This window comes from Flavobacterium psychrotrophum (assembly GCF_003403075.1).
In the GTDB taxonomy this organism is placed as follows: domain Bacteria; phylum Bacteroidota; class Bacteroidia; order Flavobacteriales; family Flavobacteriaceae; genus Flavobacterium; species Flavobacterium psychrotrophum.
The window spans coordinates 1,152,692-1,268,034 of the sequence record NZ_CP031557.1; the positions used below are offsets into that span (position 1 = coordinate 1,152,692).

Sequence of the window (115,343 nt, forward strand, 5' to 3'; positions counted from 1 at the left end):
TTTCACTGTACGATTCTACCTGTCCTGCAATGTAAGTTTCATTCTTCATCTTGCGTGAGTTAAAAATATCCTGCACGTTAAGGGCTATAGTAGCCTTGTCTTTAAGGATGTCTTTGCTTAGCGAGGTATTTAAGCCTGCCTGTGCACGGCGCTTGCCTTGTGCACTTTTTTGCGGAGCTTCATACTGGCCGTTTAGCTGCCAGTCTATTTTGTATGGAAGCGTTATTTTAGAGTTAATACGGCTTGTCCAGGTGTAGGCTGTAAAGTTAAAATCCTGGAAATCGGTAATGGTTTCTCCTGTGGTTGCATCCTGATAGCTAAAGGTGTAATCGCCTTTTGTCTGGTTACGGAAGAAGTTAAAGTTACTGTTTATCCTCCACCATTTAAACGGATTGTAATTTACATTAAATTCAAAACCAAAACGGTACTCTTTAGCAAGGTTAATAGGGGTAGTAAGGGTTATAGGAGTGCCATCGGCTGTTTGTCCCTGTACGGAACGAACGAACTGGAATGTATCGTCGGTAGCATTAAGGTAAGCTGAGGTGCTTAGTGTTACTTTCTGCCATTTTTTAAGGTAGGCCAGGTCTATAGCATGGGTTTTAGACGGATTAAGGTCCGGGTTACCCCTAAACAGGTTAATGTTACTCTGTAAGCCTGAGAACGGGTTAAGGAACCTGCCACGCGGACGGTTAATGCGTCGGCTATAGCTAAGCGTAAGGTTACTGCCTCCCGAAAATTCGTATCCTAAAAACGCACTTGGGAAAAAGTTATTATAGCGTTTGTTGTGGTAGTCGTTAAGGTTAAGCTGGTTTACATCAATATTAGAATCTTCCCAACGAAGGCCTGCCATATAAGAAAACTTGCCTATTTTGCTGCCGTACTGTGTATAAAGGGCATTTACCTTTTCTTTATATTCCAGTATGTTACTGTAGTTTGGATTATTTACCCACTCTAAACCTTCAAGATTTTCGGCTAATGCATCCGTCTTTATGGTAGAAAAACTACCACGGTAACCCGCTTCAAATTTACCGTTATCGCCTATTGGTAATGTATAATCTGCCTGTACAAGGCCACGGTCTTCGTTTTGGTCGTTTTTAGTACGCTGATAACTATCTCCGGAGGTATCAGCTGCGTTTAATATCATATCAGATATATTGGCATCTGCATCATCAATATTTTTAGATACTGATGCATCTATCTTAAGCTCATGCCCGTCTTTATTAAACTTTTTAAGAAAGCTGGTTGCATAGTTTACGTTGCTTTCTTCACTATCCTCGGCATTATAACGAAAACGTGTATTGTTAAAGGTACCATCGGCAAAGTAATTATCATAGTAGGTTTTAGATGGGTTATCACCTATGTTACGACGTACACTAACAGAGTTTGTCCAGGTAAAAGTACTGTCTATAAACCATTCAAGCCCCAGGCTGGCATTAAAACCTTTACGCAGGCGCTCGTTAGTACGACGCTCGTTAGTATAGCTTGTAGTATTGTTATCTTCATCAAGGTAACGGCTGTTTGTAAACGAGTTACCCGGATTGTTACGGTAGTTGTAGCCTATGTTGCTAAACAGGTTAAAGTTGTCTCCCCTGTAGTTAAGGTTAGTACTTACACCATGGTTAGCAGGATCTCCTGTATTTGCAATTACAGAGCCGTTAAAGCCGTTTGCTTTTCCTTTTTTAAGTACAATGTTTACAATACCACCACCACCTTCGGCATCGTAGCGTGCAGATGGATTGGTGATAACCTCTACCTTATCTACAGAGTCTGCGGGTAGCAGGCGCAGTGTTTCGGCTACATTACTACCTGCAAGGTTACTTGGGCGCCCGTCTATAAGTATGGTAACGCTCTGGTTACCACGCAGTGCCACATTACCCTCGGCATCTACAGATAATGACGGTACGTTATCAAGCACATCGCTAACTGTACCGCCTTTAACCATCATGTCGTTGCCCACAGTATACACACGCTTGTCTAATTTTATCTCTACAGTGCTGCGTTCTGCGGTAATTTCTACACCTTTAAGCACAGTGGCATCTGGCGCCATGGTTACTGTACCCAGATTAATATCGGTGTTTATTTGTTTGCCCGTTACAAGTACAGGCTTAAATGATATAAAATCGTATTTAACGTTGTAAATGCCTGGTTTTACCTCAAGGATAAATTCGCCTTTGGCATCGGTAAGGCCTCCGCCTACGGTTACATTGTCTACGGTTTGTATAATTACGTTAGTAAATTCTAAAGGTTGTTTGCTACCCTCCTCAATTACCTTTCCGGTAACTTTTACGGTGCCGCCTCCGGGTGGATTTTGCGCCATCGCCGTAAAAACGGTAAGCAACAATGCAACTAAAAATGTGTTTTTAAGATGTTTCATGAAAAATAGTATAGTAAGTATTTGATGATGCACATTTGACACACAAAGTGCGCCAGGGTTTAATGTGTAAGTCTTAAAGATGTGTTAAAAGTTACAGTATTTCCTGTACCTTTTCGGCGGGGCGGGCTATAACAGCCTTATCACCATTTATAACTATGGGGCGTTCTATAAGGTTAGGATGTTGTACCATAGCATCAATAACCTGGTCTGTAATAAGGTCTTTACCTTTGTAGTTTTGTTTCCAGATTTCTTCTTTTTGTCGCACAAGGTCAATGGGTTTTATACCCAGTTTGGCTATAATGGCAGTAAGTTCATCCTTTGTAGGAGGCGTGTCAAGATATTTATGTATGGTAAACGGCAGGTTCAGAGATTCAATAAGTTGCAGCCCTTCGCGCGATTTACTGCAGCGTGGGTTATGGTATATAGTAAGCATTAATAGTTATTTTGGGCAAAGGTATGGCTTATTTGCGGTAAAATTAAGCTACCTTAGTAACAACAAATTCTTAAGATTTATGTACATAGAACAGGCTTACAACAAGCGTTTTGACTTTGGAAAGTACCTTCCCATCCCCATAATGTTCTTTCTGCTTATGCTGCTAAATTATGTAGTAATTATAGCGCTTGACATGGATACCGAAAAATTAATGCGCGACGAAATAGCCAGAACCGGCGAAATGCAGGTGTTTGTTACGGCAGTAGCACCGTTGGCATTTTTTCTGCTCATGCTGCTTGTCTGGGTAAAGTTTTTCCATAAGCAAAGCATCCGTAGCCTTACCACATCTCGACCACGGGTAAGCTGGAAACGCATCTTCTTTTCATTCTTTCTTTGGGGAATAGCCAGTGGTGCATCTATAGTGGCATCATATTACTTATCTCCCGAAAGTTTCGAACTCAATTTTCAGCTCAAGCCGTTTCTTATACTTGCGGCAGTATCTATAGTATTAATACCCATGCAAACCAGTTTTGAAGAATACCTGTTTAGGGGCTACCTTATGCAGGGACTGGGCATTGCCACGCGCAGCCGTTTGTTTCCGCTGTTGTTTACATCAATAATGTTTGGGCTTATGCACATTGCCAACCCCGAGGTTGAAAAAATGGGGTATCTGGTATTGGTGTTTTACATTGGTACGGGTTTATTCCTGGGCATTATTACCCTTATGGATGAGGGTATGGAACTTGCCCTGGGCTTTCATGCCGCCAATAACCTTGTGGCCTGCCTGCTTGTAACATCTGAATGGAGCGCACTGCAAACGCCATCCGTATTTAAAGATACGTCTGAACCATCGGCAGGATTTGATATATTACTGCCTGTAATTATATTTTACCCTATATTGCTTATTGTTTTTGCTAAAGTATTTAAGTGGACCAACTGGAAAGAGAAACTAACCGGTAAAGTGATATTAACCCCTAAAAACGAACTTGAAACTACAGGCCATGAATAATTATATGTATGAAAGCGGATTTGTACACCCGCGTTTCAGGCTAAACGGCATTTTTTTAGATAAAGAAAGCCTGCTAAGGGTGGCATACGATTTTATTAAGGAGGGTGCAGATTTTGAAAGAGCTACCGGCGCTTTCCTGCTGGACTGGTTTGACGACAAGCCGTATGTACAAATGAAAACATCTGGTACTACGGGTACGCCTAAAACCATGAAGTTGCTCAAGCGGCACATGGTGAATTCTGCATTGGCTACAGCCGATTTTTTTGAAGCCGGTACTAATGCCCGTGCACTGCATTGCCTGTCGTCGCAGTTTGTGGCCGGTAAAATGATGCTGGTACGTGCTATAATTGTTGGATGGGACATTTACCTGGCAGCACCTTCTTCTGTTTTGTTAGAAAAAGATGAAAGGCAGTATGACTTCGCGGCGCTGGTGCCACTCCAGGCAGAATATAGCTTTGAAAGGCTTTCGCAGATTAAAAAAATAATATTGGGAGGCGGCAAAGTAAGCCCGGCGCTGGCTGCCCGTTTACAGCAATTGCCCATTGATATCTGGGAAACCTATGCCATGACCGAAACTGTAACTCACATTGCTGCAAAGAGGGTGGGGGACCCCGCATTCACAACATTGCCTGATGTAAGTATAGGCACTGATGCGCGTGGTTGCCTGGCAATCGATGCGCCAAAAGTAACAGATGGTATTGTAGTTACAAACGATCTTGTAGACATTATAAATGATACTCATTTTGTATGGCTTGGCCGGTTTGATAATGTTATAAACAGTGGCGGTATTAAGCTCTACCCTGAGCAGATAGAAGAAAAGTTATCCCATAACATACAGCCGCGTTATTTTGTTTATGGCCTGCCCGATGATACATTAGGTGAGAGACTCGTACTTGTAATAGAAGGTGAGTCTTTTACACTAGGTGAAGTGGTATTTGAAGGTTTAGATAAATATGAAAAACCGAAAGAGGTGCTGTTTGTTACTGAATTTATCGAAACAGGTTCGGGCAAAATACAGCGGGCTGAAACACTTAAAACTATAGGTTAATCTCGTGTTAAATGATATTGATTTAAAAAGAAGCAATTAATTGGTTCGTACCTTTATTGTATTATTTTAATTACAATAACATGAACCGTTTAAAAGATAAAGTCGCCGTTATAACCGGTGGCGCAGGAAGTATTGGTAAGGCTACGGCCAAATTGTTTTTAGCACATGGCGCTAAAGTAATGCTGGTAGACCTGGGAGAAGACGCGCTTAAAGAAGCTATAGCCGAACTGGGGTCTGAAAATGTAGCTTATACTGTAGCCGATGTTACAAAATTTGCCGATGCCGAAAACTATGCTCAAAAGACCGTTGAGAGATTTGGCGCTATTGATGTTTTCTTTAATAATGCAGGTATTGAAGGGGTGGTAAAACCACTTACCGAATATCCGGAAGATGTATTTGATAAAGTACTTGCCGTAAATGTAAAGGGTGTATGGTTTGGTAACAAGGCCGTTTATCCTAAAATGAATGATGGTGGCAGTATTATCATCTCATCATCTGTGGCAGGGCTATCCGGAACTGCCGGTACGCTGGCCTATACAACCAGCAAGCACGCTGTTATAGGCCTGATGAAAGTAAGCGCACTGGAATTTGCCGAACGCAAAATACGTGTAAACACGGTAAACCCATCGCCGGTTGATAACCGCATGATGCGATCGTTAGAAGAAGGTTTTGCTCCTGGCCATGCAGCAGCGGTAAAAGCCGATCTTGAGAAAACAATTCCGCTGGCACGCTATGCCCAGCCCGAAGAAATTAGTGCCATGGTACTTTTTCTTGCCTCAGATGACAGTAAATTTATTACCGGAACCTACAACCGTGTAGATGGTGGTATGGGCGCGAAGTAGTTAAGTGTAATTAAGCCTAAAATAAAAATGCCATTGATCTGAAGTCAATGGCATTTTTGTTTTATCGTATAATTTGATCCATATAGAGATTTCTCCACTTCGCTGCGCTGCGGTCGAAATGGAAGAATACACATCTTTTGTTATAAGGTATTAACTTTGATATAGAACCGAAGGTTTGCTACCTGTACATCGCTAAAACTTTTAGCTGTAGTTTTTTGTTTCTGCCAGGTTTGTGTACCGTTAAGGCGAATTATCTTACCATTTACTGTAATATCTACCGGCATGGCAAAGTTAGGTTCGTTGGCTTTCCATCGGTACTCAAGGTTACCGGCGGTAAGTTTCATTTCCAGTATAGGAATTTCGGTATAACGCAGGTATTGGTTGAATATAGGGGTAAGATTCATACCTGTTTGCTTGTTAAAAAAGTCGGTTACATCTTTAGTGTCTATAACCTTCTTTTTAAACGTAGTAGAAAAGTCATAAATTATCTTCCACCATTTATTATCATCGTTTACAATGCTGCGCAGGGTATTAATCATCAGGGCACCTTTAAAATACTTGTCGCCGCTGCCTTCATCATTCACCCCAAAGATACCTACTGCAGGTTTGTCATTCTGTACGTTTTGGCGCTGCCCGTTAATGTAGTTAAGAGCATCATCATAGCTCCTTGTGCATTCTACAAACACGGTTTCGCTATAAGTAGTAAAGCCCTCGTGTATCCACATATCGGCTATGTCTTTACTGGTAATGCTGTTACCAAACCATTCGTGCCCGCTTTCGTGTACTATAATATAATCAAAGTTATTGCCCAGGCCCGTGTATGAAAGATCCATACCCATATAGCCCATTTTGTATTTGTTGCCATAAGCCACGGCACTCTGGTGTTCCATACCCAGGTAAGGGGTTTCTACCAGTTTGTAGCCGTCTTCCCTAAAAGGGTAAGGGCCAAATTTTTGCTCAAAACATTGGAGCATGGTCTTAACCTGTGTAAACTGCTTTTTAGCTTTCTCTTCGTTAGCGCGAAGTACATAATAATCAAGGTCAAGCCCGTTTTGGGTATCATGAATGTGTGCGTAATCAGCAATGTTTACGGTAATGTCATAATTGTTGATTGGGTTTTTTACCTCCCAATCCCAACGGGTATAGCCATTTTTAAGATCGGTACTGCCTGTAAAGCGGCCGTTGCTTACGTTCATCAATCCATTTGGTACAGCTACTTTAATGGTTGCACCACGATCAGGCTCATCCGTCTGGTGGTCTTTAACAGGATACCAAAGGCTTGCGCCGGTACCCTGTACGGCAACGCCTACCCATGGTTTGCCTGCTCCATCTTTTGTAAATACAAAACCACCATCCCACGGGGCATTTTTAGCAATTACCGGATTACCTGAATAATAAAAACGTATGGTTTCTTCACTGCCTTTTTCAAGCTTTTTAGGGAATGTTATAAATACAGCATCATTATCGCGCTTATAGGTAAGCTTTTGTTTGTTGTATACAATGCTGTCTACCTTCATATTCTCAAAAAGGTCTACCTGTATTTTAGATGTAGCAGTAACGGTATTAAATACAATCTCGTTATAGCCTTTAATAAATTTTTTATCAATGTCTATGGTAATATCCAGGCCATAATGCTGTACATCATAACTGGTACGCTCAGGTCGCAGGCCACCCTGCAGGCTGTCGCGCCTTGTAAAGTGCTGGGCAGATGCGGTAATAGCAAGTAGTAAAACAGGTAGCAATAACCTTTTTTTCATAGTAGGGGAAAGTTTAATAATTGGTAGCTAAAGGTACGGATTTGTTACAAACTACCGCTTCTCATCTTTAATAAGGCCGCGTTTTTCCATATCCCTGATAATAGTATCTATAATTGTATCTGCGGCTTTGCCTTTTGCAAAAAAGAATGCAATTGCCGCATAGGCTTTGACGCCAAGTTTAGATGCGGGAGTAAAAAGCGCCTTATCAAGTACAGACTTTTTTCTTAGTTGCTTTAAAATGATGCTTGTTTCTATGCGTTTTTCTTCAACTTCGCTATTGGTAATGTTCTTTGCAACAGCGAGCAGCCTTTTTATTATTTTCTTTTTTAGCCCAAGGATATAACTTAGCCTGATAGACGGATAATCATAAACCTCTTCTTCTTTCGGTGTCTCAATTGTATAGCCATTTTCGGCATTGCCACGTATCCTGATGTCCGGGACTATGCACAGGTACGTTTTCGTAGCAGTAGTTTTTGCATCGGTACCTGCTGCTGTTTCATTTTGCGGTTGGCCTTCATGTAGGGTAGCTTCTTTTTTGGTATCGCCTGCTGCAACTTCTATATCGCGTTTGCCGTAAGTATCAACCTTTTTGTAACCAAATTCTAGAATAGGATTTTTACTTTCCTGCGGTACGGTAAAATGGTGTTGTAAAAAGCGCTGGCAATTACGCCTGCCCAGCAGGTAGTCGTGCTTGCGGAACTCTTTGCTAAAGAACCCTCCAAATCCACCCAGTGAGCCACAGGCTATGGCATATTTTTCTTTTTTATCGGTGCCGGCTACATTCTCATAACGCTCCGGCATTATCAGGAAACGGGTATAATCTTCGTCAAGGTAGGCACGCTTTATCTGCTCATCCTTCATCATCAGTTGGCTGCGCATGGCTCCTAAAATTGATGGCAACACATGGCGCCAGGCTTTTTTAGGTACATATTTAGGCTCAGGATCCTCATCGTTAGGAAAAGGGTCTATCATTAACACTACGCTGTTAAACTCTTTTGCACTCGTAGCTATCTGCGTACCATCGTGGCGGTCTTCTAAAAGCGATTCTGTAATTTCATACGGTTCATTATTAATAACCCCACCGTCTACATTAAGCGACTCAAAATCGCCATCGGGCAAAAAGCTGTACTGTGCGCCCGTTTTATTTTTCATGAGGTTAAGATACCTGCTGTTCTCAATATAGGAACGCCCCCTAATAAGGTTGCGGCTTTCAAGCCCTACCGGGAAAGCACCTGTGCCCATAGCGGCCTGTTTCAGTACTTCGGTATTCAGTCCGTCTGGGGCATTAAAATGCACGGGTATGCGCCCATCGCTGTCAGGTTTTAATATGGCGGTTGCCGGGGTGCCATCTTCATTTACCGGCAACTCTTCAGTAGCGTTTTTTTTTGTTTCATCCAGCTTAAAAAAGGCGTAGTCGCGGTGCATGCGCATACGGTGTTTGCGATCGCCACTGCTGGTTTTAAAGGTTATCTCATAAGAAAAGCCCCTTAGGTTGGTAAGTGTTGTAAAAACATCAAGGTCTTTAGCTATGTAGGGGCGCTGGTATTTTTGGGTAACGCGCTTATCCAGCATATCTGATGCAATATCGCGTATAAAATTTGAGTTGAAGCCTGCGCGTACCTCTTTCTTTTTATTAAGCGTATCGTTCTCTATATCATCGGTATTTAGCAGCAGGCTCATCATGTCTATATCTTTAGCCTCCTTAAGGTTTACCCAGGCGTTGTATAGCGGATTGTTTTTTGTTAAACTGTCATCGTTAGCATTGTGCTTGTTAACGGGTTTAAAATCTTGCTGAAGGCCTGCCGCGGTAATGGCTGCCGTCATTCCGCCTGCCGATGCGCCGCCCAGCACTTCTATAAGAAAGTTATGCTGTGGTATGCCGCTTAGTTTCTCTTCGGCCTGAAGTTGCTTCGCTTTTTCCCAGTGTTCCAGTGCTTCAATAAGGTAATCTACAACGCCTGCAGTATAAGCCCCGGCAGATATAGCGCCTGCCATACAAATGCCTGCGTGAAAAGTATTTTTATTTTCCATAAAGTAAGGTTGGTGATTGTTATGCTGTTGTAAAGATATAATAAAACGTTAAATAGTGTCTATAAACTATTGAAGATTAATTGTTTAATAATGTATGTCTAAGGTGTTGAAAATGTGGGTAAAGGGCAGTTTGTAAGTTAAGAGTGCAACTTTGGTTAACTTTATTATCTTTGCTTTATGCGTTTATCTGTAATAATACTTAATTATAATGTGCGGTATTTTTTGCATCTCTGCATTGCAAGTGTAGAAAAAGCAATCCAAAATATTGATGCTGAAATTATTGTGGTCGACAATAATTCGCCAGACGATAGCTGTGAAATGGTTAAGCAGTACTTTCCGCATATTACTCTTATAGAAAATAAAGAAAATTCCGGTTTCCCGAAAGGTAATAATATAGGTGTGGCTGCTGCTAAAGGCGAGTATGTTTGTATACTTAACCCGGATACTGTAGTTGCTGAAGATACTTTTGAAAAATTACTGGCATTTGCCGATGTTACACCCGATATGGGAGCTACAGGTATTAAGCTGATTGATGGCAGGGGAGGTTTTTTACCCGAAAGCAAGCGCGGACTGCCTACGCCATGGGTAGCATTTACCAAGGTGTCAGGCTTGTACAAAATGTTTCCGGGTGTAAAATCGTTTAACCAATATTATAATGTTGCCATACCCGAAGAGGGTATAGGTACTACCGATATACTTGTGGGGGCTTTTATGTTTATGAAACGCAGCCTGTACCTTGAAGTGGGGGGCTTTGACGAGGACTGCTTTATGTATAGCGATGATTTTGACCTGTCGTACAGCATTACCAAAAAGGGATTGCTAAATTATTACTATGGTAAGGTTACAGCCATACATTTTAAAGGGGAGAGCACTGTAAAAGACGGGACATATATGAGGCGCTTTCGCGAGGCGATGCAGTTTTTTTATAAAAAGCATTTTAAAGCCTATCCTATTTTTGATCTTTTTATGCGCGCCGGTGCATTTGCATTTATGTTCGTAAAAAAGAACCGCAAGGGCGATGTTGTGGTTCCGGAGCGTTATGTTTTGGTTTCGGGCGATGCGACTTTTGAGGCTGCCCTGATGAGCCAACTTGAAAAACCATTGGTACGGGTAACATCTTTAACAGAAGAAAACGTATTTTTACAAAATGCCGGTGCAGAAATTATTTTTGATGCCGGTAGTATGCGTTATAATGATATGATTGCCTTTATGCATAAGCACGGTAAAAGCTTTACCTATAAAATGCGTCCTGAAAACGCAGGCTTTATTACAGGAAGCAATAGCAGCGACGACAGGGGGCAGGTAGTTTTAGTAAAAGAGCGATAAAAATATTTCTAAAATAGTTTTTGGTTTGTTTTTTTATTAAATTCGCAAACGATAAATTAAAATTCACCTTTTGGTTAACAATATGGCAAAGTTTGAGTTGAAATTACCCAAGATGGGAGAAAGTGTTGCTGAGGCAACCATAACTAACTGGCTTAAAAAGGTGGGCGACCACATTGCAGCCGATGAGGCTGTGCTTGAAATAGCTACCGATAAGGTTGACAGCGAGGTACCGTCTGAAGTGTCGGGTACGCTTTCAGAAATATTGTTTAATGTAAACGATGTGGTGCAGGTAGGCCAGACAATAGCCTATATTCAAACCGAAGGCGGTGTAGTAGTTGATGCTCCACAAGAATCATCGGCAGAGGCTATTCCGCACGTTGCAACCCTTGAGCAGGCTGTAGCCGTTGCCAGGGAAACAGTAGCTACGCCTGAAGATTTTTCGGGTTCGGATAAATTCTTTTCGCCACTGGTAAAAAATATTGCCAAAGAAGAGGGTGTAAGCTTGGCTGAACTTGAAGGCATAACAGGAACCGGTAAAGATGGCCGCGTTACTAAAAATGATATACTGGAGTATGTAGAGCAAAGGAAGAAAGCTCCAAAAGCTGAAATTTCAAATAACAATATCCAAATATCAAACGCGCAGCCGGTAACAAGCACGCAGCAACCTGTAGCAGCAAAAGCAGCTCCTGTTAGTGTTAACGGAGGTAACGAGATTGTGGAGATGGACCGTATGCGTAAGCTTATATCGGGCTATATGGTGCAGAGCGTGCAAACATCTGCTCACGTGCAGTCGTTTATTGAGGTAGATGTTACCAATATTGTAAAATGGAGGGATAAGGTTAAAACTGCGTTTGAAAAACGTGAGGGCGAAAAGCTAACCTTTACCCCAATATTTATGGAAGCTGTTGCTAAGGCGCTTAAAGACTTCCCGGGGATGAACATTAGCGTAGATGGCGATTACATTATCAAAAAGAAAAATATTAACCTGGGTATGGCCGCGGCCCTGCCTAATGGTAACCTTATAGTACCGGTTATTAAAAATGCCGACCAGCTAAACCTTGTGGGTATGGCTAAGGCTGTTAACGACCTTGGTAACCGCGCTAAAGCGGGTAAACTTAAACCGGATGATACCCAGGGTGGTACATACACTGTAACTAACGTGGGTACGTTTGGCAGTGTGTTTGGTACGCCTATTATCAACCAGCCGCAGGTAGGTATCCTGGCGTTGGGTGCCATACGTAAAGTGCCGGCAGTAATAGAAACCCCTGATGGCGACTTTATAGGCATACGCCAAAAAATGTTCCTGTCACACAGCTATGACCACCGTGTGGTAGATGGTGCACTGGGTGGATCTTTTGTAAAACGTGTAGCCGAATATCTTGAGGCTTTTGACGCTAACCGCGACTTTTAATTTTCTGAATTTATATTGTGAGAGCCCCGTTTATTCGGGGCTTTTGTTTTTTTTACTACTTTTGCGACAAACTAATCAACAAATCATGAAAAATCTTTTCAGGCATATTATTATCGCCTCATTTCTTGCTGTTTGTATATCAGGTAACGCGCAGGAAGGTGCAAATGACCCAACTTTTAATCCTATTGATACCTCACTTGGAAATGGTACTAATGATGCCATAAGTGATATGGAAGTGCAGCCAGACGGTAAGATTTTACTTGCAGGTAACTTTAGCTTTTATAAAAATATTGAATCTCATCATATTGTGCGCCTAAATGCAGACAGATCTATAGATATATCTTTTAATGTAGGTGCTTTGATTGATGGATATATAGATGAAATAGTTGTACAAAATGATGGTAAAATATTGATTTCAGGTGGGTTTACTCATTACGGAAATAATGAAGTGAATGGCTTCGCCCGCTTGAATGCTAATGGTAGCCTCGATACAACATTTAATACTGGACCAGGATTTAACAATAAAGTTTATAAATTACTTATTCAGCCTGATAATAAAATATTAGTTGCAGGTAGCTTTTCGAGTTACAATGGAGTAGCATGTTATGCTGTAATAAGACTTAATTATGATGGGAGTATAGACAATTCCTTTGCTATGAACAGTAGCATAACTTCTGTACTGGATATTGTTTTTCAAGATGATAAAATAATAATTGCGGGCAGGGGGTCGGCAAATTCTTACACAGTTAAAAGGTTTCTCTCTACAGGAGCAGAAGATACAACTTTTTATAGCTGGTACGGAAATATAGGCTTTAGAAGAAGCCTCGAAATCCAACAGGATAATAAGATTCTTGTAGCATCATGGCCGGTTTCTTTTGAAGAGTCTCCATCGATTGTAAGATTAAATGCAAACGGACGTGTCGATAGTTCATTTAGCGGAGGCCTTTCTTCAGATGCAACAATTACTGACATTGTCCTGCAAGAAGATAACAAAATTATAATTGTGGGAGAGTTTACTAACTATGGTAGTGCCGTAGCACACTCTGCGGCAAGGTTAAATACTAACGGACAATTAGATGCCACGTTCAATACACCTCTTCAAAAGGTGGACTATCCAATACTGGTAGCGGCCACAAGATCTGATGGTTTGCTGTTTGGTGGGATGTTTACAATGTATAATTCTATTTGTAGTAATTACCTTATAGCTCTTGATAATAATGGTAATCAGGATACAATAGGATATGATAACGACAAAGGCGCTAATAATGAGGTAAGTGTAATAGTAGATGCTGGTGGAGGTAATATGCTGCTAGGAGGCAATTTTACCCATTATAACGGTGTTGCAAAAAATAAACTGACAATTATTAACGCAGATGGCGGACTAGTAGAAAGTTTTAATCCTGGAGCAGGGCCTGATGGATGGGTTAACCAAATTTTAAGGCAGACAGATGGGCGATATATTATTGTAGGCGATTTTAATAGTTATAATGGAATACCAAGAAAAAATATTGCCCGCATAAATGCTGATGGCAGCCTGGATGAAAGTTATAATGCACTAACTGCGTTTTATCCGGGTAGCACAAACTTTGGCATTTTGCAAGGAGCTAGATTGCAGAGCGATGATAAACTTATAATATATGGTGTTTTATATGATCAGGTTATTCAGCCGGGTCAATTTAGATTTGCAATCAGAATTAATATCGATGGCACTTTAGATGAAACTTTTACTATGGTTGCGCCTAATCAGGTTGTTACAGGTGGTATTCCATTAGTTGAAGATTTACATGTTTTATCTGATGGCAAAATTATATTTTCTTTACAACAATATTCGTCATCAGGGCGTGCAATCTTCAGGGTAAATACGGATGGTAGTTTAGATAATTCATTTCCACTTATAGAAGCTGGTTTTAATAATTATAATCATAAATTATTGCCAGATGCAAATGGCGGATTTATTATTTCCAGCCAAATGTCTAGTGGTACTAACACACCAAATATAATACAATACAGAAAGATGACTGCCGATGGTATTTTAGAAACGAATCCTTTCTATAGCACAGGTGAAGAATCTGGAGAAATACTATTTTTTCAGGCAGACGGTAAATTCTTTGTTTATAAAGGTATGTATTTAGAAAATCAGATCATTAAACGTTTCAATTCTGATGGTACAGCAGATCATACTTTTAATTCGGGCGATGGATTTAGGGGGTTTCATAAAAGAATAAATACTGCTTTTTTTCAGCAAGACAAGATAATTATTGCGGGTAGTTTTGAAAGATATGATGGTGCCCACCGTAGTCGTATAGTGAGGATAACCAGCACGGGTACCTTAAACGCAGATAAACCTGAAATTAAAGCTTCAAAAGTCATTATATATAAAAATAACGAAGGCGTTATTGTAAAATCAATGCAGCAACCAATTGTTTCTGTGCAGGTTTATGACCTTGCAGGTAAGTTACTTGCCAGTGACGCAACTACTATAGGTAAAAGTGAGATTAGTTTGCAAACAGGCAATACTAAGCCGGCTATACTAATAGTAAAAGCCACCCTTGCAGACGGCAAAGTTATAAATAAGAAGATTTATTAAAATAATCTTATTTCACTAATACAGAGCCCCGCTATTGCGGGGTTTTTGTTTTATATCAACTTCATAAAACCATAAACCACCATATCAATCCATATTCAAAAAAATAGTTTAGATTTGAGCCATAAACCAATACTCTATGGTACTACCCGAAAAAGGCAGTAAAAAGCTGCTTAACGCATGGGCGTTTTACGACTGGGCAAACTCTGTATACAGCCTTGTAATAGCCTCGGCGGTGTTCCCTATATTCTACGACCAGATATTTCCTAAAGGTACAATGGTACCGGTATTTGGCACAACCATGAAGAGCACCGCGCTAATGAGTTTTACTACAGCCTTTGCTTTTCTTATTGTAGCCTTTATATCGCCATTACTATCTGGTATTGCAGACTATGCCGGTAATAAAAAGAATTTCCTTAAGACATTTTGCTATATTGGTGCGCTTTCGTGTATAGGCTTGTATTGGTTTGACAGCGATAATTTATATTTCAGTTTACTGTGCTATCTGTTCGGGCTAATTGGCTTTTGGGGTAGTTTAGTGTTTTATAACTCTTACCTGCCGGATATTGCTTATCCGGAGCAGCAGGATGCCATAAGTGCTAAAGGCTATTCTATGGGATACATAGGCAGTGTTATATTGCTGGTGCTTAACCTGGCTATGGTAATGTTTCCTAAGGCCTTTCATTTAGAAAATGCAATGCAGGCGATGCGTATCTCATTTATATCGGTAGGGGTATGGTGGATTGGCTTTAGCCAGTATACTTACTTGTACCTGCCCAAGGGCGCCAGGGCAAATAAAGTTACCGGCGATGTATTGCTGAATGGTTTTAAAGAACTGCGCAAGGTGTGGGCACAAATGGGCGATAACCGTACCCTAAAACGCTACCTGAGTGCTTTTTTTGTATACAGCATGGCAGTACAAACGGTTATGCTTGCTGCTACTTATTTTGGTGCCGAAGAAATTGCCTGGCCTAATGATGATGCTAAAAGCATGGGGTTAATAATCAGTATATTGCTTATACAGCTTATTGCAGTTGCAGGCGCGCTAATTACGTCGAAACTTTCGGCTAAGTTTGGTAATATTAAAACCCTTATAGGTATTAATATTGTATGGGCGGTAATATGTACCTGTGCTTATTTTGTAACTTTACCCATACATTTTTATGTTACTGCAGCCTTTGTAGGTTTGGTTATGGGCGGCATCCAGAGCCTATCGCGCAGTACATATTCTAAATTCCTGCCGGAAACTACAGATACTGCCTCTTACTTTAGCTTTTATGACGTTACCGAAAAAATAGGCATTGTAATAGGTATGGTACTTTATGGAGCAATAGACCAAATGTTTGGCAGTATGCGCTACTCAGTAGTATTCTTAACGGTTTTCTTTGTGGTAGGGGTATTGCTTTTACTAAGGGTTCCTAAAAAGAATTAAGGTTATATACTAATTATCATAGTTAATAAGCTGTTCCAGTCTTGCATACTGTAGCAGCATTATTGTTTTGGCATCGTTTATTTCGCCACTGGCTATCATATTGTATGCTTTGGTAAAGTTGAGTTCCAGTACCTCTATATTTTCATGTTCCTCTTCGAGTCCGCCGCCGGTGCCGGTTTTCATGGCACTGGTGTAAGGTGCAATAAAAAAATGTATGGTTTCTGTAACAGATCCTGGCGACATATATACTTCCATAATCTTTTTAACTGCGCCTATAGTGTAACCGGTTTCCTCCTGGGTTTCGCGTCTTATGCACTCTTCGGGTTCATTTTCATCCAGCTTACCTGCGGGGGCTTCTATCATAAGGCCATTAGTATTGCCGTTAAAATAGGTTGCAATACGAAGCTGGCGTGTAAGTATAACAGTATTATTCTCTGAATTATACAACAGTATTACAGCCCCATTGCCACGATTGTAAACTTCGCGGGTATCGGTTGTTTTTTCTCCCGATGTTTCTGTTGCTTCATAGGTTACTTTAGTAAGTACTGCCCAGTTGTCGCTTAGTACTGCTTCTGAGATGATCCTGATGGTATCTGACATGGAATTAATTCTTGATGGTAATGTTTTAATAGAACGTAAAATTCGTAATATTAGTCTTACGCATTAATATATTACATGTTAAAATAAAGATAATATTTAATATATCAGCAGTTTATGTAAAACTTAAACTACTAAATTTAAGTTAAATTATCTTAAATTTAATTTAAATATTTAAATTTGCTATAATTAAAACCAAATCACAACTATTAAAGATGACATCCGGCACCGTTTTTTGCCGGGCATAATCAGTATCCTCTATATGGATGAACCTAACATTTTATTATTTTTAATCAAAAGTATCTTTATCGTTTGCGGATTAGTTTCGCTATTCTTTGCGTATAAGGTATTTATTAAAAAGAAAAAAAATGTACTACGTGAAGTTGACCATGCCCGGAACAGAAAAATTTTAAAAGATGCCCTTGCGGGTACATTCTTTTTTTTTATGGGATGCAGCCTTTTTGCCTGCACAGTAACTGGTATACCTAATTACCTTAATAACAGGCTTCATAAGCCTGCTGTTAATAATAATGCACCCGTGCTAAAAAATCCTGCCATTAGCGGAGGTGATAACCTGCTTGAGTAAAGTTATTACACCTATAGCATAAAAAATTGATTCTTTGCGGTAACTTTGTTTTTATAATTTTTGTTTTAAAAACATTTTACCATGTCTGATCTTAGCAACTACCGTCGCTCTTATGAAAAAAGTGAACTTACCGAAACCCAGCTTCCGGAAGATCCTGTTACACTTTTCAAAAAATGGTTTATAGAAGCAGAAGAATTTGGCGCTTCCGGCGAAATAAATGCCATGACGGTAAGCACTCTTGGACTTGACGGTTATCCAAATTCAAGGGTCGTGCTTTTAAAACAATATACTTACGAAGGCTTTATTTTCTTTACCAACTATAATTCTGATAAGGGTAAGGCTATTGCAGCAAACCCTAATGTTTGCCTGTCTTTCTTCTGGCAGGATATGGAACGTCAGGTTATAATAAAGGGTAGAGCAGAAAAAACATCTGAAAATACAAGCGACGGTTATTTTGAAAGCCGCCCCACCGGTAGCCGCCTTGGTGCCATAGCCAGTGAGCAGAGCAGTATAGTGTCATCCCGCGAGTATCTTGATGACAGGCTTGTGGCTGTAGAACATGAGTATGAAGGCCGCGAAATACCGCGCCCGGAACACTGGGGTGGGTATCTTGTACGCCCGGTATCGGTTGAGTTTTGGCAGGGCAGGCCAAACCGCATGCATGACCGTATTCGCTTTGTACAGCAGGAAGATCATTCGTGGAAAATTATAAGGCTTGCACCTTAAAATTATATTTTCACCCTTACATATTTTACCTGATTTCTGTTTGAAGTTTGAAAATTTAAGAGCGAATTAACAAAATTTAAAGAAGGATGCTTTGTTATTTTTCGGACTTTTAAAATATTGATAACGAATATGAAAGCAGATGAAAAATTTAATCCTGATACGCCATGCCAAATCCAGCTGGGATGCACCTCTTATAGATAAAGACCGCCCGCTTAGTAACCGTGGTATACAAGATGCGCATTTAGTAGCAGCCAAGGCAGAGCAAATCTTTCCCAAATCGTATATTGTTTGGAGCAGTACTGCGCAGCGTGCCAGGAATACAGCTTACATTTTTGCAGAAAACCTGTCTATACCCATCGATACCATAAGCTTTAGGGACGACCTGTATACCTTTGATGAAAAAACACTCGAAAAGATCATAAAAAGCTGCGATAACCAATTTGATAACCTAATTCTTTTCGGACATAATGACGCTATTACTAATTTTGTTAATACCTTTGGGAACCGCGCTGTAGAAAACGTACCTACAGCGGGGGTTGTTTCCATTTCGTTTGATGAAAACGACTGGAAAAATATCCGTAAGGGTAAAACAGATATAGTACTTTTTCCAAGAGAATTAAAAAAATATGATCCACCACTCACCGGAAAACCGGTATATTGACAGGGAAAAAAGCTGGCTGGCCTTTAACGCGCGCGTGCTACAGGAAGCAGCCGATGAAACGGTGCCGTTATTAGACAGGCTGCGTTTTTTAGGTATATTTTCTAATAATTTTGACGAATTTTTCAGGGTGCGCTATGCAGCCATCAGGCGCCTGAGCCTGGAGGGCATTATTAGCGAGGAGCTTCCGTCGAGCATTGCCGCATCAGAATTACTGGGCGAAATTACTGATATTGTTATCGAACAACAGTCAGAAAGCCTTAGGATACTTAGTAATATTGAGAAGGAGCTGGAACGGGAAAACATCTTTATGGTAAACGAAACCCAGCTTACCAGGGAACAGGAAATTTTTGTAAAAGACTTTTTTATACAAAAGGTAAGCCCTGAGTTGGTAACCATTATACTTAACGATCTTGAGGAGTTTCCTACCCTTAGGGATACCGGGGGCTATTTAGCGGTTAAAATGGTTATGAAGACCAAACAGCCCGATGCCGATGGTTTTATAAACCCGCAAAAGGTGCGCTACGCCATACTTGATATGCCGCGTACCATAAACAGGTTTATTATACTGCCCACAAATTCTGAAAAGCAATATATTATACTGCTGGACGATGTTATTAGGTTTAACCTCGATAATATCTTCAATATATTCAAATACGAGAGCATCTCTGCCCACATGATAAAAATTACCCGTGATGCGCAGCTTGAACTGGACAGTGACCAGAGCAAGAGCCTTATGGAAAAAATATCGGTAGGGGTTAAGGATCGCCGTATAGGCGAGCCGGTACGCTTTGTTTATGACGTAGCCATAGATGATGATACGCTTGAATATTTTATTACGCACCTTAAGATAGATGCTACAGACAGTATTATTCCAGGTGGGCGTTACCATAACCGAAGGGATTATATGGATTTCCCTACACTGGGGCGTAATGACCTTGTATTCCAAAAAAATCCGCCGCTTCCCGTTAATGGACTGAGTCTTGAAGGAAGCATACTGCAACGCATTAAGAAAAAAGATTATCTGATATATGCGCCTTACCAGTCTTACTCTTATGTAATTAAATTTTTGCGTGAGGCAGCGTTAGACCCTAAAGTGGTTTCGATAAAAATTACGCTTTACCGCCTTGCCCGAAATTCGCAAATTATAAGCTCGCTTATTAACGCGGCTAAGAATGGTAAAAAGGTAACGGTGCAAATAGAATTACAGGCCCGTTTCGACGAGGCAAGTAATATTACCTATGCCCAGCAAATGCAAACCGAAGGTATTAACCTTATTTTTGGGGTGAAAGGCCTAAAAGTACACAGCAAAATTTGCCTTGCAGAGCGTATGGAAGGTAATAAGCTTAAGCGTTATGGCTTTATATCTACCGGTAACTTTAACGAGAGTACTGCTAAGGTGTATACCGATGTTACGCTGTTTACCGCACATCAACAAATAATGAAAGAGGTAAGCAGGATATTCGACTTTTTTGATGTTAACTACCGTGTGCACCGTTATAAGCATCTTGTTGTTTCTCCGCATTATACCAGAAATAAGTTCAGCAAGCTGATAGATCGGGAAATACTTAATGCCATAGCGGGTAAGCCTGCTTATATTAAGCTTAAGATGAACAGCCTTACCGATTTTAAAATGATCGATAAGCTGTATGAAGCCAGTAGGGAAGGTGTAAAGGTGCAGCTTGTAATTCGTGGTATGTGCTGCCTTATACCGGGGATACCGGGGATGAGCGAAAATATTGAGGCCATAAGTATTGTAGATAATTACCTGGAGCACCCGCGTATATTTATTTTTGGTAATAATGGCAATCCTGATATTTACATTTCGTCGGCAGATTTTATGACGCGTAACCTTGATTCGCGTGTAGAGGTAAGCTGTCCTATTTATGATGAAGAAATAAAGCAGGAACTACTGGATACCTTTGAAATAGGATGGAAGGGTAATGTAAAAGCACGCCTGCACAGCGAAAACCTTGAAAATAAATACAGGAAACAGCCAAAAGCAAAACCTTTCAGGGCGCAACTGGAAACCTATAATTACTTTAGGGATAAGCTGGAGGTAATTTATGAAGAGGTAAAACCCGAAACGAGCAGCTTAGGCACTAAGGACCTGAGTGCCTTAGAATCTTAAAAAGAACAAATGATTTCAATAAAAAAATATGCTGCTATAGATATTGGCTCTAATGCCGTGAGGCTGCTTATATCTAACATTGTAGAGCAGGAGGGCAAGGAGCCGCAGTTTAATAAAAGCTCGCTGGTGCGTGTGCCGGTGCGCCTTGGGCAGGATGCTTTTACCGTGGGCGAAATTACAGAAGAAAATATTGCACGTATGGTAGATGCCATGAAAGCTTATAAGCTACTGATGAAGGTGCATAAGGTAGAGCGTTATATGGCCTGTGCAACATCTGCAATGCGTGAAGCTTACAACGGTCAGGAAGTAGTTGATATCATTCAGCGGGAGGCCGACATTAAAATAGATATCATTGATGGCAAAAAAGAAGCAGCAATTATAGCTGCAACTGACCTGGATGAGTTTTTAAAACCCGGACAACACTACCTTTTTGTAGACGTAGGCGGTGGCAGTACAGAGTTTTCACTGTTTGCAGATGGTAAGATCGTAGCCTCTAAATCGTTCAAGAACGGTACTGTTCGTTTGCTAAATAATATGGTAAATGATGTGGTATGGCAGGAAATAGAAAAATGGATTAAAGCTGTAACAGAACCCTATGAGAATATTAACCTTATAGGTTCTGGTGGCAATATAAATAAGCTGTTTAAACTGTCGGGTAAAAAACAGGATAAGCCCTTGTCTTATTTTTACATACACTCGCAATACCAGTTTTTAAACAGCCTTAGTTACGAGCAGCGAATATCTGAACTGGGCCTTAACCCTGATAGGGCAGATGTAATTATATATGCTACGCGTATTTACCTGAATGCCATGAAATGGAGTGGTGCACGCAATATTTTTGTGCCTAAAATAGGCCTTAGCGACGGTATTGTAAAGGCAATGTATTACGGCAGCATTTAAACTGCTGCCGCATAACCGCCTTTATTATTAATAATTTCGTCGAGCAGGCTTGCTTTTAATGGCTTGTTCTTTAATGAAATGCCAAGTATTTGTGCAGAGGCCAGATCTAAAGGATCTTCAGAACTTGTAAGGATGGTAATGCGTGTTTTTTTATTGGCATAGCGCTCATTGTAAGCATCAAGAAAATCCCATCCGCTATATTTTGGCATGCTAATATCCAGGAAAATAAGATCAGGAAAATCTTCGTTACCTGCATTTTCAAGATATTCCAGCGCATCTTTTACGTTACGCTTTTCGGTAACTTTAATACCGGGGTTAAAGTTTTGGATTGCCCTTTGGTTAAAAAAATTGTCTATCGTGTTATCGTCTATCAGCATGATACGTTGTACCTCATTTCCCATGACTTTACTTTTTTAGTTAAAGAAATTTTCTATAACAAACGTATTGCAAATGCATGAGATAATTTTACCGGAATAGGCAGGGGGTACTTCTCTGTAGTTGAAATGTCAATTTCTAAAGTTAGGCAGTTGGCTGGATTATTGGTTTTGGCTTTTAGAGTAAATTTCAATTACTTCTTCAAACATCTCTTTAGTAAGGGGTTTAGACCTAAAGTCTGACAGTATGCCGTGGGTAAGGGCTTTTGCGCGGTCATCGGGGTTTTCAGATGTTGTTAGCATTACCACAATCATACTCTGTTGGTTTTCTGAGGGTAGTTTATGGTATTCTGCTAAAAATTCCCAACCGTTCATGCCAGGCATGTTGATGTCAAGAAAAATAAGTTCGGGTTGTTGCCGGTCGTCAGTCGCTTTTAGGTATTCAAGAGCTTCTTCGGCAAAAGGCATGGGTAACACTTTTATTGTTGCATCATGTTTTTTGATAATCCTTTCGTGAAAAAAGTTATCAATTTTATTATCGTCAACAAGCATTACACATTGTATTTTTTTTATCATGGTTTAAGGTTGATTAATGTAAATTTAAAGGTACTGCCTTCTCCATATTCAGATTCTACCCATATTTTGCCACCGTGCATCTCTGCTATCTTCTTGCAGTTTGCGAGCCCCACGCCATATCCTTCATAATCTTCCTGGCGGTGTACACGCTGAAAGATATGAAAAATGCTGGCAAAATGCTTCTCATCTATACCTATTCCGTTATCTGAAACATAAATTTTATAAAAACCTTTTATTTCACGGCAGCCTATATTTATTTGTGGCTGTATTTCTTTTTTGCTGAATTTTATGGCGTTGTTTATCAGGTTTTGGAAAAGCTGGCGCAGCTCTGTATCATAAGCATAAAGCGTAGGTAAAGAGTTATCTACGGTAACAGTTGCCCCGGTAGATTTTATGAGGTTGTTTAGGTCTGCAGTTACCTGTTCTACAACTTCATTGCAGTTGGTAAGTGTCAGTTTTTTATCTTTACCCAGTCTGCCAAAATCCAGTAGCGTGCGTATAAGTTTGCTCATACGGCAAACCGCCTGATCCATAACACTTAGGTGTTCGTTTATTTCGGGCGTTACATTTTCCGGGTAGTCTTCCTGCAACAGCATTATATAATTAGAAACCGTGCGTAGTGGTTCCTGCAAGTCATGTGATGCTATATAATTAAACTGCTCCATTTCCTGGTTTTTGTGCTGAAGCTCTGCCAAGTGTTCTAAGGCTAATTTCTCTGTTTCTACCCTAAGGGTTAAGTCTATTACCGATGTTAGCGCCAGTGGCCCCTGTGGTGTAGCAACAGGACTTATAACCAGTTCTGCCGGAAATGTAGAGCCATCCTTCCGTTTGCAGTGCATATTGTCTTCAAGCTTAAAATTTAGAGGCTTAAGCTCTGAGTAAAACTTTTTACGTACCTCTTTTATGGTACTCCATATCTCAACTGGCAGTACAATTTTGCAGTCAGTACCCATTAACTCCTTACGCGAGTATTTAAATGTTTTTTCTGCCTGGTAGTTTGCGTGTATTATCTCTCCTTCCTGTGTAGACAGTATGAGTGCATAAGGAGCTGCTTCTATGCCCAGCCGCAAATTTTCTTCAAAACGTTTTTCTTTTTCATCTATCGCATTAAGTGTTTGCGACGTTTTCCATACTGATACCAGGCTGATAAGCAAAAATGAAACTGAAAGTAAAGCAAGTCCTACTTCTAATGAAAGGATGTTATATTTATATAACAACATACGGGTATAGCAAATAACGATGACCGATGGAATGATCCAGATGAATAACTTCCTGGCCATAACGTTGCCTATTAGTGTGCCTGTAAATAATGCTGTTATACCACGATTAGGGTTTGCCAAAGACGTGCCGACTGAAAATATTATGAATACTATAGCGGTGTGTAATGCCATAGAATTTGAAAAAGTATAACGGTAAATATGCGGAGATCCAAAAATGTAGCCCAGTAATGCAATAGAAGCAATGAGGGTAACGATATGCAACATGTATTGTGTAAGCAATATATATGGCTTTTTGTCAGATTTAATTATAAGCATTGCCACTCCTGACAGCATGAGGCAAAACGATGTGGGAGGCGACATTTTTCCGGGATGGGTGGCAGATGCATTATCCGGCGCAAGTAGTTCGTCTATGTAAAATATGGTGCCTTTCATCTGAAGTAATGATAGTAATCCAATTGTAGAGACGGTTACTGCTAATATGTTTGCAAGTATTTGATTTTTAGATTTGTCTGAATGGCGTATAAAAATTGTTATTCCCAGTAATATAAAGCATAAAGCCGTATTAAACTTCATGGTTGTAAAACCGGGATTTATAGACATCAATGTCTGGTTGTTTAAAAGCCAGCCTGTAATTACAGTAGCGCCCACCACAATTGCAATCGTGGCAGATAAAATTATAACGTTTCGGTATCTTTTGATATCGGTAATTGCCATAAATCAATTACAGGTTAGTAAGGTGTTAATTTAAAGTTTAAAATGTAATTATTGGGTTAAATCACATCGGTTGTATGTTGGGCATCGTTAAAATTAAGGATAAAATATTTAAAAATCAAAATAAGTAGGCTATTTATATGAATTTTATAAATAAATGTTGTGTCATGTTGTCATATAATAACTGACAATTTCATTATATGTATATATTGGCACAATCATTGACTAAAAAGAAATCGTACTGAACGGACATAATTGAATAAAAATAAAACTATAAACAAAATGAGTAAAATAATCGGAATCGACTTAGGAACAACCAACTCCTGCGTATCAGTAATGGAAGGCGGAGAGCCGGTAGTTATTGCAAATGCAGAAGGAAAAAGGACAACCCCGTCGGTAATTGCCTTTGTAGAGGGTGGCGAAATTAAAGTGGGCGACCCGGCTAAAAGGCAAGCGGTTACCAACCCAACAAAAACTATTGCTTCTATTAAGCGTTTTATGGGAAACAAATTCTCTGAAAGCAGCAAAGAAGCTCAAAATGTACCTTACAGTGTTGTAAAAGGTGATAATGATACACCTCGTGTAGACATTAACGGCCGTCTTTACACACCACAGGAACTATCTGCAATGACATTGCAGAAAATGAAAAAAACTGCCGAAGATTATCTTGGGCAAACAGTAACTGAAGCGGTTATTACCGTTCCTGCTTATTTTAACGATGCACAGCGCCAGGCTACTAAAGAAGCAGGTGAAATTGCAGGTCTTAAAGTAAGAAGGATCATCAACGAGCCTACAGCAGCAGCACTTGCTTATGGCCTTGATAAAATGGGTAAAGACCAGAAAATTGCAGTTTATGACTTAGGTGGTGGTACTTTTGATATCTCTATCCTTGAGCTTGGCGACGGCGTTTTTGAAGTACTTTCTACAAATGGTGATACGCACCTTGGTGGAGATGACTTTGACCAGGTACTTATTGACTGGTTAGCAAACGACTTTAACAGCGAAGAAGGTATTGACCTTCGTAAAGACCCAATGGCTCTTCAGCGCCTGAAAGAAGCTGCTGAAAAAGCTAAAGTAGAACTTTCATCTTCTACTCAAACAGAAATTAACCTTCCGTATGTAACGGCTACGGCTTCTGGCCCTAAGCACTTAGTTAAAACCCTTACAAGGGCTAAATTTGAGCAGCTTGCAGATGAACTTGTAAAACGTTCTATGGAGCCGGTTGCTAAGGCACTTAAAGATGCAGGCCTTTCTATTTCAGACATCGATGAGGTTATCCTTGTAGGTGGTTCTACACGTATACCACGTATACAGGAAGAAGTTGAGAAATTCTTTGGAAAAAAACCATCTAAAGGTGTTAACCCGGATGAGGTTGTAGCTATTGGTGCTGCTATTCAGGGTGGTGTACTTAGCGGAGACGTTAAAGATGTACTACTTCTAGATGTTACTCCACTTTCTCTTGGTATCGAAACTATGGGGGGCGTTATGACACGTCTAATCGAGTCTAACACAACTATCCCTACAAAAAAATCTCAGGTATTCTCTACAGCTGCTGATAACCAGCCATCTGTTGAAATACACGTTATACAAGGTGAGCGTTCAATGGCTGCCGATAACAAAACTATTGGCCGTTTCCACCTTGATGGTATTCCTTCTGCTGCAAGGGGTGTACCTCAAATTGAAGTTACTTTTGATATTGATGCTAACGGTATCATCAAAGTGTCTGCTACTGATAAAGGTACAGGCAAATCTCACGATATCCGTATCGAGGCTTCATCAGGCTTAACTCCTGAAGAAATCGAAAGGATGCGTAAAGAAGCTGAGGTTAATGCTGAGGCAGACAAACTTGTTAAAGAGAAAGCTGAACTTATAAACAGAGCTGACTCTACAATTTTTGAAACTGAGAAGCAGCTTGCTGAGTTTGGTGATAAACTTTCTGACAGTAACAAACAGCCTATTGAAGCTGCACTTGCTGAACTTAAAGTGGTTTACCAACTTAGAGATACAAACGCTATACAGCCAATACTTGATAAGATTGATGCTGCATGGAAAACTGCTACTGAAGAGATGTACAAACAAGGCGGAGAGCAAGGTGGCGCACAAGGCCAGCCGGAAGCTGCTCAGGCTGAGGGAGACAACGTTCAGGATGTAGATTTTGAAGAAGTGAAATAATTACTGATTAACATCGGTTAGTAATAAATGCTAAACCACTGTAAACTTTAAGTTTACAGTGGTTTTTTCTTTTTCGTTACTTTTTGTTTCTGCTGTTTTTTACTTATTTTTGATTATATATTTGTACCAGATTTGTACCGGCACTTAAATAGGGACAAAGTGGCACTTATGTATACTTATGGTACCTTAATGGAGAGATATGGGCGATGAAAAGAATAAATAAACAATGTCTTAACTGCGGTAAGGAATTTTTGCCGAAAACAGTGGCTTCTGTTTACTGCTCTCATATATGTAGTAAAAAAGCATACAAACAGAAGATGAAGCGGCTTAAAAATGAGGCGGACGTCAAAGAGCGGGCAGATAAAATACCAGAGAGCAGGGCATTTATTTCTGTCCCTGAAGCTGGCATGCTTTTTGGCATTGCCAAAAGAACCCTTTACCGACTTGTTGATCAGGGAAAAATTCCATCAGTTAATCTGGGAACCAGGCTTGTACGGATAGACCGCACCGTTATGGAAGGAATGTTCGGACCTGTCCGCAACCTGCCGCAGCCTGAGAGCGCACCGAAGAAAAAATTATACAGCCTTGAAAAGGAAGACTGTTATACCATTGGCGAAATAGCCCATAAATTTCAAATATCTGAAAGTTCGGTTAACAACCATATCAGGAAATATTCAATCCCTACCAGACAGATCGGAAAACATGTATATGCTCCCAAAAGCGAAATTGATAATTTATATAACGGAAATGATTTTATATGAAACAATTAGCAAAAACCAAGGTGACTGTACGTCTTCGAAAAGCAGAAGACCGAAAAGAATGGTATGTTTACATAGAAAGTTATCCTGTTCAAGTTTACGGAAAGGATACTCCGCAAAGGATCCGTGAATATTTAAACAGATCAGTAACAACTGTGGAGTGGGACAAAAAAAGAACTGCCCGTACAGATCCGGCGGGCATAAAATCCTATAAGCCAAGACGTACCGATAACGGAATAATTATGTGTAGAAGTGAGAGCGACCGCGAGGTAATGCTTTATGCTGAAGGAGTGCGTAAAATTCGGCAGAAAGAATACGACAACATAGATTTGTTCAGTGACTCTGAGACCCAATTGGCTGAACAGAAAGAAAAAGGCAAAGAGGATTTTATTAAATACTTAGCTGACACTGCGGCCAAAAGGCACGCGCGAAGTTCAAAATCTATTCAGATTAATTGGGATCGGACCAAAGAGATTATAAAAAGCTATTCATCAGGCAGCCTCATGTTTTCGCAGATTAACAGCAGAATGGCGGAAGATTTTAAACTGTTTTTGCTGGCTGCACCGCTTGGAGGAGGCAAGAAGGGAACCATTTCACGCAACACTGCGGCAACATATTTTTCTATATTTAAAGCAGCTTTGAAGCAAGCTTTTATCGACGGATATCTAACCGTTGATTTAGCTTCAAAAGTAAAGGGCATCCCGGAACAGGAATCAAGACGCGAATATCTTACCATTGAAGAATTGAACGGGTTGGCATCAACGCCATGTGAAAAGGATGTCCTTAAAAGGGCGGCGCTTTTCTCAGCGCTTACAGGTCTGAGGCATTCGGACATTCAGAAGCTACGCTGGAAAGAGATTAGTCTGGAAAACGGTATGGCTAAACTGCATTTCACCCAGAAAAAGACAAAGGGTGTCGAATATATGCCTATTTCTGAGCAGGCTTTCCAGCTCTGCGGAGAACCACGATATCCCGATCAGTTTGTTTTTGAAGGTCTTACAGACCCATCATGGATTTCAAGACCTCTGAAAAAATGGGTGGAGTCTGCAGGTATTAAAAAAAATATCACTTTCCACTGTTTCCGCCACACGTTTGCAACATTGCAGCTGTCCAACGGAACAGACATTTATACAGTCAGTAAAATGCTGGGGCATACCAATGTAAAAACTACTCAAATCTACGCAAAAGTGATAGATGAGAAGAAAAACAGAGCTTCGCAGGCAATACAGTTGGAATCTTTAAAGAAGAAAGCGCCATGAAAATGAAATACTTCGAATATATTACGGTTTATCTGTCTGTTTTTCTGGTCTGTATTTTTATAGGCGTGATGGTAAGATCTGTGCTGATTGAAATAGGTGTAGATCAGTATACAGCAGGTGTATTTTTCTGGATCAGCAGTGGATTTGGAATATTAGTATTTGCAATTCTAAATTTATTATTTAACGATTTGGCTGAAAGGTTACTGAAACGTTTTTTGAAGGCTAAAAAAGATAAATATCCAGATAGCCTCATTCCGAGTGGAGGCTTTGAGAAATTACAAGAGAAGCAACTGAATTCTTTGGTTGAACCCGAATTGGCTGAAAATAAAAATTCAGGCATCAACATTGAACTGGTGAGGGAGGAGCAGCAAAATATAGTCAAAAATCAAAGACTAGCGAGAATTGATAATGCCATCCGTTACGCACAAAAGCAATTCGCACTATATACTTCGGATGATGATTTGAAGCAATTGTGTGAGAATCTGATTATATATGCTGACGACCTAAATTTTGAAAAGATTAAACCGGTAAAAGTAAAAGATTTGTCCAATCTCGATTTGTATCATTTTGGCTGGAATATCTGGAATTTTTTTAAAGTCAGCAGGCAGGAAAGAGCCGCAAAATTTTTAAAGCTGAGTTTTGCTGACGCTTTAAAAGATGTTGAAGAGCACAGCATAAAGACGCATCTAAAAGACGATGAACGGAAGGGGCTTATAAAGATACTAGCAGATTTTAGAGATTTTTAAACGCAAATCATTGTCAATTACCGTGTTTTCCGCGTGTTTCCGCTGTGATGAAGGACACAGTTGAAACACTTTTTTCATTTGCACCTTAACTATTAAAAACGATAGGTATGGACATCAATGAAATCTCTTTTGAGAACCTGCCCAAAGCAGTTGCACACTTAGTGAAAGAAATTGGCGAGATTAAGCTTCTAATTCAGAATGTTCAGGTATTTGAATCTAAAGAATTAAGTATTCCTATTGGTATTGAAGAAGCAAGCCAGTTGATTGGAAAAGCAAAAGCTACAATTTACGCTCTTGTAAGGCAGAGAAAGATTCCCTCCTATAAATATGGTAAAAAACTGTATTTTTTTAAAGAAGAACTCTTAGAATGGATTTCAAAAGGAAAAAAGAAAACAATACAAGAAATTGAATCTGAAGTATGGAAATACAGTTATAATCGAAATAAAAATAATTTCCGGCAGTAATAGTTATATAATTCATTACAAGCAAAAAAACTATTTAATATAAAGCAATAAGTTATCCAAGGAAAAATACAGCATTCTTTCAATATTCATTGCTGATGCAGAAATTAGCAATCCTTTATTTTCAGGTTTTCACTTAACTCGGGGTACAACCGGGGTACAGTTTCTTAACCGAAAATCACAAAAGAAGACAAACAAAAAGCTGTTTTTAGAGGTTGCTTAAAACAACGTCGAATCGGATTATACTTTTCAAACATAATTTATATATATAAATTATGTTTTTAATCAATTTTTAGAATTCAATGGGTAAAGTCCTGTTGAGCCTATTTACGAGAATAAGCACAAAGCAAAATAATATCTGTGCATAATAAGTTAAAATTTTGTATAATTGTCTGTAACCAATTAATCACCAAATGTATCTGCATAATATTAAAATATGGAATTTCCGTAAAGTTGGTACTTCAGACAAATCAGGGGAAATCAGAATAGATAATCCGGGAATAGACCTGACATTAAATCCTCACTTAAATGTGCTGATAGGAGAAAATAATTCTGGAAAAACAACCATTGTGGATGCTATCCGTTTGGTATTGGGAAGTCAAGCATTTGATTATTATAAAGTAGAGGACAAGGACTTTCATTTTGGTGCTGCAGGCAGGTCCAGAGAGATGCGTATTGAATGCACAATCAAGGGATTTGACGCGGATGAAGCAGGAGCTTTTCTCGAATGGATTAGTTTTGATGAGAAGAAAAAATTTGAATTAAGAGTATGGCTGTATGCCTATGTAAGAGATAATCGGGTGATAGTTAATGTTAAAGCCGGAGCTGACAGCGAAGGCACATTCATGGATGCAGCTGCAAAAGATCTTTTACGTTTAACCTATCTCAAACCGCTAAGGGATGCTGAGAGTGAACTTTCGCCTGGCTATAAATCACGCCTGGCACAAATTTTAATTAATGATCCGCTGTTTAAAGACCAATTTGGCCCAGAAAATCAGAAGCTGAAACATACCTTAGAGAAATATGTATCCAATGCCAATAAACTTATCAGAGATTATTTTACATTGGATTCGCTGGATAAGGATGATATACATGAGATTTTAGAAGGGACTTCCGGAGGTAAAGCCTTAAAAGATAAATTGGAAGGATTTCTTAATGAATTTTTTCATATTGATGAAAGCCAGGATCCCTACTTCCACATTTCGGGATCCGAGCTTGCCAGCATCCTAAGGAGGCTAGGTTTGTCCTTAGAAGAAAACAGATCCGGTTTAGGCGCATTAAACAAACTTTTTATTGCTGCTGAGTTGCTTTTGTTGCAGGGGAAAGGATTTAGCGGCTTAAGGCTGCTGATGGTCGAAGAGCTTGAAGCGCACCTTCATCCCCAAGCTCAGGTCAGGGTCATCAATGCATTGCAGAATACGAGGCGCGATTTTAACAACCAGTTTATTTTGACGACGCATAGTACAACGCTCGCTTCGAAGCTGGAGCTGAATAATTTTATCTTAACACATTCAGGTCAGGCATTTTCACTTGGGCATGGACAGACAGGATTGTATGTAGACGATTACGAATTTTTAGAAAGATTTTTGGATGCTACTCAGGCTAACCTTTTTTTTGCAAAAGGCGTGTTATTAGTGGAAGGTGCTGGAGAAAATATATTAGTCCCCGCAATTGCAGAAATCATCGGACGTCCATTGGACAAGTATGGTGTCTCTGTAGTCAGTGTAGGAAGCAAAGCATTTCTACGTTATTCAAAAATTTTTAAAAGAAATGATGAGGCTACACTTCCCATTAAAGTAGCCATAATCACCGACCTGGATATCGAACAGATTGATGTTGGCAATGGTACAATACAATCTAAGAAACGCGGGAAAATGAAACTAGTGCCCAATGCCGTGGAAGAATCGAAAAAGCTGGTTTCCCAATATGATTCAGAAGATGGGCGGATCAAAACATATCATTCGCCACTTTGGACAATGGAATACGATTTAGCTACCGGGAATTTTGCTGAATATATGAACTGTGCGACCTACATTGCCCAACTTGCCAAGTCGCGAATTGCAAGCCATAATTTTAAAGGCATAACAAATCACGAAGCCTTTGTCAGGATAAGAAAAGCCAGAGATTTTTACGGAAAGTGGCAAGAAAAAAATTTAAGCCAGGAAGCTATAGCTTTTAGGATTTATGAAAGGTTAGCTAACAATAAAGCTTCTAAAGCTGTTACAGCACAGTGGCTGGCTAAGATGCTGCTGTGGCATAAATCAAAAGTGAAGGAGCTCCTGCTGGCAGATCCCAATTTTAAGTATATAACGGATGCAATTTACCATGTAACAAAACCTGCTGATGGAAATAACGGAAAATGACATAAAAAGGGTTGAAACCATATTCTTTAAGGGCAAAGGCACATTTGAAGACACCAAAGGCGAACGTTACAAATTTATCTCAGCCATTGATCAGTCACTGGATGTTGAGGCATGTCCTGGCAGTGGAAAAACTACGGCTTTGCTGGCCAAACTGTATTTACTTTCGGAAAAGATGTCATCTGGATCCAACGGCGCCATTTGCGTTCTGACACATACGAATGTTGGTATAGATGAAATTAAAAAGAATTTGGGTGATCGCGCCAGCAAACTTTTCAGCTATCCGAATTTTTTCGGAACAATTCAGTCTTTTGTAGATAGGTTTCTTTGCATGCCTTACTATAACGATTTTAATGAAAGCCGTATCGCTATAATAGATTCTGACCGTGCTCACAGCAGGCTATTAACTTCCTTCGTGAAAAACGTACGCTATGAACTTTTAACGAAGGTGAGATCTTATCTTCATGCAAATCATGATATTGCCTATAAATTGACGATAAGAAAAATTGCTTCAGAGCCCGTGCTTGTTAAAGGTGTTGATGGCGGGAAGATCGAGATAAAGAAGCCGAAAAAAGGGAAAGGAAAGGTAGCCGATTGGACTGATGAGGAAAAGAAGGAAATATATGATGCCCTCTTTAGTTTAAAAACCACGGTACTCAAAAGTGGTGTCCTATCGTATAATGATGCTTATTTCTATGCCAATGAATATTTGATTAATTATCCTCACGTAGAAGAAGCGTTCTCAAGCCGTTTTTCGCACGTTTTCATTGATGAGATGCAGGATACCAGCAGCTATCAGCATTTCATTATAAAGAAGTTGTTCACTAATTCAATTGTTCAGAAGATAGGTGATTCAAATCAGGCGATATTGACCAACAATGAAGATATCAGCGATTGGTCGTATTCAGAGCGAATGGAAATAACCGGTTCGCGGCGGTTTTCGCAGCCGATAGCAAAAATTTTGCGTACCGTGGCATTGAATAGCCAACCAGAATTAGATGGGGTCCAAGATGTAGAAATACCTCCTTATATAATTACATATGTGCCGGGGAAAGAGTCCATGGTATTAGATAAATTCTGTCAACTGGTGTACGCAAACGGGCTAGGGAATCAGGAAGATTATAAATATCCGGTCAAAGCTGTCGGATGGGTTGGAAAAGAGAAGGATGGTTTAACAATAAACAGTTATTTTCACTCATTTGGAAAGGAAAGTCGTGGTAGAAGCAGATTAATGTCTTTATCAGCAGCAGTAAGTGAATGTGATTTTTCAGATCCTGGAAATGTGCAGGATACTATCATCAACTGTTGCCTTGAGATTATCCGGCGTTGTGATAAGCCAATTGCAACTGCTGGCGGGAAACGCGTGCAAAGCAAAACTTCTTTCATAAACTTCCTGAATTTGAGACATCCGGGGTTTTTAAAACTACTGATGGCTAATATCGCAACTTGGTCGGCTGAAGGTGCAGTAGGAAAAGACCCTATTGTGAAGGTAAGAGCTTTCTTGAAAGATACATTTATACCGACAGTTGAAATTACAGCCAGTAAATTCGCAACAACATTTATAGATACAGAAGTGGCGGACAACGAGAAGGAAAACCATAGTAACATCTACTATTCTGATAACCCGGCTTATAAACATATTCCCATCGAAATCGCTACGGTGCATGCAGTAAAGGGTGAAACCCACCGTGCGACACTGTATTTGGAGACATACTTCCACAAATCTTGCGGCTCTTATCTTATGGATCAGCTAGCGGGCGTGCCTTATAAAAGCAAAGGGAAGGGGCAAAGCCGTAAAGAGATGTGCCTGAAAGTGGCTCACGTGGGAATGTCACGTCCAACCCACTTGCTGTGCATTGCCATTAATAAGGCAATGGTTGATGAAAACCATAAACGTCTGGAAGACCATGGCTGGAAAATCGTTTAATCAGGCTTTAGGCTTAAGGAAAAAATCTTCAATTGCCTCCTTAAGCTTTTTGTTTTTCATCTTTTTGGCATATTCGCGTATCTCTCCAGATTGAAAGTAACTGATGTCGTATCGGTTGGAACGCTCTCGAAAATCCGTAAGGTGTTCCAAGGCATCATGATCAAAGTTGCTGGTTGTCCAGTATTCGAACGACACGGGCTTATCCCTTAATGTTTCCTGCTTGTTGAGCCATTTCTTAAAGGCCGGGAGCTTTACATTTGTCCATCTTTCAACCGTTTCATAGTCGATCTTGGCTTTCTTTGCTTTGCACTCTGCTATGATGATCTTATCCGGGTAAATGACAAAGACATCCATCTCGTGCCTGCTTCCATTCTCGTAGATCTCCCTGCCTATTGTCACGCTGCTGTTGCTTTTTATCGAATGGATGTGCCCAATTAGAAACTCAAACAGCGCCCCCCTGATATTATTAGCCAGGCCTTCATTATACTTCTTCAATTCTGCAAGCAGGTCCAGGTACTTCTCCGGAGTCTGTTTTAGGCTGGCTCCTGCATTATTAAGTATTGTTATTAATTCTTTCAGCGTTTCGGCATATTTTTGGCCGAACAATTCATTTATGAAGCCTACGATGATACCATGCTGTTTTAAAAGAAGCAAAGCATCCCTGTCCAAATCGTCGACCAGCAGGAATGGTATGATCCTAGATGCATTTTTAAAGGACTGGATGTGCTTTAATTTCTCAATAAAGAACCTGACATCATTCTCGTAGATAGGATGTCCAATGAGTATATCAGCAAGGAGATAACCGGGACTACTGTTATTCATGATTCCCGTGACTGTTGAAACGCCCTTAAATGCCCATTGAAATTTTCCAAATTCAGCAAAGGTTTTTCCAGTATTATAAGAGGTCAGACCTATATTTTTCGCAAAGCTTTCAAAGTTAGAGAGGATGTCCTCTTTGATCAGCTCTATAGTGTTATACGAAAGGTAGGTAGTGTTCTGTTTTTCGAATTTAGGGGAAAACATATAGTAGGCGCCATCGTAGATCAATATCTTCTCCTTTACAAATTTCTGCATAATTGTCTTGAAAGGCAGGTGGCTCTTTAAAGGGAGGACAGGATAATTGGTGTAGCACTCTAGGTATTTCTGGCTGATGATCCCGCCATGTTTCTTGATTGCGTTCAGGCAATACCAGTATTTTTTCCCATGATCTAGCATTGCGTGTGATAAAGCAGCATATAAGGCACCGTCATCTGTTTGCTCTTCCAGGTAGCATAGTGCCTGCTGGCTTACAAAAAAGCCTTTGATCTTTTGAATTTCCTTACTGCGGGTCACCTGTTGGCTGGCGGTATTGTCACTACTGCCTGTTGCTCTGGCTAATTCGCGCGCTAATTCGCCCGACAATAGGGGACCCCTCTGCAAAAGTATGTCTTTTATGCTTGTCATATCACGCTATATATAAACAAACTCGTTAGAGTTTGGTGTCAACTCAATTTTTTTTAAACAATGATACTAAATATAAGGATATGATTTTCAAAAAACATGCAAATTAGCTGTCATATCGGTTTCTGTTCAATTTTAATGAACAGATTAGATGAAAGTATTTCTGCAGGCTTCTTAGACATATTTAGGACTTCTAATGCTTATGTGTCCGTTGTGCGTTCTCGCAATCTTTGTCACCGTAGTTGGATAAATTAATTACGTTCACACCTATTCGCCAGTTTTAATGAAGCCAATAATTACTTGTATACCGGTAGAAATAGTGGTCAATTCTATATCGGCGAAAGGGTTCAATCAAGTACTGTTTATTCACTTTTCTTATTTTTTTTCACAAGCCAAAATATTTACATTAGTATTGTAAATACAGGTGTAAGGTTCAAACTAAATGTATCCGTATGGGAAAATTGAAAGTTTCAGCTCAGGGTGAACGGGCTGCAATAGGAGGTTATCTGCCACAATTTGATGAGTTTTCAAGGCAGGTATACCGTAATTTGGTAAACGATAATCTCGAATGGATCAGGGTTGCCGATCCTGAAGCGGAAAAATTAGACGATATTCAATTTTCAACTCCTTCAGAAATTCATGCCTACCAGGTAAAGTGGACCATTTCAGAAGCCGTAATCACTTATTCCAGTTTTATGGCGCTGTTTCCCAAAATTGTAGCATCCTGGAAAAAAATAAAGAATAAAAACCGTAACAAGAAAGTAATTCCACATCTTTTAACCAATAAAACGGTATCGGTGAACGATAAAATTATATTAGCTGACGGTAAAACGGCGAGTTTCGGCAGTTTTATGGATCAGGGATGGTTGGGTATAAAATCCGGTCAGACTGTCGATAAAAACTGGGCTACAATTTCAAAGGAATTACAGACCGTGGCAAAACTGAGTAACAAAGATTTTCGCGAATTTATGTCAAGTTTCGTCTTCATTCATTCCTATAAACCAAAGCCCATTGCAGTCGCTTCAGTTCAATATTCGAAAGAACAGGAAGACCTTCAGGTACTCTCTCGTTTCATAATCGAAAAAGCAGCCTCTAAAGACCGTATAGTAGAATTTAGCAGGCAGGAGATTTTGCATGAGCTTTCCTGGGCGGACCGTTTCAGGACAACATTTAACCACGATTTTATTATAGATTTAAAAACCTACCAGCCCATAACGTCAACCATAAGCAATCTTGACAGGCTAATCAGTACAAAGGAAGGCGGTTATGTATACCTTGAGGGCGGCCCGGGCACTGGCAAATCTACCATGCTTACCCAATGGGCTAGAAATTCGAACCATCGCATTATCAAATACTACGCTTTTGATTTTACAAATCCCGCTTCCGGAATGAATTACCAGGAACGCGGAAGTTCGGTATCGTTATTTTTCGACCTTGTTTTGCAGATAAAGGGAAAAACCCGGTCAACTATCAATGTGTTGCCTTATAAAGATATAGAATATTTACGGAAGACCTTTTTTGAGCAGCTTACGGCACTTGGTGAAGACTTTAAAAAAAGCGGCACTAAAACTATACTTATTATTGATGGCCTTGATCATATCCCTAGAGAATATAAAACATTTAATACGTTTCTCCGGGACCTTCCTTTGCCCCAGGCCATGCCGAGCGGAGTTTACATCATTTTAGGGAGCCAGTCCTATGCGCTTGAGGATCTCTCGGTTGAAATCTGCCAGGAGTATAAAACGACTGAAAGCACGGTAAAAATGGATGCATTAACAAAGAATGAGGTATATAGGTACCTCCTTTGTAGTACCCTTACTCCACCGCTTGGAACCAAGGAAAAATTGCAAGTCTATGAAAGTTCGCAGGGGCATCCATTGTACCTTTCATATTTTGTTGAAAAGTTACGATCAGTGGCAGACCGCGCGTCAGCCTTAAACAGTTTTGAGAAAATTGACGGTAATATTGACCTCTATTATCTTCGGCTATGGAAACCCATTCAAAATTCATTGGATTTAGTGAAATTATTAGGCCTCATTGCGCGTGTGAACGGGCCGGTACACCCGAAGTTCATGAGTGAATGGGGCTTTACAAACAAGGTGTTGCTTGAATTGAGGGATCGGGCAAAGTTCCTTTTTGATGTGGGGAAGGAATGGTCTTTTTTCCACAACTCTTTTCGGCAGTTCCTCTTGCAACATACCTGTCTTGACATTTTGACGGAGGCTTATAATCCAAGTATTGATGAGAGCTATCATGCTGATCTGGCGAAATTTTATAAGGATTCGAAAGTTGAACCGGACTGGAAGAAAAACTTCCACTTATACAAATCCGGGAATTTCGAGGCATTTCTAAACGAAGCAAATCCCGAGTTGTTCAATGAACAGGTTTGCGGTTTCAGGCCCTTACATGAGATTAGGTCTGAAGGAAAACTAGGTGTCGACATAGCCCTGAAGACCGGCAACCCGGTAACATTACTTCGCTATTTTTTTGCGCTTTCTGAAATAGAACAGAAATCCAGGAATATCGCCCCTGCATCCTGGACGGAACGGTTTGTGGAAATCGGTAAACCGGAAATTGCCAAGAGATACCTCCGCAGTGAAAATAAACTATTGTGCAGCGAAAGTACTGCACTGGGAGCAGCGGTCGTATTTGCACGTTCGGGAGATCTAAATGAGGGGCTTTTGCTTTTTAATATCGCATATCCGGAATCCATTAGCGCGCGCAGTATAGCGATTAATGGCACCCATCGCGGTGAGGATTCCATTGCGCTGGTTAAGCAGTGGATTTATACCGGTGCTTTTTTTCTTGATGTCAAGGATATTGTAACAAGGATTAACAATATAAAATATACTGAAAAGAAAGCGTACAGGCAACTGAGCATCAGTGCGGTGCGTTTGGAACTCTTAGGTTCGTTGGCCAGTGCTTACATAAGTAAAAACGACTGGCAAAATTTTAATACACTATTAAAGCAGTATCGGGTAGGACAGTTAAAGCAATTGAATGCCTATTATTATGTCCTTACTGAAGCGGTTGACCATTGCGTCGATCAAAGTGAGCTGGATCTTGCCCGGCATTACCTGTCTTTGCTACTGGAACATTTTGACCGTGAAAGCTCAAGTGATTTTGCAAAAATCGAGATTGCGAACCTGATTTACAAATGCTTTTGGGATAAAAGAAGGGTGGGCGAATGGATACAAAATATACCGCAACAGTCCAATGTAGGTGAGAGTGACCTGGGGTATGATGGTACTCTTGTTCCTTTCCGTCCGCTGATATTACATAATAAGCTAATGCATCTTGTAGGCAATGGTGTGTCAATAACGGAGGCTATCCCTAACGCTAAAAGTGGCACTGATGAAGAACTTATAGTGGAATATGAAAGGATGTTATGCCTCATGGCGAAATTACTTGCCGAAGGACAGTCAGAGGTGCAGGAGTCAGCAACCATACTTCCCCGGGTCATTCCCATAGTAACGTTTTTTTATAAGAAAAATAACCATCGTAACCGTTATTCAAATAAGATATTTGCAACCAAGAAGGCATATTACAGCCTTCTCATTGCTGCGGTATCTGCATTAGGTCAGAAATACGTGAACGACCTTGGCAGCTATTTGATTAATGAATACCAGTCAAACCCGAAATTTTGGCCTGTGTCACTCAGGCGATCGGTACTTGTCGACCTTTTGAAGAACGGTTTTGACCCGGAGAGTGTTGCAAAAGAGATTGATTATTTGGAAGCTACCATGTTGTTAGGCTCGGATATTTCTGCGCGTATTGAAGAATGCGAGGCTCAATCCGATGCTTATCATGCATTACAGAACAATGAAAAAGCGCTCGCATTACTCTCCAGGGCATGGAAGGAGTCTATAGGGGTGGCCTACAGTAAAGACTATCAGTTTACTTCCTGGCTGGATTGGGTCGACAAAATAAATGTATTACAACCAGAGAAGGCCCCGACGCGCCTCAGCTGGTTCCTCTCACATCTGGACCATATTAAAGAAACGACTGAAGGTGGTACTTTCAGCGAGGCTGTCGAAAGGCTACTGGAAGCTACATTTGATTACGACCTCGAATCGGGCTATCAGCAAATGCAATGGTTGCTTGACAAGGGCGATGTTGATTTTGACCGTGCCCTGGGCACGTTTTTAAAAGAATGCCTGAAGCGTTGTTTACAGCCAAAAGAGTATGAATTCATTATGTCGGTTTACGCAGAAATTTACCTCCTTTTTTCCGAAGGAAAAGATGTTGCTTTGCTTGAAACCCTTTTATCCACGGGAGTGAAAATTGACTCCGATAGTTTTTTAAAGAGGCATCTGGATACCCTGATTACAGCTGTAGAAGTTACTGCAATTGAAGAGCACAGGGGACATCTACGAAACATCATTTTTGATTTCTGTCGGGCTCATAACCTTGAAATCTATGGGACAAAAACGGATCTTTCCGGAGAAGATTCGTTTAAAGCGATCTACTCAGAGCGGAACGAACTTGTTCTTGAGCCTTATAAGACCTTATCTGAAGCGGAAGTAATTGTCTCCACTAGCGATTATGAGTCATTAAAGAGGCTTGTAATGGGCGAGAGTATGGCCAATTCTTATTTCGATTGGAATAGCGTCCTGGCTAAATTTTCATCGATGTTGACCCTTGAGAACATCAGGGAACTTGGAGATGCCGGGGTGACAACGAGAAAGCGTTCGGATTACTATGCCAGTCTCAGTGCAATCGCACTGGGTCAAGGTGACAGGGAATTATCCCTGGAGCTTGCCGGTAAAAGTTTGGAACATTCCACCGGTTCAGGCTGGATTCAGCATTACGACGGAGGGTCGAGGCTTCTTGCTTTACGGGCGCTTTCTAACCTGGACCAGGAGTTGGCCTATAAGAAAGCGTTTGAACTGTTCTGTTATGACATATCGGATACTAATTATCCGAGTATGTATTTGACAGATTTGGATAAAATACTCCCGGTTATTTCAAAAGACAATAAGGTTGAAGACTATTGGCAAGAAATCGAAAGTTACCTGAACCGCCTTATGCAAAATAGCCTTCCATTAGATAATTTACCTTGTATTGGTAGGCATGAGACAAATATATATCAAGTGCTCTCCGAATTTCTTTTAACATTAACGGAAAGCCCGATAATGTCCCTTTCTGAGGTGGCAACAAGAACCTTTTCGTTCAGTATTGCCAGTGGTAATCCGTATGCCGTTGAGAAACTCGAAGCGATGCAGGACGATTTAAAAGCATCTGCTATTTGCATGTACCTGTATAGGATCCATCCAAAAGCATTAGAGCATTTTACGGTACAGTTAGCGGGTTGGGCTAACAATGCCCATCATACGGTACGTGCTAATGCCCGTTTTTTACTTAAAGCCTTGCAAAGCCCCTATTCTTTAGAATATGGCAAACTCCTGCCGGCTTCTTATACCTTTCATCTTCCCGGAAACCCTGACTTTGCAGTAGATATATTTAAACCCCTATTGCGATTAATTTCGTATGAGGCGCAAATTGATATGGCTAACCTGGAACAGCGGTTATCCCATTTTGCCCATATCCATGGGACCCCTGAAAAATGGACTCCTGTCTACGAGGAACGGGTTAGAAAAAATTTAGATGCTACTGGAATGAAGTATCCGTTCCGGAAACATAAAATTACTGATATCCGTAATAGCCTTATGTATATTGTAGCAGAACTGGAAGATTGCGAGGTGTTGGACATGGATGAATTTGCGCGATACTTTATATTCTTTGACTACGCCGTACCGTTTTATCCCGTTGTTGCCAAGCCGTCGATAATACCGGTAATCAAACAGGAAGGGCAAATCAGTATCCGGACGGGGTGGGTTGCTAAAATTGATAATACCCCAAGACTAGAGGCCGGTATCCTGCCGTATGGGGATCAGGTTGTGATTGGGGAGTGTTATACCATAAGTAATTTGGATTGGGGTAGGCCAACGGAAGAATATAGCGCTGGGTTATCGTGTTTTTCCGAACTTTTGGATGGTGATAAGATTTTTGGATCCCTATTTCATAGGTTGTCGGACGATTATCACGTGCTGGGTAATCCGGGGCCTGAAATAATTGTGAAGCGCGATCATGGCTTCGTTCAGTTTAACGAACGTTCAAACTTTATTGCAATTAATCCTGGGCTTGCCAGGATGTTGTCCTGGGTACCCAGCTCCGAAGGTTTGTTTGAGTGGATGGATACTGCAGGAAACATTATGGTAAAATCGGTGTTTTGGTCCAGTGGGAATTCCGAAATGAGGCCTCGGCATGATTCTGAAATTGGTGAGGGCTGGATTGTAACGGCTTCGAACGAAGCATTATTACAGATAGCCTCTGTTACGAGTGGGCTGTATTATCACAAAATGGTAGAAAGATTCCAAGGGGATGGTGAAGAATACGAAAGTAGTACGCGAACCCAGGTCGTTGGCTTTGATATTGATGGAATGGGGACTGAAAGTCCTTAACTATTCGGGTTGGAAAATTTATTTTCGTAACTGGAAAAACGGGAAAAAAAGAACATAACTGGAATCAAATTGTGATAAGAGTGAAGATTTCGCAGCGGAGGACCATGTGGCTGAATTTATTGAGATACATTTATATTAAGTTCCGAATTTATTGAAGAAGAAGGTGTGTATGAAATAACCAATGAAATCGAACAAAAAACCTGTGTGTGGATTGCTGAAGAAGCCAGTTATGAAGTGGAAAAATCGGTACTATCGGACCGAAAAATCTCAATTATCTCCTCTTTAAATGTGTCTGATAGAAATATTTTTGAAGATATAATGACAATTTATAGCATTCATCAATGTTGTTGCCATCCTTCTTGTTAATGCATGTCCGTATTGCTCTCGTTCTGAGTATTACTAGCCAGCTCTTTGGCAAAATCGATGAAGAGCTTGTGGGCCTTGGTAAAGGTATACCGCTCGTTGCCCTGCCTTATGGCGATATTCCTTTTTGTCAGTATGGTGCTTACAAACCTGCGTACGTTCTCCGGCGTGTTAAGTTGTTTGTTTGCGTTTATTACATCGGTCCATGAGGATTTCTTGAAATAGTCGGCAATATCGTCCAGGTGAAACTCGGCATGGCGTAGTTCGGTGAGGAAATTTTTACCGTCCTTATCGAGTTCATAGCATAGAATGGCAAAGAATATGGCGATATCCCTTGAGGTATTTTCCTGTGTTTCGTCCGATACAAGATAGATATAATCGAGGGTTATAATCAGTTCATAGCCGAAGGACTGCAGGAAGAAACCTTTGTAGAAATCCCTTTTTTTATCAAGGCTTTCGAACAGCGTATCATCTGCGGTAATGAATTTACCGTCCATCAGCATCCTTACAATCTCTTTATGGTTATCCGGGAATGTCATTGCGTTTCTTTATTTTCAGTTTGGGCAGTATCAGAACTGCGGTTTCATTTTCTATCTTTATTGTTTCATCCCAGCCTGCTGGTGTAATCTCGTACTCTTCTTCAAAAAGCAGGCTGGTTGCTATGAAGAAATTATCAATGGTAAAACCTCCGGTATCAGCCCTTATGGCATCTTCACACCACGAAAAGAAGTCTTTTACGGGCAGGGCGTTATTGAGGTTGGCTTTGTAGGTTGACTTTTCAAAAAACCAGTCGTCGGTGGCAACCGGATTTTCGATAACGATAATTTGGGTTTCGTTTTGGAATTGCCCGAAGTATTCTTTAGTGTTCTCATAAATGAACTTGCTGTAAATGTTCTCACGTGGGGTGGTAAGAAGTGATGGCGGGGTTATGCTGCGATAGCAATTGCCGTTGGTCAGGTAATGATGGAACCCACTGAGGTACTGGCTTTCGGTCTTTATCCGTTCAATCAGGGGCAGAAGCTCACTGGTCAGTACGCCCGACTGGGTGTTTAAATCGCGACCGGCCTGTCCGAGCAGTTGGTATAGCTTTTCGAAGTCGCGGCGTATGCCTTCATCGGGGTAGCGGAAGCGCTGGGTATTGCAGAACTGTGAAATGGTAAGCAGCTCATTGTAGATGGACTGCGTGTGGTTTACATCCAGGATTTTATTGAGGGGGGAGATATAGTTTTCAATCAGGTGGCGTGCCAGGGCTATCTTTTCTGAGTAGTCAATTTTCTTTGTGTTGGCCTTCAGGTCCCGGGATTCCAAGAGCAGGCTTTTGGTGTTGTTTACCACGGCCTCCGTAAATTTCCTGATCTGGCTTGAGAGCGCCTCGATGCATTCCAGCAGCATATTTTTATCCTGTTGCATACCGTCCCTAATCCTCCAGAAAAGGGATTTTATAGCCTGGCCGTACTGTTCGATTTCTTCGGGTAGCAGTGGGCGGAATTGTTGGTGGATGAATTCAAACAGCGCGAGGTAGGGTTCGCCAAACAGGTAATCGTTGTTAAGTGCTGTAAGGATATTGTATTCGGTAAGCTGGGCCAGGATGTCTTTTTGGTGGAATTGCAGGCAGTTTTGGAGTGCCTGGTGGGATACAAAATCATTTTTTTTCTGCACCTCAAAAAGCTCTTTCAATACCTCATAATGGGTAGCCATGAACTGTAGTATTGACTTTGGTTCTGATTTAATCATGTTTCCAGTATTGTTGTTCCAAAAAGCGGTTATTCCTCAGGATGCTCTCACGTATCATAATCACATTTTTGTCCCCGCTGTCCTTGATGCGTGTGGTCATTTCGGCTTTATTTCCACTGAGGCTCTGAGAGTACTTTCCAAAAAGCGCTTCATAATTATCCGGTACATAGAGTTGTGCCTGTGGCAGGGCTTCCCGTATGCGCAGGAATTCGTCCAGCCCGTTGAAATCGAAATCTACAAATACCAGCAGCTCTTCCACTGAAAATACGGCCAGGGAATCCTTGCCGATCCTGCCGTATTTGTGAAGGTAGATGTACTCCGGGCCCAAAAGGTTTTCTACAATCAGGAATGTATCGAGGTTTTCCACAATACAGATCTTATCGGCTTTTATCGATTGGGCATTGCAGGCGAAGAGCTTAAACTGTTCCGTGTAGTGTTTCAGCTCGAGGATTTGGTCGTTTACCTCAAGTGGCTTAAAACCCCGGAGCATAAAGATAGGGACTGATTGTATCTTTTTAGCCTTTGAATTCCTGAATTTGCGGACGTTATCCGTTTTGTCGGTAACGGTAATGTCTTCAGGAAAATGCGTACTGAAAAAGGTCTCAAATTCAACGGGGCGCTTTACCTCAAAGCGGAAGCCCCTTCCTGAGCGTTCCTTTTCGATAATTGTTGCCGAGAGCAGGCCCTGGAAATGATGGGATTTCAGGATCGTTGTTGGGAGCGCCTTTTCGGTAATGGAGCCTTCCTGACGAAATTTTTTATAGGTGTTGAAATCTGTTTGTGTCATTATCCGCGCTGTTTTCTGGATATTACGTTACCGTTATTTTCGCTTACCACAATTTGCCCGGGGCTCCTGCGGATGAGGTAGTATTTGTCAAAGCCATCATAAGGATGCAGTGGTGCGGCCGATATGGGCACGAAGTTGTTTTCTTTACAGTACCTGAGGATTTCGAGCCTGTTGGCCTCGTCTATGGTACCGATTTCATCAACAAAGAGCACTATTTTGTTTTCGGGGTCGCTGACCACCAGCTGGTTGATAATGGACATCATCAGCACCAGGCGTATCATTTTGTCTGTCCCATCAGATTCCACCTGGCGGTTGGGGTCTACAACCTTGTGGACACCTTTTTTTTCCAGGTGCAGTTTGAAATCAAAAAGGTCCTTAAAAGCGATGGTACTTTGGGTATCGAGGAACCGGTTAAGGATGTTGAGGTTTTCCGATTGGTCATCGAAGATGATTTCCATGGTAAGGTCCCTGATTTCCATTATTTTTTCCAGGTCATCGAGTATTTTTTTATTGGGTATGATCTCAATACTGAGAGAATCAATATCGGATATTTTTATTTTCCTGATTTTGGAATTGAATTGATTGTTGATGAACGCTTCGAATTCTTGGAATTTAGAATGCAGCGTTTTACAGGGTATTGAAAACTGGGTTGCAATATTTTGAAGCAATTCGTCGATACTTTTTTGTTTGTCATTGATGGTGACCAGTTCATTATCAATTAGTTTAATAAAGGCTTCCTCGGATCCCACCACGCTATCGGTACGGTTTTTCAGGTTGTCGAACAACCGTTCTTTTTTACCCTTAATATCATTGCGTTCCGAAAAGTTACGCTCGAAATTTTTATAGAGTTGGTCAATGGATTCCTGGGATTGGCAGGCTATAGGAACAATGCCTGACTGCTCAACGGCCAGTTTCCATTTTCCCAGTTCGGTAACCCGTTGGTTGTCCCGTGCTATTTCGGCATTGAGCTGTTCCATGGCTTTCGAGGTGCTGGTTATGGCCTGGTTGGTGATACCAAGGTCCTTGCCGGCCATTTCTTTTTCGTTTTTTAAACCGGAGATCGCAGCATTTTCCTGCTCCAGGTTTCCCTGGATTGCCGGCAGGCTTTCAATCTCGGCGATTTTTGTCTCCAGTTCTTTTATGCTTTGTTGCACCGTGGCAAGTTTCCGGCGTGATTCTTCTAGGTTTTTAGCAATCGGCAGCAGGCGCTCGTTGTTTTCCTTTTCTTTCAGGGTTGCCTGAAGCTGTGTCTTTAGTTCTTCAACCGAAGGTATTGGGATACGTTTCAGGTCTTTAGGCAATGATAATGCCCCGTCAAAGACCCGCATGATGTCAGCGGTCCCGCTAATTTTCTCTACCAGGTGCCCGGCGTCAAGCTTTGTAATCTCGTTAGAGAAAAGCGCGTTGAGGAGTTCCCTGTCCTCGGCATTGTCGCTAATCTGGTGGATGAGCAGGTTTGAGTAGGAGTTTATTTTTTGTTCCAGTTCCAGTGCATGCCGCAGCAGTTTTTGAATTTTAGATTCAATGTCCCTGCTTTTCAGATCCTGGAATTCAATCTGGGTGATATGGCTTTCAATTTCTTTACGCTCCTTGTCAAGGTTTTCGATGGATTGCCTGAGGAAATCTAGGTCTTCATAGGATTGTATCATCTTTATTTTTTGCTCAAGGCTGTATATCAGGGCTTCTTTTTGGGGTATCTGTGTCCCCAGGCTTCCCAGTTTCTGGTTGAGGACTGCCTGCCGTGGCAGCAAATCATTGTCCAGTTGCATCCTGTGTCCGGTTACCTGCTGTGTTTTTTGTCCGATAGATGCCCTGAGTGTTTCAATAACGCTCACATACTCCGAATCAAAGGCATATACCGTTTCAGAAAGGATCTGGCTTTTGACGCGGTATTGGTTTACCAGTTCTTTGAAGTCGAGAAAGTTCTTTTCAATACTCCGGTACACTTTAAGTTCGTGGTTGAGCTTTAAGAGGGTCTGGATGTCCCTTTGGTTTTTCTTTGAGAACGTTACGCCTTCGTTTTCTTTGTTATCGGAGATGATCAGGGCTTCCTTTAGGGTTGAGCTATCGATGAGCGCTGAGTTAATGAGGTAGCGGTAGATTTTTGAGAAGTTGTTGCTGATTTCCCTTTGGTCGTTTGACACGCCGTCGTTGAGCCATACCACGCTATCGGTACGCTTGCCTTTCTGGTATATGAAATTGAACAGGTCCCTGCGGTTTGGGAATTTGATGTACTTGACGCTTGATGTCATGAATTCAGAAAAGACATTTTCTATTTTCTTCATCTGAAGTCCTTCTTCAAGGGTATCAAAGTAATGCTGCTCTTTGTAATCGCTGTCAATTTTATAATAGTCCAGAGTCCCTTCGGCATTTTTGCGGACCAAGATACAATAATATCTTTTTTTGAAAATTTCGAAGATAATCGCACTTGAGTTTATGCTTGGAAAGTAATGGTTGAATGTCGCTTTATCGCCGGTACGCCCGCCGCTGAAGGTCATTTTCTTACCGTCGACGACATAAAGGAAATTGAGCGCGTAAATCAGGGTACTTTTCCCAATATTGTTAGGCCCCACTATTTGTAGGGAATCACATTCATGCAGGTTGATATCGGCCTTAGCATAAAGGCTGGAGTTGAGTATGACAATTCTTCTCAGCATAAGGAGATGCTTAGGTAGGGTTAGTTGTTTTATTTAATGGTAGCTCTTCTTGGCAATGAGACCACCCAGTTGGTTTGCTGCCGCCTAAATTTAAGAAAATTAGCAATATGAAGCGACTTATTCTGAGATCGATACGAAGAAATTCTACCAGAGATTTCTTTTCAATACCCTGAAAAGCATTTTTTACGGTAAATTGTCTATGGCGATATTATCTAGTAGCTGCGCGGAATAACATCAGTAACGCTACGATATCACGTTTAGGTTGGCGGAGTAATTGTTAAAACAGCTATTTAAAAGTATTTTTTGTTTTGTTAAGCTGTTTGTGTGGTAATTGTATTTTCAAGCGAAGTCGTCAAGCCGCTTCCCGGCTGCATAAGGTTTGCTGTAGTGTAATTAACTAACTTTTCCTCTTGTGAATACTAGGTATTTCATAACCTCTCCAAATTATTGCTGCCTGTATGCTTCCATGGCAATTTCAAAATCTTCTTTTATGAATTCCCAGTAGCATCCGCGCAGGCATTCCGGGTCGAAGTCTGTATCAGCCTTTTCAAATTTGGTAAAGTTCGTTACTATGAGTGTGGGGTCGTGGCTGTAAGGATACCGCAAGGCATGTAGCTCCAGCATCCGTCCAATCGGGTAGAGAGGGAGCAACTCGTAGCGGTCAAAAAAGTCTTTCTTACGACCGCCTCGTTGGATGACATCGACTTTCATTGCAATAATTTCTTCGGTGGTAGCCATACGTATGCCTTCCACATGGAGGGGATCCTGCATAAAAGGATCTGTGGTATAGAATAGATCTAATTTGATAGTGTTTTCACGATCCGTACCCAAGAAATAGGAACGTCCCATACCTACAGGACCTGAAGAAACCTTTCCAGATATTTAAAAAGCCTCGATAATGTCTGTTCTATGCTGTCAAAGTTAATACTGCCGTAATCTGCATCGGTGAACAGGTCGATATCCACTGAAATCCTGTGGTCGTGTTGCAGGGAAAGTGCTGTGCCGCCTACCAGGCGAAACGGATGCAATTCGGGTAGTTCCATCAATTGTAACAGCACTTGTTGCAACAACCGTTTTACGGTATTCCAATACATTTTAGCCATCTGGAGTTATTGTCTTACGTACTTCTTCGCTTCCGTAAAAACGCAGGATCTCTTTTTTCTCGGTAAGGTTTCCACGTTCGAAAATACGCCTGATAACGGCTGTAGCCTGTCGCTGCCAGTCAATTTTTGTTATATTGGTGTCCCAAAACAGGGATTTGCGCAGTCGGGAAAGGTTCGGGGTATTGTGAGCTGCTTCTTTCTTCTTTAGTTTGGCGATATCATAATACGCCTGTAGTAGTACTAAGGTACCTTCTTCCAAGCCGAGGGCTTTTTCGAGCTTAAGCGATGTAGCGGTAGAAAGGTCACGTTTGCCGAGGATAACCTGGTTAAGGCTTTGCGGAAATTCATCTATAGACAAGGCAAAAGGGCGTTGGGCAAGCTGCCTTTTGGCGAGCTCGCGTTGTAAAACCGCTCCCGGGTGTATGCCTTTGTAGCGTTCAAATTGCTTGTCCATATCACTAATGTAAACAAATTTGCTTACATATTGCTTTTTTACTGCATTTACTATTATATTTTGAAATAATATTAAATGGTAATTGGGGGAACAATCCTTGGATTATCTTATAATTGTAGATTTTTACGTCCGTTACAGACGGCGCTACTTCAACAGTAGAAAAAGACTATAAAGTAAAATTGGGTCAGATTTTCACCCCTGGTGGTTACCCTGTTTATGGCTTTGGTAAAAACATTCCGCTATTATTCGGTATAGGTGTGCAGCACGAGCCAGAGCTTTCAAAAATTGACGATAGACTATAAACCCAGCCTGGCGATTTGGAGTATTTCTTGCGGTAGATATACCACTCTTTAAACATAAGAACAGTATTAAACGCAAAGAATAGATTTTTCATCTACGAGTAATATAATTATTACGTTACAATAAGATGAACCCATTATTTCCCGCTATGGTGTGTAGTGGTATTAGAACCTCGCTGTAAAGTTTTGTGTTCAGGCCGGAAGCATCCATTTTAGGAAAAATAGTTATGAATTCTTCCAGGTATTTATTTTTAGGTGCCTTAGTGCATATTACATTATAAGCTTCTTGTTGTAGTCTTACAAACGGCTCAAAGTGCTTTTCGAGCGACGGCAGCTTATCGGATTTAATACTGTTGAATTGTTTATCAATTGGCGCTAGGTTCCAAATCAGGTCATGCGATACGAAGGCATGGGGTATGAAATGATCTACCGCGTAATTGGTTATGTCCATTTTGGTGTTGGTATAAATACATTCGATCGAGCCTAACTCCTTAAACACGATGTCCCAATAGTGTTTTCGTTGGGGCAGGAGGGAACCACGAAAAGGAGGTTTTATAAGTTTTCCGGCAATATCAGGAACGCTTGGGTTACGCACCTGAAGGAATGCAGCCAGGTTCCACAGGCAGTAATCTTTCAGAATGCGCGAATGTGTTGTTAGGTACCCTACCCACTTCGGGTTGATGATAATCTGGTGGCTGTCCAGTGCATACAAACAATCTCCTTCAAAAGCAGCCGAAGCGGTATAGATGTACTTTTTATAACTACTGTCGTTATTTATAGTTGTTTTATTAAACCAGGGTGAGAGGAACCAGTGTGGTACATTATTATCGAAATGCCATAAAACCTTTACAGTCTCCGTCTTAATTGAACCTGCTAACCGGCTCACAATGTCTTCCTGCCGGAGGTTTACCGGTAATGCTTCGCCTGCCTTAATGGTTTCTATTGACTGTTGCAACAGGTCCTGTTTTCCAAAAGACACGTGGAAATAATTTACAGTGTACCAAGCTCCGGCCACCATACGCGCAAATAACTCCTGTTTTTCGATGACCGTTTTGCCTGTTTCCACGGCTTCAAGTATTGCTAAAAACCAGTAGAACTTGTAGGTAGAAGCCGTATTTGAAAATAAGCCTGACAATGTTTTAACCGGTAGGTTAGGATGAAATGGAACCATATAAGTAATAATTCACTCTTTGATTAAAGTGTTTGCTAAATTATCAAACTTTCCGGTAGAAGCCCTCGTGCAGTGACACCTTGCAATACTTCTCATGTACTTTAGGATAGTTCACGATATAATTGTCAAAGCCAATCCATTTCATGATCAGGTGGTTCAACAATGTATATAAGCGAATTGCACTGTAAAACATTTCCCTTGTCTTGGTGTCGTCGGTGCGTTTATCCCCCAATAGCGATAAATCAGGCACACGCCCGTGAAGGAAATCATTACGTGTATTAAGTATCTTAAGGTCCTCAGGCGATAACGTAATTCCAAGCGCCTCAAACGGTGCGTGTAGCTTGGCTTTATTTGTAGGCTGGTTCAGGTAACTTATCCTGCCTTCCAGTGTTTGGTAACCCTCATCAGTAATCTCTGTTTTAAATTCCGTAAGGGCATTTAAAAGGGCTAGTCTGACCTTTTTACCAAGCGGTTTTGAAGGTATTGGCTTAAGGTCTTTTTTTAACCCGTCCGTAATAAGCGGTGAGATGGTCTCCAGGGCAATCGCATACCCCCCGGGCATGAAGAGTAAAGACGCTTTCGCCGACTCCATCATTAGCATGATTACGGATGTAAATTCACCTGAGCTGTATAACTTGTTTGTAAGCACTGACAGTTCATTTGCGGAGACCGGCCGCAGTGTTTTTGCTTTTATAAGTTTGTCTACCAAGGAGTGCCTTTTCCTTATGTATGCTGCCGGATTGGAATTGACCGGGCTGTAGATGGTATGCAAACTTTTCCGGAACGCCTGAAACCTAAATGCTTTAAATGCATCCATTTTCCTGTTGGAGTATGCAAAGTAAAAACCGAAATTCCCCTCCATTTTACCCATTAAGTAGCCCATGGCATTTTTTAGGGCAAATGTTTTATCACAAAAATCTTCGAAGTCAAGTCTGCTTTCGGCTTCCATGCCCAAATAGTAGTTGCCTTCTGTATCATTGAAATAATACGCCCACACCGTTGTAGTGCCAATTATTGCTTTCAGGCATGTTGAGGAGAGCGTACCAAAGTCATTTTCGTAAACACTGTGCTCAATATAATGGTGAAAAGCCAAGGATTTTTCAACGGGTATTATCAGGCGGTAAAATTGCTTAGTTTTACTAAACCCGGAGGAGGTAAACTGGTGGGATGAGGCAGCCACTCCCGTTGCCGTGGAAATACCGTCGATAAATACGTTTTTTAAGTTGAGTTTATACCCTTGCCAACTTATATATGACCGTTTTATAATTTTACCTACTTCCCATCCCGGAAAGGCCCTGAAAAAATCAATATCCAATTCCAAGGTAGCCTCGTTATTTGCTATCTCAAAACGGGCATCAGCATCAGGCAGTTTCCCCGGGTGACTAAAGGTTACATCAGCAGGTTGCAACAGGCGTTGCACCAGCGCTGCGGCTTCTTTTATATGTACGTAATGTACTTTACGGCTTTTCGATTTTCGTATCATATCTGGCTTCTTACAATAATCTCGGTTCAGTAACATTGATATAACACATGCATTCAAGATTGTATCCCTTTCGCCTGTTTGTATCGCCTAAGCCCACCCATATCTGGTTTTTTAAATCCCGATATTTATACATGCAATAGGCAGCTAATCTTTTTTCTAAAAATTCCTTGGAAGAATGCGCCATGTAGGTTACGCCAATCCCAAGAGTCGGGCTAAAAAGCGAGGCATCGTGGAGGTTCCCGTCGCCGATAAAATCTGTTTTGGCCTTATCGATTTGCCTTTCAAATTGTAACAGCCCTGGTTTATCCATAGAAAGGATGGCGATGGCAATTTTTACCTTATGCTCAAGGGCGCTGTCGGCCAGTGCATCTAAGAGTACTGAAATACCCTTTGGAAGGTAGATTTCCGGCTTTTTTGAGGGTAAGAGGCTGTGTCCAAATTTATGTAGGTAGTAGTTGTTTATAGCGTCAGTCATTGGCATAAAAGAAACAAATTCATGGCCTTGCGTTTTTTCGGTCAGGTTTGCAAGAGCAAGGCCACTTTTTAGGTAATAGCCCAGCAGGTCCAGTTCTTCATATATTTGAAAGCGCTGTACCGAAAGGAATTCTTTTCTCCGGCGTATGTACTGTATAAATACAAAGGGATTCGTTATAAGGTCTGCAATGACCTTTAGGTCATAGAGGCTAAGGATCCATGGAAAGTACCTGTTTTTAAAAAATCCCATCTTGTTGGTCGTTTTTAGTGCTGCAGCAATATTACCTATAGGTTCGAGTGTGATTGAAAGCAATACTACCTCATCGAATTTATCCCGCTCAATTACAACGGTCTTGCCTCTATCGGTTTTGAATACTGCCTGTGCTGAGCCCTGGATGTACTCCAGGGTCCTTATTCCCTGGTCATAGGATTCCTTGACAATTTCCTTCAGGTGCTGTTGGGTACGCTGTCGGTGCCCTTCCTTTGCCTTTGATGATATCCGGTGGCCTTTTACCTCTACGATAAAAAGCACGCTGTCAAAGTAAAAAATGGTATCACTTTCATACCGGTCTTCCCCGATGGTATAAAATAAGTTCGCCGGGTAGAAATGTGCCTGTGGCATAAGTCCCGTAAGTAGATCACGCGCCTGGTCCAATGTGAAATCATGTTTCGCCTTAGAGTATTTCCCTGATAATTTTCGCTGCGTTTTTATGAATGTTTCGAAGTGGAGTTCCGGTGCCCAGAACATTAAGGGTGCCGAGATTAACAGGTAGCGCCCGTTGTGATGGACAAAGGGGCGCAATTTTAAAATTGAATTTGCGGAAACGATATCATCGCCGGCTTCGAGGCTTGGAAAATCGCAACTATGCTGTTTTAAGAAAGCTTCCACTTTTTCTATCGGCATCCCGACACCTTCAGCCAGTTCTGCTGCAGAAAATGAGTAGATTTTGCCCAGGCGCGAATTCATATCCAAAAGGAAATACCGTTTCAGCATATCACGCTGGGTATTGTAAGGATATTTAGCGACTTCTTCTATTTCTTCTTTCGAGAGTATGATACCTTCCGGCAAAATCCCTTTCTTTTTGAATTTCTGAATTTGCTTTACGCAATGACCGATATATTGCAAAGCCTGGTCGCGCATGGAATTGTATTTTTCACCCAGGAAAGTCGGTATTTGCTTGCGAAGGGTGATTGAGTCGGCGGGGCTAAAACCAAAGTGGGCTGTCAATTGCTCTTCGACGGGTCTGTATATATCCTGGCTGAACATTAAATGGTGGTCCGGCAAGGCGGGATTCCTGACAAAGAGGGCTTCCCGCTGTAGTATGGCAGCAGGATCTTCTACGAGGTCTCTCATAGCATCATATGAATCCATACGCTCATCGCTTTTATATCCCATATAGGCAAATGTCTCCTTCTTGAACGCATCGAACAGCGCATAGAAGTCTTCTATGTCAAGTGGTTTTGACGCATTATATGGGTTTTTCAGGCATGCGAGCGCCGCAATTTCAATTAATACAAAATTTTTATCCCCCCTTAAATCATGGTATTCGGCGTTTGCATCTTCACTCTGGTGGTAATGAAATACTGCTGCCAAGAGGTCAAAGGTTTCAAATTGACCAACCATCTCCATGATTGACGCTTCAGACTCTTTTATTCGCTGTTGTAAGTCCCGGGCATTTGCCTGTAAAAAATGGCCTGTATTATCCATGGTATGTTATCCCTAGGGATTATTGGTTTAAAGTTGGTGGGCATGTTCTGGTGTTTACCTAAACAAATACTTATCCAGATGTTCCCCTTGCTTGAATTCTGTTTTCCCTAAAATGGTATTATCTTCCTGGATGTAGCGCACTTCAACAAAAAAGTCGTTCACTGCATACAGCAGGCAGGTTACACCATCACAGGCAAGTGTGTCTACATGGGTTCCCTCATCCCAGACAGCCTGGTATTGTTGCTGCTCTGTAAGGATTAAAAAGTCGTATAGCTTCATGAAATCTTAGTGGCTGGATTAGGGAATTTCGGTCAATGTAAAATCCCTTTTTTTGGATTCAAGGTTGCGCTGTTTGGTTTCGGTCAGTTCAGAGAAAAAATCAAGGCCTGTGAGCTTTTCTATTGCATCAACAGTAGTAAGATAAGTATTGAATTCATCAGACTGGGGATGCTGTGGAAAAAGAAAAGCTACGGTCTTTACGGTACCCTGGTACCCCCGTTTATAGGCATAAATCTTAAAGCAATGTGTCGGCACGGCCACACCGCTTGCAAGTGTGTCGGGCTTTGTGGCAAAGACAGGCCCGGTAATCACATAGAGGTCGTTAACCTCTTTACCGTTAGTGTCATCCTGGGAAAGCGTCTTACGCTCATACTCCTCAAGCTTTTGCCAGATCCCGCGGTTGAGGTCTTTATGCTGGGGGATTATATTGGACATAAGGTAGGTTTCCATGAGTGCACGTTGGCCATACTGGGCCTGTATGGCCGCATCCGGCGCCATATGCCCACGATCGTAGCCAGAGCCTTCGTAATCCTGGTGTGTTACCTGAGCTTGGGTACGAATGTCGTGCTGGAACTGGAACGGGCGCTCCCATTTCTCTATTTTTTCTTCCGCTGTCCCATAAGCCCCTTTTGCATTTCCGAGCCTGTAACAGGCCCATAATGGATTTTTTAGAGCATTGGAGTACCCTATAATGAAGCCCTGGTTGTAGAGTACCTGCACATCTACGCCCTTGGGCAATCCGCTGTAGCTGAAGAGTGGCGCCAGGTGTTCCTGCGCCTTTAGCGCTGCGGTAACATAAAATAAAAAGCAAGCCAGTATGATTTTTATACGTGTATCCATAGGTTAATTGTTTACTTGTGTTGGATGGTTAAGTATACGCCCGCGATTGCAGCGGCATCCTTTTTCGGTGGAAAAGATATAGCGGAATGCGCGTTAGGGCGCCCCGTCGTCCTGCTTTACCTTTTATAGCATATCACTGTAAAATTCTTTAAGATGCCACCATCCCGGGCAGGTTTCTATGTTGCTTTTGAAATTGGCTATGGTGATATAGCAGGCATTTAAGAATTTTTGGATATCGGTTATCTTGGCCCATGGCTTCCAGTCCACCTGTTGGGGAGGTAGGTTTTTCTCAAAATACTTTTTAATCTCATCAGGGTTCATAGGACTCGAAGATAGGAAAGTTTTTCATACAAACGGTTACTAATCAGGCTTGGCCACCACCTTAGCCGGAGTGTATCCTAAACTTTTTTAAACTTTATTATATAATTGTCGTTTACCACAGAAAACCGGTCGTTGTCACTAAAGGAAGACTTAGCCCCATAGTCAAAAAGCCCCTGTATGCGCTCAATCTCGGCATTAGCAGGGTCTGCTATGTTCTTTACCAGGAAGATTTCATAATTCCTTTTTTTAGCCTCTCCAAATCGCACTTCCGGGGAGGTTATATGGAAGGCATCTTCACGGCTACCGACCACTTTCACTTCAATATACCGCGGATATTTTGCCCCGTTCGGTATGTATTCTATATCATAACCCAGGCCGTCCTTACCACAGATATTATTGCCGCAGTGGCGGGCGTATTCAGACACCCATTTAATACTCTGCTTATTATCCAGTGTCTGGTTCAGGTATTGAAATACAAGGTATTCCCCTAAGAAACCAACATCTTCTTTCGGGACTTTTGGCCTTATGCCTATTGGGGTTCCCGGGCTACCGCCGGCTTTCTTTTTTGTATCTGTGGCATTGGTCTTTATCGTTTTTGAGGTTATGTTGCCAAATCCTGCCTCGCCGAAGAGTGCGTCGATTTGCCCCTTTAATTCTGCCAGGGTATTGTAAAATAAGTCGGAGTCCCCGACTTTGAGTTTTTTAGAGCCCTTAGTGGCATTTTTACCTGCTTCAGTACGGCTACCCATCCAACTTTCAAATGCAGTAGCAATGGCAGGAAGCTCCTCTTCAAAATACAGCAGTGATTCCATCGTAGGGTTTTCCCCTAGGTATTGTGTAAAGAGCAACCTGTCGGTGGTTGGGTTTGTAGTGTAAAAAGTATCCAGGTTATCCACCCTGGCAATGGATAAATCTTTGTTAGCCACGTTGGCAAGTGCAGTGGTGTCTATGCCAAAAGTATCCAGAACAACCCTTGCAAGTTCGGTATCAGCGTGGCTTTTGTAATCTACTTCATTAACAGGTACACCTTCCAGATGTTGGAATTGTTGTATCTTTTCCAAAAAGCGCGGCCTAAGGTTGGCATCCATGCGGCACATCTCATGATAGCTACTGGTAAATGCCGCTGTAAGGGCAGTAAGCTGCTGCCTGAAATAAAGCTTAAAGAGCGGCTGGAGATCCAGCTGCGGGTAGTGAAAAGCATTGAATTTTGAAACCTTCAAACCCGTCGCGGTTAAGAGGTCTATCAACACCTGGGCGCTGTCCTCATCACAAAGGTCATTGTAATTAAGGGTATCATAGCATTGTGTAATATGCGTCGCAAATTTTGGGAATGCCTTGGTGAGGGCTACCAGTAGCTGCTGGTCGGAATCGTCCTTGGGCTTAAGGTTATTGCTACGGTGGCACCTTGTAAAAGATTTCCAGAAATCCAATTTAGGGTTGCTGATTATTCCTAATAAATTCCGCGCATGGGCCAGTTTCTTAAGTTGCTGGTCGTCGAGTTCAGCCCGCAATATTTCATCGCGTGAGTTCCCGCTTTTTGAGAACAGTTCCCTGATTTGCTGGCGTTGGGAATCCACATCAAGCATTGCGCTGAAGGCATCGGCAATGGCCGAGCAAAATTGCACATCATCCCGCAGTTCCTGGATATCGGTAGCATCCCGGCAACAGATATGTACCGTACTGCGGTTACGCTCGTAAAAATATTCGTAATCACCCAGTAAGATTTCCCGTTGTTCTCCCTTTATTTCCATGTGCAGGCTAAGTTCCGGGATGAGGCTGAAACGGGTATCGCGGATAGTATTTTTCTCGCTGCCGCCGTCGACTTCCCTTCGCAATACATATACATATGGCTTGAAATTCTCCATCTCTGCCACGAAAGCGTTATTCAGGCTATGGGGCATAGGGGTTTGGCTGATTTTTAGCGCTATATTTTCAAGGGGTTGTACCCCAAATAGCCTGCGTATTTTGTCTTTTCCCCTTCTTCTGTCAATGTCAATCACATTAAACTGGCGCAGTATCGCTTCCCCATAGCGCTTGTCGTTTACGTACACACATGAGGAAGCGACAATGAATTCGCCGTTTTTGCATAAGACTTCCCCCTCTGAGATGAATTTTTTGTAGGCGGGGTCTTCTTCGTCTATACGCTCCAGCATCTTATCGTCAAAATTTGCAGAGAGCTGGTTGTATATTGTCCGCGCTTTTTTCTCCCCGTTCTCCATCGAGGGCAACTTCAAGAGGATATTGAATAACATCTCGGTGGAAAAACTGCTTACCGACTTGTGCACTCCAATTATTGACAGCAGGTAATCTGCTTTTTCCCGACTAATACCATAGTTTCTTAATATCTCATAGTCCAGGGACGGCTTTTCAACAAGCCCTTGAAAATCCTCGTTTACATAAGCGGCGGTTGTACAGCGTGACGGGGTTTCAGAAAAACCTTGTTCGCAGTGCAGCCAAGCGGTATTAGCTATCGTCCAGCGTATAAACGACCTCATTTTTGTGTGCCCTATTTTTCTCCATACTTTAGTATTGTAAAAGTCAAAATAGATGACACTTCCTTCCGGCTCAACGTCTCTTTCTAATAATTGTAAAAGTAAGGTGTCTTCTGAAATCCAATGCAGTACTTTTTCGGGCGTGTTATTCTTAAGCAGTTTTTCAAGATCATCAATGCTACTGACATTCACAGTACCGTAGCCATTTGTAAGTTCCTCTTTGAATTTCGTATAATCTTTGAAAAGGTAATCGTCTACTTTTGACCTGTAGTCGTAGGTTTTCATGTTATACTCTGCGTAGGGTCCCGTAGTAGTATAAAGCAGTAAACGTGGACGTGTCGCGGCACCAAGCCAAAGCAGGTATTTTGTCCAGTCCTCTTCTTTACCTTGGGGGACCATCATTTTTTTGGGACCGGCAATGTTTTTAGTTTTGTCATAGCGGTACAGTTCCCCGGTCAGGGTATGGCCGTATTCCCTTCCGAGATAGCTCTTGTTAGCCATAACTATGGTTCCTTTTACCGACAATATGGGACAGGGTTCGCCTTTCCATTGTTGTTGCACAATGCCATAGGCGGAGTACAAACTGAAAAGGTAATTATGGAGCTCAATAATCTCTTCGTTGCGTGTTGCCCCGCTGTAGTGCCTGATAAGCAGTGTTACCAACTCCTCAAACCGGTATTCTTTCAGGTTAAACTTTGGCAGTGCCTGTGCCAGTGATTTTATATCTGCTACCTCCATAAGGGATAAAAGTTCAGTAGTCAGTTGCTCGTCGATGATCTGGATGTCCAAATTAGATGGGAGCGAGAATTTTTTCTGGTTATCGGGCAGAAAAACGGATTTGTCAAAGGATAATGGCTGGTAGTTAGTGCCGTAGAAGAACGTGGTTTCACCTAAATCTTCATTCTTACCCATATGTTCGTGTACCGCATCTATTAATTGAGCATAGTCACCCTGGGGTATTTGCCGGCACCTGGAGACAATATCTTCCATCATGGTTGTCGTATTGTAGCTCCCGCAGTGCAATTCATTCAGGATATTAAATGCCTTAGGGTTTTCACAATTTTGCAATATGTTCGCAAAGGCTTTTGGGTCAAGATATTCTGAAAGTATTTTTTCAGGATAATAAACCGGTCGGTCCTCATCATCCCAAGTAATATAAGTGTTTGCCGTAGTTGGGAAAATAGGTACCTGTTTCGCTTCCCGTAGTACCGCGTCACGGAGTGTTTTCGGTTTAATTACATCGTCAAGCCCCGTTATTTCTACCGTAAGAAACTCAAGGGCTGCATATGAGGGTACGCCCGTTGCGGCGGCGATCTTCGCAGCCGCGCCAGCCAATAGTTCCGGCAGGAGTGCAAGCAGTTTCTTGTTGTATCCTTGGGGATCATCTATAATAAGGTTTCGGTCGGCATTAAGCTCGAAGGTACCGTGTAATATCCCTGAGCATCTTATCGGTACTTTGGTGCGGAAAAAGGAATATACCATGTCCTTAACAGGATCAAAACCGTCACACCACGCCATACAAAGCTCGTATGATGGACCTTGGTCTGAAAATTTACCCTTTAGGGCGTATTTTTTCCAAAGCCTCTTGTTTTGCGTGCCGTCCTCAAGGAATGTTGATACAACAACGTCGCCATCCTGATTTACAGTTCGCGTATATCGGGTGATGCCGCCCTCTAGATCAAGGATGATTTCTTCGAGATTATTGAGGAAAAGTAGGATTTCCCCGTCCAGGTCGCTTAGGATTTGTGCTTTGACCTCATCCATTGCGTTAGAAAGCAGCGCTACCTCAATTATCGTATCGTAGAATTGCTGTTCGGGTGTTGCCTGGGAGTCCAGTACCTCGGGACAAACCAGTGTAGATATGGGCTGCATTAATTTTTTTTTATTGAGCCTATCGTATTGTTTCCTGAATTTTCCGTCTTTTAATAATTCATCCAGAACTTTCCTGCTATAGTCTTCAGAGAAGGCAACATGAAGGTCGTGGCTGTGTATGGTAATGCTTTTCGCCCAACTGAGGATTGAGCGGAAACCAAGCCCTTTTTTTCCGATTTGGTCTTCTTCTGCCTGTTTGGGACTTAGGTGGCTGTGAAAAATCGAATTTAAGCCTTCCTCAGAAAAAGGGTGCCCGGTGTTGGCTATCATGAGTTTTTCGCCCTTTAGCCTAATTAGTACTCTCTTTTTTTTACGTGCTTTGCTTGCTGCATCGTCCGCGTTCTGAATCATTTCCAGCAGCTGACGGCCATTGTAATTTTTTATGTTTTCTTTCTCTCCGTTGTACTCGGAGAACATACGCGACGGGCTTCTGAGATAGACTTCTTTAGTGGTCTCAATTTGTTGTATTGCGGCGGTTTGTATGGTTGTCATTACGATATGGTTGAGGACAGAAAGATATCGATTGATTTAAATATTTCCAAGTAAAATCTTACTAACTTAAAGTTCTGAATAGTCGAAGCCATAGCATTTAAACGATCCCGCTTAATTTTTACATATTGTTTTTGCCCTTGCTGTATTTCCCCAAGTGCCTTAAGGTAAACTTGATTTTGGGCGTATAAAAAACGAGTTAGTTTAAAAGTATCTTCCATTTTTTTCTTTTAATGCGATGCGAATTTAAATTTTGTGCAGGTTTTAATGTTATAGTTTTTTTCTAAAAATATACTCTATTTTACCATTCGGAATGTCAGGTTTATTCGGGGCAAAAGAGATCTGGCCGATTTCGGTATATGATGTTCCCAATACGTATTGGTCGTACCTGACATCAAGAGTAATGTGCCGTGATGTAGGGGTATTTCAACCTGACCAACCGCTTTATTGGTCTTATGGCGAAAACGAAAAGGCCTGGTCTGTCCAAAGGTGACTGATGCTATATTGGGATTACGCCCAATCTTATGTTCCCTGTCGGAATGCCATGCTACGCTGTCATTTCCATCCCTATATAGATTTAAAAGTACCGCATTAAACTTCAGGCCGGTTTCTGTTTCCACTTTCTGGCGCAACGCTAAGAGTTCCGGTGTCCAGGTTTGGGGCTCTTCGCTATCCTCTTCCTGCCGCCCGTACCAGGCGATCATACGCGGTGCGGTAACCATTTTATCGTACATGGGCATTTGGTACTGATGCCATGGTGTATACTGAAGCAATTTCATATAATAATGATCTGCTTCTTCTTTGCGAATAAAGCTGTCATACTGCATCAGATCCAGGTCCGGCAGGTCAAAGTATTTCTTTGGGCTGGTGCCTGTGGTAAAAAGTTCAGTCTCATTAAATAGTGTCATAACTGTAATTTTGAGATACTGTATTTTGTTCAGGCTTTAGAACTTTAACTGGGTATTTAATTACATACGCATTAATCAGTTGCATGATATAGCCATTACTGTTATAAGGGGTTACATACTCTTTAATTTCTGAAATTTCGGTAAGCGAAATATCAGAACCAATGTAGCCCATGCCGTAAAAATGGCCTTTTTCCACCCATATGCAGCTGCGCTCCTCACGGCTTCGGCCTTTGTCAACAATAGCATAGCTGGGACGTGAAGCATCAAGAAAGTCCAGCGCCCGGTTTACCGCATCGTTATGGTGGTCCGCATCGGGTAATGCGGTAGTGTCCTTAACAACTACTTCTCCCGAAGATGCCCCGTAATGGATAAAGCGGTAATCGATAGTAAATTGGCCAGCAAGTTTTAAAAGCAGGTTTACTCCATCATGCAGCGAATGGAACATCTCAATGTAATGCTGATGTTTTACGAGTTTGCCAACGGCCAGATATTTATACCCGTTACGGGCTTCATACTCATACAAGCCGAATTTAGGATCAAACTTTTTGAGTGCCCTGTTGTGTATGGGCCATAGCTTTTTTATCTCACAGCATTCCAGTAGCAGGGCCATAAACTCTGAGGCACACACCTCGAAAGATATCCCGTATATATCCCGCAAGAAGTTCTGGCGCTGGGGTGTGATCTTATGACCTGAAAAATGCTGAGCTATCCGCTTTTTGAGGTTCTTGGCTTTTCCGACATAGACTACTTTCTTTTCCTTACTATAGAAATAATAGACACCCGGCTTTTCCGGCAGGGCATCGAAATCCTCCGGCGGCAGGTTAGGAGGGAGGCGTTGGTCCTGCGCATTCTTTTTGATCATTTTTTCTATTATACCCCCATTGTCCCATTTAAGCAGCTGGGACAATAGTATGGCGGTAGCATCGGCATCACCGCCTGCCCGGTGTGCGCGGAGTAAAGGTATATCAAGGGAACGGCACAGGTTGCCCAGGCTGTATGAAGGCAATCCGGGCTTAATCTTACGTGCTGCCCGAACCGTGCACAATTTATTCTTAGCAGTCCATTTTAGCCCGGCCCTACTGAGTTCATGGCGGACAAACGAATGGTCAAAGTTTACGTTATGGGCGACAAACACGCGGCCTGAAAGCATCTCATACACCTTTTCTGCAACATCATCAAAGATGGGAGCATCTTGTACCATCTCATTATTGATCCCTGTCAAAGCAAAAATAGGCAGAGGGATTTCTTTTTGCGGGTTAACCAAGGTTTCGAAGCGTTCCAACACCATAACCCCATCATAGATGATAATGGCAATTTCGGTAATACGGCTGCCGCTGGCGTTGCCGCCTGTGGTCTCTATATCTACAATGGCATATTCGTTTTTTTTCATCATTTAGTATTTTAATCCGTACATATTTACCTGAAATTCCTGCCCTTATGAAATACCTCTTCTGGATTCTTTTCATCTGCGCGTGATAGGGTAGACAGTGCAGTATCTTTATCCGTATCGGTCATGTTTTGTAATAAATGCGACAGGTTGTAGCACGAATTGGCAATAACGTGGATAACTTCGCCTTCGATCTGTACTTTGCCCTGAACCATCAGAAGGCGAGCCTGCACAATATCCCGTCGATAGGTTTCAAAAACCTTACCCCATACCACCAGGTTGGCAAACCCGGTTTCATCCTCAATAGTTACAAAAATTACGCCTTTGGCCGTTCCGGGGCGTTGTCGCACGGTTATCAGCCCGGCTACAGCCGCTATATCGCCATTGTTCATTTTTGAAAGTTGCGATGTTGGTACTACCCTCATATCATGTAATTTCTTACGGACAAAGCTTACCGGGTGTGCCTTTAATGATAATCCGGTAGTAGCATAATCCTCCACCACATGCTCGGCATTGGTGAGCAGAGGCAGCTCTAACTGTCCTTCGGCGCTGCTTTGTGAAGGCTGTCCCTCAAACATACCTTTAGGGCTATCCGATAACGACGACACTTCCCATAATGCCTGCCTACGGTCCAGGCCCAGGGAACGAAACGCATCGGCATCGGCCAGTTTTTCCAGTGCAAACATGGATACACCGGCGTCCAATAGTGCATGCACATACCGGAACCCATTTTTTCGAGCTGATAACAGCAATGCCATATCCTCTGCAGGCAGTCCTTTTATCTGCCTGAACCCAAGACGGAGGGCAAAGTATTTCCCTGATTTTTCTTCCAATGTATTATCCCATGATGAATAATTGATGTCCACAGGGCGTACCTCCACACCGTGCTTACGCGCATCAATAACAATCTGTGCCGGCTGATAAAAGCCCATCGGCATACTGTTTAGCAGTGCCGCTGCAAACACATCGGGATAATAACATTTTATATAGGACGATACATAAACTAATAAGGCAAAGCTTGCCGCATGGCTCTCCGGGAAACCATAGGAACCGAAGCCTTCGAGCTGCCGGAATACCCGGCGTGCAAAATCCTCCTCATACCCCTTGGCCATCATTCCTGCCACGAGTTTTTTTTCCCAGTCACTAACTTTTCCCTTAGCTTTAAAGGTTGCCATGCTACGGCGCAGGCCATCCGCTTCGGCTGGGGTAAATCCGGCAGCCACTATCGCAATTTCCATAGCCTGTTCCTGAAACAACGGTACGCCAAGGGTACGTCCCAATATTTCCCGAAGCTCTTCCGATGGGTATTCCACCGGGTCAATGCCGTTGCGTCTGCGTAAATAAGGATGTACCATATCGCCTTGTATGGGGCCGGGACGTACAATAGCCACTTCGATGACCAGGTCGTAAAAACAACGGGGTTTCAGGCGGGGTAGCATCGACATCTGTGCACGGCTTTCTATCTGGAATACCCCAAGGGTATCGGCGTGGCTGATCATCTCATATACCAGAGGGTCTTCGGTTTTATTAATTACGGCAAGGGTATAAGCCTTGCCGTAATGCTGTTTGCACAGGTCAAAAGCCTTGCGGATACAGGTCAGCATGCCCAGTGCCAATACGTCTACCTTTAGGAACCCGAGGGCTTCAATATCATCTTTATTCCACTCAATATTCACACGGTTTTCCATGCGGGCATTGAGTATTGGGCATAGGTCAGAAAGCCGGTCTCGGGTAATAACAAAGCCGCCGGTATGCTGCCCCAGCTGACGGGGGAATCCCACAAACTCGCGTGTGAGCTCCAGGGTTTTCATCAGGTGCGGGTCGGCAAGGTTAAAACCCTCAGAGGTAATGCGGCCACTGTCCAGTTCCTCCCGAAACTCGGCAATGGAACCCGCCAGTCGGTCTACGGCATCGACAGACAAGCCCATGGCTTTCGCTACATCGCGTATGGCACCTTTCCAGTGTACCTGGGTTACGGTGGCTACAATAGCGGCGCGGTCCTGCCCGTATTTTCCGTAAATGTACTGTATAACTTCCTCGCGGCGTTCGTGTTCAAAATCCACGTCAATATCAGGCGGTTCATCACGGGCATCGGACATAAACCGGGCAAACAGCACCTTGAATTTATATGGATCTACCGAGGTAATGCCCAGGCAATAACACACCACCGAGTTGGCTGCCGAACCACGCCCCTGGCAGAGTATATCCCGGCTGCGTGCAAACTGTACAAAATCATACACCGTAAGGAAATACGAGGCATAATTTTTTCGCGCCATAAACTCCAGTTCATATTTAATGGTTTCGGCAACTTTTTCAGGAATGCCCTCGGGGAATTTTTCATGGGCGCCCTGCCAGGTAAGCATCACCAGTTCCTCCTGTGGGGTACGGCCACCCGAGGTAATTTCTTCGGGGTAAATGTATTTCAGGCTGTCCAGCGAAAACTGGCAGGCATCGGCTATTTCCTGCGTTGTAGCGAGGGCTTCGGGGTATTGCCGGAACAAACGCTGCATTTCGTCTTCGGGCTTTAGGTAACGTTCGGCATTTTGGTACAGGCGAAACCCGGCGCTGTGTATGGTGCACTTCTCACGGATGCAGGTAAGAATGTCCTGCAACTGCCTGCGCTGTGGGGCATGGTAATACACATCGTTAGTGGCTACCATTTTAATACGTAAATCATCCGATAGCTGGCTAAGCCGATACATTCGCTTGTTATCGTTGGCATGGTACGAACGGCTGACACCCAGATACAAAGCCGACCCAAAATGTTCCCGGTATTCCTGTAGTTCCGCTTTGTAGCTGTTATCAAAATCAAAGTTTTCGTTTAACGAAAGCGGGGGCAGGGCTATAAACAGTATTCCCTTAGCGTGGGCATATACATCGGCTTTATACAGGTGGCATTGTCCTTTTTCGGCGCGTAGGTTACCCAAGGATAGCAATCCCGATAAGCGCGCATACGTCTCTTTGTCTGTAGGGTAAGCAAGCAGGGGAGGGCCATCCAGTAATTCTAACCTGCATCCCACAATAAGCCGTATCCCTGATTTTTTTGCCGCTACGTGCGCGCGTACAATACCCGCCAATGTATTATGGTCGGTAATGGCAATTTGGGGATACCCCAATGCTGCGGCCTGCTCCACGAGTTCTTCGGGATGCGAGCCCCCACGCAGGAAGCTGAAATTAGAGGTTGTATGTAATTCAGTATAACTCATGCAAAATAACCGTGTAAAAACCATTGCGGCTGGTCGCCGTCATACGGCCCGGAACGGAACAGCCAGTATCGCGCACCATTTTCATCTTCAACGATGTAATAATCCCGGTATAAGCCGTCAGACAGCCACCATTCCTGCTCAATACGTTCGGGGCCGTCGGCTTTTACCACGGTATAGCGTGTGCCTTTATGCCGGAACAGCAAGGGTGGATAATCGGGTAATACAGCTGTAACCACAATAACTTCAGGATAAGGCAGCAGGTGTACCGGGCGAGGCAAATCCGTATGCCAGTTACTATCGGGTTTTTGCCATACAGGCGCAGCGGGGGTAACGGAGCGTTCCGGCCAGTGGTGCTGAGAAGGCAGGTAACGGCTAACAGCACCGGAACCGATTTTAGCCGCTACACGGTCCAGCAGTTCTGCTACCTTACGGTCGTTTTGTGAGGCTGCATGCCATAGGGCTGCCTGCTCATGGGTAACGGGTTCCACTTTAGGGGCTTCCAGAGCAAATACTTCAAACCCCATGTCGGGCTGCAAGGTGGCTATTTTATGCTCGAAGAGTTTAAACAGGTGGGGTATATTTCGGGATGGATGGCCTGTGCCAATGGTTATTTGTTGTACTTCGCCATCAATGCGGTAACATTTCAGTACCGCGTTACGAAGGCCAAGCCCTTCAGCCTCCAGCCGCAAACAAAGGGCTTCCAAAAGCTGTTGCAGGGCAATAGTTATTCCTTCTGCCGAAATAATGGGTTCCATGCTGGTGAGCCGCTCCTGGTAGGGGGCTATAGGTTGTACAGGTGTTATCCATTCTAATTCGGTGCCCAATGCCTGTGCAATCCGTTTGGGCAACTCCGCGCCAAACCTTCTGCGTAGTGCCGATGCAGGTATATCGATAAAACTGCTTATGCGACGCATGCCCAGTTTTTTGAGCCGTGCCAATATGGTAGCATCGAGGCGTAAGGCTGCGGGAGGTAGTGTTTGTAAAGCCGCATACTGTCCGCTACTGGCAATAATAGTATCAGTACCAAAGCGTGCCGCAGCCCATGCTGTAGCAATGGTATCGGCTATAGCCAGTGTGGTGGTATAACCGTAATCCTTCAGTTTATTTTTAATGTGTTCCAAATACGCAACCTCACCACCCCACAGGTGAGTACAACCACTAATGTCCAGCATTAGTCCGTCCGGTAGGTCTACCCCGGCTATGGGAGTATACATAATGCACCATTCTGCCAGTGCCTGCAATAGTTTTTCAGTCCTTCCGATTTCGGTTTCTACCATAATCAATTCAGGGAAAAGCGCTTTGCAGTCGGCCAGTACCATGCCCGCGCGAATGCCTTTTTTCACTACAGGAGCACTTACCGCATCAATAACTATGCGCCCACGCTGGCGCGAAGCCAGTACAAAAGGCACGCCTTGCAGCTCGGGTTGCTTACGCACCAGGTAATCTGTAAGCAAGTACGGGAACGATATGGACATATAGCGTGGCATTATCCGGCGTGGCGTTTGGTTATAGGTATTACAAAACGTTCTTCTTCAAGATTAATAAAACGCCCCGATTGCCAGCTTACCTGCCAGGCATGCGGCCTGCCGTTACGTACCTTTAGGAGTTGTACATCCCAGGTGCTGTGGCCTACGCCGGGCAGCCCATCTACGGTAACACTGGGTAAGGCGGTAATTTTCCATCGTGTGGTACAGGCCACGGCATTTTCGGCAGCAGGGCAGTATCGGTGGATAAAGCCGGTTACCCCGCTGCGTTCTACGGCGAGTTGCAGCCTGCGCGAATCGCTAAAGCTGAGTTCGCGTACCTCTCCTATAACGGCTGTAAGGGCTTCACATTTCAGGGCTTCCTCCATAATCCACAGGGCCTCTTTAGGGCGTGCAGTATTAATAAACACAATACGGTCGGGTTCTAAACCGAACTGTTTCAGCCCCGGCGGAAATATCTTTTTACCACCTGCTACCCACAGGCACAGTCCGCCTTCTTTTATCAGTTTGCCAGACAATGCCGTGATAAAACCACTGGTGGCTGCTGCGGCGCTTACCTCATAGCTTATAAATTCGTGCAAAGTACCGGTAGGAAAGGTATGTCCGGGAAAGGCAGTAGTAAAAGGGAATAGCAGGGCAGATTCCCCTTCGGGAGAACGTTTCCCAAGGCCTTGCAGGGCATTGATTTCTGCCTGGAGCTGCCTTGCCATCGCTAATTTTTCTGCTGCCGGTTTCATTTTATCTCATTAAGCGGACAACAAAATTAGACCAGATTAGAACAATAAATAATATATTTGTTGTTCCAAATAGTAACAATTTAATCTATGTCTTTATTTTCCGACAATATCAGGTATTTAAGGCTTCAAAAAAATATTTCACAGGAAAAGCTTGCTGAAGCGCTTCTCATTACCCGTGCCCGTTATGTAAAGTATGAGTCCGGAACTTCTGAAGCACCCTATGATATATTGAAGAAGATGGCACATTATTACCATGTGAGCATCGATTTGTTGCTTAGTGTTGACCTGCGAAAAATTGATATGGAAGGTGTGCTGAAGCTCGACGGCAACCGCCTGTTGCTTCCTGTAACAGTAGACAAGGCAGGTGAGAATATTATAGAAATTATTCCCCAGAAAGCGCAGGCCGGTTACCTGGCCGGGTATAGCGACCCGGAGTTTATTGAAACCCTGCAACATATTTCACTGCCTTTTTTACGCAACGGAAAATTCAGGGCATTTCCTATAGAGGGGAATTCCATGCCTCCTTTTCGGGATGGGAGTTTTATTGTTGGGGAGTATGTAGAGGACAGCAATGACATCAAAGATGGGCAAACCTATGTATTGCTTACCAAAAATGACGGTATTGTGTACAAACGCATTTACCGTAAAGGCAGGAAATTTATGTTTCATTCCGATAACCCGGAATTTGAGCCGTATGAAGTAAAAGCATCGGATATACTGGAAGCCTGGAAGTTTTCCTGTGGTTTTACACTTAATGAATACACTCCTGACGATATCCCCCAGGATACGGTTAAAAATATGCTGCTCGAACTTAAAAGGGAAGTGAATTCAATTAAGAAAAAACTTCTATGATGATTATTTTTTTAATGGATTGTTTTTGAGTGTTTTTGGCTTGAATCTGTAGCCTTTTTATCTATATAAACGATATACCTTGCCTGTATAAACCTCTGATGCCTTGTCAATACATTGATAAGACGTCAGCATAGCAATATAGGGAATGAAATTATCGCCTCACATTAAAAAAGCATTCGTTGAGATAATCTGTTTATTATATGCGTTATTGTTTGTTTATGCCGCTACAAGTAAATTATTAGATTTTGAGAATTTTCAGGTTCAGATCGGCCAATCTCCCCTGTTAAGTACATTTGCCGGTCCCGTTTCATGGATTGTCCCAATCATTGAGATTATCATATCTATGTGCCTTTTTACTCAATACAGATTGATTGGGTTGTATGCAGCGCTTTTCCTTATGGTGCTATTTTGTTGTTATATCGTCATCATTCTTAATTTCAGCCCTTTTATTCCGTGTTCCTGTGGTGGGGTGCTTGAGAAGTTCACTTGGACAGGTCATCTGTTTTTTAATGTTTTTTATTATGCTTTAGCGGTACTTGGAGTATTTCTGTTGGAGAGCGAAAGAAATTCAAATTACAAAAGACAGGGATTATTTCGGGTTACAGGACTGTCTGCTTTAGGAATCGGACTATTAACATTCTTATTTTTCCTTTCGGAAAATATGATGCGGTTCCATAACAATTTTGTACGCCGGTTTCCACATCACCCCGCAATGTTGGATAAGGTAATGGATATTGGATACAATAGTTATTACATAGCAGGTGAAGGTTCAGGTTATGTTTATTTGGGAAACAAAACGGCACCTTTTACAGTACTGGTTGCAGACGGAACACTGGAAAACAAAAAAGAGTACAGAATTTCACTCCCAGAGGGTAATTTTTCTTTTCATTCACCGCGCCTTTTAGTACGCTATCCTAATTTTTACATATGGGATGGCAGTGCGGCTTTGGTTCTTTGGGGAAACGTTACGGATTGGCAAGCTAAACTCTGGGATCATAATACGGCATATTTTAATGCGTTTGAACCAATAGCACCGGACAAAGCATTGGTAAGGGCTATTAGTAGCGAGCGGAAAGAAAATGTACTAGGCATTCTTTCAATTGATTCCATACCCCATATAGAATTATTTCCGGTTCTTGAAAAACAGTCTGATGGAATTTTCGATACCCATGGTACTTTACTTTATAATTCTAAAGTAAAGAAAATAATTTACGCCTATTCATTTAGAAATCAATATCTGGTTGCCGGCAGTGACTTTAAAAACCCTGATGTAGCGCATACAATAGATACTTTTTCCAAAGCCCGTATTAAAGTAAAATACATGCAATCTTCAAAGGCAACCGGCCTGGCTTCTCCGGGCTATGTTGTAAACAGCATAGTAAGAACCTATGGAAATTATTTATTTGTGAAGTCAGAAATCATGGGTAAATATGAGGCTGAGGAAATGTGGGATGAGTCTTCAATAATTGACGTATACGATTTAAATAATTTTTCCTATCGATTTAGCTTCTACCTAACCGATATTAAAAGTATTAAGCTTAGCGATTTTATACCTAGCGACAGCAAGATGTTTATGTTGTCCGGCAGATACTTAAGTTCCTTCAAACTTTCAGGAGATTTTTATCAGGAGTAAATAGCGGATTACAATATACTGCGCAGTATCAGGGAACGATCGAAAACCTGGAACAGAGTAGATCAATAATTTAATTTTTTTATCATGAAAACACTAATTTTAAGAAAAGGGCTTCCCGTTGGAGCCTTCCTTATTGCTATCACAGCAGCTTTCGCTTTTAAACCGGCTCCGAAAACGGATGTTACCAATTATTTTGGGGCAGTAAAAGTTGGCGCAACGGCCTGTGAAATCACCGATATTGAGTGTTCCGATGTAAACAATGGCATTCCCTGTAGAAATGAGGATAATGTAGACCTTTACAGGATGCTTAGCGCAACTTCATGCCCAAGCCAGCTTTGGAGGCCATAGTAATTTTTTATTATGCTAAATGACAATGCCGGGCAAAAGCACCGGCATTGTTTATTATGGCGTATCGGTATCTTTAAGATAATGATCAAACCACTTTTTAGTACGATTTGACAAATCGGTTTTTGCGTTTGTGTCCGTCAGTATATGACCCTGTTTAGGATACACTAAAAAAACATTTCTTTTACCTAACCGTCTAAGTGCTAAATGCAGTTCGATTCCCTGCTCGTGGTCGACAGAGATATCATCTTTCCCTGCCCAACTCAACAGGGGTGTGTTGATCTTGGTTGCATTAAGTACTGTCGAATGCTCCAGATACAGTTGTAAATCTTCAAATGGGGAGACTCCTAAACGATACTGTTGTGATTCAAAACGCCAGTCCATTTTATCACCCGTGTCAGAGTTTACGGAAAGATAGCTGCTAATAACATCCGTTACAGCGGCGCCTGCTACTGCAGCTGCAAAAAGTTTGCTCTGAGAAATAAGGTAGCAGGTTTCATAACCTCCGTATGAATGCCCGATTATCCCAATCCTATTTTTATCCGCAACCCCTTTATCCGTCACATAATTAACAGCTGCTTCAACACAGTCAACAATTGATTTGCCAGGAGCACCGACCTCGTATTTAATGTCGGGCATGAGTACCAGGTAACCGTCATTAATGTAATTTACAGGCTGAAAACCAATTGGGTGACCGGAGACAGGATTGTAATATTCATGCAGGTTTTGAGATAATTTACTGTATATATACACTACCATAGGATACTTTTTATCTTTTTGGTAGCCTGCCGGATAGTATAATATTCCCTGGAGGGTATCTCCATTTTTATTGGTATAGGAAAGCAATTCATTATCTCCCCACAGATAATTGAGATAATGTGGATTAGATTGAAATAACTTTTTAGGAAACGGTTTTTCCGGGCAGGCAAACTGTAGGGATGGCGGTGTCTTGAAATCTTCATCGATATACAGACAGCTATCTGCCTGTAATGCCCTTTGGAGGAAGCCGGTTTTTTTTGCATCATACGTTATTTTGGTAAGCCCGGTAGTCTTTTTCCAAAAAAAGTACCCCGAAGACTTGTCATAACCTTTGGCTTCTATATAGAATCCCTTCGAAACGTCGAAATTTCTCTTGACAAAATCTGCCGATCCCTGAGATTTACCGTTACCATATAAATAATCACAAATTCTGTAGGTTATTTTATTCTCTCTGCCATTCGTTATTTTATGATGGTGCTTTCCGTCAGCGGTTACAAGCCATATATCATAATGGTCATACAGTATCAGATATTTATTGTCATTGATCCATCCGGGACATTTGTAACCTTCAGCTATGCCCGGTTCATCGAAATCATTGTTACAAAAGCTTGTCTTCAAGGTAAATGTAATATTTGTATGATTGTTGTTTTGTATATCATATACCCACCAATGCTGGTTTTTAAAATAATGGATGTAACGGCCATTAGGAGAGCAGCCTATGCTATAGGGTGTTGTGGGCTGTTCTTTAAGAAAGGGGCTACTTTTTCCTGTAGCCACTTCCACTAGCTGGTAATCCACATCGGATACCATTTTATATTGCGGTTCATGGGTAAGGTGGGAAAAAATCAATGCATATTTTCGGTCGGATGTGAGCGTCGCAATAGGGAACTCATCTGTAGCCAAAATATTTATTACATTATTTTTTGGATACCATACTGTGAGTTTTGATTTGCTCAGGGTATCGCCATAAATCCGACCGGCCGGATACACCAGTTTGGTAGATGAATCCCAAACTTCCGGAATTTCATCAGGTTTATTCGGCTTTGCCTGGATACTAGAGGAATAAAAAAACACCTGTTTCCCATCTTCTGAAAGAATCACAGGAGTTTGCATATCATGGGTAATGGTATGCCCTTCTAGGGTACTGAATCCACCTTGAATTGTTTTCAGGGACTTTGACTTTCGATTATAATAGTACAAACAGTTCTCTGAACCAGTGTTTTCCGCACTCCTCTGTGCCAAAAAAGCCATGCTGCCATTGTTGTCACTCCATATTATTTTTTTAATTACCCTAAAAGGCCCTTTTAGGATTTCTTCCTCTTCAAATCCTTTGAGAGGGTTGGTAATGATAAAATTGTTTTTGTTGTACCAAGCCAATAAGCCATTATTACTGATGGAATAGTCGGTAACATTTGGAATTTCTTTGAGGATATATGAACCATTGCTCACCAAAAGGGTGTTATTTCCTTCTTGGTTACGCCTGAGTAGCACAATATAATTCCCTTTCTTTGAAAATTCAAAACGTGAAATTGCACCATACTTTTTTATTTCGAAAGTATTAAGGTTATAAACATACAAGCTATCATTTTGCATATGGCATATAAAAAAAGAACTATCCGGACTAAAAGCGCCTGTTTTGACTGACACGAATGCACGGGTATATAAGTCTTGTACTCTTTTTATAAAAAGCGTATCCTTATCTTGTTCATATTCCATACGATAGGATGCCCATTTACCATCCGGGGATAAAGTGCCTACAGAAAGTGTCCCCCATTTATGGTAGTCTTCAGGTTTGACTTTACTACTCTGAATTTGGGATGCTACTGGCAAAACCTGTATCAGCAAAGCGATTATCACTATTAATTTTATACTATAAGCTTTCATTAATATCCTGCATTTTGTGGTAACAGATAGGGATTTAGCAGTAGTTCCTTTTCAGGCAACGGCAATAAAATCTGATATGCCTGCCAGTTTGGTTTTATAGGGGCTAATACCGAAGTGGCAGTTCCAGTACGTTTAAGATCCAACCACCGCAGCCCCTGCTCGGTAAAAAACTCAAAGCGCCTTTCTTTGAGTATGGCTTCGAGCAGGGTATTTTGGTCGCTTGCTGTAGTTGGTAAAAGACCAGCCCTAACACGAATGTTATCTAAATCCTGTTGAGAACCCTGTAGATTTCCCAGATGTGCCCTAGCCTCTGAACGAATAAGGTATTGTTCTTCAAGGCGAAAAATAATAGTGTATTCCATCGAACTTGCCGTTGCAGCTTGCTGCCGGTATTTGTACGACATATACCAGGTACCGTTCGCATTTGAAACGGTTTTTACCCAAAGTTCCTTTCTAAGGTCGCCTATTTCGAATGCATCATACAGTCCTGCAGACAATGATGACTTAGGAGGAGGACCACTTGTAAAATAAAATGTTTTTGCGTCATTGGTATTAGCACCTGAAACACCGGGGTGTAATGCCCATATGGTCGAAGAACTGTTTTTAAGGAATAGTAAGTTTAGATCTGTTTCCAGGGTAAAAGCAGTGTTGTTAATTACAGCATTAGAATACGCTTCGGCTTCAGTCCAATTACTGTTAAAGAGATATACCCGAGCCAATAAAGCCTGAACAACGGGCTTGCTTGCCCGTATACGTTCGCCAGTGGGGTAATCATCAGACAAAAGTGCCTCTGCCTGAAGCAGGTCATTGATTATGGCACTCCAGACCTGTAACGACGCCATCTTAGTTATGGTACTGTTCTGGTTGTAATCAGTAACCGTAACATAGGGTACATCACCGAAAAGGCTTACGAGGTAAAAATGTAAATATGCCCGTATGAATAAGGCTTCCCCTGTTAATCGTTCTTTGTCGGCAGCTGGGATGGACTCTGAAGCAGTTACTCCTTCTAGTATTGCATTAGCGGCGTAAACCTGTGCATAGGCATTATTCCAAAGCCCCGCCAGCAAGGTATTCGAAGGCAACAACGTATGGTTGGAGAATTGCTGGATATTAGTATTTGTACCATAGAAAGTTAAGTCGTCTGCATAAGCTCCTATCAGTAAGGTTGCGCTATTCTGATTGCCAGAGGCAAATCCTGCCTCACGCATACGTGCATATATGTCGGAAAGTGCAGCTTCGGCTGTGGCTGTATTTTGGAATACCTGATTTCCTGTAAGCTGAGATTCCGGTACTTTTGTTTCAACGAAGGCCTCACATGCTAAAAACAGGTACGATGCTGTCAAAACGGTTACCAGTATAGAAAATTTCGTTTTCATAATAAAGATGTTGTTAAAGGCCTACTTGAATGCCTAGGGTTAGTTGTCGCAAAGGAGGGAGATAGATGAGGGACTGTGTTTCAGGATCCGGACCGCTATAAGGTGTAATGGTAAAAAGGTTTTGTCCCTGGAGGTATATTTTTGCCTGCAAGCCTTTTAGCCAATCAGTCGGCACATTATAAGAAATCATTATTGTCTTTAGTCTTATAAACGAGGCATCTTCAATAATAGCATTACTTTGCGTATATAACGATTGTGCTGTGGTTGCGGACGGATTGTTGCCGGAGGTGTACTGTTGTATGTTATTTCCAGAGGGATAATGATCCAGCACGCTTACAGGCTGATTTGAGAATGTACCCGGGCTTGAAAAATACAAGAGTTCATTTGCAGCCTTTTGTTTTACAAACTGAAAAAGGAAATCCAGGTTCCAATTTTTGTAGCTGAGCGTGTTGGAAAAGCCACCAAAGAATTTTGGGTTTGGGTCATTGGTTGCCTGGCGGTCAGCAAGGGTAATCTGACCATCATTATTATAATCCCTGAACGTATAAGTTCCCGTCTGCTGGTCAATACCCGTGTATTCGTATAATTTCTGAACATTCACAGGTTTCCCGATTACGAATGTATTGCTGTAGGTAGAGCTTTCCAGGCCGGGAAATGCCACCAGTCGATTTCTGGGAACGGTCAGGTTCAGGGATGTTGTCCAGGAAAATACTGTCGTTTTGACGTTTTGGCTTGTACACCCGATTTCCCAACCTTCATTCTCCACAGTAGCGCCCAGATTTGACTGGACTGAAGAGAAACCGGTAGTTCCTGGTAGTGTTAAACCTACTAATTGATTGGAAGAACGGTTTCGGAAGTACGAAGTATTCCATAAAATGCGGTCGTTAAATAATCCCAATTCGAGGGCTATTTCCCATTTCTTGTTGGTTTCCCATCCAAAGTTAGGATTAAAGAGCCGTGATGGTTGAAGCCCTGTTATCCCTCCATATTGGTAGGGCGAAACCGCATAGGTATTGAGGTATTGATAATCGCCAATTTGGTCACTCCCGGTTGTGCCATAGCTTGTCCGTATTTTTCCGTAGCTGATTACGTTTTGTCGGTCAAAAAGAGCTTCCTTATGAAATAGCCATGCCCCACCTAATGCCCAAAAATTAGCGAATCGGTTACCCGGCCCAAAACGGCTTGACCCGTCCCGCCTGCCAGTGGCATTAATGATGTACTTGCCGTCATAGTTAAAATTAAGCCTGCTGTAGATAGCATTGTATTTATATGCGGTGGCTTCATCTGTAAGTTGTATAACCATACTGGCTGCAGCGATGTTATGTATCAGGGCATCGCTGGCAAACCCCATCCCATAATTGGCAGACACCTGTTGCAACTGGCTTAGGAACGTTGTACCGGCCAGTGCATTTATGCTTAGCTTATTAAGATTGGTTTTCCAGTTGAGTTGGGGTTCGACAATCCATGAATGCCTCATTCCATCATTATTGAAGATTTGCGCGGCACTTGCGTCAACTCCTAATGCAGGATTGTACATTGAACTGGGAAAGGTTTTATATTCGGTGAGTGAAGATTCATTATATCCCAGACTTGTACGAACTTCAAAACCATATTTTAGTTGATACGAAAGTAAGGCATTAGCAAAAAGTGTTTCGGAGTCACTCCTGTAGGAACTTTTGAGATATGCCAGAGGGTTTTCAAAAGTTCCGTTTTCCCAATTTAAATCACCGTTGTTATCGTACAATGCCGGAGCGTTGGGGGCTAATGTGTAAGCAGATTTTGAAAGGTCAGTTCCTGGGAGTGTATTCCTCTCAGAAGAATAATTGGCTGAAAAATTCAGTTTAAACCGGTCATCTGCTGAAGTGTGGGTGATTGATGTATGGACAGCACCTTTAGAGTATGCTCCGGTATCGGGTGTCACAGTAGTTTCATTCCGATAGGTGCCCCCAATCATAAATTGTGTTCTTTCTGCTCCTCCGGATACGGATCCCTGTAGGTTCCTTACATAGGAAGTACCTCCTAAGAGTTCTTTTTGCCAGTTTGTGTAACGATTTTGAGACCAAGTACCGTTTACATCATAAGCATCGGCAGGATATTCTGTTATACCATCATTCGCAAAGCCTTCTTTACGCATTTGTAAATATTGCTCAGTATTGAGTACATTCATTTTTTGCACCACAGTACCGGCTGTAGTACTGGCCTGAAAGCTAAATTTTGTGGTACCCGCTTTGCCTTTTTTGGTGGTTATTAGCACCACGCCATTCGCCCCCCTTGAACCGTATATTGCCGTAGCATCTGCATCTTTGAGTACTTCAATATTTTCGATATCCGAGGGATTTATGGCATTTAACGGACTGGTTAAGGCGGGTAACACACCATTAATTGCATCGCCGTTACCGAGGGACTGGGAGGCATAAGGTACACCGTCAATGATGTAAAGGGGCTCGTTAGCCGTTCCACGCAAGGAATTAATCCCCCTTATTTTTATATTGAAATTACCGCCCGGGGTTCCGGTTGCCTGGCTGATATCCACACCGGCCATACGTCCCTGCATGGCAGCTAAAGGATTGGTTACCGGTTGCGTTTCGATGTCTTTAGCGGTAATGCGAGAAATACTGCCGGTGCTTTCTTTTTGTCTAACAGAGTAATAACCTGCGTTGATTTCCACCTCGTCAAGCTGGGTGACATCTTCAACAAGCGTAACTGACAAAACCATCTGACTGCCCACAGCAACCTCAACAGTTCTATATCCCAAGAAAGAAAATACCAATATCTCTCCAGGAGAAGCGACAATAGAGAATTTACCCTCGTTATCAGAAATGGCAGAACGCGTGGTACCCTTTATCATAACGGTAACCCCGGGCAACGGCCCAGAGCTATCTGAAATGGTACCGGAAATGTTTTGTTGAAAATAAGCTACACCAAAGGGTGAAGCATGTGCCCGGGCTAAGGCAGTACAAGGAAAGGATGCTAACATAGAAGAATAGAAAAGCAGCCTTAGCCCATTGTTAGCTGAAATAAATTTCATAACATTGGTTAAGATTAGTGAAACAAACGATTTTATTGGTCTATGCCTTCCGTGAGTCGCCAAACTTACACGGAGGGCTTTTTTATACCCAAAAACGAAATAAGAAACCCGGCCTTTCCCCAACTAACTCAAATAGAGGAATACCAGTACAGGCCGGGATACTTAACTATGAAAAAACTAAAACTATAGGTATACCTACAGATTAAACCTAAACTGCTGCGAAACCAATGTTGAATTAAAGAAGTAAAACGCTAAGAAAGTAAGCAGAGAAAATTGTCCTTAAAAAGGAGGCGTGGGTTTAAACTCAGCTTATTGACTCAATGGTACTGGTATACCTACGCACAATAAGTGAGCCCACGCCATATGGGCGTGAGCATCAGTCTTATTATCCCGTGCGTTAAAATTACCAGTTTTATGAGTCGGGATCTTAAACGAATGCTTCAAACTTTAAATGAAGTATCGCAAAAATACAATCCATACTTGGACTTCAGACAAATATATATAAAAAATTTCATCGTTCGCGATAGCGAACGATTTTTTTAGATCAATCACCTTATTTTGTTTTAAATACATTTAAATTGGACGACAAGAAGAAGCAATCTATAAACACAGACGATGAACTTATTTTCAAAAATATGTGTATTTTCATTGCTGAAAAGTGGATAATTGGTAGACGTGATTCAAATGGTGAATTGGTAAGTATGACAAAATATGCTTACGAGTGTAATCTCGCCACCACTACTATTACGAAGATTGTTAGTTCTGAAGGGTATAATCTACCTTTTCAAACTCTGCTAAAAATCTGTAAAAAAGAAGAAATATCATTGTCACAATTTTTTACTGAATTTGAGCAAAAGTATAAAATGAAGTTTTGAAGATTCGAGAGCATCTTTTTTTTGTCTAATAGAGTTTAAAAGAATCAAAACTAGATTATAATCTATTACTTTAAAGATATTTTTTTTACATTCTCTAATGTATTATCTTTTCAATATAATGGCAAAAGAAAAAAGATTAATCGAGCTTGTTAGAGCTATCCAACAGGAATATGGACAAAATTTTTATATTTATGCTATTCCAGGATTCTTGTCAAGAAATTTTATGGCATATTGTGCTATGCGTCAGGATTTAGAACTCTTGCTCAAATATATTGATGAACTAAGTTCTAACAACTATGATACCGTCATAAAATCGTCATTAACCTATGGTATAATTACATTATATGGAAAATGTTATACAGATGCAAGCCATTATAAAAGCGCAAAATTAGAAGCTAAAGATTTATTTAAACAAAATCCAGAACATCTTCATACACACAATGAACTTATGAAAATGAGACATCATTTTATTGCACATAGAGGCGATACTGAAAATGAGGTCACAGTTACATATATGCTGGTAGATATGAATAAGAATGGACTGGAAGACCAAATAAAATTCAGACGCCTTAAACAGGCTGGATTTTCAGAAGAACATCTAATGAATATTAAGGCGTTAGCGCAATTTATAATAAAATGTCTTGAGCCTAAAATTCAAAAATCAGGAGATAAAGTTCACAAGGCATTATTTGAAATATTTTCACCTGAACAAATTACTTTAATGTTGATGAATAATGCGAAATAAACAGAGTTAAAATATATTATTACAACAGAGATTATCATAAATCAAGTAATACAGCTTTCAAATGAACTGCAATTGCTTGATTTTGTCTCGTTTTTGCACATAAGCTTGTCTAAAGTTTTTTGTAACTTCTTCTTTAAAACGTAGAAACATGGGACGTAACAACATTGCATTCATTATTATTGGAATAGTTGCCCTTTCCATAGGGATAGCATTACGATGTTTGTGAGCAGAAGACGTTTCTACAGAAGAAACCAAGCAGGCCTGCAAGTTTATTCAAACTATAGAAATTCGCTTATAACTCCATTTTTAGAACGGATATTAACTTTCATCTCAGGGTTGCTTATTATCATAGGATCATTCTGTTTATGCGCTGCTGCATTTGTTGGAAAATAATAACCATTAAAGGCAAGAAATACCTATTAGTAGGTATTTCACATTTCTTTAAAGCAGGTATTTTTACTTGCAATGTTACTCTGAATTGTATTTATATAGGGGCAATTATAAAACTACAAATAAAATACAGCAAAATGGACATTAATTATTATCTACAAAAAATAGAGGATTATCAAAGTGAAGGAATTGATAGTTATCGATTTAACAACATTGAGGATATTAATTTAATAATATCTGGTTTAAGAGGATTACAAAAGCATTCTGAAGCAGAAGCTCTTTTTTTTAAATACGAGGCTGATTTAAAATCCAGTGAATATTGGCCTGTGTTTCTCTCAGTAATTCTTCAAGTTTTTAATGAAAGTGGTAATACTAAAGCGTTAATTACTTATACTAGGGAGTTAAAGAAAATCTATCCAGACCATCCTTATGTCATTGAAATTTCCAAATACCACACGATTTAGAATTTCAGTTGACAAAATTATTAACCTATTGTAATAAATGGGAATAGAAAAAATAAAAGATAAATACTTAGTATACAAATTAGAGTACAAAGCCGAAGCCAAATTTAGAAATGAATTGTCAAAGCAATTAATTTCTAAATTTGGAAGAGGCCCTTTTGAAGAAGAGGATATTAGGGCAATTGTACTTTACAGTGTCAATTATTATATAGCTGAATTTCTCAACATTTGTCATAGTGAAACGTCTTGTAAATTTTATCAACAAGTTTTTATTTTTCACGAGCAAGCGACAGAGTTAAGCTATGTGCATAATGAAGATCCAACAATTGATTGGAGTTATATTGCGTCGTACAGACGTACATTAAAATTTGTTCTCGAAACCGGATGTGAAATAAATATGGTCACAGGTGAGTCATTTGATGCTAATTTTCAAAAGAGATTTGAAGCGACAATAAACGACTTATTATTTTTAGGCGAGATGATTTTAACATGTGTTAGTTTGTATGCTGAACAGGGAATGGTTGAGGATTTGGCTGACGTATCATTTGATGAAAATAATCTGTATGTTTTTGGAAGACGACATCATTACAATCATATAATTAAATACATTATTGGTGAATTTAATGGCCAGGTTACTAAAGCGATAATAGATGATAGTGATCTCGCAGGTTTTTCAGATTTAAAGAATACCATTAAAAAATGTTTTACAATCAATTATGATAACGTGAGTTACTTATTGGCTGCAATTCATGAACAAAATAAATCCAAAGGAGGATATATTGTAGGAGTGGAGTGGAGAACTTTAACTGCAAATCTTAACGGAATGTTTGGTGTTCCACTTGAAAGTGCAGAAGAGTTTTTTCAAGGACTGAAACTTGATCGAAATAATAAAATGAGTCTTTTAGACTTAGCATGTAAACCGTATAATTTAATCAGATACATCTATAGGCCAATTTTAATTTGGAATGTTGATGGTAGTGATTACGCTTTTTTTGGAAAAAGTTCTTGGTCTGAAACATTTATACAATTGTCGTCTAACGCAATTCCTTGGGGTAAAGCAGCACCCGAATGGCTAAAAAACAAATGTTTCAAAACTTATGTACACACCAAAGAAGATGACCACGATCGTTGGCTAGATGATGAGGTTGAGAAGAAACTTGAAACTAATAATTATAAATATGACAGAAATGTAAAAAGACTTTTTCATGGCAACACTAGTACCAATATTGATGTTAAAGGATTAGGAGAGGTAGATTTTATCATTATTAATTCAAAAAGAAAGATAATCTACGTTTCAGACTGTAAACATTTATTAGGCAGATATGACATGATGAACCAAAAAAATGATTTTAACGCATTTTCTGTTGGTGAAAAATCCTATAATAAAACAATGGAGAGAAAAGTTGATTGGTTTTCGCATAATCATCAGTTAGTTGCAGAGGATTTTGGAAAAAAATATAAAGAGGAATTTGACTTTACCGACTACAAAGTAGAAGGAATTTTTATAATTAATACTCCTACTTTTTACATGTATAATGCTCATTACAGGATTTACACAGTTGCCCAGCTTGACAGTTTTTTGAAAGGTACATTTATTGATAAAACTTTTGAAATATTAATAGAAGGGCGTGATGATGATAAGTTTTTACACGTGCAATACCCTTATTTTAAAAAACCAAATTATTTAATTTTTGATCCTTTTATTGATATAGATGTTTAATTTCAAATTAAAAATAACATGAAGACATTGTTTGTTGATAAAATTGAAGATAATGATCTTGGGGGATTTACCAAGAACACTAATAAAATTTCTTATAATCTGGCTAACTACAGACTTTCAATAGAAGAAATTATCAATAAATCGTCTCCAGACACAGATTACCCAGTCGCAGTTTTTAGAGCGGGTCAGTATGTCGCTATATTTAATTGTAGTAGGGATTTATCATATGTTCAACTTGCATTTATCAATTATGAGATCAGTATAGAAGATAATTTTAACACATTTGCAGACGCTTTTACTCCTAAGACTATTCCAGCATTTCATGAAATGCAGAAGCTAATTAGGAAAGCTTTTGATGATCTAAAATTATCAAAAGTGGCTTTGTCGGATAGTGAAATGTTATTTAAAGAAGTTTTAAAAGCAAATTAAGATGGTTGGTTAATAATTATTTTTACACTAATAATATGTTTTAATGGGTTGTACTAAATACGAGTTTTATCCATAGCTTTGATACAGCATTTACACTTCAAAGTATCATGATCATCAAGAAAAAAACACACTGGTTTAGGATGCTCTTTGAATGGCAGGGATCGGTATTGCCCCAACTCCTGCCCAGACTGCTGCTTATTTTTGTGTACTCAGGTGTTTTAGTGTATTTCCAGGATGTTTTAATAGCCCATCATTTGCATATCAACCCCGCCATCTTTACCCTTTTTGGTATTGCACTGGCAATCTTTTTAGGCTTCCGTAACAATGTGAGTTATGACCGCTTTTGGGAGGGACGTAAACTGTGGGGAGCTTTACTTAACGACACACGCTCGTTAGCCCGCCAAGCCCACAACCTTTCTGAAAATAAAGAATCTAAAGAGGAAATCTCACACTTCGTGAACCAGCTCATAGCACTAGTCTATGCCCTTAAGCACCAATTGAGGCATACCAGTCCGAATGAGGACATGAGAAGGTTGCTTTCAGATGCTTTGGTAAAGGAACTTGAGCCCGTCCGTTTTAAGCCGGTAATCCTTTTAAAATCCTTGGGCGACTGGGTACAAGTCAATAAACAAAAGGGCAACATAGCACCACTATCCCAATTGGCTTTTGAAGAAAACCTGAACAAGCTGTCGGGCATCATTGGCGGCTGTGAACGTATTGCCAATACGCCCATACCATTTTCCTATTCGGTATTGTTGCACCGCACGGTGTACATTTACTGTTTTATGCTGCCGTTTGGTTTTGTCGATATATTGGGCTGGCTTACACCGTTTATTATAGCCTTTGTTGCCTATACGTTCCTGGCCCTTGAAGCCATAGCCGATGAGTTGGAAGACCCGTTTGGTACGCAACCCAATGATCTTGCACTGGATACAATGGCGAAAACTATAGAGGATACCCTGTTGGAACTTGATGGGAGAGTGGTACCGGAGCGGGGAGTTCCCAATAATTATTATGTAACGTAATGAAGTAGAAAATCATTAACTTTGTAGTATACCGAATAAAAAAGATATTGCACGATGAAAAAGGTGGTATTCCGTAAAGACACAGCACAGACAAAATCATTGCAGGCGGCAGGTACTGTTGCCTCCGCTACTGCTGTGCGCCATGCCAAGGCACTTGATCTTGACATTACCTATATTGAAAATGGTAATGTTATTGTAGAGGAACCTAACGGCCACACCACGGTGGTCAAGAAATTAGAAAAGGTTACAGCTCCTATTGTACTAACCAAAGGAATGGTATTGCATGCCAAATAAAAAGATACGGGTTTTTGCCGGACCAAACGGTTCCGGTAAAAGTTCCCTTTTTCAGGAGTTTTCAAGAAACTACAATACCGGTCCATTCATCAATGCGGATGAAATTGAAAGCCGGCTGGTGGGTAAAGGACTTATCGACCTTAAAGAGCTCGGACTGAAAGCTACGCAGCAAGACCTTGATGAATTTTCTCATCTTCCTTCTTCCAAGTCGCTGTTGCAAAAGGCAGGGGAGGCCAATCATCCTATTGATATTATTGTCAGTGAGAACTGTATTGTTGACCGTTCCAAAGAAAGCCACAGCTATGAGGCTTCTTATACGGCTGCCTTTATACGGCATTTATTAATCAGGGAAGGCAAATCTTTCAGTTTTGAAACGGTAATGAGCCACGCATCTAAAGTCGAAGAAGTAAAGGAATTGCTTGGGCTGGGTTATCACGCCTACCTTTATTTTGTTTGTATTGATGACCCAGAGGTAAACGTATCACGCGTAGATACGAGGGTTAAAAAAGGAGGTCATCCAGTGTCCGAAAATAAGATCAGGGAACGCTATGTACGCACTCTTGGGCTTTTGCATGAAATTTTACCATTATGTTACAGGGCTTATCTATTTGATAATTCCGGGAAGAAGCAGGTCATGATTGCAGAATTGTATGATGGCGCATTAGAGCTTAAGACAGATAAGGTTCCCAAATGGTTTATTGATTATGTACTTCCTTATTATTCTTAATTAAAAGTTTTTACGTTGAAACTCCACGATTGCGAACAAGAAATTAAAGAGCGTCAGTATTTAGTTGGCATGGAACTCGAACATGAGTCCGGTAGCCATAAGATAAAAGTTGATTCTTTAGATCCTTTTGAGATTACCGGTACCGGGTTGTATTACATCCGTTGCCGTTATTATAAACAGAATGAGGATGGTGTCTACGGGACAACGCTGTTGGCCAATAAGCTTAACGACCTGCTTATCTATTATATGGCCTATTAAGATGGTTCGGCGTTGTCGTCTAATTCTTTTCTTAGCTTTTCTATAAATACCCTGGGAGACATTTCCGTGTACACTTTAAAAGCCGCTACAAAACGTTGTGTGCTGGTAAAACCCACTTCGGCCGCAAGGGCATCATCCGTAAATATCCGCAGCAATCGGTTCGTTTTAAGTGCGTTTATGATGTATTGTATTTTCAGGCTGTTGACATAATTGTTATAGGATTGTTTTTTATGAAATGAGATAATCTCAGAGGTATAACGGTTGTTGGCTCCCACATACTCGGCGAGTGCTGTAAGGCTGGTGTTACTTTTTAAATACTCCTTATTGGCTTCCCATTTTTTAAGAGCCTGTAACACTTTTTGTACGGTATCTTCCGGAATTGCCAGCTCTTTAGGGATACTTTTATCAGGTTTCATTGAAAGCCTTTGATTTTCCTGCATCAGTTCCTTAAATATTTTTTCCTGCCTTTTGCGGTTGGTTTTCCATTTATAGGATATGAAAAGCGTTATTGCCAGTAATGATATCGAACTTATGATTAATAAGTTATTATTGCTCTTTTGCCTGTATAACGCCTTTTCCATTTTTTGTTTTTCAAGAAGTAATTCCCGATCATCGTAATTTTTATGGATGCTGTCAAAAAGATGGTCATGCGTTAAGCGTAGTATACTGTCCGCCTTTAGTAAACGATCTACATATTTTAGTACTTCACCCTGGTTATTATTATCCTTATAATAGTCGATTAACAACTCATAGTTTTCCCTGAGATCCGGGCGTATGTATTCGCTACGGATAAATTCATCATCGACTTTTTTAAGATACGGTATACTTTCCTGGAAGTTCTTTTGTACCCAATAGCTTTTACCGATGTAAAAATTGGCAACGGCCAGGTTCGCATAATCATTCAGATTGGTCAGTGGCGCAATGGATTGCTTTAATTTAGCTATTGCTGAAGCGTAATTCGATATAAAATATTCATTGAGCCCATCCAGATGGAGGAAATAACAGTCCATGCTATGGTTATTCAGTCGTTTTGCTTCTCCAATACCTAAGCTAACCATTCTGGCTGCGTTCCCATAATCTCCGCTTTTATTGTAGACCAGGCCAAGAGAATGAATGGTATTTAAGTATGCTCTTGTGTTTTCGTTTTTAAAATACGTTAAGCATTGTGTAAGGAGTACTATCGTCTCTTGGTTTTGACCCAAATAGTATTTTTCCTGGGCTATGTTGTATTTGAATTTATGCGAAAGGTAAGGATCATCAGCCCTTTCGAGATACGTCCGCGCGGTAATATAATTTTCTAAGGCTTCCTGATGTTTTTTCATTCCATAAAAAACGATCCCACGGGAAAGATATGCAGAACCAATTAACTTATCGTCATTGGATTTTAATGCTGCCTTTACCATGCTGTCGGTATAAATAATTTTTACAGTTCCCTCAGAATTATCTGCATAGTTTTTATATCCCTGCAGCAGCAGTTCAAAGTCAGTACCCGCTTTGGCCTTATCCAGGAATGCTTTTAAGTACAATTTTTGGAATGTGGTATTGTTTTTAGCTTCCTTTATCCTTCTGAAAAGATAGGAATAGTCTTTATCAATTAGAGAGTCTTTTGGAGAAGCGTATGCATGTGTTTCACATATCAGTGCACATAAGCAACAAAATGCAGTTTTAAGATGGATGCCGGTTATCATTTGCAAGCGTAATAATAGTTTCTGTGTCGGTTAAGAATCAGGCAGTAGTAAGGCAAACGATATGGTAAGGCTTTTCAAAAATAATTAAATGCCCTGTATTTGTTGGGCTTTTAACAAAATTTAAGACTGTGGATTTTCCGAAAATCAGTAGTAAAAATACGAATACCCGAAGTATAGCAGTTGCGCGGTGTTATGCGTGCCAATAGTTTTGTTTTGAATTCAGAAACCAAGGGTTATGTGATTGTAACCTGCCAGTTTGTCTATCCGGATAAATGAACTGATCAAATCGAATCAGTAACATTTAAAAACGAAACTATGAAAAATGTTCTTTTACCCGGACTACTGTCCGCAGTGCTGCTTATGGGCTGTTCTTCCGATACGGAACTGACACCTGTAAAGGCAATTCACGGACAAACTATGAAATTCACTGCTTTGCAGGCGGAAAATAAATTGAATCCCTATGACAGCATAGGGCGTAATTACAGAGTGTTCTTATCAGAATACCAAAATACAGGCTATAACCCAACTACATTTTCCGGAGTATCGACTGCCGTTGCGACGATTATGGGAAGCAAAGCAGTTGCCATTAACAACAATGAACAGGCTTTACTTTCGACGTATGTAAGTTCGCCCTCATTATCATTAACTACGGTTTTGGCCAATTCCACGCTTTCGCAAAGTGCCAAAGACTATCTTACGACGTTCACTGAGGACTTTATAACGCTGAGGCATCAACCGTTTGCCAGTGCTTATACTGAAATTGTCAATTTCGAAGATACCGTAATGAACTCAACCGCTCTGACCACGAACGACCAAAGGGTACTCTTTACCGTTACTTCTTTGGCGCGCTATTCCCTCGACCACAGTTGTTGTGAAGATACTGATTGGGAGACATCGGTAGGCAATATCGTTGCAGCAACAGCGGGAGCGTTAACCGATTCGGACAGAGCAATACAGTATCTACTAATAACCCGTATTGCACAGCATGAAAACATAACTTTTTAAAATTGATGCCCGGTACGCCGGGCATTTTAATACCTGTATGATATGGAATTTATCTCAAAAAAATTACCTGCTGAAGTATACTTATACAAAGGCTCGGCCGTCGAAATTCAAAATATGTCGTGTTCCGGGCATTTCATTTTAGTTTTCGTTAAATCAGGGATAATACGCATACTGGTTGATGGGGTGAGCATGCTCGGTGTATCCGGTGAAATTATCATTGCGGTCAGCCAGGAATATTACCAGGTAATCCATGCCGGGAAAAAGCTGTTCTGCTACATTGTAAAAATCAACCGGGAATTCATAGTGGAAACCAAAATGTTCTATCACTTCATAGAGACCTTTATTAAGAAACACCCCCTAAAAATAGTCCCGGATGCGTTTGAACAGAAGGTACTCAGCCGTATCATGAAACTCCTTATGTATTATTCCACGGTCCAGGATAGTATTTCGCAATTATCTGTACAATCATTCTCAATGACTTTGAGCCTGTTACTTTTTCAAACGGGTTGGTTGTACAATCATTCGAACCCCTCTGAAAACACTTCCTACAACCGTAAAGAAGCCCTGGCTATGGGGTTTCTAAAGTTATTACTAAAGCATTTTAGACAGGAACAAAATATAGGTTTTTATTCCGGTGTATTATGTGTTACGGATGGTTACTTAAACAAGGCGGTACGGGAAGTAACCGGCAAGACGGTTGGCTTTTGCATAGCGGAAATCCTTATTAGTGAAGCGAAATACCTGTTAGTACACCATGGTGACGGTATTGAAACAATCAGTGAACAACTGGGCTTTTCATCGGGCGGTAGTTTTCGCCGTTTTTTCAAAAGACACACATTGTTTACCCCCTTGGAATTTCGGAAGAGATTCCAGGTATAAGTATCAAATGCCTTGCTGCGAATTCAGAAAAAGAAAAATGATGTTTAGGATTAAATCGCACGTGTATGATAAAAATTGCTTTTTATAAAGGGTTACTCATTGATATCAATCAGAAGGAACAGCAATTCTCCACCATAGGCGGCGATATTGTACTGCAATCCAGCGATATGATTGTCCATCTTCATGAAACCCTACACCGTTTAAGGGAATATCTTCTCGGACTGAAATCAATTACCAGACAGGAAGAAATCGAATTATTTAAAGAGGTTAAGCCACAAGTATTGGGGAAATTGATTTTTTACAATGAAGTATACCGGATAGAAACCTCCTGTCCGTTCTCAGAAGGGAAAATGTACATTAAATACTTTTCAGGGCAATTAAAGCTGCTAAAGAAAAACAGCCGGTTGTACAGGGATAACGAGTTTTTCCGTTATTACCGTTCCGGGCGTTCAGACAGGGACGGCGAGTATTTTGTCAGAGGGCAGTTACACCATTTTACGGGACTCAACAGTTTTTATTTTGAAACCGACCCCAATTTCTCTACCTATTATGACCACCTGCTGGCACGGATTATTGCGCATGAATTGTTGTATGCTTTCCTGCTTACACGTATAGACCCGGAAACAAGGAGTACCAGTATATCGGTTATCCCGGATGAGTTGCGCTGGACCGGAACCAAGAATGCCCTCATCGAACTGATTTATGCACTTTACATTGCCGGCGTTATTTCAAATGGAAAGATCGGCTTGCGTAAAATTACATTAATCTTCCAATCCATCTTCAAAACGCCATTGGGCGACGTACACCACGCTTTTCATCGCATGAAAGACCGGGCGGGTAATCGGACGCTATTTATAGACCAGCTCAAAGATTCATTGGAACATTATATGGATAAAAGTTTATAGGGATACCAATCCCCTTAAAACAGGCAGCACAGTGATGTGCTGCTTTTTTTGCAAAAAAAAAATAAATACCCATTGGCACATCTTGGCAGACCAGGTCATGACTTATATAAAACTTTGAGATAGTATTAATCTCAAAATGTAAAGCCATGAACATAGACCGAATGGAATTTAATGCCTGGATGGAACGTGTAATGCAACGTTTCGATTTACTGACACAAAGGATCCGGGAAAATGAACAGCGTCATAGCAGTATTGATGGGGAGGAGTTGCTGGACAACCAGGATGTATTGCAAATGCTCAAGATTAGTTCGCGTTCGTTGCAACGCTACCGCTCAGCCGGTAAACTGGCCTACTACACCATTAGCGGAAAACTCTACTACAAACTTTCCGACATCCACCAATTTATCCGTGAGAGTTTCCATAAGCCGGTGCGGCTGCAGGGGGACACAAAATGACTAAATGTGCCATTGAGAGACAGTCCTTCCGTTGTCACGAAGCCCACAGTAGTTTAGGTTAACTAAACATCAGAACTATGGAACATCAGCCTGAAATGAATGAGATGCTGCTGGTGCTTGATAAGCAAAAGAACCAGATCAGCGCTGTAAAGAAACTGGGAAAGGATGGCAAGCTTGAAACGGTACCACCCGATGAAAAAGGCGAAGCCCAGTTTATGCGGGTGGACCGCAATGGCAATTTTTTCAGCAACCTGTTCTCCAACTTCCAGCGCCAGCTGAAAGACCCTACGCGGTTTGACTTTTTCCGTGTACCGGTAACAGAAGGAAAACAGATTGCGTCGGAACTGCAACAGCATCTCAACCGTTTGGGCGCAGCAGCCCAAAAACTGATGTCTAAGTATGCACTTAATGCAGAATATCAACATAAAAATCATAATAGTATGGACACACAAGAATCAAATGGAAAAACGGAAGAGTACCGTTTCAAACCTGAACAGGTAAACTGGAAATCGCTAGCCGATTTAGGACTGACCAAGGACCGCCTCGAAAAGATCGGAGCACTGGAACCGCTACTAAAAGGCTACAAAACAGATAACCTGATACCGCTCACCCTTACAATGGGTAATGCCGTAGCCAAGCTCGATGCCAGGCTTTCGTTGCAACAGAACGATGCCGGCCAGGTAGTGGTTGCCATGCATGGTATTAGAAAAGAGCCGAACCTTAATTACCCGTTTTTCGGGCATGAGTTTACTAAAGAAGACAAAGAGAACCTGTTGAATACCGGCAATATGGGAAGGGTTGTCGATTTGTTTAACCAAAAGACCAGCGAGTTTGTCCCGTCGGTAATCAGTGTTGACCGGAAAACCAACGAACTCGTAGCCTACAAAGCGGAATGGATGCAGATACCCGATGAAATCAAGGGGATTAAGCTTAACGAGCAACAGAAACAAACGCTTCAGGAGGGAAAGCCCTTACAGCTGGAAGGTATGACTTCCAAAAAAGGTGAAGCTTTTGACGCTACGGTACAGTTCAACGCAGATAAGCGTTATGTGGAATTCCTGTTTGACCGAAACGGGCAAAACCAATCGCAAGGAAGAACCTATGCCGAGGCTCCCAAAGAATTCAGGGGGAAAGAACTTACCGACGAGCAACATAGCAAACTAAAAGAAGGCCTTACGGTATATGTCAGCGGGCTCACAGACAAGCAGGGCAAGGAATACCAAGGATATATCACCTACAATCAAGAAAGTGGTAAAGTAGGTTTTTCGTTTAACAACCCTTCCAAGTCTAAAGAAGAAGCGATGCCTGCTGAAGCTAAGAATACGCAGTCTGCTACCAAGGCGGAAAACAATGCTTCAGAAGAACCGAAAAGCGGCAAGCAGCAAAAAGCAACCCAGGACAAACCAGACACTGCTTCAGAAGAGCAACAGGCACCGGTAAGGAAACGCGGTATGAAAATGTAAATTAAAAAGGAATGCGTTATGATAGCAGTATTGGCAGAAAAACCGATCGTGGCCCGTGAGCTGGCCGCGCTCTTGGGCGCAACGGATAAAAAAGAAGGCTATAGTGAAGGAAATGGCTATGCAGTTACCTGGGCCTTCGGGCATCTGGTAAGCCTGGCGCTCCCCGAGGCCTATGGTTATACGGGTTTCCAAAAGTATAACCTACCAATCTTACCCGATACTTTTACGCTTGCCCCACGACTGGAAGCTAATCGTAAAAAGGATAAAAGCAACAGTATTATAAAGCAATTAGAGGTTATAGAAAACTTATTTCAGCAATGTAAGAACATTATAGTGGCTACGGATGCGGGTAGGGAAGGGGAACTAATTTTCCGATATATCTATGACTATCTAAAATGTACCAAACCTTTCCAAAGGTTGTGGGTAAGTTCACTTACTGAAACGGCATTAAAGAAAGGGTTTGAGAACCTGCAGCCGGGTACTGATTTTGACAATTTGTACCAGGCAGCCCATGCAAGGAGTCGTGCAGACTGGCTGGTCGGTATTAATGCAACACAAGCCCTGACTATCGCTGCGGGTACTGGTATTTATCCCCTTGGGCGCGTGCAGACCCCGACTCTGGCCATGATTTGCAGGAGGTACGAAGAGCGTCAAAATTTTATCCCTGAAAAATTTTGGCAACTGCAACTACAGCACACCAAATCATTTCTTGATTTTCATAGCATATCTACCGAAGTATACCACGATAAAATCGAAGCCGAAGAAGCCTATAGGATGTTACAGCGCCAGAAACAAGCCGTTGTTACCGCGATACATTCTGAAATCGTAAAGGATCCACCGCCTTTGCTTTTTGACCTTACAGGATTGCAAAAAGAAGCCAACCGCAAGTTGGGATTTACCGCTTCCGAAACACTGGACATTGCACAGAGCCTTTACGAGAAAAAGTTTATTACCTATCCCCGAACCGGGAGTAAATACATTACACCCGACCTTTGGAGTACAGTCCCGGAACTCATCAGGGGCCTTGAAGCCGACCCGGCTTTCAGTAAAGTACTACCGCAACTGAAATATGCACGGTTGAACAAGCACATTGTCAATGAAGGAAAGGTAACCGACCATCACGGCCTGTTGGTTACGGAAAAAGTTCCATCAGCACTTTCTGTAAAAGAGGCAACTATTTACCATATGATTGCCTTCAGGTTATTAGAAGCGGTTTCAGAGACTTGTGTGAGGGAGGTAACAGCAATTGAATTACAGGTGCTGCAATACCGCTTCAAAGCTACATCGGTGACCGTAATGGATGCGGGCTGGTGTGCTATACAAGGTAAATTTGAACATTTGGATGACGCAGAAATGGAATTGCCCGAAATAAAAGTGGATGATGTGATCGTTGTTAGCGGAGCCTCACTGCTCGAAAAACAAAAGCGCGGTCCCGCACTCTACACGGAAGCCAGCCTACTTACAGCAATGGAACATCCCGAATCAGGTGCTGTTGCACCCGATATAAAACAGAAGGTTAAGGCCGGCCTGGGTACACCCGCTACAAGGGCCGGTATCATTGAGGGATTGCTTACGCGACAATATATCCAACGAAAAGGGAAATCGCTCACCCCTACAGAAAAAGGAATCGCAGTGTACAACATTGTCGCAGAGCAAGCCATTGCTTCGGTAACCATGACCGCGGATTGGGAATCAGCACTGGAAGGCATAGAAAATGGCGAATCAACCGCTGATGATTTTGAAAATGAGATCAAAGCCTATACTGAGAAAATAACCAATGAGTTATTACAAACGAAAATCAGTAGAGAAGCGGTACCGGAACTGTTATGCCCCAGGTGCAACGCAAGCCACCTGATAATCGATGAAAAAGCCATCCGGTGCCCGGACAAAAGCTGTAACTGGTCGCAATGGCGGACGGTCTGTAGCAGGAACCTAAGCCTTGATGAAATTGAAAAATTGATTCAACAAAAATCAACCCCTGTCTTAAAAGGTCTTAAGAGTAAGGCTGGGAAAGCTTTTAACGCCCGGTTGGTACTAAATGAGCAATCGGAAGTTGTATTTGGTTTTGAAAAGTAGCGATTGAAAAAATGCTTGCCATACCCGGCAAGCATTTTTTTATTTTTTAGATTCTTCTAGAGAAACCTTACGGAATTCTTTTAGCAGTTTTTCAAGGTCAAGGGATGACTTACGTGCCCTTGTACCGGCTGCTTTGTTACTTTTCTCCAGTTGTAGTTCTGCATCAGCTTTGAAGGCTTCAAACTCTGCACCGATTTTCTCGATTAGTTCTTTCATGGTAGTATTTTTAGTGAGGGGCAAAAATACTATTTTTATGATGCCTGTTTTACTGGAATTTTAATTTCTGAATGATATCCATAAAATATTTTTCACTTCAGATATTGGCAGGCCGTCATTCATAATAGGCATTATTATATTACCTATCAAAACCCTGCTTTATTTTATCCTATAGCAACTATTTTTGCTTTATATCAGAACATCCAGTATGTTTAATTTTGACGCTTTAATCGGAAATATTCCGATTATTTACTCAATATTTATCAAATCATGTTTTATTACCTGGCGTCAAATGCTGTAAATCCGGATCATTCTTAATCCTGTTTAATTCCAAATCAATGATATTTACAATATCCAGTTTGATTTGGCGGTAGTTATCATCGATATCCCTGGCCATCCGGTCTTTCCCATCCTTATCAGAGAACGAGCGAATATTAGGTATCTTCTGATAGCTTTTTTCCTCATTTGCTATTTTCGAGGCGTCTACGACAATTTCAGCATGGAATATCTTCTGTGCTATGCGCTCATCAAAATTATCCGATACAGCCCCTACAAACATCCCCTGTGTGAGCGTCGCTATTTTACTTGCCGGTATCAGGCTGTCGAGCTGGGTGGATATGGAGGTTGATTTATCGTTTCGGTTGATAGTCATACTCTGGCGTTTTTGCAGGACCTTACCGAAACGTTCTGAGAGGCTCTTAGCGGTTTCCCCAACGACCTGCCCACTGAAGATATTACCCACCGTATTCTGGATCACTTTACTTTCCTTATCCCCATAATCACGGGTAAGCTGCGAGTAATCCTGAAAACCAAGGCAGACGGCGACTTTGTTACTACGGGCAGTCGCAATAAGGTTGTCCAGCCCACGAAAGTAGATGGTGGGCAGCTCATCGATGATGACCGAGCTTTTTAATTGCCCTTTCTTGTTGATTAGCTTCACGATGCGTGAATTATACAATCCCAGTGCGGCAGAATAAATGTTCTGGCGGTCGGGGTTGTTTCCTACGCAAAGTATTTTCGGTTCATTAGGATTATTGATATCAAGGGTAAAATCATCACCTGTCATCACCCAATACAATTGCGGCGATATCATCCTTGACAAGGGTATTTTCGCAGAGGCAATCTGTCCCTGGAGCTGATCCTGCGCCCCGCCCTGCCAGGCATCCATAAAAGGCGACAGGTAATTTTCCAGCTCCTGATAAGATGTCAATATCGTAAACACATCGGCATACTTCTTATTCAGCAGCTCTATGGCGTGCGGGAAAGTGCAGTAGCGTCCGTTGTCGTAGATTTTTAGAAACCAAATGATGGCAGCGAGGAGAATGATTGGGGATTCTACAAAGAAGTCGCCCTGTTTCTGTATCCAGCTGCGGTTCAGGTTGAGCATGATGGTATAGGCCGATTCGTAGGCATCGGAAATATCGGTCATGAAATCCGGGTTAATGGGATTACAACGGTGGCTGCGGCGCGGGTCGTCAAAGTTGATGACATAGAATTTGGGTTTGACCTTATAATTATCCGCATATTTTAATAAGTGGTTGTAGGCTATGGTTGAAAGGTCATCAAACTTAAAGTCGTAGATATACATGGAAAACCCTTTTTCGATATGCTGGCGGATGTAATTGTTTACTACTGCAAAGGACTTACCCGAGCCGGGTGTGCCCAATACTATAGTTGCCCTGAAGGGGTTGACGATATTGATCCAGCCGTTGTGCCACTTTTTGTTGTAGTAGAATTTGGTCGGCAGGTTCACCGAATACTCGTTTTCCATGAGCTGGGTTTCCTGTTGGAAACTTTCATTTTCGGTATTGAAAACATCATCCATAAGGTTATTCCGTAATAACCTTGACAACCACACACCTCCGACCATCAGGCAGATGTAACCGGTCGCAACAATTGCCATGTATGCCGTTACAGCCCACCCGCTACCCAAAGAAAGCATCCACCCGCTACAGAAGAAAAACAGAAAACCTACGGCTAATATTCCGTTGATTTTGGTCCAGGTAACCTTTTCATTTTTGACCCCTTTGGTACCAAGGCAGCTTAACGCTAAAAGTAGTACCGTAAAAACCTTGGTATACAGCCCATAGGAGAATAGTCCCGCTGTACGCTGGAAATTGGACAGTATCTTATTAACCAGGTTTAGTGTCCAGCCCTTATCCAAAAACCAGCCATAGCAAAACCAGTAAAAGTGCATCAGCAAAATAAGAATGCTGACCGCGCGCATAAAAGCCATTATTTTGGCAAGCCCCCTGATGTCGTCTTCTCCCTGCATAGTATAGATTTTGAATGTTATGCCCTGAACTTAGCCGTTTTACCAGCGCTTAGGGATGCTATGGTACTCCTTGTCGCCGGGAGGCACCATTTGGACGTAAAGGATTAGATATTTAGCATAACTATTTTCCCGTTTAGGCTACAGGAATTCCCGATTTGGCTACATCAGGCACAGCGGTAAGGCAGAATTTTGCACTATATCATTAAAAGATAAAATCATGCAGACAAACAAAACAAAAGTGCTCTTGTTACAGGCGCTAATACCGGTGTAGGATTTCAGGTTGCCAAGGCCCTCGCCGAAAATAATTACATTGTCTACGTAGGCTCAAGGGATTTACAAAAAGGAGAAGCCGCCGCCAAAGAAATTGGCACAAACGCCAGGGTTATTCAATTGGATATTACCAATACCGATGCTGTTAACGCTGCGGTAGCGAAGGTTCAGGAAGAGTTTGGATACCTCTCATTGTTAGTGAACAATGCCGCCATTTCCCATGCCGGAAAGGCAGGACGCACTATGGAAGAAATCTTAGGGGCTCAAAAACCAAGCCTCGTATCTATCGAAGAATTGCAAACGGTCTGGAATACCAATGTATTCAGTACGCTTGCCATAACTCAGGCATTCCTACCGTTGTTGAGGGAAACAACGGCGTCACGTATTGTTACGGTTTCTAGTGCCTTGGGTTCTCTCACGATCAATTCAAATCCTCACAATCCCTACCGCTCGGCATTTGATGCTATATATGGCGCATCTAAAACGGCGCTTAACGGTATTTTTCTATCGTTAGCAATAGAGCTTGAAAATACAGGGATCAAAGTACATTTGGTGAGTCCAGGATTTACAGCAACGGCGCTTAATAATTTTCAGGGGACCGATACGGTAGAATACGGTTCCTTAGAGCCAATCCGTGTGTCATTGGCAGAAGACCTGCCGAATGGAAGTTTTACCGGGCCGGCTGATTTTTCAGGTGAAAACAAGATACTTCCATGGTAATACTTTAAGTAAAGACTAAAACCCGCGATAGCGTTTCTATCGTGGGTTTTATCTAAATTTGATATATGAAAAAGAAAAATCTGGTACGGTTTAAGACTATTTCTGAAAGCCATGAGGCCTTTGGATTGCCCAAACCCCAGCATCCGTTGATAAGCCTGGTTCATTTCCATGAAGGCAATCCTTTTAATACGGATATGGCGCCTATTTATGATATTGTAGATTTCTATAAAATAACTTTTATTACATGAAACAGCGGAAGGCTGAAATACGGGCAGGCTTATTATGATTATGACGATGGAAGTATGCTTTTTATCGCACCCAACCAGTTAGTGGGCAGTACAGATTATAACAGTAAGACGTATGCTTATTTATTGCTTATCCATCCTGATTTTCTATTGGGTTATCCCTTGGCAAAAAAGATAAAGCAATATGGTTATTTCTCGTACTCAATGAATGAAGCCCTGCACTTATCCAATCAAGAAAGGGATATTATTTTATCTGTGTTTCAGATTATGGAAAGGGAGATCAATGCCCGTGTTGATGAGTTCAGCCAGGAAGTAATTGTTTCACAGGTCGACTTACTGCTGAATTACGTTAACCGTTTTTACAAGCGCCAGTTTATTACGCGTAAAACGGTAAACGATGATATACTACACAAAACCGAAGTACTCTTAGATGCCTATTTTGAGAATGGGCAAACCTTAAAACAGGGACTGCCTACGGTACAATACCTTTCCGAACAACTCAACTTATCTACAGGCTATTTAAGTGATTTACTGCGTTCGGTTATCGGCTTAAATGCGCAACAGTACATTCATTTAAAACTGATAGAAAAGGCTAAGGAAAAACTATCCGCTACCAACTTATCCATCAGTGAAATCGCTTACGAATTAGGTTTTGAACATTCGCAGTCGTTCAGCAAACTGTTTAAGACAAAAACAAAGCTTTCCCCGCTGGAGTTCAGGCAATCTTTTAACTGAGCATGCAATAGTATTCGCTTTGCATTTCAGGATAGTTAAGACTGTCCCCGGCGGTATTTTCTCTTTTTCTTCATCCGGTTTTCAAAATCGCGTTCTTCATAATCCTCACCCTGGCTGTCCGGTAATAAACTTCCCAAAGCCTCGAATATACCGTCATTCCTGGTAGGAGTCAAAAATTCAAATGGGTCTTTTTCATCATTATAGACCGGTGAAGGCGATAGTTTATTGACCTGTGCGATATCCGAATTGATTTTGATACCGTTGTTCCACCAGTCGTTAAAGACGTTAGCGGAAAGGGTTTTACCCAGTTGTGAGCCATTCCATACACTCCGGGATTCATGGTCGATGAACGTAATCCCGTAGACCCTGCTTTCGTTATTGCGGCGTACCACGACATTTATACCCTGCTCAAGCAATTGCCTTTTAAAATTACTTTCACTATTTGCCATGTGCATCGCTGCTTCAATACTGTTTTTTAGTAGGGTCCTGGATGGATGTTTAGCCATTACAGTTTTAGATTTTTCAAAGTGCATTTCCAGAGACTCCAGTCCGGCATATTTCCCGAATAAGGAAGACTTAAAAGGCTTACTTGTCTTTTCACCTTTAGTATCAAGCGTAAAGTAGACTAATCCTTTTTTGGTAACCCCATTGGCTTCACCGCTTATCGGTTCGGCAGTAATGTTGAACAGTGAAAGCAACGCATTATAGGTACCCAGATTGGGAAAGCTGTAGTATTTAGGAAGATAGCGTATGACTGCTGCCATCTGGCTTTTAACGTCACCTTTGATATAGTCCACAGGCTTGAAAACTGTTTTTTCATTCCGTTGCGTTTTTTCATCAGCAGGTATAAGATTGAATGCTTTTTCCAGGTTTCGGCAGGCGGCCATGGATCGGTGGTGGTCGTAATTGTCGGGAATTTTACTTCCGTCAAGTTGTACGCAGGTGGTTACGATATGGATGTGGGTACGCTCTATATCGTTATGTTTGTACACGATATACGGCTGAGTTGCGTAACCCATTTCCATCATGTACTGCTCTGCCATTTGCATAAAACGGTCATCACTCACTTTATCGGATGGGTCAGGATTAAGGGATATGTGCCGCACGGGTTTCTCGGTTTTATTATTGGCTAATAGGTAGGGCTCAAAAGCCCGGCAGATTTGGGCCACGGTGAAGTTACCATCATTGGGGTCTGGTATTTTGTGGGCAAGCAATATTTTGCCGTTTTGCTTATCCACTTTTAGTTGATTGTAAGAAACAGCACCAAAAATATTCATCCCTTTTCCGATTTTAGCAATCATTTTTTTGTGTCATTAAGCAGGTATTTTGATTCAAATTCCTGCGTCAGTTCGATAATATTTTTACATAAAGCAGCCATTTCAATAGTCTGCTTTTCCAATCTGTAGAGGTAAGCAGCCGCCTTTTTTTCTGAAAAATTCCGGTATAATATCTTCACCACCTGGTTATAATTCACACCGATTGAGCGAAAAAGACTGAAAAATTTAGTCAGTTGTGTATGGTATTCCATTGCCTGCAGGTCAATTTTTACGGTTTTAATTTCCCTTTCCAGCAGTAGCGAAATGATAAATTTCGCCTTGTTGTGCATACCCGAGCTTTCAAAAAGCGACAGCAGTTTGGCATTTTCTTCGTCATTCAGGCGAAACACATGGCGGTGTGTGCTGGGATTCACCTTGGGCTTGCGCCCCCCTTTGTTTCTCTTAAAGTTATCCTTCTCATCCATCATACATCCATTTTAAAATTAAAAACAGCCGACTTTGGAGGATGTTTCCAGCCCCCTGCCAGGGCAAGTCGTTTTGAGGCACCGATCAGGTTTCGGGTGCCTCAAAACATAACTTGCTCCTTTCGCGGGAAAGGAAAATCCGCCTCATTCGGCGGATTGCAGTGAGCCAGGACGAAACGGCTTCAAGGCCGTTTACTTTTATCTCAACCAGTCAGTTATATACTGACAAAGTAAAGAAACCCAGTTGGCTATGGCAGCATGGGCAGCCGTGCCAAAGCCTGACAACCAGTGCCAAACAATGCTTACGGTTAAAACCACGAAACCTCATGTATTTACTTTGTGTCGATGGGTGTATGCACGTACATACGTATCTACGTAAATACATACCTGCACACATAGCTACCTGTGCAGGTATATGCATACCTGTGTATTGATGCACATATAGCGGTATTCCTATATCTATATAGTTACCGGCATACACACATGTATATGCAACCATGTACTTATGTATGTGTATACCCGTGTACCTGTGTAGGTAGATATGTACCTACGTACCTCACTATGTACCTATGTAAATAATTATATACCTATATAAATATGGAACGATTTGGCAAAACACTATTTGTTGCTTTCGCTTCTCAAAAGGGAGGTGTCGGCAAAACAACCTTTACCAGCCTTGTTGCAAGTGTACTTCATTACAGGTTGGGCTTTAACGTGGCGGTAATAGACTGTGACTACCCACAATACAGCCTTGTACAGATGCGCGAGCGGGATATGAAAATGGTCATGGAAAATGATGGGATGAAAAAGCTGGCGCACCGGCAGTTTCAGTCACTGGGTAAAAAAGCCTATGCTGTTGTACAACAGCAGCCGGATACCGCATTGGAGGCCGCTGAGCGATTGATAAGGGAAAAGCAACACAACCTTGATATCGTGTTCTTTGACTTACCCGGTACCGTAAATGCCCCGGGTATCATCAAGGCATTGGCAGGCATGGACTATATTTTTACGCCACTGGTGGCCGACCGTGTGGTCATGGAAAGTACCCTGGTTTTTACCCAATTGGTCACGGATGTCTTGATGAAACAAAAACAAGTAGCCATCAGGCAAATTTATTTATTCTGGAACCAGGTAGACGGACGCGAACGCAATCTGCTTTATGCTTATTACAGTTCCGTTATCCAATCACTTACATTGAAACTTATGGAAACTTCGGTGGCTGCCAGCGTCCGTTTTAGAAAAGAAAATGATGCCGAGGGCCGGGGCATTTTCCGTTCGACTTTATTGCCTGCAGATGAAAAACTGCTTCAGGGCTGTAACCTTGAGGGGTTTATCAACGAGTTTTTAAAAATATTAAATGAGGATAACGATGGAGAAGGATAACAAAGACAAAGACCCTGAAATTGATGAGCAATACCTGATCTCTATGATGGCTGGTGGTGTGCGGAAGGAAGGGCTTGCCCATGATTCAAAGCAACCGATGGATACCGGACAGAAACAGGAGCCAAAATCAAAACCAAAGGCTAAAACGAAGGGCACTTCCAATTATGAAGAGCAGTTTTTAAGAAATAAAGACGGCAGCGCCCGCAGTGGTAAGGTCGTATACATTCGGTCCGAATTTCACGAAAGGTTGTCGCGTATCGTTCAGGTGATTGGTGAGGATAAGGTGAGCATCTATGAGTATATGGATAATCTACTGGAACACCATTTCAATGAATTTGGTAACGAGATCACCCAAAGTTTTAATGATAAATATAAACCAATATTGTAGTTATGGAAAAGATAATAATAGTCTCGCTTCTGGCGGTAATAGCCATCTTACTTTACTTACGGACAAAGGCCAAAAATAACAATCAACCGAACAAAACGCAGAACGATCCCTTACCTGGGATACCCGATATTGTAGGCAGGCCAAAGCTAGGCGGGCACCCGGCAGAGCCAACACGTGCCACTGAAATCCAAAACAGCGATAACACACCTGCAACTTCTACTTTTGATAATGTAAATAAGCGGGAAGTAAAACCCGCGATTCCGCAGGAAGAGCCGGATGAAAAAGGCATACCCGACTGGGATGAAGAAGAAGAGGAAATGAAAGGGTATGCCGCAAATACAGTACATCGTATTGAGGAGGGTTTAGCTACCGGGGTTACCTATGATGAGCTTGCTGCCGTAGGGCAGTTGCTTCAGCGCAAAGCGCTTAAGGCTTCTGAAAAAAAGAGCACGGTAAGTGTAGCTTCAAAAATTGACGGGACCGAACTCATGCACATGCTGGAAACCGCCGTAGGAGATGCCTCGAAAAAGATAGCAAAACTACTTGACCGGGCTGACGACTATGAATCGGATTCAGGTTCTTCCGCCCTGCGGAATGACAATGAAGGGAATTTTGATATAGGGGATTATGTTTAATCCCCTTTTTTTGTGCTTAAAATTCTAAGTTTGAAATTCAAACTTTTGTTTAATGAATGATTTTTCACGTTCAATTTACTCCATTACTCCGCATATAGTAAATAACACAAGAGTAACACTTTTATAGCTAGCAATTCAATTGGGCAGACAGTGTCTGCCCTTTTAATCGGTCCATGTGTAAAAGAGGATTCGTTTCTGGCTGAAATCGCGACCAATACAGCCAATAATGCCCACGGAAAGCCATTACTAAACCTCTACTGTTTTACTACAGACATTTACTCTAACCCTGCACCTGGCAGGTAATTAACAACCATTAATTCGGTAAATATTATGAAGAATCAAAACAGAAAACTACTGTTCACGGCGGCATTGCTGCTGGCAGTATCGTGGGCATTCGCCCAGGGAGATGGCTCAGCCGGTATCACGGAAGCCACCCAGATGGTTACATCGTATTTCGCTCCGGCAGTACAGCTTATCTATGCCATTGGGGCTGTGGTCGGACTGATTGGAGGTGTTAAGGTGTACAACAAGTTCAGTAGCGGTGACCCGGATACAAGTAAAACGGCAGCCAGCTGGTTTGGCGCGTGTATCTTTTTAATCGTGGCGGCTACCATCCTGCAATCGTTCTTCCTGTAAAACCAAATGTTATGAACAGCTATAACATTAATAAGGGTATTGGCAGGACGGTCGAGTTCAAGGGGCTTAAGGCGCAGTACCTGTTCATTTTCGCAGGCGGGCTCTTAGCCGTATTGATTGTGGTGATGGTGCTCTACATCGCCGATGTAGGCTCTTATGGTTGTATGGGCATTGGTGGTGGCGGAGCCGGATTAATCATTTGGCAAACGTTCGCGCTGAACAAAAAGCACGGCGAGCACGGGCTGATGAAACTGAGGGCGAAAAAACGCCACCCGAGATACATTATTTGCCGCAGGCAAATCCGAAGGTACATCCGGTCGAATCCTAAAAAGGAAACGGTATGAGAAGCACAGCCAAAGCCACTACACTGGAACGTAAATTCCCGCTGCTGGCCGTGGAAGAAAACTGTATCCTGAGCAAGGATGCCGATATTACCGCCTGCTTTGCGGTACACCTGCCGGAACTCTTTACCGTAGCTCAAGCCGAATACGAAGCCCTCCATGCGGCTTGGCATAAAGCCGTAAAAACCCTGCCGGACTACACGGTCGTTCACAAGCAGGACTGGTATATTAAGGAGAATTACACACCCGAGCTGAATGAGGAAGGCTTGAGTTTTTTGGGCAGGTCGTACAAACAGCATTTTAACGAACGCCCGTTCCTGAACCATTACTGTTACCTGTTTTTGACCAAGACCACCAAGGAGCGGATGCGTATGCAAAGCAACTTTTCGTCGCTGTGCCGTGGCAGGCTGGTCCCGAAGGAAGCGAGGGATAAAGAAGCGGTGTACCAGTTTATGGAAGCAGTGGCCCAGTTTGAGCGCATTGTAAACGATTCCGGCCTCGTAAAGATGGAACGGCTGACGGAGGATGCCATCATCGGGACCGATGAAGCACCGGGACTGTTGGAACAATACCTGACTTTGTCACGTAGTGGCAATGAACCGATGCAGGACATCGCCCTTGGCGGTGAAGAGGTACGTATCGGGAACAAGCGACTGTGTTTGCACACGCTATCCGATACGGACGACCTACCGGGTACGGTATCAGCCGATACGAGGTACGAGAAACTGTCGACCGACCGCAGTGATTGCCGGCTGTCGTTTGCAGCGCCCGTCGGGCTGCTGCTCAGCTGCAACCACATCTACAACCAGTATTTGTTTTTGGACAATAGCGAGGCCAACCTGCAAAAATTTGAGAAGTCGGCGCGGAACATGCACTCGCTGGCACGTTACAGCCGCAGCAACCAGATCAATAAGGAATGGATTGAACGCTACCTGAATGAAGCCCATTCGTATGGGCTGTCATCCGTCAGGGCACACTTCAACGTCATCGCCTGGTCGGACGATCCGCAGGAACTGAAGCAGGTAAAGAACGACACGGGCAGTGCCTTGGCACTAATGGAATGCAAGCCTCGTCACAATACTACCGATGTAGCCACCTTGTATTGGGCGGGTATGCCCGGTAACGCCGGGGATTTCCCGAGTGAAGAGAGTTTCTACACCTTTATTGAACCGGCCTTATGCTTTTTCAGTGAGGAAACGAACTATAGGGATTCGCCATCGCCCTTTGGGCTAAAGATGGCGGACCGGCTGACGGGCAACCCCATCCACCTGGACATTTCCGACCTGCCCATGAAGCGCGGTGTTATCACGAACCGTAACAAATTCATACTGGGGCCTTCAGGAAGCGGTAAGTCGTTTTTTACCAACCACATGGTACGGCAGTATTATGAACAGGGCGCCCACGTGCTGTTGGTGGATACCGGTAACAGCTACCAGGGTTTGTGTGAACTGATCCACGGAAAGACCAAAGGAAATGATGGGGTGTATTTTACCTATACAGAAGACAACCCGATTGCTTTCAACCCATTCTACACGGATGATGGCATTTATGACATCGAAAAGCGTGAGAGTATCAAAACCTTAATCCTGACGTTGTGGAAACGTGATGACGAGCCGCCCACCCGGGCGGAAGAAGTTGCACTATCCAATGCGGTAAGCGGTTATATTGAACAGGTTAGGGGAGGAGTAGTCCCATCGTTTAACGGCTTTTATGAATATGTGCAGGGCAACTATAAGAAGGTATTGGAGCAAAAGAAAGTCCGGGAAAAGGACTTTGACCTTGCGAACTTCCTGAACGTGCTGGAGCCGTACTATAAAGGCGGTGAGTACGACTATTTGCTGAATTCGGACAAGCAGCTTGACCTGCTTTCCAAACGCTTTATAGTCTTTGAGATTGATGCGATAAAGGACCATAAAATCCTTTTCCCGATTGTCACCATCATTATCATGGAGGTGTTCATCAACAAAATGCGCAGGCTGAAAGGCGTGCGTAAGCTCATACTGATTGAGGAGGCCTGGAAAGCCATTGCCAAGGAAGGCATGGCCGAGTACATCAAATACCTGTTCAAGACGGTACGTAAGTTTTTTGGGGAGGCTATTGTGGTTACCCAGGAAGTCGATGACATCATCCAGTCGCCCATTGTCAAGGAAAGTATCATCAACAATTCCGATTGTAAGATACTGCTTGACCAGCGCAAGTACATGAACAAGTTCGATGATATTCAGAGTATGCTGGGGCTGACCGATAAGGAGAAGGCACAGGTACTCTCCATCAACATGAACAACGACCCATCGCGGCTTTATAAGGAAGTCTGGATTGGGCTTGGTGGCACGCACTCGGCAGTGTATGCAACCGAAGTGAGCCTGGAGGAATACTTAGCCTATACCACAGAAGAAAGCGAAAAGTTGGAAGTGATGGAGCTGGCCAAAGCTTTGGGCGGCAATGTAGAACTCGCCATCCGGCGTATCGCGGCACAGCGCCGTGAAAGTCAACTGTAATAACCATAAAATCCAAAACGATGAAAAGAATGATGTATGCGGTGTGGGCAGCCTTGTTATTGGCTGTAGCACCAATGAGGGCGCAATGGGTAGTGAGTGACCCTACCAACCTGGCGCAGGGAATTATCAATACGGTAAACCAGATTGCCGAGACGTCGGCTACGGCTACCAATACGCTGGACAGCTTTAACAAGATCAAGGACGTGTACAACCAGGGGAAGGAATATTATGATGCCCTGAAATCCGTCAATAACCTGATACAGGATGCCCGCAGGGTACAACAGACCGTGCTTTTGGTTGGGGATATTTCTGATATGTATGTGACGAGTTTCGGGCTGATGATGAACGACCCGAATTTCACACCGGAAGAACTAAACGCCATCGCCTTTGGTTACAGCAAGCTGCTGAACGAGACGGCGGGGCTACTGGATGACCTGAGCCAGATTGTGAGTGTAACTTCCATGTCGCTCAGTGATAAGGAGCGCATGGACGTGATTGAGCGTGTGTATAAAGACGTGCTGCATTATTACAACCTGGTACGCTACTATACCAAGAAGAACATTTCCGTGAGTATCGTCAGGGCCAAGAAGCACAACGACACCCAGCGTGTTTTGGAATTGTACGGCAGTGCCAACCAAAAATACTGGTAAATGATCGCGCTTGATATTGAGTTTGACAACCTGCACGAGGTGCTGCGCTCGCTCTATGACGAGATGATGCCGCTCTCGGCAGAGATGGCGGCTGTGGCCAAGGGGCTTGCCGGGCTTGGGGCGTTATTTTATGTCGCCCTTAATGTCTGGCGGGCACTCAGCCGCGCCGAACCGATAGACCTGTTCCCACTGCTCAGGCCTTTTGCCCTGGGGCTTTGTATCATGTTTTTTCCGACGATGGTATTGGGTACCGTAAACGCGGTGCTCAGCCCGATAGTCACGGGAACCCACGGCATACTGGAAGGCCAGGTTTTGGACCTGAATGCCTTGCAGGCACAAAAAGACCAGTTAGAGCATGAAGCGATGCTGCGCAACCCGGAGACGGCCTACCTGGTATCGGATGAAGAGTTTGACCGCCAACTGGACGAACTGGGTTGGTCACCATCAGACTTAGCAACGATGTCGGGTATGTACCTGGAACGTGGTATGTACCAGCTGGAACAGCAGATTAAGAATGCCTTCCGGGAGCTCTTGGAAATCCTGTTCAATGCTGCGGCGCTGGTCATTGATACCCTACGGACTTTTTTCCTGATTGTGCTGTCGATATTGGGACCGATTGCCTTTGCCATATCGGTATGGGATGGCTTCCAGTCCACGCTGACGCAGTGGTTTACCCGGTACATCAGCGTGTATTTATGGCTGCCGGTTTCCGACTTGTTCAGTTCGATGCTGGCCAAGATACAATCGTTGATACTGGAGCGTGATATTGAGATGCTCTCCGACCCAACGTATATCCCGGACACTTCCAATGCGGTGTACATCATTTTTATGATCATTGGCATCATCGGGTATTTTACGATACCAACGGTGACGGGCTGGATCATACAGGCGGGAGGCGCGGGCAATTATACCCGTAATGTGAACCAGGCCACACAGAAAGCAGGAAACGTGGTAGGCGCCGGAACCGGTGCGGTAACCGGAAACATCGGTGGCAGGCTGATGCATAAGTAATAATCTTTAAAAATCCTGATTATGGAATTTAAAACATTAAGGAATATTGAGAACAGCTTCAGGCAGATCAGGTTATACGCGATCGTATTTACGGTATTGTGCCTTGGGATTTCCGGCTACGCCGTCTTTGAGTCCTACCGTTTTGCCAGGGAACAACGCGAGAAGGTGTACGTATTGGATCAGGGCAAGTCGCTAATGCTCGCCTTGTCTCAGGATGCCGCGGTCAACCGGCCGGTAGAGGCGCGCGAACACGTAAGGCGTTTCCACGAACTCTTTTTCACTCTCGCACCGGATAAGGCTGCAATTGAAAACAACATGAAACGGGCCTTTAGCCTTGCGGATAAAAGCGCCTTTGACTATTATAAAGACCTTTCTGAAAAAGGTTATTATAACCGCATCATATCGGGTAATGTGCAGCAGCGTGTTGAGGTGGACAGCGTGCAATGCGCCTTTGATACCTATCCCTACAGTGTGCGCACCTATGCACGGGAATACATCATCCGTGCCAGCAACGTCACACGCAGGAGCCTGATAACGTCCTGTCTGCTGGTCAATTCGGTACGTTCGGATGTCAACCCGCAGGGGTTCAATATTGAGCAATTCCGGGTACTGGAGAACAAGGATGTTGAAGTCGTAGAACGCTAAATACCGATAGCATGCAAACTCTTGTAGAACGTATTAACGCACGTAAAGCAACATGGGAGCGCCAATGGAAACAGCTCTCGGAAAAGCAAAGGCGAAAGCTGGTACTGTATGCTTTTGGCGGCTACTGTGTGTTGACCCTGATTGTGGTCATTCAGGTGATTATGGCTTTTGGAAACGCGCCGGATGCACTGAAGGTAGACCACATTGAGAACCCCGTTAGAGTGCGACAAGACCCTAAAATGAATAGTGAATCTAAAACAGCAGCGCAACATGGAAAATGATAAGAAGAAAACGAGCGTGCAGGTGACGGAAGGTACTGTCCCTGCAAATGCAGACAAACCCCAATTTAATAAAGAGCGTTTGAAAAAGCCGATACTATTTGGCGTGATGGGGTTAATTTTTGGCGCCTGCCTGTATTTTATCTTCGGCAGGGATACCGGCAGTAAAACAACGGATGAAATAAAAATAGGGATCAATGAGGTCGTACCCCAAGCCTCCGAAGACGGGCTGCCCACGGACAAAGGCAAAGCCTATGAACAGGAAATGCAGCGGCAACGTGAGCAGCAAAAGAAAGAAGCCATGATGAGCCTTTCGGATTATTGGCAGTCCGCCAGCGCTGGAGATAGTATTACAACAGATGCTACAACAGCACCTAAAGAAGCTAGGGAAGGACAGGAAAAACAAAAAGGCAGCCCGGCACTGAGCAGTTATCGTAACATGCAGCGTTCCCTGAATACCTTCTATCAGCCACAGGCAGGACAGGAGGCACTGCGTAAGGAAAACGAAGCCCTGAAAGAAAAGCTGGAAGCCAAGGAAGCACCACAGCAGCGCAGCAATGAAGACCGCCTCGCACTAATGGAGCAGTCCTTTAAGATGGCGGCGAAATACTTTCCGGGTGGTACTGCGCCAGTGGATCAGGAGAAAGCGTCTACGGCAACCAAAAAGGACGATGAAAACTTTGTGGCGGTACAGCCGGGAAGGAAGTCGGTCGTTTCCCAGTTGCAGCGGCAGGTTCCAGATTCGGTAACACGGGCGCGTCTTGCCAATGCGGAGTTTAACGGATTCCAGACACCCACAGTTCCTGAAGAGACCGGAATAGTGGCCAGCAGTATCAAAGCCTGTGTCCACCAAACCGGTAAAATAACCGCCGATAGCAATGTGCAATTGCGTTTGGTACAGGATGCCCGTATCGGGGAAACAACCCTACCGAGTGGCTTTATTTTAAGCGCAGTGGCTAAATTCCAGCAGAACAGGCTGCAACTACAGGTCGTATCTATAGAGGTAGACGGCAGTATACTACCGGTCAACCTTACGGTGTACGACCTGGACGGACAGCAGGGGCTTAATGTCCCTTATGCTCCCGAGGTTTCGGCTGTGAACGGTACCCTGGCGAATATGGGAAATACCGCGGGTAGCAGTTTTACCATCAACCGGTCAGCAGGCCAGCAGTTGGTGGCGGATGCGAGCCGTGGGGTGATACAAGGGGTTTCGGGCTACTTTTCAAAAAAGGTCCGGGCGCAAAAAGTAACCCTTAAGGCAGGGCACCAGGTGTATTTGGTATCGAAAAAGAAATAAGATTAAAATGTAAGATTATGAAACAGTTTATAAAATACCTATTAGCAATAATTGTAGCTACTAATCCCCTGATAACATTTGCCCAGGTGAAGCAGGCAGAGGCATTAGCCCTTGGGGCTATTCCGCCCTACAGTATTGAGGTAACCTACGATAAGACCTCCCATATTATATTTCCGGCGGGTATCCGTTATGTGGATTTGGGGAGTGATTACATAATTGCGGACAAGGCGGCAGACGCAGAGAATGTCCTTCGGGTAAAAGCATCGGTACAGGGATTTGCAGACCAAACCAATTTTTCCGTGATTACGGAGGATGGCAGCTTTTACGGTTTTGACGTATGCTACAGCATTGCTCCGGCCGAAATGAGTTACAACCTGAGCAAAGGTGAACGCCAGGCTTGGCGAAATGATGCTGCGGATGTACAGTTCGAAGATTTGGGAAGTACACCGGCCTCGTTAACAGGATTATTGATGGAAACGCTGTATAAGAACAATAAAAAAGCCATCAAAAATATCAGGTCAGACAGCTATGGCATTACCTTTCGCCTGAAAGGGATCTATGTAAATAACGGTAAGTATTATTTCCACACAGAAATTGAAAATGAAACATTTGTCCCTTTTGCAGTTGACTTTATTACGTTTAAGATAGCCGACCGTAAGGTCGCGAAAAGGACGGTGATGCAGGAGAAAATATTGGAGCCATTACGTAACTACAGACCGGTAATCCCTGTCGGAGGAGAGGCAACCGAGCGTAATATTTACTTGCTGGATGTCTTTACGCTATCTGAAGGGCAGGTGCTGCTCATTGAGGTATTCGAGAAAAATGGAGGCAGGTCGCAGGTTTTAAAAGTCAAGAATTCGGATCTAGTCAAGGCACAGCCGTTGGAGAAACTCAGGCTCAAACTATAAACAGGTGAAAAAGGATTGTATTTCTTTGCAATCCTTTTTTATCTTTGTGGGAACATATCGAAAAAATCTTAAAGTGTTTTTGCTTTAAGTCTCGGCACTGAAAACTGGTAATTTTTAAAGACTTCGAGACTAAGTAGAGACGCTCACGCCATGGCGTGGGCGCTCGCTTATTCGGAGTCGGGTATACCAGTGCCCCAGTGCCGGTAAGTGTAGTGGCCTGCGCCTTTTTTTTTAACCGGTCCGTCGCAGCTTCAACATTTGCCAATAAACTGATTAATATGTTGGTAGCATGGTAAACTCTTCAACAAAACTTCAGATGAAACTTTCGGAAAGCGATTTTTGTTTCACTAAAAGGATGACCAACTTTTTTAAATTACTTGAATTAGAAACAGTGGAGGATTTAGTGGAAATTCCTTTGAACCGATATTGTTGTTTCCGTGGATTTAAATATAAGTGTAAGGTGGAACTTATCCGTTTTATAGAAATTGAAAGACTTGAATCTTTATTTGAAGGTTTTGAAGTATGGAAAAATCAGGGATAAGAATATTAGGTATTTGGATTATTTTAAAAATTTAATAGCTACTTTTAAAATTTATCGTAATATTGCAATATAACTATGGGATTAACAAAGACAGAAATATTCACAGAAGAACAGAACAGGCTCGCAATAATGCTTAAGGCAATGGCGCACCCTGCACGTATTGCCATCCTGCAATATATAATAAAAGCTAATGCCTGTATTTGTGGCGATTTGGTGAATGAGCTTGGCCTTGCACAGCCTACCATATCACAGCACCTTAAAGAGTTGAAAAATGCAGGGCTGATACAAGGCACCATTGAAGGCGTGAGCATTTGTTATTGTATAGAGCCTAAAGCGTGGGCGAAGCTTCAGGAAGAAGTTGGTGGGCTGTTTTCTTCGTATAAAAATCCTGACACTTGTTGTTAGGTGTTTTTTTACCTAAATCAATCGTAATATTGCAATAAAACAATTAAATTTCAAAATATGGAATATACAGAAAAAGACCTAAAAGAACTGGTCAGAAACAAATACAGTGAAATCGCCTTGCAGGATAAGGAAGACAACCAGGCTTCATGTTGTGGTGCAACAGGATGCAGTACCGAAGTGTACAACATTATGAGTGACGATTACACGAATTTGGAGGGCTACAATGCTGATGCTGACCTTGGATTGGGATGTGGGTTGCCTACCCAGTTTGCAAAAATTAAAAAAGGTGATGTAGTAATCGACCTGGGTTCAGGCGCAGGAAATGATGCGTTTATCGCAAGGGCAGAAACCGGGGAAACAGGCAAGGTAATTGGTATTGACTTTACCGAGGCCATGATTAATAAAGCACGTACTAATGCCGAGAAACTGGGCTTCAATAATGTTGAGTTCCGCTATGGCGATATTGAACACATGCCAATAACAGCTAATGTTGCCAATGTTATTGTAAGCAATTGCGTATTGAACCTTGTACCCAACAAAGATGGCGTTATCAAAGAAATTTACAGGGTGCTTAAACCCGGTGGGCATTTCAGTATATCGGATGTTGTGCTAATAGGGGAATTACCCGATACCCTTAAAGAAAGTGCAGAAATGTATGCCGGATGCGTTTCAGGTGCCATACAAAAACAAGCTTATATGGAACTGATAAAAGCCAATGGGTTTGTAAACATAAGTGTCCAAAAAGAAAAAAGCATTACAATTCCCAATGATATTTTGGCGCAACACCTAAGCAGTGATGAACTGGCAGGATACAAAGACAATGGCGCTGGCATTTTTAGCATAACCGTTTATGCCGAAAAACCAAAAGATACTGATGCCTGTTGTGAACCGGATGCTGTAATTAATCCCTAACCTTATTATGTCTGTAAAGAATTGTTTTCCTGTAGCCGAGCGCAAAAAGCTGGGCTTCCTTGACCGTAACCTTACCCTTTGGATTTTTTTAGCGATGGCCATTGGTGTCAGCGTGGGCTATTTTATCCCATCATCGGCAACGTTTATTAATTCCTATTCAACCGGTACAACAAATATACCTTTAGCAGTTGGGCTCATCCTAATGATGTACCCTCCGCTTGCAAAAGTGAAATATGAGAATATGGGCGAGGTATTTAAGGATACTAAAGTGCTGACCGCATCACTGTTCCTGAACTGGGTAGTAGGGCCACTCCTTATGTTTGTTCTCGCAATTACCTTTTTGGGCGACTATCCCTCTTACATGGTTGGGCTTATCCTTATAGGACTGGCGCGTTGTATCGCAATGGTGGTAGTCTGGAATGAACTGGCAGAAGGAAACCGTGAATATGCCGCTGGCCTTATTGCACTAAACAGCATCTTTCAGGTACTGCTGTACAGCGTGTATGCTTACTTTTTCATTACTGTGTTGCCTCCTTTGTTTGGGATGGACGGATTGTCGGTAAATATCGGTATTGCTGAAATCGCCAAAAGTGTTGGGATATACCTTGGAATCCCTTTTGCAGCGGGCTTTATAAGCCGTTACGCCTTAATAAAGCTAAAGGGGGAAACGTGGTATCAGGACAAATACATTCCCTTCATATCGCCTATTACACTTATTGCCCTGCTGTTCACTATTGTAGTGATGTTCAGCCTTAAAGGTCAGCTTATTGTACAGATACCGTTGGACGTGGTGCGCATAGCAATTCCTCTTGTAATCTATTTTGCCCTGATGTTCATAATGAGTTTCTTTATCGGGAAAGGTTTTGGGGCTGACTACAGCCGTACCACCTCAATAGCTTTTACAGCTACCGGGAATAATTTTGAACTGGCCATCGCCGTAGCAATTGGGGTATTCGGTATCAATTCAGGCGAGGCTTTCGCGGGGGTTATTGGCCCACTTGTGGAAGTGCCTGCGCTTATCGCCCTTGTGAACCTTGCCTTTTACTTCCGTAAAAAATACTACACCAATAAAAACATAAAAACGATTTAAGATGAAAATTGCACTTTTTTCCGATATACACGCTAACCTGCCTGCCCTGGAAGCATTTTTTGCAGACGTTGCGCTGCACAAGCCCGATGCGATTTATTGCCTTGGGGATTTGGTGGGCTACAACATATGGCCTAATGAAGTAATTGACGAGATCCGCAGGCGCGGCATCCCAACTATTGCAGGCAACTATGACTTTGGTATCGGGCGGTCAAGCGATGATTGTGGCTGTGCCTATAAGACAGAAGATGAAAAAGCAATGGGCAAAATATCAATAGCTTATACCAACGAAATTGTTGGCGATGAGCAGCGCGCTTACCTGCGAACTCTTCCGGCACATATTCGTTTAGAATACCAGCTAAACAATGAAAAACTGAATGTGTTGTTAGTCCATGGCAGCCCACGCAACGTAAACGAATACCTTTTTGAAGACCGTGATGCTAAAAGCATGCTCCGTATTATGGAACAGGCAGATGCCGATGTATTATGTTTTGGGCATACCCACCAGCCTTACCATAGGGTATTAAATTCCGGCAGCGAAGATGCCAGCCACTATCGCCATGCCATAAATATCGGGTCAGTAGGGAAACCGAAAGACAAAGACCCCCGTGGTGGTTATGTGCTGCTGCATATAGATGCTAACAGTGCTGTTAACGATAAGGATAGTATAAAAGTGGAATTTATCCGCTTTGAATATGATATTGAAAAAGCAGCACTGGCGGTAGAAAACAGCCCACTCCCTAACGAATACGCAGCAATGCTTAGAAACGGTTAATATGAAAATAGCACTCTTTTCCGATGTACACGCCAACCTTCCTGCTTTTGAAGCGTTTTTGGCAGCTATAGATAGGCAGCAGGTCGATGCGATTTATTGTCTTGGCGACCTGATAGGATACAATATTTGGCCTAATGAGGTAATCAATGAGCTTCGCAGTCGTGGTATTGCAGCCATCAGGGGCAACCACGATTTAAAAAACAGCGGTTATGCTTATGAACTGGTTTCAGAACAAAACAGGCTATTTCTGGCAACCCTCCCGGCACACCTCCGATTAGAATACCAGCTCAACAACGACCATCTTACTATTGTTATGGCGCATGGCAGCACCCGAAGCGTGAACGAATATGTCCTAGAAGACCTTGAAGAAAGTTATGTACTGGATATGATGAAGGAAGCCAAAGCCGATATATTATGTGTCGGGCATTCGCATAAACCGTACCACCGTATTATTAAAGACGGGGATAATTTCCGGCATATAATTAATACAGGTTCAGTCGGCAAGCCCAAAGATGGTAATCGAAAGGCCTGTTATGTATTGCTTACCCTTTACGAGGATAGCTCGTCAATGCATCCCGATACTGTAAGGGTTGAATTTATACGTATACCCTACGATATTGATAAGGCAGTTAACGGGATAAAGGGCAGCCCACTTCCTGATGATTTAGCCGAAAGATTATTAAATGCAAACTAAAATAAATTTCCCGAAAAATTATACTATTCTAAAGAACACACCTGGCTTTCAGTAGAAGATGGTATTGGGACAATTGGCATTACCGACTTTGCGCAAAACCAGCTTGGAGAGATTGTGTATGTGGACTTGCCTAACGTTGGGCAAAACTTCGAGGGCGATGAAATATTTGGTTCTGTGGAGGCTGTTAAAACAACCAACGACCTTTTTATGCCCTTGGGGGGAAA

95 protein-coding genes and 1 pseudogene (2 of these 96 running past the window's edge) are annotated in these 115,343 nt (G+C 42.1%); 60 read left to right on the forward strand and 36 right to left on the reverse strand.

Annotated features, from left to right (window positions below):
- Both DYH63_RS05035 and arsC read right to left on the reverse strand, forming a co-directional pair.
- Positions 1 to 2,374, reverse strand: partial view of a TonB-dependent receptor gene (locus DYH63_RS05035; RefSeq protein WP_116787777.1) — the 5' portion only. 128 nt of this gene lie to the left of the window's left edge; the window shows 2,374 of its 2,502 coding nt (coding positions 1-2,374); it begins with the start codon at positions 2,372 to 2,374; its stop codon lies off the left edge, out of view.
- 91 nt (positions 2,375 to 2,465) lie between these two features.
- Positions 2,466 to 2,807, reverse strand: coding sequence for an arsenate reductase (glutaredoxin) (gene arsC, locus DYH63_RS05040; protein WP_116787778.1), 342 nt, complete (start codon positions 2,805 to 2,807; stop codon positions 2,466 to 2,468).
- A 79-nt stretch (positions 2,808 to 2,886) separates the two neighbouring features.
- On the opposite strand from arsC, the gene DYH63_RS05045 reads away from it, so the two are divergent.
- The 3 genes from DYH63_RS05045 (at position 2,887) to DYH63_RS05055 (ending at position 5,706) form a co-directional block, all read left to right on the forward strand.
- Positions 2,887 to 3,816 (forward strand): CPBP family intramembrane glutamic endopeptidase, encoded by a 930-nt coding sequence (locus DYH63_RS05045; RefSeq protein ID WP_116787779.1) that lies wholly within the window; start codon positions 2,887 to 2,889, stop codon positions 3,814 to 3,816.
- Positions 3,809 to 4,864 carry an AMP-binding protein gene (locus DYH63_RS05050; protein WP_116787780.1) on the forward strand — a complete coding sequence of 352 codons (1,056 nt, stop codon included), beginning with the start codon at positions 3,809 to 3,811 and terminating at the stop codon, positions 4,862 to 4,864. Before DYH63_RS05045 ends, DYH63_RS05050 begins: the two co-directional genes overlap by 8 nt.
- Before the next feature lie 80 nt (positions 4,865 to 4,944).
- Positions 4,945 to 5,706, forward strand: coding sequence for an SDR family NAD(P)-dependent oxidoreductase (locus tag DYH63_RS05055; protein WP_116787781.1), 762 nt, complete (start codon positions 4,945 to 4,947; stop codon positions 5,704 to 5,706).
- 140 nt (positions 5,707 to 5,846) lie between these two features.
- Here the strand turns inward: DYH63_RS05055 and DYH63_RS05060 are convergent, their stop codons facing one another.
- Both DYH63_RS05060 and DYH63_RS05065 read right to left on the reverse strand, forming a co-directional pair.
- Entirely contained in the window at positions 5,847 to 7,463 is a 1,617-nt protein-coding gene (locus DYH63_RS05060) for a M1 family metallopeptidase (RefSeq protein ID WP_116787782.1), read from the reverse strand.
- A gap of 51 nt (positions 7,464 to 7,514) precedes the next feature.
- A complete protein-coding gene (locus tag DYH63_RS05065) occupies positions 7,515 to 9,494 on the reverse strand; it encodes a patatin-like phospholipase family protein (RefSeq protein ID WP_116787783.1) in 1,980 nt (659 codons plus the stop codon).
- Between the two features lie 177 nt (positions 9,495 to 9,671).
- Between DYH63_RS05065 and DYH63_RS05070 the strand changes: the two genes are divergently transcribed.
- The 4 genes from DYH63_RS05070 (at position 9,672) to DYH63_RS05085 (ending at position 16,247) form a co-directional block, all read left to right on the forward strand.
- A complete protein-coding gene (locus DYH63_RS05070; RefSeq protein ID WP_116787784.1) occupies positions 9,672 to 10,820 on the forward strand; it encodes a glycosyltransferase family 2 protein in 1,149 nt (382 codons plus the stop codon).
- A gap of 82 nt (positions 10,821 to 10,902) precedes the next feature.
- The gene (locus tag DYH63_RS05075; protein WP_116787785.1) at positions 10,903 to 12,231 is read left to right on the forward strand and encodes a dihydrolipoamide acetyltransferase family protein; all 1,329 of its coding nucleotides are present in this window, start codon (positions 10,903 to 10,905) and stop codon (positions 12,229 to 12,231) included.
- Between the two features lie 85 nt (positions 12,232 to 12,316).
- Positions 12,317 to 14,818, forward strand: a complete 2,502-nt coding sequence (locus tag DYH63_RS05080; RefSeq protein ID WP_116787786.1) for a DUF8694 domain-containing protein — start codon at positions 12,317 to 12,319, stop codon at positions 14,816 to 14,818.
- A 136-nt stretch (positions 14,819 to 14,954) separates the two neighbouring features.
- Complete coding sequence (locus tag DYH63_RS05085) at positions 14,955 to 16,247, forward strand: MFS transporter (protein WP_116787787.1); 1,293 nt, start codon at positions 14,955 to 14,957, stop codon at positions 16,245 to 16,247.
- Positions 16,248 to 16,256: 9 nt separating this feature from the next.
- Here the strand turns inward: DYH63_RS05085 and nudK are convergent, their stop codons facing one another.
- The gene (gene nudK, locus DYH63_RS05090; protein ID WP_116787788.1) at positions 16,257 to 16,847 is read right to left on the reverse strand and encodes a GDP-mannose pyrophosphatase NudK; all 591 of its coding nucleotides are present in this window, start codon (positions 16,845 to 16,847) and stop codon (positions 16,257 to 16,259) included.
- Positions 16,848 to 17,106: 259 nt separating this feature from the next.
- On the opposite strand from nudK, the gene DYH63_RS05095 reads away from it, so the two are divergent.
- The 5 genes from DYH63_RS05095 to DYH63_RS05115 all read left to right on the forward strand — a co-directional run bounded on the left by DYH63_RS05095 (position 17,107) and on the right by DYH63_RS05115 (position 21,845).
- Positions 17,107 to 17,430: a hypothetical protein gene (locus DYH63_RS05095; protein ID WP_116787789.1), complete on the forward strand. Its 324-nt coding sequence runs from the start codon at positions 17,107 to 17,109 to the stop codon at positions 17,428 to 17,430.
- 81 nt (positions 17,431 to 17,511) lie between these two features.
- Positions 17,512 to 18,156: a pyridoxamine 5'-phosphate oxidase gene (gene pdxH / locus DYH63_RS05100; RefSeq protein WP_116787790.1), complete on the forward strand. Its 645-nt coding sequence runs from the start codon at positions 17,512 to 17,514 to the stop codon at positions 18,154 to 18,156.
- A gap of 139 nt (positions 18,157 to 18,295) precedes the next feature.
- Positions 18,296 to 18,817: a SixA phosphatase family protein gene (locus DYH63_RS05105; RefSeq protein ID WP_116787791.1), complete on the forward strand. Its 522-nt coding sequence runs from the start codon at positions 18,296 to 18,298 to the stop codon at positions 18,815 to 18,817.
- The gene (gene ppk1 / locus DYH63_RS05110) at positions 18,783 to 20,945 is read left to right on the forward strand and encodes a polyphosphate kinase 1 (protein ID WP_116787792.1); all 2,163 of its coding nucleotides are present in this window, start codon (positions 18,783 to 18,785) and stop codon (positions 20,943 to 20,945) included. The genes DYH63_RS05105 and ppk1 overlap by 35 nt, the downstream gene beginning before the upstream one ends.
- 9 nt (positions 20,946 to 20,954) lie before the next feature.
- Entirely contained in the window at positions 20,955 to 21,845 is an 891-nt protein-coding gene (locus tag DYH63_RS05115; protein ID WP_116787793.1) for a Ppx/GppA phosphatase family protein, read from the forward strand.
- Here DYH63_RS05115 and DYH63_RS05120 read toward each other — a convergent pair.
- The 3 genes from DYH63_RS05120 to DYH63_RS05130 all read right to left on the reverse strand — a co-directional run bounded on the left by DYH63_RS05120 (position 21,842) and on the right by DYH63_RS05130 (position 24,729).
- The gene (locus DYH63_RS05120) at positions 21,842 to 22,246 is read right to left on the reverse strand and encodes a response regulator (protein ID WP_116787794.1); all 405 of its coding nucleotides are present in this window, start codon (positions 22,244 to 22,246) and stop codon (positions 21,842 to 21,844) included. The two genes, DYH63_RS05115 and DYH63_RS05120, sit on opposite strands and share 4 nt — an antisense overlap.
- A gap of 135 nt (positions 22,247 to 22,381) precedes the next feature.
- Positions 22,382 to 22,795: a response regulator gene (locus DYH63_RS05125; protein ID WP_116787795.1), complete on the reverse strand. Its 414-nt coding sequence runs from the start codon at positions 22,793 to 22,795 to the stop codon at positions 22,382 to 22,384.
- Complete coding sequence (locus DYH63_RS05130) at positions 22,792 to 24,729, reverse strand: sensor histidine kinase (protein WP_116787796.1); 1,938 nt, start codon at positions 24,727 to 24,729, stop codon at positions 22,792 to 22,794. The genes DYH63_RS05125 and DYH63_RS05130 overlap by 4 nt, the downstream gene beginning before the upstream one ends.
- Before the next feature lie 279 nt (positions 24,730 to 25,008).
- On the opposite strand from DYH63_RS05130, the gene dnaK reads away from it, so the two are divergent.
- The 7 genes from dnaK to DYH63_RS05165 all read left to right on the forward strand — a co-directional run bounded on the left by dnaK (position 25,009) and on the right by DYH63_RS05165 (position 34,409).
- On the forward strand, positions 25,009 to 26,898 hold the full coding sequence (dnaK, locus tag DYH63_RS05135; RefSeq protein WP_116787797.1) for a molecular chaperone DnaK: 1,890 nt from the start codon (positions 25,009 to 25,011) through the stop codon (positions 26,896 to 26,898).
- 317 nt (positions 26,899 to 27,215) lie between these two features.
- Positions 27,216 to 27,659, forward strand: coding sequence for a helix-turn-helix domain-containing protein (locus DYH63_RS05140; protein ID WP_240409061.1), 444 nt, complete (start codon positions 27,216 to 27,218; stop codon positions 27,657 to 27,659).
- On the forward strand, positions 27,656 to 28,915 hold the full coding sequence (locus tag DYH63_RS05145; protein WP_116787799.1) for a site-specific integrase: 1,260 nt from the start codon (positions 27,656 to 27,658) through the stop codon (positions 28,913 to 28,915). Before DYH63_RS05140 ends, DYH63_RS05145 begins: the two co-directional genes overlap by 4 nt.
- Positions 28,912 to 29,661, forward strand: coding sequence for a hypothetical protein (locus tag DYH63_RS05150; protein ID WP_116787800.1), 750 nt, complete (start codon positions 28,912 to 28,914; stop codon positions 29,659 to 29,661). The genes DYH63_RS05145 and DYH63_RS05150 overlap by 4 nt, the downstream gene beginning before the upstream one ends.
- Positions 29,662 to 29,768: 107 nt before the next feature.
- Entirely contained in the window at positions 29,769 to 30,125 is a 357-nt protein-coding gene (locus tag DYH63_RS05155) for a helix-turn-helix domain-containing protein (RefSeq protein WP_116787801.1), read from the forward strand.
- A 410-nt stretch (positions 30,126 to 30,535) separates the two neighbouring features.
- Positions 30,536 to 32,485 carry an ATP-dependent nuclease gene (locus tag DYH63_RS05160; protein ID WP_116787802.1) on the forward strand — a complete coding sequence of 650 codons (1,950 nt, stop codon included), beginning with the start codon at positions 30,536 to 30,538 and terminating at the stop codon, positions 32,483 to 32,485.
- Positions 32,466 to 34,409 (forward strand): UvrD-helicase domain-containing protein, encoded by a 1,944-nt coding sequence (locus DYH63_RS05165; RefSeq protein ID WP_116787803.1) that lies wholly within the window; start codon positions 32,466 to 32,468, stop codon positions 34,407 to 34,409. The genes DYH63_RS05160 and DYH63_RS05165 overlap by 20 nt, the downstream gene beginning before the upstream one ends.
- Here DYH63_RS05165 and DYH63_RS05170 read toward each other — a convergent pair whose 3' ends face one another.
- Positions 34,410 to 35,852 carry a hypothetical protein gene (locus tag DYH63_RS05170; RefSeq protein ID WP_116787804.1) on the reverse strand — a complete coding sequence of 481 codons (1,443 nt, stop codon included), beginning with the start codon at positions 35,850 to 35,852 and terminating at the stop codon, positions 34,410 to 34,412.
- Between the two features lie 449 nt (positions 35,853 to 36,301).
- Here DYH63_RS05170 and DYH63_RS05175 point away from each other — a divergent pair, with 449 nt between their 5' ends.
- Positions 36,302 to 42,313, forward strand: a complete 6,012-nt coding sequence (locus DYH63_RS05175) for a P-loop domain-containing protein (RefSeq protein WP_116787805.1) — start codon at positions 36,302 to 36,304, stop codon at positions 42,311 to 42,313.
- A gap of 362 nt (positions 42,314 to 42,675) precedes the next feature.
- On the opposite strand, the gene DYH63_RS05180 is transcribed toward DYH63_RS05175, so the two are convergent.
- The 19 genes from DYH63_RS05180 to DYH63_RS05270 all read right to left on the reverse strand — a co-directional run bounded on the left by DYH63_RS05180 (position 42,676) and on the right by DYH63_RS05270 (position 68,561).
- A complete protein-coding gene (locus DYH63_RS05180; RefSeq protein ID WP_116787806.1) occupies positions 42,676 to 43,215 on the reverse strand; it encodes a condensin complex protein MksE in 540 nt (179 codons plus the stop codon).
- Entirely contained in the window at positions 43,199 to 44,410 is a 1,212-nt protein-coding gene (locus tag DYH63_RS05185; RefSeq protein ID WP_116787807.1) for a hypothetical protein, read from the reverse strand. Before DYH63_RS05185 ends, DYH63_RS05180 begins: the two co-directional genes overlap by 17 nt.
- Complete coding sequence (locus DYH63_RS05190; RefSeq protein WP_116787808.1) at positions 44,403 to 45,197, reverse strand: hypothetical protein; 795 nt, start codon at positions 45,195 to 45,197, stop codon at positions 44,403 to 44,405. The genes DYH63_RS05185 and DYH63_RS05190 overlap by 8 nt, the downstream gene beginning before the upstream one ends.
- The gene (locus DYH63_RS05195) at positions 45,197 to 47,854 is read right to left on the reverse strand and encodes an ATP-binding protein (RefSeq protein ID WP_116787809.1); all 2,658 of its coding nucleotides are present in this window, start codon (positions 47,852 to 47,854) and stop codon (positions 45,197 to 45,199) included. Before DYH63_RS05195 ends, DYH63_RS05190 begins: the two co-directional genes overlap by 1 nt.
- A gap of 444 nt (positions 47,855 to 48,298) precedes the next feature.
- The gene (locus DYH63_RS21740) at positions 48,299 to 48,703 is read right to left on the reverse strand and encodes a nucleotidyl transferase AbiEii/AbiGii toxin family protein (RefSeq protein WP_369692818.1); all 405 of its coding nucleotides are present in this window, start codon (positions 48,701 to 48,703) and stop codon (positions 48,299 to 48,301) included.
- A 2-nt stretch (positions 48,704 to 48,705) separates the two neighbouring features.
- Positions 48,706 to 48,957 (reverse strand): nucleotidyl transferase AbiEii/AbiGii toxin family protein, encoded by a 252-nt coding sequence (locus tag DYH63_RS21565; protein ID WP_240409063.1) that lies wholly within the window; start codon positions 48,955 to 48,957, stop codon positions 48,706 to 48,708.
- Positions 48,950 to 49,411 (reverse strand): helix-turn-helix transcriptional regulator, encoded by a 462-nt coding sequence (locus tag DYH63_RS05205; protein ID WP_116787810.1) that lies wholly within the window; start codon positions 49,409 to 49,411, stop codon positions 48,950 to 48,952. Before DYH63_RS05205 ends, DYH63_RS21565 begins: the two co-directional genes overlap by 8 nt.
- 417 nt (positions 49,412 to 49,828) lie before the next feature.
- The gene (locus tag DYH63_RS05210; RefSeq protein WP_116787811.1) at positions 49,829 to 50,881 is read right to left on the reverse strand and encodes an HNH endonuclease domain-containing protein; all 1,053 of its coding nucleotides are present in this window, start codon (positions 50,879 to 50,881) and stop codon (positions 49,829 to 49,831) included.
- A 43-nt stretch (positions 50,882 to 50,924) separates the two neighbouring features.
- Positions 50,925 to 52,364: a hypothetical protein gene (locus DYH63_RS05215; RefSeq protein ID WP_116787812.1), complete on the reverse strand. Its 1,440-nt coding sequence runs from the start codon at positions 52,362 to 52,364 to the stop codon at positions 50,925 to 50,927.
- Positions 52,365 to 52,374: 10 nt separating this feature from the next.
- A complete protein-coding gene (locus DYH63_RS05220) occupies positions 52,375 to 54,546 on the reverse strand; it encodes a hypothetical protein (protein WP_116787813.1) in 2,172 nt (723 codons plus the stop codon).
- Between the two features lie 54 nt (positions 54,547 to 54,600).
- Entirely contained in the window at positions 54,601 to 54,825 is a 225-nt protein-coding gene (locus DYH63_RS05225) for a hypothetical protein (RefSeq protein ID WP_116787814.1), read from the reverse strand.
- Between the two features lie 18 nt (positions 54,826 to 54,843).
- Positions 54,844 to 55,665 carry a DNA/RNA non-specific endonuclease gene (locus tag DYH63_RS05230; protein WP_116787815.1) on the reverse strand — a complete coding sequence of 274 codons (822 nt, stop codon included), beginning with the start codon at positions 55,663 to 55,665 and terminating at the stop codon, positions 54,844 to 54,846.
- A gap of 123 nt (positions 55,666 to 55,788) precedes the next feature.
- Positions 55,789 to 55,986 carry a DUF6965 family protein gene (locus tag DYH63_RS05235; protein WP_116787816.1) on the reverse strand — a complete coding sequence of 66 codons (198 nt, stop codon included), beginning with the start codon at positions 55,984 to 55,986 and terminating at the stop codon, positions 55,789 to 55,791.
- Between the two features lie 77 nt (positions 55,987 to 56,063).
- Complete coding sequence (locus DYH63_RS05240; RefSeq protein ID WP_116787817.1) at positions 56,064 to 60,842, reverse strand: protein NO VEIN domain-containing protein; 4,779 nt, start codon at positions 60,840 to 60,842, stop codon at positions 56,064 to 56,066.
- Between the two features lie 293 nt (positions 60,843 to 61,135).
- The gene (locus DYH63_RS05250) at positions 61,136 to 61,747 is read right to left on the reverse strand and encodes an alpha-ketoglutarate-dependent dioxygenase AlkB family protein (protein WP_116787818.1); all 612 of its coding nucleotides are present in this window, start codon (positions 61,745 to 61,747) and stop codon (positions 61,136 to 61,138) included.
- Positions 61,734 to 63,137, reverse strand: coding sequence for an exonuclease domain-containing protein (locus DYH63_RS05255; RefSeq protein WP_116787819.1), 1,404 nt, complete (start codon positions 63,135 to 63,137; stop codon positions 61,734 to 61,736). Before DYH63_RS05255 ends, DYH63_RS05250 begins: the two co-directional genes overlap by 14 nt.
- Before the next feature lie 26 nt (positions 63,138 to 63,163).
- A complete protein-coding gene (locus DYH63_RS05260) occupies positions 63,164 to 66,340 on the reverse strand; it encodes an error-prone DNA polymerase (protein ID WP_116787820.1) in 3,177 nt (1,058 codons plus the stop codon).
- A complete protein-coding gene (locus tag DYH63_RS05265; RefSeq protein WP_205528281.1) occupies positions 66,337 to 67,815 on the reverse strand; it encodes a Y-family DNA polymerase in 1,479 nt (492 codons plus the stop codon). The genes DYH63_RS05260 and DYH63_RS05265 overlap by 4 nt, the downstream gene beginning before the upstream one ends.
- A gap of 11 nt (positions 67,816 to 67,826) precedes the next feature.
- Positions 67,827 to 68,561, reverse strand: a complete 735-nt coding sequence (locus DYH63_RS05270; RefSeq protein ID WP_116787822.1) for an ImuA family protein — start codon at positions 68,559 to 68,561, stop codon at positions 67,827 to 67,829.
- Positions 68,562 to 68,648: 87 nt separating this feature from the next.
- On the opposite strand from DYH63_RS05270, the gene DYH63_RS05275 reads away from it, so the two are divergent.
- From DYH63_RS05275 to DYH63_RS05285, 3 genes are all read left to right on the forward strand, one after another.
- Positions 68,649 to 69,413: an XRE family transcriptional regulator gene (locus tag DYH63_RS05275; RefSeq protein WP_116787823.1), complete on the forward strand. Its 765-nt coding sequence runs from the start codon at positions 68,649 to 68,651 to the stop codon at positions 69,411 to 69,413.
- A 145-nt stretch (positions 69,414 to 69,558) separates the two neighbouring features.
- Positions 69,559 to 71,046: a MauE/DoxX family redox-associated membrane protein gene (locus DYH63_RS21430; RefSeq protein WP_205528282.1), complete on the forward strand. Its 1,488-nt coding sequence runs from the start codon at positions 69,559 to 69,561 to the stop codon at positions 71,044 to 71,046.
- Positions 71,047 to 71,130: 84 nt separating this feature from the next.
- Positions 71,131 to 71,394, forward strand: a complete 264-nt coding sequence (locus tag DYH63_RS05285; RefSeq protein WP_116787824.1) for a DUF6520 family protein — start codon at positions 71,131 to 71,133, stop codon at positions 71,392 to 71,394.
- Positions 71,395 to 71,448: 54 nt separating this feature from the next.
- On the opposite strand, the gene DYH63_RS05290 is transcribed toward DYH63_RS05285, so the two are convergent.
- The 3 genes from DYH63_RS05290 to DYH63_RS05300 are packed head-to-tail and all read right to left on the reverse strand — an operon-like array spanning position 71,449 to position 78,438.
- On the reverse strand, positions 71,449 to 74,034 hold the full coding sequence (locus DYH63_RS05290; protein WP_116787825.1) for an alpha/beta hydrolase family protein: 2,586 nt from the start codon (positions 74,032 to 74,034) through the stop codon (positions 71,449 to 71,451).
- Positions 74,034 to 75,410, reverse strand: a complete 1,377-nt coding sequence (locus DYH63_RS05295; protein WP_116787826.1) for a RagB/SusD family nutrient uptake outer membrane protein — start codon at positions 75,408 to 75,410, stop codon at positions 74,034 to 74,036. The genes DYH63_RS05290 and DYH63_RS05295 overlap by 1 nt, the downstream gene beginning before the upstream one ends.
- Before the next feature lie 13 nt (positions 75,411 to 75,423).
- Positions 75,424 to 78,438, reverse strand: coding sequence for a SusC/RagA family TonB-linked outer membrane protein (locus tag DYH63_RS05300; protein WP_116787827.1), 3,015 nt, complete (start codon positions 78,436 to 78,438; stop codon positions 75,424 to 75,426).
- 578 nt (positions 78,439 to 79,016) lie between these two features.
- Here DYH63_RS05300 and DYH63_RS05305 point away from each other — a divergent pair.
- From DYH63_RS05305 to DYH63_RS05350, 9 genes are all read left to right on the forward strand, one after another.
- Positions 79,017 to 79,313 (forward strand): hypothetical protein, encoded by a 297-nt coding sequence (locus DYH63_RS05305; RefSeq protein ID WP_116787828.1) that lies wholly within the window; start codon positions 79,017 to 79,019, stop codon positions 79,311 to 79,313.
- A gap of 118 nt (positions 79,314 to 79,431) precedes the next feature.
- Complete coding sequence (locus tag DYH63_RS05310; RefSeq protein WP_116787829.1) at positions 79,432 to 80,058, forward strand: hypothetical protein; 627 nt, start codon at positions 79,432 to 79,434, stop codon at positions 80,056 to 80,058.
- Positions 80,059 to 80,585: 527 nt separating this feature from the next.
- Entirely contained in the window at positions 80,586 to 80,912 is a 327-nt protein-coding gene (locus tag DYH63_RS05320; protein ID WP_162926933.1) for a hypothetical protein, read from the forward strand.
- A 37-nt stretch (positions 80,913 to 80,949) separates the two neighbouring features.
- Positions 80,950 to 82,629, forward strand: coding sequence for a hypothetical protein (locus DYH63_RS05325; protein WP_116787832.1), 1,680 nt, complete (start codon positions 80,950 to 80,952; stop codon positions 82,627 to 82,629).
- Between the two features lie 18 nt (positions 82,630 to 82,647).
- Positions 82,648 to 83,058 carry a hypothetical protein gene (locus DYH63_RS05330; RefSeq protein WP_116787833.1) on the forward strand — a complete coding sequence of 137 codons (411 nt, stop codon included), beginning with the start codon at positions 82,648 to 82,650 and terminating at the stop codon, positions 83,056 to 83,058.
- A 107-nt stretch (positions 83,059 to 83,165) separates the two neighbouring features.
- A complete protein-coding gene (locus DYH63_RS05335; protein WP_116787834.1) occupies positions 83,166 to 84,083 on the forward strand; it encodes a bestrophin family protein in 918 nt (305 codons plus the stop codon).
- A gap of 54 nt (positions 84,084 to 84,137) precedes the next feature.
- Entirely contained in the window at positions 84,138 to 84,377 is a 240-nt protein-coding gene (locus DYH63_RS05340) for a hypothetical protein (RefSeq protein ID WP_116787835.1), read from the forward strand.
- Positions 84,367 to 85,104, forward strand: coding sequence for an ATPase (locus DYH63_RS05345; protein ID WP_116787836.1), 738 nt, complete (start codon positions 84,367 to 84,369; stop codon positions 85,102 to 85,104). Before DYH63_RS05340 ends, DYH63_RS05345 begins: the two co-directional genes overlap by 11 nt.
- A gap of 15 nt (positions 85,105 to 85,119) precedes the next feature.
- A complete protein-coding gene (locus tag DYH63_RS05350; RefSeq protein ID WP_116787837.1) occupies positions 85,120 to 85,362 on the forward strand; it encodes a hypothetical protein in 243 nt (80 codons plus the stop codon).
- Here the strand turns inward: DYH63_RS05350 and DYH63_RS05355 are convergent.
- Positions 85,359 to 86,888 (reverse strand): helix-turn-helix transcriptional regulator, encoded by a 1,530-nt coding sequence (locus DYH63_RS05355; RefSeq protein WP_162926934.1) that lies wholly within the window; start codon positions 86,886 to 86,888, stop codon positions 85,359 to 85,361. The two genes, DYH63_RS05350 and DYH63_RS05355, sit on opposite strands and share 4 nt — an antisense overlap.
- Positions 86,889 to 87,365: 477 nt before the next feature.
- On the opposite strand from DYH63_RS05355, the gene DYH63_RS05360 reads away from it, so the two are divergent.
- From DYH63_RS05360 to DYH63_RS05385, 6 genes are all read left to right on the forward strand, one after another.
- Entirely contained in the window at positions 87,366 to 88,055 is a 690-nt protein-coding gene (locus tag DYH63_RS05360) for a hypothetical protein (RefSeq protein WP_116787839.1), read from the forward strand.
- Between the two features lie 42 nt (positions 88,056 to 88,097).
- The gene (locus tag DYH63_RS05365) at positions 88,098 to 88,934 is read left to right on the forward strand and encodes a helix-turn-helix domain-containing protein (RefSeq protein WP_116787840.1); all 837 of its coding nucleotides are present in this window, start codon (positions 88,098 to 88,100) and stop codon (positions 88,932 to 88,934) included.
- A 65-nt stretch (positions 88,935 to 88,999) separates the two neighbouring features.
- Complete coding sequence (locus DYH63_RS05370; protein WP_116787841.1) at positions 89,000 to 89,839, forward strand: RteC domain-containing protein; 840 nt, start codon at positions 89,000 to 89,002, stop codon at positions 89,837 to 89,839.
- Between the two features lie 146 nt (positions 89,840 to 89,985).
- Entirely contained in the window at positions 89,986 to 90,294 is a 309-nt protein-coding gene (locus DYH63_RS05375) for a helix-turn-helix domain-containing protein (protein ID WP_116787842.1), read from the forward strand.
- A 77-nt stretch (positions 90,295 to 90,371) separates the two neighbouring features.
- On the forward strand, positions 90,372 to 91,757 hold the full coding sequence (locus DYH63_RS05380) for a DUF3945 domain-containing protein (RefSeq protein WP_116787843.1): 1,386 nt from the start codon (positions 90,372 to 90,374) through the stop codon (positions 91,755 to 91,757).
- Positions 91,758 to 91,775: 18 nt separating this feature from the next.
- Positions 91,776 to 93,833 (forward strand): type IA DNA topoisomerase, encoded by a 2,058-nt coding sequence (locus DYH63_RS05385; RefSeq protein WP_116787844.1) that lies wholly within the window; start codon positions 91,776 to 91,778, stop codon positions 93,831 to 93,833.
- A gap of 39 nt (positions 93,834 to 93,872) precedes the next feature.
- On the opposite strand, the gene DYH63_RS05390 is transcribed toward DYH63_RS05385, so the two are convergent.
- Positions 93,873 to 94,049: a BF3379 family histone-like protein gene (locus DYH63_RS05390; RefSeq protein ID WP_116787845.1), complete on the reverse strand. Its 177-nt coding sequence runs from the start codon at positions 94,047 to 94,049 to the stop codon at positions 93,873 to 93,875.
- Between the two features lie 268 nt (positions 94,050 to 94,317).
- The gene (gene mobC, locus DYH63_RS05395; RefSeq protein WP_116787846.1) at positions 94,318 to 96,324 is read right to left on the reverse strand and encodes a conjugal transfer protein MobC; all 2,007 of its coding nucleotides are present in this window, start codon (positions 96,322 to 96,324) and stop codon (positions 94,318 to 94,320) included.
- A 294-nt stretch (positions 96,325 to 96,618) separates the two neighbouring features.
- On the opposite strand from mobC, the pseudogene DYH63_RS05400 reads away from it, so the two are divergent.
- The 3 genes and pseudogenes from DYH63_RS05400 to DYH63_RS05405 form a co-directional block, all read left to right on the forward strand.
- Positions 96,619 to 97,314: pseudogene (locus DYH63_RS05400) on the forward strand (SDR family NAD(P)-dependent oxidoreductase); the annotation flags it as partial.
- Between the two features lie 65 nt (positions 97,315 to 97,379).
- Positions 97,380 to 97,562, forward strand: coding sequence for a hypothetical protein (locus DYH63_RS21745; protein WP_369692819.1), 183 nt, complete (start codon positions 97,380 to 97,382; stop codon positions 97,560 to 97,562).
- 54 nt (positions 97,563 to 97,616) lie between these two features.
- A complete protein-coding gene (locus tag DYH63_RS05405) occupies positions 97,617 to 98,294 on the forward strand; it encodes a helix-turn-helix domain-containing protein (protein ID WP_369692820.1) in 678 nt (225 codons plus the stop codon).
- A gap of 35 nt (positions 98,295 to 98,329) precedes the next feature.
- Here DYH63_RS05405 and mobB read toward each other — a convergent pair whose 3' ends face one another.
- Positions 98,330 to 99,595, reverse strand: a complete 1,266-nt coding sequence (gene mobB, locus DYH63_RS05410) for a conjugal transfer protein MobB (RefSeq protein ID WP_116787847.1) — start codon at positions 99,593 to 99,595, stop codon at positions 98,330 to 98,332.
- Positions 99,592 to 100,035 (reverse strand): conjugal transfer protein MobA, encoded by a 444-nt coding sequence (gene mobA, locus DYH63_RS05415; protein WP_116787848.1) that lies wholly within the window; start codon positions 100,033 to 100,035, stop codon positions 99,592 to 99,594. Before mobA ends, mobB begins: the two co-directional genes overlap by 4 nt.
- Before the next feature lie 597 nt (positions 100,036 to 100,632).
- Here mobA and DYH63_RS05420 point away from each other — a divergent pair.
- The 19 genes from DYH63_RS05420 to gcvH all read left to right on the forward strand — a co-directional run.
- The gene (locus DYH63_RS05420) at positions 100,633 to 101,418 is read left to right on the forward strand and encodes a ParA family protein (protein WP_116787849.1); all 786 of its coding nucleotides are present in this window, start codon (positions 100,633 to 100,635) and stop codon (positions 101,416 to 101,418) included.
- On the forward strand, positions 101,405 to 101,806 hold the full coding sequence (locus tag DYH63_RS05425) for a DUF3408 domain-containing protein (protein WP_116787850.1): 402 nt from the start codon (positions 101,405 to 101,407) through the stop codon (positions 101,804 to 101,806). Before DYH63_RS05420 ends, DYH63_RS05425 begins: the two co-directional genes overlap by 14 nt.
- 2 nt (positions 101,807 to 101,808) lie before the next feature.
- Positions 101,809 to 102,441 carry a hypothetical protein gene (locus tag DYH63_RS05430; protein WP_116787851.1) on the forward strand — a complete coding sequence of 211 codons (633 nt, stop codon included), beginning with the start codon at positions 101,809 to 101,811 and terminating at the stop codon, positions 102,439 to 102,441.
- Between the two features lie 330 nt (positions 102,442 to 102,771).
- Positions 102,772 to 103,077 carry a DUF4134 domain-containing protein gene (locus DYH63_RS05435; RefSeq protein ID WP_116787852.1) on the forward strand — a complete coding sequence of 102 codons (306 nt, stop codon included), beginning with the start codon at positions 102,772 to 102,774 and terminating at the stop codon, positions 103,075 to 103,077.
- A gap of 11 nt (positions 103,078 to 103,088) precedes the next feature.
- The gene (locus DYH63_RS05440) at positions 103,089 to 103,421 is read left to right on the forward strand and encodes a DUF4133 domain-containing protein (RefSeq protein WP_116787853.1); all 333 of its coding nucleotides are present in this window, start codon (positions 103,089 to 103,091) and stop codon (positions 103,419 to 103,421) included.
- Positions 103,418 to 105,916 (forward strand): TraG family conjugative transposon ATPase, encoded by a 2,499-nt coding sequence (locus DYH63_RS05445; RefSeq protein WP_116787854.1) that lies wholly within the window; start codon positions 103,418 to 103,420, stop codon positions 105,914 to 105,916. Before DYH63_RS05440 ends, DYH63_RS05445 begins: the two co-directional genes overlap by 4 nt.
- 20 nt (positions 105,917 to 105,936) lie before the next feature.
- Entirely contained in the window at positions 105,937 to 106,566 is a 630-nt protein-coding gene (locus tag DYH63_RS05450; protein WP_116787855.1) for a DUF4141 domain-containing protein, read from the forward strand.
- Between the two features lie 15 nt (positions 106,567 to 106,581).
- Positions 106,582 to 107,577, forward strand: a complete 996-nt coding sequence (gene traJ / locus DYH63_RS05455; RefSeq protein ID WP_116790742.1) for a conjugative transposon protein TraJ — start codon at positions 106,582 to 106,584, stop codon at positions 107,575 to 107,577.
- A 21-nt stretch (positions 107,578 to 107,598) separates the two neighbouring features.
- On the forward strand, positions 107,599 to 108,222 hold the full coding sequence (gene traK, locus DYH63_RS05460; protein ID WP_116787856.1) for a conjugative transposon protein TraK: 624 nt from the start codon (positions 107,599 to 107,601) through the stop codon (positions 108,220 to 108,222).
- A gap of 11 nt (positions 108,223 to 108,233) precedes the next feature.
- Entirely contained in the window at positions 108,234 to 108,503 is a 270-nt protein-coding gene (locus DYH63_RS05465; protein ID WP_116787857.1) for a hypothetical protein, read from the forward strand.
- A 79-nt stretch (positions 108,504 to 108,582) separates the two neighbouring features.
- The gene (gene traM, locus DYH63_RS05470) at positions 108,583 to 109,797 is read left to right on the forward strand and encodes a conjugative transposon protein TraM (protein ID WP_162926935.1); all 1,215 of its coding nucleotides are present in this window, start codon (positions 108,583 to 108,585) and stop codon (positions 109,795 to 109,797) included.
- A 17-nt stretch (positions 109,798 to 109,814) separates the two neighbouring features.
- Positions 109,815 to 110,705: a conjugative transposon protein TraN gene (traN, locus tag DYH63_RS05475; RefSeq protein WP_116787859.1), complete on the forward strand. Its 891-nt coding sequence runs from the start codon at positions 109,815 to 109,817 to the stop codon at positions 110,703 to 110,705.
- Positions 110,706 to 111,021: 316 nt separating this feature from the next.
- Positions 111,022 to 111,246 (forward strand): hypothetical protein, encoded by a 225-nt coding sequence (locus tag DYH63_RS05485; protein ID WP_162926936.1) that lies wholly within the window; start codon positions 111,022 to 111,024, stop codon positions 111,244 to 111,246.
- A gap of 75 nt (positions 111,247 to 111,321) precedes the next feature.
- Complete coding sequence (locus DYH63_RS05490; RefSeq protein ID WP_116787862.1) at positions 111,322 to 111,651, forward strand: ArsR/SmtB family transcription factor; 330 nt, start codon at positions 111,322 to 111,324, stop codon at positions 111,649 to 111,651.
- A 57-nt stretch (positions 111,652 to 111,708) separates the two neighbouring features.
- Positions 111,709 to 112,563: an arsenite methyltransferase gene (locus DYH63_RS05495; protein ID WP_116787863.1), complete on the forward strand. Its 855-nt coding sequence runs from the start codon at positions 111,709 to 111,711 to the stop codon at positions 112,561 to 112,563.
- Positions 112,564 to 112,570: 7 nt separating this feature from the next.
- Positions 112,571 to 113,653: an ACR3 family arsenite efflux transporter gene (gene arsB, locus DYH63_RS05500; RefSeq protein WP_116787864.1), complete on the forward strand. Its 1,083-nt coding sequence runs from the start codon at positions 112,571 to 112,573 to the stop codon at positions 113,651 to 113,653.
- 1 nt (position 113,654) lies between these two features.
- Positions 113,655 to 114,425: a metallophosphoesterase family protein gene (locus DYH63_RS05505; protein WP_116787865.1), complete on the forward strand. Its 771-nt coding sequence runs from the start codon at positions 113,655 to 113,657 to the stop codon at positions 114,423 to 114,425.
- 1 nt (position 114,426) lies between these two features.
- The gene (locus DYH63_RS05510; RefSeq protein WP_116787866.1) at positions 114,427 to 115,119 is read left to right on the forward strand and encodes a metallophosphoesterase family protein; all 693 of its coding nucleotides are present in this window, start codon (positions 114,427 to 114,429) and stop codon (positions 115,117 to 115,119) included.
- 63 nt (positions 115,120 to 115,182) lie between these two features.
- Positions 115,183 to 115,343, forward strand: the start of a protein-coding gene (gcvH, locus tag DYH63_RS05515) for a glycine cleavage system protein GcvH (RefSeq protein ID WP_369692843.1). The gene runs 163 nt beyond the window's last position; 161 of the gene's 324 nt are visible here — the first part of the coding sequence; its start codon is at positions 115,183 to 115,185; its stop codon lies beyond the right edge, outside the window.

Bases quoted from the DNA above. Each gene is read 5' to 3' on its own strand.
- arsC (WP_116787778.1), bottom strand. From the start codon at position 2,807: ATGCTTACTATATACCATAACCCACGCTGCAGTAAATCGCGCGAAGGG.
- DYH63_RS05045 (WP_116787779.1), top strand. From the start codon at position 2,887: ATGTACATAGAACAGGCTTACAACAAGCGTTTTGACTTTGGAAAGTAC.
- DYH63_RS05050 (WP_116787780.1), top strand. From the start codon at position 3,809: ATGAATAATTATATGTATGAAAGCGGATTTGTACACCCGCGTTTCAGG.
- DYH63_RS05055 (WP_116787781.1), top strand. From the start codon at position 4,945: ATGAACCGTTTAAAAGATAAAGTCGCCGTTATAACCGGTGGCGCAGGA.
- DYH63_RS05060 (WP_116787782.1), bottom strand. From the start codon at position 7,463: ATGAAAAAAAGGTTATTGCTACCTGTTTTACTACTTGCTATTACCGCA.
- DYH63_RS05065 (WP_116787783.1), bottom strand. From the start codon at position 9,494: ATGGAAAATAAAAATACTTTTCACGCAGGCATTTGTATGGCAGGCGCT.
- DYH63_RS05070 (WP_116787784.1), top strand. From the start codon at position 9,672: ATGCGTTTATCTGTAATAATACTTAATTATAATGTGCGGTATTTTTTG.
- DYH63_RS05075 (WP_116787785.1), top strand. From the start codon at position 10,903: ATGGCAAAGTTTGAGTTGAAATTACCCAAGATGGGAGAAAGTGTTGCT.
- DYH63_RS05080 (WP_116787786.1), top strand. From the start codon at position 12,317: ATGAAAAATCTTTTCAGGCATATTATTATCGCCTCATTTCTTGCTGTT.
- DYH63_RS05085 (WP_116787787.1), top strand. From the start codon at position 14,955: ATGGTACTACCCGAAAAAGGCAGTAAAAAGCTGCTTAACGCATGGGCG.
- nudK (WP_116787788.1), bottom strand. From the start codon at position 16,847: ATGTCAGATACCATCAGGATCATCTCAGAAGCAGTACTAAGCGACAAC.
- DYH63_RS05095 (WP_116787789.1), top strand. From the start codon at position 17,107: ATGGATGAACCTAACATTTTATTATTTTTAATCAAAAGTATCTTTATC.
- pdxH (WP_116787790.1), top strand. From the start codon at position 17,512: ATGTCTGATCTTAGCAACTACCGTCGCTCTTATGAAAAAAGTGAACTT.
- DYH63_RS05105 (WP_116787791.1), top strand. From the start codon at position 18,296: ATGAAAAATTTAATCCTGATACGCCATGCCAAATCCAGCTGGGATGCA.
- ppk1 (WP_116787792.1), top strand. From the start codon at position 18,783: ATGATCCACCACTCACCGGAAAACCGGTATATTGACAGGGAAAAAAGC.
- DYH63_RS05115 (WP_116787793.1), top strand. From the start codon at position 20,955: ATGATTTCAATAAAAAAATATGCTGCTATAGATATTGGCTCTAATGCC.
- DYH63_RS05120 (WP_116787794.1), bottom strand. From the start codon at position 22,246: ATGGGAAATGAGGTACAACGTATCATGCTGATAGACGATAACACGATA.
- DYH63_RS05125 (WP_116787795.1), bottom strand. From the start codon at position 22,795: ATGATAAAAAAAATACAATGTGTAATGCTTGTTGACGATAATAAAATT.
- DYH63_RS05130 (WP_116787796.1), bottom strand. From the start codon at position 24,729: ATGGCAATTACCGATATCAAAAGATACCGAAACGTTATAATTTTATCT.
- dnaK (WP_116787797.1), top strand. From the start codon at position 25,009: ATGAGTAAAATAATCGGAATCGACTTAGGAACAACCAACTCCTGCGTA.
- DYH63_RS05140 (WP_240409061.1), top strand. From the start codon at position 27,216: ATGAAGCGGCTTAAAAATGAGGCGGACGTCAAAGAGCGGGCAGATAAA.
- DYH63_RS05145 (WP_116787799.1), top strand. From the start codon at position 27,656: ATGAAACAATTAGCAAAAACCAAGGTGACTGTACGTCTTCGAAAAGCA.
- DYH63_RS05150 (WP_116787800.1), top strand. From the start codon at position 28,912: ATGAAAATGAAATACTTCGAATATATTACGGTTTATCTGTCTGTTTTT.
- DYH63_RS05155 (WP_116787801.1), top strand. From the start codon at position 29,769: ATGGACATCAATGAAATCTCTTTTGAGAACCTGCCCAAAGCAGTTGCA.
- DYH63_RS05160 (WP_116787802.1), top strand. From the start codon at position 30,536: ATGTATCTGCATAATATTAAAATATGGAATTTCCGTAAAGTTGGTACT.
- DYH63_RS05165 (WP_116787803.1), top strand. From the start codon at position 32,466: ATGGAAATAACGGAAAATGACATAAAAAGGGTTGAAACCATATTCTTT.
- DYH63_RS05170 (WP_116787804.1), bottom strand. From the start codon at position 35,852: ATGACAAGCATAAAAGACATACTTTTGCAGAGGGGTCCCCTATTGTCG.
- DYH63_RS05175 (WP_116787805.1), top strand. From the start codon at position 36,302: ATGGGAAAATTGAAAGTTTCAGCTCAGGGTGAACGGGCTGCAATAGGA.
- DYH63_RS05180 (WP_116787806.1), bottom strand. From the start codon at position 43,215: ATGACATTCCCGGATAACCATAAAGAGATTGTAAGGATGCTGATGGAC.
- DYH63_RS05185 (WP_116787807.1), bottom strand. From the start codon at position 44,410: ATGATTAAATCAGAACCAAAGTCAATACTACAGTTCATGGCTACCCAT.
- DYH63_RS05190 (WP_116787808.1), bottom strand. From the start codon at position 45,197: ATGACACAAACAGATTTCAACACCTATAAAAAATTTCGTCAGGAAGGC.
- DYH63_RS05195 (WP_116787809.1), bottom strand. From the start codon at position 47,854: ATGCTGAGAAGAATTGTCATACTCAACTCCAGCCTTTATGCTAAGGCC.
- DYH63_RS21740 (WP_369692818.1), bottom strand. From the start codon at position 48,703: ATGGGACGTTCCTATTTCTTGGGTACGGATCGTGAAAACACTATCAAA.
- DYH63_RS21565 (WP_240409063.1), bottom strand. From the start codon at position 48,957: ATGGCTAAAATGTATTGGAATACCGTAAAACGGTTGTTGCAACAAGTG.
- DYH63_RS05205 (WP_116787810.1), bottom strand. From the start codon at position 49,411: ATGGACAAGCAATTTGAACGCTACAAAGGCATACACCCGGGAGCGGTT.
- DYH63_RS05210 (WP_116787811.1), bottom strand. From the start codon at position 50,881: ATGGTTCCATTTCATCCTAACCTACCGGTTAAAACATTGTCAGGCTTA.
- DYH63_RS05215 (WP_116787812.1), bottom strand. From the start codon at position 52,364: ATGATACGAAAATCGAAAAGCCGTAAAGTACATTACGTACATATAAAA.
- DYH63_RS05220 (WP_116787813.1), bottom strand. From the start codon at position 54,546: ATGGATAATACAGGCCATTTTTTACAGGCAAATGCCCGGGACTTACAA.
- DYH63_RS05225 (WP_116787814.1), bottom strand. From the start codon at position 54,825: ATGAAGCTATACGACTTTTTAATCCTTACAGAGCAGCAACAATACCAG.
- DYH63_RS05230 (WP_116787815.1), bottom strand. From the start codon at position 55,665: ATGGATACACGTATAAAAATCATACTGGCTTGCTTTTTATTTTATGTT.
- DYH63_RS05235 (WP_116787816.1), bottom strand. From the start codon at position 55,986: ATGAACCCTGATGAGATTAAAAAGTATTTTGAGAAAAACCTACCTCCC.
- DYH63_RS05240 (WP_116787817.1), bottom strand. From the start codon at position 60,842: ATGACAACCATACAAACCGCCGCAATACAACAAATTGAGACCACTAAA.
- DYH63_RS05250 (WP_116787818.1), bottom strand. From the start codon at position 61,747: ATGACACTATTTAATGAGACTGAACTTTTTACCACAGGCACCAGCCCA.
- DYH63_RS05255 (WP_116787819.1), bottom strand. From the start codon at position 63,137: ATGAAAAAAAACGAATATGCCATTGTAGATATAGAGACCACAGGCGGC.
- DYH63_RS05260 (WP_116787820.1), bottom strand. From the start codon at position 66,340: ATGAGTTATACTGAATTACATACAACCTCTAATTTCAGCTTCCTGCGT.
- DYH63_RS05265 (WP_205528281.1), bottom strand. From the start codon at position 67,815: ATGTCCATATCGTTCCCGTACTTGCTTACAGATTACCTGGTGCGTAAG.
- DYH63_RS05270 (WP_116787822.1), bottom strand. From the start codon at position 68,561: ATGAAACCGGCAGCAGAAAAATTAGCGATGGCAAGGCAGCTCCAGGCA.
- DYH63_RS05275 (WP_116787823.1), top strand. From the start codon at position 68,649: ATGTCTTTATTTTCCGACAATATCAGGTATTTAAGGCTTCAAAAAAAT.
- DYH63_RS21430 (WP_205528282.1), top strand. From the start codon at position 69,559: ATGAAATTATCGCCTCACATTAAAAAAGCATTCGTTGAGATAATCTGT.
- DYH63_RS05285 (WP_116787824.1), top strand. From the start codon at position 71,131: ATGAAAACACTAATTTTAAGAAAAGGGCTTCCCGTTGGAGCCTTCCTT.
- DYH63_RS05290 (WP_116787825.1), bottom strand. From the start codon at position 74,034: ATGAAAGCTTATAGTATAAAATTAATAGTGATAATCGCTTTGCTGATA.
- DYH63_RS05295 (WP_116787826.1), bottom strand. From the start codon at position 75,410: ATGAAAACGAAATTTTCTATACTGGTAACCGTTTTGACAGCATCGTAC.
- DYH63_RS05300 (WP_116787827.1), bottom strand. From the start codon at position 78,438: ATGAAATTTATTTCAGCTAACAATGGGCTAAGGCTGCTTTTCTATTCT.
- DYH63_RS05310 (WP_116787829.1), top strand. From the start codon at position 79,432: ATGGCAAAAGAAAAAAGATTAATCGAGCTTGTTAGAGCTATCCAACAG.
- DYH63_RS05320 (WP_162926933.1), top strand. From the start codon at position 80,586: ATGGACATTAATTATTATCTACAAAAAATAGAGGATTATCAAAGTGAA.
- DYH63_RS05325 (WP_116787832.1), top strand. From the start codon at position 80,950: ATGGGAATAGAAAAAATAAAAGATAAATACTTAGTATACAAATTAGAG.
- DYH63_RS05330 (WP_116787833.1), top strand. From the start codon at position 82,648: ATGAAGACATTGTTTGTTGATAAAATTGAAGATAATGATCTTGGGGGA.
- DYH63_RS05335 (WP_116787834.1), top strand. From the start codon at position 83,166: ATGATCATCAAGAAAAAAACACACTGGTTTAGGATGCTCTTTGAATGG.
- DYH63_RS05340 (WP_116787835.1), top strand. From the start codon at position 84,138: ATGAAAAAGGTGGTATTCCGTAAAGACACAGCACAGACAAAATCATTG.
- DYH63_RS05345 (WP_116787836.1), top strand. From the start codon at position 84,367: ATGCCAAATAAAAAGATACGGGTTTTTGCCGGACCAAACGGTTCCGGT.
- DYH63_RS05360 (WP_116787839.1), top strand. From the start codon at position 87,366: ATGAAAAATGTTCTTTTACCCGGACTACTGTCCGCAGTGCTGCTTATG.
- DYH63_RS05365 (WP_116787840.1), top strand. From the start codon at position 88,098: ATGGAATTTATCTCAAAAAAATTACCTGCTGAAGTATACTTATACAAA.
- DYH63_RS05370 (WP_116787841.1), top strand. From the start codon at position 89,000: ATGATAAAAATTGCTTTTTATAAAGGGTTACTCATTGATATCAATCAG.
- DYH63_RS05375 (WP_116787842.1), top strand. From the start codon at position 89,986: ATGAACATAGACCGAATGGAATTTAATGCCTGGATGGAACGTGTAATG.
- DYH63_RS05380 (WP_116787843.1), top strand. From the start codon at position 90,372: ATGGAACATCAGCCTGAAATGAATGAGATGCTGCTGGTGCTTGATAAG.
- DYH63_RS05385 (WP_116787844.1), top strand. From the start codon at position 91,776: ATGATAGCAGTATTGGCAGAAAAACCGATCGTGGCCCGTGAGCTGGCC.
- DYH63_RS05390 (WP_116787845.1), bottom strand. From the start codon at position 94,049: ATGAAAGAACTAATCGAGAAAATCGGTGCAGAGTTTGAAGCCTTCAAA.
- mobC (WP_116787846.1), bottom strand. From the start codon at position 96,324: ATGCAGGGAGAAGACGACATCAGGGGGCTTGCCAAAATAATGGCTTTT.
- DYH63_RS21745 (WP_369692819.1), top strand. From the start codon at position 97,380: ATGAAAAAGAAAAATCTGGTACGGTTTAAGACTATTTCTGAAAGCCAT.
- DYH63_RS05405 (WP_369692820.1), top strand. From the start codon at position 97,617: ATGCTTTTTATCGCACCCAACCAGTTAGTGGGCAGTACAGATTATAAC.
- mobB (WP_116787847.1), bottom strand. From the start codon at position 99,595: ATGATTGCTAAAATCGGAAAAGGGATGAATATTTTTGGTGCTGTTTCT.
- mobA (WP_116787848.1), bottom strand. From the start codon at position 100,035: ATGGATGAGAAGGATAACTTTAAGAGAAACAAAGGGGGGCGCAAGCCC.
- DYH63_RS05420 (WP_116787849.1), top strand. From the start codon at position 100,633: ATGGAACGATTTGGCAAAACACTATTTGTTGCTTTCGCTTCTCAAAAG.
- DYH63_RS05425 (WP_116787850.1), top strand. From the start codon at position 101,405: ATGGAGAAGGATAACAAAGACAAAGACCCTGAAATTGATGAGCAATAC.
- DYH63_RS05430 (WP_116787851.1), top strand. From the start codon at position 101,809: ATGGAAAAGATAATAATAGTCTCGCTTCTGGCGGTAATAGCCATCTTA.
- DYH63_RS05435 (WP_116787852.1), top strand. From the start codon at position 102,772: ATGAAGAATCAAAACAGAAAACTACTGTTCACGGCGGCATTGCTGCTG.
- DYH63_RS05440 (WP_116787853.1), top strand. From the start codon at position 103,089: ATGAACAGCTATAACATTAATAAGGGTATTGGCAGGACGGTCGAGTTC.
- DYH63_RS05445 (WP_116787854.1), top strand. From the start codon at position 103,418: ATGAGAAGCACAGCCAAAGCCACTACACTGGAACGTAAATTCCCGCTG.
- DYH63_RS05450 (WP_116787855.1), top strand. From the start codon at position 105,937: ATGAAAAGAATGATGTATGCGGTGTGGGCAGCCTTGTTATTGGCTGTA.
- traK (WP_116787856.1), top strand. From the start codon at position 107,599: ATGGAATTTAAAACATTAAGGAATATTGAGAACAGCTTCAGGCAGATC.
- DYH63_RS05465 (WP_116787857.1), top strand. From the start codon at position 108,234: ATGCAAACTCTTGTAGAACGTATTAACGCACGTAAAGCAACATGGGAG.
- traN (WP_116787859.1), top strand. From the start codon at position 109,815: ATGAAACAGTTTATAAAATACCTATTAGCAATAATTGTAGCTACTAAT.
- DYH63_RS05485 (WP_162926936.1), top strand. From the start codon at position 111,022: ATGAAACTTTCGGAAAGCGATTTTTGTTTCACTAAAAGGATGACCAAC.
- DYH63_RS05490 (WP_116787862.1), top strand. From the start codon at position 111,322: ATGGGATTAACAAAGACAGAAATATTCACAGAAGAACAGAACAGGCTC.
- DYH63_RS05495 (WP_116787863.1), top strand. From the start codon at position 111,709: ATGGAATATACAGAAAAAGACCTAAAAGAACTGGTCAGAAACAAATAC.
- arsB (WP_116787864.1), top strand. From the start codon at position 112,571: ATGTCTGTAAAGAATTGTTTTCCTGTAGCCGAGCGCAAAAAGCTGGGC.
- DYH63_RS05505 (WP_116787865.1), top strand. From the start codon at position 113,655: ATGAAAATTGCACTTTTTTCCGATATACACGCTAACCTGCCTGCCCTG.
- DYH63_RS05510 (WP_116787866.1), top strand. From the start codon at position 114,427: ATGAAAATAGCACTCTTTTCCGATGTACACGCCAACCTTCCTGCTTTT.